Here is a 115343-nt window from a genome sequence, read left to right on the forward strand (position 1 = left end):
AAGCAGATGGGGTTTTGTTTTGGGCGGTCGAAAAGCGTGGGCACGCAATGTATCAAGCGTTTCCCTGTTGCAGCCTGCCACCGCCTTCAATGCTAAAGTCCATGCCTCGATTTTGCTTTTCCCAAGGAAGCCGTTATGCCGGATGCGACGTCCCTCAGCGCTGGATTCATGGTGGTTCACGGCAACCGCCTGGACGAACTGCGCAGTCTGGTAGTCAGCTGGATGCGCCGTTATCCCCTGGCTCCTCTGGAAAACGAAATTGCTCTGGTCCAAAGCAACGGCATTGCCCAATGGCTCAAGTTGGCCTTGGCAGAAGATCCGGAAGAAGATGATATGGGCGGCTGTGGCATCGCCGCGGCTATCGATGTGCAACTCCCCGGTAGCTTCATGTGGCAGCTCTATCGCATGGTTTTGGGCAAAGACGAAATCCCGCCCAAATCCCTGCTCGATAAGGCCCCGCTGACCTGGCGCCTGATGCGCCTGCTCCCGGAGCTCATCGACCAACCGCACTTCGAGCCCCTGCAGCGCTTTCTCACCGACGACACCGACCTGCGCAAACGCTATCAACTGGCCGAACGCCTGGCCGACTTGTTCGACCAATACCAGGTCTACCGCGCCGACTGGCTGGAAGATTGGGCCGCCGGTCGCCATCAACTGCGCAATGGCCGAGGCGAAGCAAAGCCCCTGAACCCGGCAAATTGTTGGCAGGCCGAACTATGGCGTGCACTGCTATTGGACGTTGGCGAAGAGGGCATGGCCGAAAGCCGTGCCGGTGTTCACCAGCGTTTTATCGAGCGGATCAACACCCTCGAAAAAGCCCCTCAGGGGCTGCCGTCCCGAGTCATCGTTTTCGGCATTTCATCCTTGCCCGCCCAAGCGCTGGAAGCACTCGCCGGCCTGGCACGCTTCAGCCAAGTCCTGCTGTGCGTACACAACCCTTGCCGCCACCACTGGTCCGACATCGTCGCCGACAAAGACCTGCTGCGTAACGAGTACAAACGCCAGGCGCGCAAAGCCGGCATGCCAGTCACCATCGACCCGCAAACCCTGCACCAACATGCGCACCCGTTGCTGGCCGCTTGGGGCAAACAGGGCCGCGACTACATTAGCCTGCTGGACAGCTACGACGACCCCAACAGCTACCGCGCCGCCTTCCGTGATGGCCGCATCGACCTGTTCAGCGACAACGAACCCACCACGTTGCTCAACCAATTGCAGGACGACATCCTCGAACTGCGCCCACTCAATGAAACCCGCGAACTGTGGCCGGGTGTCGATCTAAATCACGACAGCTCCATCCGCTTCCACGTCGCCCACAGCGCCCAACGCGAAGTGGAAATCCTCCATGACCAATTGCTCCAACGCTTCAGCGCCTACCCCACACTGCGCCCGCGTGACATCATCGTCATGGTCCCCGACGTCGACAGCTACGCGCCGCACATCCGCGCCGTCTTCGGCCAGCTTGAGCGAAACGACCCACGCTTCATCCCGTTCACCCTCACCGACCAAGGCCAACGCGGCCGCGATCCGCTGCTGATCGCCGTCGAACACCTGCTAAAACTTCCAGATAGCCGCTTCCCCGTCAGCGAAATCCTCGACCTGCTCGACGTCCCCGCCTTGCGCGAACGTTTTGCCATCAAGGAGCGCGACCTGCCCACGCTGCACCGCTGGATCGAAGGCGCCGGCATTCGCTGGGGCCTCAACGCCGAACAGCGCGCCGGCCTCGGCCTCCCCCAGGAGCTTGAGCAAAACAGCTGGCGATTCGGCCTGCGCCGTATGTTGCTGGGTTATGCCGTGGGCACTGGAATCGCCTGTGACGGTATTGAGCCCTACGATGAAATCGGCGGGCTGGACGCCGCGTTGATCGGCCCACTGGTCGCCTTGCTCGATGCGCTAAACCACGCCCATCAAGCCTTGTCACAACCGGCAAGCCCCCCAGAATGGGGCGAGCGCCTGCAACGCCTGATGCAGCTGTTCTTCCTGCCCAGCAGCGAGCACGACGACTATCTACTCGGCCAACTCGAACAGCTGCGAGAAGACTGGCTGGAAACCTGCGAGTCCGTCGGCCTGCAGGACGAGTTACCCCTTACCGTCGTCCGCGAAGCCTGGCTCGCCGGCCTGGACCAAGGCCGTCTGTCCCAGCGCTTCCTTGCTGGGGCTGTCAATTTCTGCACCCTGATGCCCATGCGCGCCATCCCGTTCAAGCTGGTCTGCCTGCTCGGCATGAACGACGGCGACTACCCGCGAGCCCAACCGCCGCTGGACTTCGACCTGATGGGCAGCGACTACCGCCCCGGCGACCGTTCACGCCGCGAAGACGATCGTTACCTGCTGCTCGAAGCGCTGCTGTCCGCCCGCGATCAGCTCTATATCAGCTGGGTAGGCCGCAGCATCCGCGACAACAGCGACCGCCCTGCCTCGGTATTGATCGGCCAATTGCGTGACCACCTCGCCAGCGGCTGGCATAACGCAGACACACAAGAACCGTTGCTGGAAGCCATGACCCAGGAGCACCCACTCCAACCCTTCAGCGCCCGCTATTTCCACGAAGGTGATGCGCTGTTCAGCTACGCCCGCGAATGGCAATTGCTCCATCAAGCACCCGTGGCCACGGCTACAGAAGAACACTTGGCAGAGCACCACCAGGAAGAACCTCTGAGCCTCGGTCAGTTGCAAGACTTTGTGCGCAACCCCGTCAAACACTTCTTCAGCCAGCGTCTGAAAGTGTTCTTCGAAGCCGCTGAAGTCCCGCTGGCCGATGAAGAACCTTTCGTTCTCGATGCCTTGCAACGCTACAGCCTCAGCGACAGCCTGCTCAATGCAGCCTTGGCCCAGCCCGATCACATAGACCAGGCCCTGAATGCCCAAGCCCTGCGCCTGCAAGGCAGTGGCCTGCTGCCCATGGTCGGTTTCGGCGAATGCCTGCGTAATGAATTGGTCGAGCCATTGCCCGATCTACTGCAGCGTTATCAACACTTACTGGCGCTCTGGCCTACGCCACAAACCGCTGCCGAACCGATCAGTTTTGAGCATCAAGGCATTGAACTCGAAGGCTGGATCAGTGGCCTGCATCGGCGCAGTGATGGCGGATTGTTAAGCGTCACCACCATCCCCAACAGCATTGGCTCGATCAAGACCCGCAAGTGGCATCGACTGATCCGCCCGTGGGTCAATCATGTGGTGGCCTGCGCCTGCGGCTTGCCACTCAGTACCGGGCTGGTCGCCAGTGACGACACCCTGCTGCTGGCCCCGCTGGAAAAAACCGTCGCCCAGGAACTACTCGGCAACCTTTTACTGGCCTGGCACACCGGCATGCGCAAACCACTGCCCGTCGCCGTGAAAACCGCCTTCGCCTGGCTCGGCCAAACCGACCCCGACAAGGCCCAGGCGGCAGCCAGCAAAGCCTACGAAGGTGACGGCCTGACCACCGACGGCGAACGCCGCGAAACCCCGGCGCTCACCCGCCAATTCCCGGATTACACCACGCTCATCGCCAGCGAAGAATTCGAAGGTTGGGCCGAGACCCTGTATCGGCCCTTGATCAACGCCCCATGGCGGTCACTCAGCAGCGAGGAGGCCAGCGCATGATCAGTAAACCTTTGGCCCTGGCCTTCCCACTCAAAGGCAGCCAGCTGATTGAAGCCAGCGCCGGCACTGGCAAGACCTTCACCATTTCCGCCCTGTACCTGCGCCTGGTGCTTGGCCACGGTGGTGAAGAATCCGGCTTTGGTCGTGAACTGCTGCCACCGCAAATCCTGGTGGTGACCTTCACCGACGCCGCCACCAAAGAGCTGCGCGAACGCATCCGCATCCGCCTCGCCGAAGCCGCGCGGTTCTTCCGCGACGAAATTGAGCAACCGGACGCCCTGATCGCCGACCTGCGTGACCAATACCTTCCCGAGCAATGGCCTGCCTGTGCCAACCGCCTGGACATCGCCGCCCAATGGATGGACGAAGCTGCCGTCTCGACCATCCACAGTTGGTGCCAGCGCATGCTGCGCGAACACGCGTTCGACAGCGGCAGCCTGTTCACCCAAACCCTGGAAACCGACCACAGCGACCTGCTCGGCGAAGTGCTGCGCGATTACTGGCGGCTGTTCTGCTACCCAATGCACGACGATGCGCTCAACTGGGTGCGCAAAAACTGGAGCGGCCCCGCCGCGCTGATGCCACGCGTGCGCGCGCTGTTCGGCAGCGAACGGCCCACCGATGAAACCCGTGAGCCGGCCGAATTGATCAACGCTTGCTTGCAAGAACGCCGCCAAGCGCTGGTCGCGCTCAAGGCGCCCTGGCAACAATGGGCCATCGAGCTGCGCGATATCTGCCTGCAAGCCGTCGCCGCCAAAGCCGTCGACGGCCGCAAGATGCAGGCGCGTTACTTCGAACCCTGGTTCGAAAAGATCAGCGCCTGGGCCGCTGACGAAACCCTCGAACAACTCGACATCGGCACCGGCTTCACCCGCCTCACGCCCGATGGCATGGCCGAAGCCTGGAAGGGCGAGCCGCCGCGTCACCCTGGCATCGACGCCATGACCAGCCTCAAGGCCAGCCTCGACGCGCTGCCAACCCCCGATGCCGCCGTGTTGCAACACGCCGCCGGTTGGGTCGGTAAACGCTTCGAAGAAGAAAAACGCCGCCGCGCCGAAATGGGCTTCGACGACATGCTCATCCGCCTCAACGCCGCCCTGCAAGCCGACGGCGGCGAGCGCCTGGCCAATGTGATCCGTGAGCAATTCCCGGTCGCCCTGATCGACGAATTCCAGGACACCGACCCGGTGCAATACAGCATCTTCGACAGCATCTACCGCATCGAAGAAAACCACCTAGACAGTGGCCTGTTCCTGATCGGCGACCCCAAACAGGCCATTTACGCCTTCCGTGGCGCCGACATCTACACCTACCTGCGCGCCCGCCAGTCCACCACCGGCCGCCATCACACCCTGGGCACCAACTTCCGTTCCAGCCACGCGATGGTCGAGGCGGTCAACCATGTGTTCCAGCGTGCCGAGACCGGCCGTGGCGCGTTCCTGTTCCGTGAGCGAAATGGCGACAACCCGGTGCCGTTCCACTCGGTGTTGTCCCAAGGCCGCAAAGAGCAGTTGCAGGTCGATGGCCAAACCTTGCCGGCGATGAACCTCTGGCACCTGCCCACCGATCAGCCGATTTCCAACGCGGTCTATCGCCAACAACTGGCGGCGGCCTGTGCTACGCAAATTGTTGAGTTGCTCAATGGCGGGCAGCAGGGCCGCGCGGGTTTCCTACAACCGGATGGCAGCTTAAAAGGCGTACTCCCGTCAGACATCGCCATCCTGGTGCGCGACGGCAAGGAAGCCCAAGCCGTGCGCGCCGAACTGGCCGCCCGTGGTGTACGCAGCGTTTATCTGTCTGACAAGGATTCGGTGTTCGCCGCCCAGGAAGCCCACGACCTGCTGGCCTGGCTCAAGGCCTGCGCCGAGCCGGACGTCGAGCGCCCACTGCGCGCCGCCCTGGCCTGCGTCACCCTGAACCTGTCACTGGCGGAACTGGAGCGTCTGAACCAGGACGAACTGGCGTGGGAAACCCGCGTGATGCAGTTCCGTGGTTATCGCGCGATCTGGCGTACCCAAGGCGTGCTGCCGATGCTGCGACGCCTGCTGCATGATTTCAAACTGCCGCAAACCCTGATCGCCCGCAGTGACGGCGAACGCGTATTGACCAACCTGTTGCACCTGAGCGAACTGCTGCAACAGGCCGCGTCAGAGCTGGATGGCGAGCAAGCATTGATTCGCCACCTGGCCGAACACCTGGCACTGTCGGGCCAGGCCGGTGAAGAACAGATTCTGCGCCTGGAAAGCGACGAACAACTGGTCAAGGTGGTGACCATCCACAAATCCAAGGGCCTGGAATACGACCTGGTCTTCCTGCCGTTTATCTGCTCGGTCAAGCCGGTGGATGGCAGCCGTTTGCCGCTGCATTACCACGACGAACAGGGCAAATCCCAAGTCAGCCTGCGGCCGACCGCCGAGTTGATTACCCAAGCCGACGACGAGCGCCTGGCCGAAGACCTGCGGTTGTTCTACGTCGCCCTCACGCGTGCCAAACACGCGTGCTGGTTGGGCATTGCCGACCTCAAACGTGGCAATAACAGCAGCTCGGTCTTGCACCTGTCCGCGCTGGGTTATCTGCTCGGTGGCGGTGCCTCGTTGGGCGAATCCGCTGGTCTGGCGCGCTGGCTGCTGGACTTGCAGGAGGGCTGCGCTGCCATCCACTACACCCACGTGCCCGACGCGCAATACAGCCTGTTCCACCCGCCGCGTAACGAGGCTACCTTGCTGGCACCGTTACTGCCCGCGCGCAAAGCCGCTGAAAACTGGTGGATCGCTTCTTACAGTGCGCTAAGAATTGGCGACAGCATGAGCGCCGCTAATCTAGAAGCACCAGAAAGCCCACAAGCCCAGAAGCTGTTCGACGACGAACGCCTCGACCCCGACGCACCGCGTGAAGTGGCAGCGTCTGGCGGCGACATTCACCGTTTCCCACGTGGCCCTAACCCCGGCACCTTTCTCCATGGTCTGTTGGAATGGGCGGGCGAGGAAGGCTTCAACGTGACGCCCGAGGCCATCGAAAAAGCCGTGGGCGCCCGCTGTAATCGGCGCAACTGGGAAGGCTGGATCGTCACCCTCAGCGGCTGGCTCGGCCATTTGCTGCAAACGCCGCTGCCGGTAGATAACGATCTAGTCGCCCTCAGCAGCCTGCAGCACTACCAGATCGAAATGGAGTTCTGGTTCGCCAGCCACAAAGTCGACGTGCTGGCCCTCGACAAGCTAGTGTGCCAGCACACCCACAACGGCGTGTCCCGAGTGGCCGCCGAACCGGTGCTGCTCAACGGTATGTTCAAGGGTTTTATCGACCTGACGTTCGAACACGACGGCCGTTATTACGTGGCCGACTACAAATCCAACTGGCTCGGCCCTGACAATTCGGCCTACACGCAGGACGCCATGGAACAGTCGATCCTCGAGCATCGGTACGACCTGCAATACGTACTTTACCTGCTGGCCCTGCACCGCCAGCTGAAGGCGCGCCTGCCGGATTACGACTACGACCGCCATGTTGGCGGTGCGCTGTACCTGTTCCTGCGGGGCACCCAGGCCACCAGCCAGGGCGCGTATTTCACCCGGCCGCCACGGGAGCTGATCGAAGGCTTGGACCTGTTGTTCCAGGGCAAACCCATACCGCCCAAGGTTGAGCCCGCCTGGGAACAAGGAGTGCTGCTATGAGCCTGTCGCCCTTACCGCTTGAGGACCTGATGCCACTCAGTCGCGCCGCCGACCTGTTGCAGTTGTTGGAACGCTGGGTTGAGCGTGGCTGGCTGCGCGCATTGGACAAAGCCTTCGTCGGTTTCCTCCACGAACTCGACCCGCAGGCCGACCCACTGGTATTGCTGGCCGCCGCATTGACCAGCCACCAATTGGGCCATGGCCACGTCTGCCTGGACTTGTTCGAAACCCTTAAAGCGCCAGACTTTGCCCTGTCATTGCCCCCCGAAGGCGACCTGCAAACCGGCGCCATGTTGCTGCCCTCGCAATTGCTCGACGGCCTTGATGGCGCCCACTGGTGCCAGGCGCTGGCCGCCAGCCACTTGGTCGCGCTGGCTGTTGATGGCACTGAATCGGCCCAAAGCCGCCCGCTGGTGCTGTCCGGCAAACGCCTGTATTTGCGCCGCTACTGGACCTACGAACGGCGCATCGACATGGCATTACGCCTGCGCCTGGCCACCCTGGAAACCGTCGCCACTGATTTGCCGCAACGCCTGAACACCTTGTTCGATCAAGCGCCGCCGGACGGCGTGATCGACTGGCAAAAACTTGCCTGCGCCCTGGCCACACGCGGTGCCTTCAGCATCGTTACCGGCGGCCCCGGCACGGGTAAAACCACCACTGTAGTGCGCTTGCTCGCGCTGCTGCAGGCCCCGGCGGTAGAGGCCAACAGCCCATTGCGCATCCGCCTCGCCGCGCCCACGGGCAAAGCCGCCGCACGCCTCACCGAATCCATCAGCCAGCAAGTACTCTCGCTGAATGTGCCGGACAGCGTGCGGGAAAAAATCCCCACCCAGGTCACCACGGTTCACCGCCTGCTTGGCAGCCGCCCCGGCACGCGACATTTTCGGCATCACCTCGGCAACCCGTTGCCATTGGATGTGCTGGTGGTGGACGAAGCCTCGATGATCGACCTGGAAATGATGGCCAACCTGCTGGACGCGTTGCCGCCCCACGCACGCCTGGTATTGCTCGGGGACAAAGACCAACTCGCTTCGGTAGAAGCCGGTGCGGTGCTCGGCGACTTGTGCCGTGATGCCGAAGCCGGCTGGTACAGCCCCGACACACGCCAATGGCTGCAAGCCGTCAGCGGCGAAGACCTCAGCGCCAGCGGCCTGCAGGAAGATCTCGATGGCAGTCATCCGCTCGCCCAGCAAGTGGTCATGCTGCGCTATTCGCGACGCTTCGGCGAAGGCAGTGGCATCGGCCAACTGGCGCGTTGGGTTAACCAGCAAAATGCCGAAGAGGCGCGCAGACTGCTTGCCGCGCGCAGCCATAACGACCTGTTCTGCCTCAGCCTCAAGGGCGAACACGATCACGCGCTTGAGCGCCTGGTGCTGGACGGGCAGGGCGACGACGCCCAGGGTTATCGCTATTACCTCAACCTGCTGCACAGCGCGCGCCCGGCCCTCGACACAGCGCGCGAAGACGCCGCCTGGACCCACTGGGCGCAACAACTATTGCAAGCCTTCGACGCCTTCCAACTACTCTGCGCCGTGCGCAAAGGCCCATGGGGCGTGGAAGGTTTAAACCAGCGCATCACCGCCGCCTTGCGCAAAGTGCGGCTGATCGAAGGCGATGACCAATGGTACGAAGGCCGCCCGGTATTGATGACGCGCAACGACTACGGCCTGGGCTTGATGAACGGCGACATCGGCATCGCCCTCAAACTGCCCGAAAGCGACGGCGGCCCACAGGTGCTGCGTGTGGCTTTCCCACGCAACGATGGCCAGGGTGGGGTGCGTTTTGTACTGCCCAGCCGTCTGAATGATGTGGAAACCGTGTACGCCATGACCGTGCACAAATCCCAGGGCTCCGAATTCACTCACACGGCGCTGATCCTGCCCGATGCGCTGAACCCGGTGCTGACCAAAGAGCTGATCTACACCGGCATCACCCGCGCCAAACGCTGGTTCAGTTTGATCGAACCGCGAGGCGGGGTGTTTGAAGAAGCGGTGCGGCGCAAGGTCAAACGCCTGAGCGGGTTGATGCTGGAGTTGGATGCCGCCCTCGATAAAACTGACTGATTGGTCATTAAATATTTCTGGTTTAGTTGTCTGATTTTTCTGAAAATATAGCGGGCTTTGATAAACCCCCAGTTCGTGGGGTTTTCCGCCGCTGTGCTATCGTTGCGGCATCACCCTGTAAAATATTTGAGAGAATTGCTGCATGAACGTGGCTGTCTCGCCCACAGAGCGCAGTTTGAGCTGGAGACGCATGTTACTGGTGGCGGTGCTATGCCTGCTCGCCCCGCGTGTATTTGCGCAGACGCCCAGCCTGGCGGATCACCGCGCCCAGGCGGTCACCCAAGTGGTACTCGGCATCCTCAGTTATGCCCGTTGGCCGGTGGAGCCTGCACAACTGCGCTTGTGCATCGTCGGCCCCACCCAATACACCGACGACCTTGTCAAAGGCACCACCCAGGCCACTGGCCGCCCGGTGGTGGTGCAGCGCCTGCTGGCCGATAATCCCGATATCGTCAGTGCCTGCGACGCCATTTACATCGGCAAACTCACCGCCGATGAACGCAGCCGCCTGTTCACCTCATTGATCGGCCACCCGGTGCTCAGCATCAGCGAAGGCGGCGACCAATGCACCGTGGGCAGCCTGTTCTGCCTGCGCGTGGGCGATGAGCAAGTGTCGTTCGAGGTCAACCTGGATTCCGTCGCCCGTAGCGGCGTGCGCATCCACCCCAGTGTGTTGCAACTGTCCCGACGTCGAGCGCCAGCGCCATGAGAACCGCTAAAGCGCGGCCGACCTTGCGTTCGGTCATTGGCCGTGGGCATTTGATCCTGGCACTGGTGGCCGTGACCCTGGCCAGTGTGTCGCTGACCCTGCTCGGCGTGCTGGCGCTGCGGGTGTATGCCGAGCACAACCTGCACCTGATCGCGCGCTCCATCAACTACACCGTGGAAGCTGCGGTGGTGTTCGATGACAGTGCCGCCGCCACCGAAGCGCTGAGCCTGATTGCATCGACTGAAGAAGTGGCCCAGGCCGAAGTCTTCGACGCCAACGGCAAGCTGCTGGCGCAATGGGTACGGCCCGAAACCGGCATGCTCTCCAAGGTCGAGCTGGCGGTGGCGCACACCCTGCTCGAACAGCCTATCAGCCAGCCGGTCCTGCACCAGGGCCAGCCCGTCGGCAGCATTCACTTGGTCGGCCATGGCGGCAGCCTGCTGCGCTTTTTGCTCAGTGGCCTGGCCGGGATTCTGATTTGTACCGCGCTCAGCGCCTGGGTTGCGTTGTACCTGGCGCGGCGTCTGTTGCAAGGCATCACCCAACCGCTGCAAAGCCTTGCCGCCGTGGCCCACGCCGCCCGCAGCGAGCGCGATTTCGACCGCCGTGTGCCACCGGCGCAGATCGCCGAACTCGATAGCCTCGGCAGCGACTTCAACGCCTTGCTCGGTGAGATGGAAGCCTGGCAAAGCCACCTGCAAAGTGAAAATGAAACCCTCGCGCACCAAGCCAGCCACGACAGCCTCACCGGCTTGCCCAACCGCGCGTTCTTCGAAGGCCGCCTGATTCGCGCACTGCGCAGCGCCGCCAAGATCAATGAGAAAGTGGCGGTGTTGTTCCTCGACAGCGACCGCTTCAAAGACATCAACGACAACTTTGGCCACGCCGCCGGCGATGCCGTGCTGGTCGCCGTCGCCGAACGCGTGCGTGCGCAGCTGCGTGAGGATGACCTGGTGGCGCGCCTGGGCGGTGATGAATTCGCGATCCTGCTGGCGCCGCTGCACAAGGCCGAGGATGCCCAGCGCATTGCCGACAAGATCATTGCCAGCATGGACAAACCAATCCCGTTGCCCGGCAATACCCAGGTGCTGACCTCCCTCAGTATCGGCATCGCCATCTACCCCGATCATGGCGCCACTCCCGGCACCCTGCTTAATGCCGCCGACGCGGCCATGTACCAAGCCAAGCGGCTGTCTCAAGGCGGCCAGCAAACGGCGGAGGCGGAGCCTACCGCTGCCAACGTTCAACACAGGAGTTGATCCCTTGTTCTCGAAAACGCGTGTTCTGTTTATCACTTTACTGGTGGCCTTCCTGGCCCTCGGCGGCTGCCAGACGCCGCCGCCCAAAGGCCTGACCCCGGCGCAAGTCGCGGTCCTCAAACAACAAGGCTTTGAACTCACCGACGAAGGCTGGGCCTTCGGGTTATCCGGCAAAGTGCTGTTCGGCAGCGACGTCGAAAGCCTCAACAAAGCCAGCACCGACATCGTCGAACGCATCGGCAAAGCCCTGACGGGCGCCGGTATCGACCGCGTGCGCGTAGACGGCCACACCGACGCCTCGGGCAAAGAAACCTACAACCAGCAGTTATCCCTGCGCCGCGCCAAAAGCGTGGGCAAGGTGCTGACCAGCGTGGGCATGAAAGAAGAAAACATCCAACTGCGCGGCCTGGGCAGCAGCGAACCGGTGGCGTCAAACACCACCGTGGCAGGCCGCACCGAGAACCGGCGCGTGTCGATCGTCGTGATTGCCGACTAAGCACCTCACTCAATCCCAACGTGGCAATGCGGTCAACTGTGGGAGCTGGCTTGCCTGCGATGGCGGTATATCAGCAGTAGATAAGCTGCCTGACCCACCGCCATCGCGGGCAAGCCAGCTCCCACACTTATTTGTGCCAGACCTGAATCCTGTGCCCGCCGTAGTTCAAGTGTGGGAGCGGGCTTGCCCGCGATGGCGGTGGTTCAGACAATGATTTACTCACTGACCCTCCGCTTTCGCGAGCAAGCCCGCTCCCACATTTTGTTTTGCAGTGTGCTTGCTGGCGTGTTCGCTTAGCTGCTCGGCGTCATCGCTTGCGTCAGGTCATCCACCACGGCTTTGCCCATCTCACACAGGTAGTGTGCGGCCCAGGCGTATTGTTCGCCGCGTACATCCATGGCGGCTTCCATGGCGAGTTTTTTGGAGTAGAACAGCAGGGTGGACGCATGTTCCAGGGCTTGCTCGATGGGCATGCCGGAGTTGACGCGGAACAGCGGTTTTTGGTTTTCGCCGTAGTCGCCGAAGGTGACAACGCCGAGGGTGGTGATAGAGGACAGCGGTGGATCGGGGACGATTTTTGACATGATGTTTCCCAAATTTGCAGTAGGGGTCACCACGGCATGTCGCTAAACATGAAGAGGTGGCAGCTGTACACGGGTTAGCGAACCGGTAAATTTGGGAACCCGGCAGACCCGAAGGTCTCCCGCGTACAGCCGCCATAAAACGGTAAAGACAGGCAAGAAGCCTGGCAATACTTTGGCATCACATCCCAACTAATCCGAGTCGCTAAACCCGATCGCTGATGAGCAGCGAAGTCAGGAGGCTAGTGACCCAAACGGTAAGGCGCAATAGGGTAGAGAGTCTCTAGGAAATGTCCTGCAAATTAAAGCGAATCTTCGCTGATGGCCTTTTAATCCGCAGGACCACAACCTCCGCGTTTCTTTGCTAAGCGACGCGTATTCCTACTTCGCTTGCTCTTCTCACCAAGCAGTATCACTATAGGCATAACCGCACCTTTTTGTGCGGTGACAGTGAGATCCACATCGTCCATTTTTTCTAAGAGAGTCTGATAGGTCGATGGTTAAATAAGCATGGTTGCCATCAGTTTGTTCCACCTTGCCCCTGAGTTCTTTCGAGCAGTTGCGCTTATGTCTATAAAAAAGCAAGCCAGCCCTCGAGGTTTTCAGTGGCAAGCCTATTGTCACTTGACCTTAAGTGGGAGAGGCACTCTTAAAACTCAATCGAGTAGAAGATACAAGTAAATCAAGTGCGGTGGATGTATCTTGGAATACTTGCATACTTACCTGGTCTCCTTTATTTAAAGAAAGTTCAACGGTTAAGCCGAGGTAAGTGTTGTTTCCACCTCCGGTAGCATTTTTAGATTCATTCATTACCTCCACGCCATTCACGTTGACTCTAATTAATCTTGTGCCAATTGAGTTGGCAGTAAAGTTGGCGTTGGCAGTTACCGTGTACCTATTGGTGATAGGGGCGGTGATGTAAGTTGCGTGTGTTGGATCGTGTAGGGCGCTTGGATCAAAAATGGCCGCAGTGAAATCGACATCGGTCAGCACGCCCTGAGTAATTGATTGCTTAGTATTTAGACCTATCACACAACTGAAGTGCTCTTGTTGTGGAATGGCTTCGATATCATCTTGGAAGAGGTTGCCTTCAGCGTGAAAGTTATAGGCGTTCATGTTGTCAAGGCCGAATTTAATATAAGGGCGGCCACTGGATGCAGCGTAATTCCCATACCCTTTAAAGCCAGATGAACGCACATTCAGCTTCTGCTTACCAGCAACAGAAGACGTGAACGTAGCAAAGATGTTAGTGATGGTGAAGTTTTTATCGCTGACTCTGTTGAATGAGCAAGAGTCTATATTGTGAACGCAATGGTTAGGGTTTAAAGTAGCATCCGGTGCATTGCTCGCGCTTACCCACACATCAGCAATACCATTGTTCTGCTCAAAGTAGACGCCGTTAAGGTTAGCACCTACGCCACCTTGCACACCGCAGTCCTGGAACAATAGGCCGAAACCTTTACCGTCTCCATCGATTCCGTTACCTTCTATATCCCCGCCGTAGAAGTTAATGCAAGAACCTTTAACAAAGGCGGCACCATACGTTTTATTGCCAGCAATTTGGCAGCCAATAAAGTCAAGTCCATTGGGGGCTGTACTATTGATAAGCCTAGGGCTACGCTGTTCAGCAATAAGCCCTCTGTTATTCCAATGGATAATAATTTTTTGAAATGAAGAGAAGTCCGCATCCAGAAGCTTTAAACCAAAATCCAGCAGGGTGAGTTCAATGTCTTGCATGAAAATATGCTGGCAAGTGTCTTGGTAAAAGCCAATAGATCCAGATACCTGATTGCCCTTAATGGCGAATCCGGAAAATACTTGAAACATTTGCGATGGGATTGCTCCAGAACCGGTGCCGCCAGTAACCTTTATACAAGCGTCGGTGCCCGTAAATTCAAAGCGGCACGTTTGGATGCCGCTTCCGCGCATATCGATTTTGCGGGTGTCAGTGAATTCGGTGGAACCACTAAGATCAAAGTTTAGAGTTTTGCTAATAAGGTATTTGCCGGAAGGGATACGGATTTCAATACCGGCTGTTATTGCAGCGTTAATGCAGTTTTGAAATGCAACTGTATCGTCTGTTTTTCCATCACCTTTGCAACCGAACTGACGTGGATTGTAGAAAGGAAGACTCGACGCTTTCCACCGTCCACCATCGGTTGGATTAACCAGGATTGTTCCTCCATTATCAGCGGAAACAGTATCGGTTGGATCCAGTTGATAATCTACGCCACCGCCACCCGTAAAGGAAGTCGTACCATAGTCAAATGTACGAGCGTACGGTGCGCCGGTATTAGACAATTGGCGAATAGCAGTTGCGCTTTTACTGGGCAGAATGACATTTAGTGACTCTGAAGTTCCTGGGGTGCCTTGTGGTTCTAGGGAGCCTGGTTCTCCATTTGGAGAAAAAACAGATGAATCTGTCATGCTATACATCCTGTAGTAATTTGATATTGAATATAAAGCAACCTTTCTTGAGTAAACAAGAAGAAAGCTCGTTATGTGTCACCTATATATTGCTTCGAGCAAGATCAACTGCGCACCTCAGTCCGAAAACTTCATCTCCCTTGTCGTTCCCATCAACAACCCCGCGTTCTGCTCCGTCACTTCCCTGATGTAATCCCACAACAGCGTAATCCGCTTCAGCTTCCGCAAATCCTCCCGGCAATACATCCAAAACTGCCGCGTTATCGCAATCTGCTCGCCCAGCACCGGCAACAACCGTGGATCCTGCGCCGCCAGAAAGCACGGCAATATCGCCATCGACCGGCCCTGCTGCGCCGCCACGTACTGCGCGATCACGCTGGTACTGCGCAAACTCGCGCTGGCGCCGGGCACCACATTGGCCAGGTACAACAGCTCCGAACTGAACGCCAGATCATCCACATAGCTGATAAACGGATGCTCGGCCAAATCCGCCGGTTTGCGGATCGGCGGGTGTTGGTCGAGGTAGTCCTGGGTCGCGTACAGCTGCAGTTTGTAGTCGCACAGTTTGCAGCACACATACGGCCCGTGTTCCGGGCGTTCCAGGGCGATCACTATGTCGGCTTCGCGCTTGGACAGGCTGATGAAGTGGGGCAGGGGCAAAATATCCACCGAGATTGCCGGGTAAGTGTCGACAAAGTGGCTGAGCTGCGGCGTGACAAAAAAGCTGCCGAAACCTTCGGTGCAGCCCATGCGCACATGCCCGGACAGCGCCACGCCAGAGCCGGACACCTGCTCGCAGGCCATGTGCAGCGTGCTTTCGATGGACTCCGCATACCCCAGCAAACGCTGGCCTTCGGTGGTGAGCACGAAGCCGTTGGTCCGGGATTTTTCGAACAGCAATGTGCCGAGCGACACTTCCAACGAACTGATGCGCCGCGACACGGTGGTGTAGTCCACCGCCAGGCGCTTGGCGGCGACGCTGGCCTTGCGGGTGCGGGCCACTTCGAGGAAAAACTTCAGGTCATCCCAGTTCAGGGAGCCTAGCGACGTGATGTTTTTTTGCATATTGGACCGGCTTTTATGTGCGTTCTTATTAGAGATTTGCACATCTATACTCCAAAAACAGTCCGAACGCCTCATTCTTCAAGGCGATAGGGGTGTGCTCTCAATAGATGGCGGATCGCGTTGGAGCTGTGATTGTGTCAGGCAAGGCGCGGGACGAAGAGGATGCTTCTGCCTCTTCAAGTCCCGCAACGCAGACTGGCGCGATCACAGCTCCAACCCGCAGGGCCAAGTCCCAAATGAAAGTGTTAGGGATGAACCGGATTTACGCTGGGACGCAGGCGCGACCGTCAGCTATTGAGAGCACACCCCTGGCCTTGGTTCTCTGCACAAATATAAGATTTGGAGACCACATGAACGCTTCTGCCGATATTTCCGTGCAACAGGTCAAGTTGCTGATCAAGGGTGAATGGGTCGAATCCAAGACCACCCACTGGCAAGACATCGTCAACCCGGCCACTCAAGAGGTGCTGGCCAAAGTCCCTTTCGCCACCGCCGATGAAGTCAACGCCGCCATCGACGCTGCCCATCAAGCTTTTCAAACCTGGAAGCTCACGCCGATCGGCGCACGCATGCGCATCATGCTCAAGCTGCAAGCCTTGATCCGCGAACATTCCAAGCGCATCGCCGTAGTCCTGAGCGCCGAGCAGGGTAAGACCATTGCCGACGCCGAAGGCGATATTTTCCGTGGCCTGGAAGTGGTTGAACACGCGTGCTCCATCGGCACCTTGCAGATGGGCGAATTCGCTGAAAACGTCGCCGGTGGCGTCGACACCTACACCCTGCGTCAGCCCATCGGCGTATGCGCAGGCATCACTCCGTTCAACTTCCCGGCGATGATTCCACTGTGGATGTTCCCGATGGCGATTGCCTGCGGTAACACTTTCGTGCTCAAACCGTCCGAACAAGACCCTCTGTCGACGATGCTGCTGGTAGAACTGGCGCTGGAAGCCGGTGTGCCGGCCGGCGTGCTCAACGTGGTGCACGGCGGCAAGGATGTGGTGGATGCGCTGTGCACCCATAAAGATATCAAGGCAGTTTCTTTCGTCGGTTCGACCGCCGTTGGTACCCACGTGTACGACCTGGCCGGCAAACACGGTAAGCGCGTGCAGTCGATGATGGGCGCCAAGAACCACGCCGTGGTGCTGCCGGACGCCAACCGCGAACACACCTTGAATGCGCTGGTCGGTGCCGGTTTCGGCGCGGCAGGCCAGCGTTGCATGGCCACCTCGGTGGTGGTGCTGGTGGGCGCGGCCAAGCAGTGGCTGCCGGATTTGAAAGCGCTGGCGCAAAAACTCAAGGTTAACGCTGGCAGTGAAGCGGGCACGGATGTCGGCCCGGTGATCTCCAAACGCGCCAAGGCGCGCATTCTGGAACTGATCGAAAGCGGCGTGAAAGAAGGCGCCAAGCTGGAGCTGGACGGCCGCGACATCAAGGTGCCGGGCTTCGAACACGGCAACTTCGTCGGCCCGACCCTGTTCTCGGGCGTGACCACTGATATGCAGATCTACACCCAGGAAATCTTCGGCCCGGTGCTGGTGGTGCTGGAAGTCGCCACGCTGGATGAGGCCATCGCGCTGGTCAACGCCAACCCGTTCGGCAACGGCACCGGCTTGTTCACCCAAAGCGGTGCGGCAGCGCGTAAGTTCCAGAGCGAAATCGATGTAGGCCAGGTCGGTATCAACATCCCGATTCCGGTGCCAGTGCCGTTCTTCAGCTTCACCGGTTCGCGCGGTTCCAAGCTCGGCGACCTCGGCCCGTATGGCAAGCAAGTGGTGCAGTTCTACACCCAGACCAAAACCGTCACCAGCCGCTGGTTCGATGACGACACGGTCAACGATGGCGTCAACACCACCATCAACCTGCGCTGATTTGGGGAGACGATCATGAAGATTGCATTTATCGGCCTGGGCAACATGGGCGCGCCCATGGCCCGCAACCTGATCAAGGCTGGCCATGCGCTGAACCTGTTTGATTTGAACCAGACAGTGCTCAAGGAGTTGGCCGAACTGGGCGGCACCATCAGCGACTCGCCGCGTGATGCGGCCAGCGGCGCGGAGCTGGTGATTACCATGCTGCCGGCCGCTGCCCATGTGCGCAGCGTGTGGCTGAATGAAGATGGCGTGCTTGCTGGCATCGGCAAAGGCGTGCCGGCGGTGGATTGCAGCACCATTGACCCGCAAACCATTCGCGATGTGTCCACGGCGGCGGCAAAACAAGGCGTGGTGGTGGCCGACGCACCCGTCTCCGGCGGCACGGGTGGCGCGCAAGCCGGGACGCTGACCTTCATGGTCGGCGCTACCCCGGAACTGTTCGCCACCCTGCAACCGGTGCTGGCGCAGATGGGCCGCAATATCGTGCATTGTGGCGATGTCGGCACCGGCCAGATCGCCAAGATCTGCAACAACCTGTTGCTCGGCATCAGCATGGTCGGCGTCAGCGAGGCCATGGCCCTGGGCGATGCGCTGGGCATCGACACGCAAGTGCTGGCCGGGATTATCAACAGCTCCACCGGGCGCTGCTGGAGTTCCGACACTTACAACCCATGGCCGGGCGTGATTGAAACTGCGCCGTCGTCCCGTGGCTATACCGGTGGTTTCGGCGCCGACCTGATGCTCAAGGACCTGGGGCTGGCCACCGAAGCCGCACGCCAGGCCAAGCAACCGGTAATCCTCGGCGCCGTGGCCCAGCAGTTGTATCAATCGATGAGTCAGCGTGGGGAAGGGGGTAAAGACTTCTCGGCGATCATCAACAGCTATCGCAAACCCAAGTAGGGGCGTTTCCGAGAGCCCGCGTCGGGCGGGCTCTCGGGTTTTTGCCGGTTACCACAGTGGCTTTTCGTAGCTGACGATCAAGCGTGTTTCGTCTATATCGCTTTCAAAGTTGGAGCGCATCATTGCGTTGCGTAAGCGGACTTTGACGTTTTTCAGGGTCGGATTCTGGAAGGCATAGCTCACATCGATATCCCGTTCCCACTCACGCCCGTCCGAACGGCCCGGCCCTCGGTCGACGTTGCTGCCCGATGCATAGCGCGTGAACATGGAAAGGCCGGGAACGCCCAGCGCGGTGAAGTCGTAGTCGTAGCGTACTTGCCAGGATTTTTCATCCTTATTGGCGAAGTCGCTGTACTGCAGAAAATTCACCAGTGTGGGATAGCTTCCTCTTACAGCTGCGTGGCCTGTGTTGCCTGACATGGTTTGGTAGGCCCCACCCAATTTATGCGCCCCCCATGCGTAGGTCAGCATCGCACCCACTGCGGTGTTGTCGATGTTGGTTTGGCCGTTATCGAGAGAGCGCGTGTAACGCAATTCACTTTTCAGGCTTTGGTCCTCGGCAACTGGATAGGTATGTTGAAGGCTGCCCGCGTGCTGGGTGTAGAGGTTGTCCAGCGTGCTGTAGTAGTAGCTGGCGGTGAGTTGTTTGTTGACGGCGTAACTACCGCCTGCAAAGTCGAATGCATTCGATTGATTCTTCCCACGAACCACGATATTCCTGCGTGCGCCGGTGGCGACCGCCAACGCTTCATAGTTGGTTGAGTCGACCTGGTTGACGTGGGTAATTCTGCCCACGTCCAGCGTCAGGTCTTTGAGTTCCTGGGAGCGCAGGTGCGCGCCCTTGAAAAGCTGCGGCTGCAAGCGGCCGACGTTTTTTTCCAGTATCGGTAGCGCTGGTGGGGCCAGCGCACCGATTTTCAGCGTCGTTTGGGAAGCCCTGAATTTTGCCGTAAAAGCGGCTTCGCCATAGCTGTCTTCGGCTTTGCCGGATTGACGCACCGGCAATAAGCCGGAGCGGGTTCGGTCTGCACTTGAATCAAGCTTGAAGCCCGCCATGGCGAGGACATCGACGCCAACACCCACGGTGCCTTCGGTGTACCCGGACTCAATTTGCAACGCGAAACCTTGTGCCCATTCTTCGCGCTTGGACTGCGTGGCATTGGGCTCACGGTAGTCACGGTTGAAGTAAAAGTTCTTCAGCTCAAGCTTGCCGGTGCTGTCACTGATGAAGTCAGCGAGGGCAGAGGGTGCGAGAAAAACACAGATGTTTAACACACATACTTTGGTCAGGACGTTCAATTGGGCAGCCTGCGTGAGTGGGAAGACTCATCGCAGGGTGCTTTAAAGGGGCCGGACTCACGCTAGGGAAAAACTGAAGCAGGCCAAGGATTTATCTGATGCTGCTTATGCAAACACAAAATACTTACGCACGGTCTCGACCACTTCCCACGTGCCCTTCATACCGGGTTCCACCACAAAGATATCCCCAGCCCGCAAGTGAATCGGCTCCATGCCTTCTGGTGTGATCACGCAGTAGCCTTCCTGGAAGTGGCAATATTCCCACTTTACGTATTCCACGTACCACTTGCCCGGCGTGCAGATCCAGGTGCCCATGATCTTGCTGCCGTCTTCGCTGGTGTAGGCGTTGAGGTTGACGGTGTGCGGGTCGCCCTCGAGCTTTTCCCATTTGCAGGCATCCAGGATAGGTAGCGGGTGGGTGTCACGCAGTACGGTGATGGGCTTGGACATGATGGCTCCGAGGCAGGGAAGGGAAAGATGAACCCTAAGGCCTTGGGCGTTGTGTCAGTGGTCTGAACTCGACATCGGGATGCCCAGAAGCGCAGCCGAATGCGATCTCTCAGACACTGTGCAGTCCATGTGGGAGCGGGCTTGCCCGCGATAGCGGAGTGTCAGGTACTGGAGATGCAGCTGTGCCGCCGTCATCGCGGGCAAGCCCGGCTCCCACAGGGAAAGGAGGCGCTCTTGAGTGATAGGTTTGTGCGGTAAAGCGCTATTTCCCCGCAGTAACTGCGAAAAATTTCCCGTGTTGCGCAGGAATTAGCAAGAAAATGCACGGCTGGCCCTCGTATCATTCACCCAAGAACGAGTGAGAGCCTTGCAATGAACCCAATAAAAACGTGGTGGGATATCAGCCCGCCCTTGAGCACGGCGACGCCGACCTGGCCGGGCGATACGCCGTTCCAGGAAGAGCGCGTGTGGCAGTTTGGCCCGGAGTGCCCGGTGAATGTGGGCCGCGTGACGTTTTCGCCGCACACTGGCGCCCATGTGGACGCGCCGCTGCATTACAGCGCCGACGGTGCGCCGATCGGCGAGGTGTCGCTGGATGTGTACATGGGTCCGTGCCGGGTGTTGCATTGCCTGGGCAGCGGCGCGCTGGTGCAGCCGCATCAGTTGCAAGGGCGTGTGGATAACTTGCCTGAGCGTGTGCTACTGCGCACTTATCCACAAGCACCGCTGACCGAGTGGGACTCGAACTTCACCGCCATCGCACCACAAACCATTGAGCTGCTCGCCAGCCTGGGCGTGCGTCTGATCGGTATCGACACACCGTCCCTGGACCCGCAACAGTCCAAGACCATGGATTCGCACAACGCCGTGGCCCGCCATGGCATGGCGATTCTCGAAGGCATCGTGCTTGATGATGTACCGGAGGGCGACTATGAGTTGATCGCGCTGCCGTTGCGTTTTGCCAACCTGGACGCCAGCCCCGTCCGTGCCATTCTCCGCCCGCTCAAGGAGCCCACGCGATGAGCCAGTGTCCCTTTTCACCTGATTACCAGCCGCCGGAAGAATGGCATAACGCCGAACTGAATTTTTCCGAGTCCATGAGCTACGGCGACTACCTGGACCTGGGCAAAGTCCTCAGCGCCCAGCACCCGCTATCGCCCGATCACAACGAAATGCTCTTTATCATCCAGCACCAGACTTCAGAGCTGTGGATGAAACTGATGCTCCACGAACTCAAGGCCGCCCGCGAGCACGTGCGCCTGGGCGAGTTGCCGCCGGCATTCAAGATGCTGGCGCGAGTGTCACGGATCTTCGATCAACTGGTGCATGCCTGGGCCGTGCTGGCGACCATGACGCCGTCGGAGTACAAGGCGATTCGCCCGTTTCTGGGGCAGTCGTCGGGGTTCCAGTCGTTCCAGTACCGTGAGATCGAATTTATCCTTGGCAATAAAAGCGCAGCGCTGTTGCGGCCGCACGCGCATCGGCCAGAATTGTTGAACGAGTTGAAAGTGGCGATTGCCACGCCGTCGCTGTACGACGAGGCGATTAATCTGATGGTTAAAGCCGGGTTGGCGATTGACCCCAAGCGCGCCGAACGCGACCCGACGGCGGCCACGGTTCACGATGAGTCCGTGGAGGCGGCGTGGCGCGAGGTGTATCGCGACCCGAGTCGGTATTGGGATTTGTATCAGTTGGCCGAGAAGTTTATCGACCTGGAAGACTCATTCCGCCAGTGGCGCTTTCGGCATGTGACCACGGTGGAGCGCATCATTGGCTTCCAGCCCGGCACCGGTGGCACGGAAGGCGTGGGTTATTTGCGCAAGATGCTCGACACCGTGCTGTTCCCCGAACTGTGGCGAGTGCGTTCCACGCTCTAAACAAAAAGCCCCGGAATCCCGGGGCTGATCGTTCCCACGCTCTGCGTGGGAATGCCGCTTTGGACGCTCTGCGTCCGCTTCATGTGGGAGCTGGCTTGCCTGCGATAGCGGTCTGTCAGCCAGCTCATCCACTGACTGACCCACCGCCATCGCGGGCAAGCCCGGCTCCCACAGGGATCACCGTGCGTTCACTACCGCGTTGCTTTTTCTAATCCGCAACCGGTAGGCAATGTAGATAATCCCCACCCAAACCGGCATCGCATACACCGAGTTGTTAATCCCCGGAATCGCCAGCATCACGCTGATGATCATCACCATGAACGCCAGGCACAGGTAGTTGCTGAACGGGAACCAGAAGGTCTTGAACGACGGCGTCACGCCTTGCTCGCCCATGGCCTTGCGGAACTTGATGTGGGTGAGGCTGATCAGTGCCCAGTTGATCATCAGCGAGGCAACCACCAGCGCAAACAGCAGTTCCAGCGCACTGTGCGGCGCGACGTAGTTGACCACCACGCACAGCATCGTCACCAGCGCCGAAATGGCCAGGGCGCGAATCGGCACGCCTTGTTTGTTGAGTTTCATCAGCGCTTTGGGCGCATCGCCTTGCTCGGCCAGGCCGAACAGCATGCGGCTGTTGCAGTACACGCCGCTGTTGTACACCGACAGCGCCGCGGTCAGCACCACGAAGTTGAGAATGTGCGCGGCGGTGTCGTTACCGATCAGCGAGAAGATCTGTACAAACGGGCTGCCGCCGTAGGCATCGCCCGACGCGCCGAGGGTTTGCAGCAGTTGGTCCCACGGGTACAGCGACAGCAGCACGGTCAGCGCGCCGACGTAGAAAATCAGGATGCGGTAGACCACCTGGTTGATGGCTTTGGGGATCACTTTGCGCGGCTCGCTGGCCTCGGCTGCGGTGATACCCACCAGCTCCAGGCCGCCGAACGAGAACATGATGAAGGCCATGGACATCAACAGCCCCATGCCGCCATTGGGGAAGAACCCGCCGTGGCTCCACAGGTTGCTCACCGAGGCTTGCGGGCCACCGGTGCCGCTGAACAGCAGGTAACAGCCGAGCACGATCATGCCGACAATCGCCACGACCTTGATGATCGCGAACCAGAACTCGGCTTCACCGAAGAACTTCACGTTGAGGGTGTTGATCAGGTTGACCGCGACAAAGAACACCAGCGCGCTGACCCAGGTCGGAATCTCCGGCCACCAGAACTGGATGTATTTGCCCACGGCTGTCAGTTCGGCCATGCCCACCAGCACGTAGAGCACCCAGTAGTTCCAGCCGGCCAGAAAGCCTGCGTAGCCGCCCCAGTATTTGTGGGCGAAGTGGCTGAAGGAGCCGGCCACCGGCTCTTCGACGATCATCTCGCCAAGCTGGCGCATGATCAGGAACGCGATGAAACCGGCAATCGCGTAGCCCAGGATCATCGACGGCCCCGCCGACTTGAGCACCCCGGCCGAGCCAAGGAACAACCCTGTGCCAATCGCCCCTCCCAAGGCGATCAGCTGAATGTGCCGGTTCTTCAGGCCACGCTTGAGGCCCACCGGGTTAACCATGTCATCCGCCATTAACATTCCCTTCTACTTGTTTTTCTTGAGGGTGAGTGCACGCCGCATCAGCCCCTCAGAACTGCTGAGGGTCAGATATTACTCTGCGTAAACTTTTCGTAATACAGCTGAACGCCATCAAGTGCCTGATCCGCCAGCCATTGTTGGATGGATTCGACCATTGGAGGGGGGCCGCATACGTACATATCGGCCGAACTGTCCCGCAATTCGGCCAGGTCGAAATGTTCGGTGAGGTAACCGCGTTTGCCAGGCCACTCGGGTGACGGGGCGCTGAGCACTTCGGTGTAGCGAAAGTCGGGGATTGTCGAGGTGTAGGCTTCGATGCGTTGTGCTTCGCACAAGTCCTCGGCCCCGCGCACGCCGTAATACAAGTGGACCGGCTGGTTGCAGCCGTTGGCAGCCAGCTCATCGAGCATACCCAGCAAGGCCGACAAGCCAGTGCCGCCGGCCACCAGTATCAGCGGCCGGGTGACATGCCTGAGGTAGAAGGCACCCAATGGCGCCTCCATCAGCACTTGATCACCGACCTGGCAGCGCTCGCGCAGGTAGTTGCTCATGACACCATCGGGCAGCAGGCGCACCAGAAACTGCAGTTGATTACCCGGCCGGTTGGCGAAGGAGTACGAACGCCAACTGTCGGTGCCGGGCACCGCCAGGCGGGCGTATTGGCCGGGCAGGAAGTCCAGCGGGTTGTCCAGGGTCACCTGCAAAATCGCGGTGCTGGCCGACACCTGCTGCACTTCGCTGACCTTGCCGCGCACGTGTACCGGCCCCGGCGCGTTGCACAGGCTCGAATCAAAATCGAAGTAGAACGTAGCGTCGGACTGCACCCGCGTCTGGCAACTGAGCATCTTCCGTTGCTTGAGGTCGAGGCTGGAGAGGGCTTCGTCGTCGACATAATCCTGGGTGTAATCGCCGGACTCGCAACGACCCTGGCAGGTGCCGCACACGCCTTCGCGGCAATCGAGCGGGATCTTGATGCCGTTGCGCAATGCCGCATCCAGCAGGATTTCATTCGCGCCTACCGGGAAAAACAGGGTCTTTCCGTCGGCAAAACTGAAGGCCACTTTGTGATTCATATGTTGTTCTCCGCGCGCATAACCTGTGGCGAGGGAGCTTGCTCCCGCTGCGCACTGGAGCGCCAGCCCGGTCAACCGGGAGCAAGCTCCCTCGCCACAGTGGGTGGTGTGTTGTATTAGAGGTGATAGAAATCCAGCACCGAGTTGATGGTGTCGTTGAGCAACAGTGCGTGCTTGCGGGTGATCAGCCAGCTGTCCCCATCCGGCTTGAGGTGGTAAGTGGCAGGCCCGTAAAACTGCTCTGAGGTGGCCAGGCGATAGAACAGCGTGTGCCAGTTCAGCTTCACCTCCAGCGTGCCGTCTGCCTGCTCGGCGATCCGCACGTTATTGATCAAGTGCAAGGTGCGCGGCATCGGCGTGGCCGACGCCGCCTTGCCGGTGCGCAAACGGAACACGCGGTCTTCCAGGCCCGAACGGTTGGCGTAGTAGATCAGCGACATTTCGCGTTTGGGGTCGCGGGTGTACACGTGCTCCGAGTCCCATTGCGGCAAGTGAAACTCGCTCTGCGGGTCGAACAGCTGCACATAGGCGTCCCAGTCCTGGGCGTCGCACAGCTCGGATTTGCGGTAGAAGAATTGCTCGATCCGGTACTGCAATTGGGCATCCATCACTTCACCTCCCGCAGTGTCAGCGCTTGCTGGTCCAGGCCTTTGAGCAGAAATTGCTGCCAGTTGCGATGCTGGTTCACATACAGGCCTTCGTGGGTGAATTCGGTGCCGGTCATGGCCGGTTGAATGCCGATGGCTTCGCTGTTCGGCGTAGGGCCGGTTTCCCAGCGATGGCTGCCCCGTGAGATATCGCTCCAGCGCTCCAGGCGGCCCTGGAAACCGCGCTGGGCTTCGCGAAACTCCACCAGATCATCCGGCGTGCCCATGCCCGATACGTTGAAGAAATCCTCAAACTGGCGAATGCGGTTTTCGCGGTCGGCATCCGACTCGTTTTTCACGCCCAGGCACTGGCTGATGATCTCCGTCTTGTTCCACGCCACCGGGCGGATGATGCGCAGCTGCGAGCTGATCTGGTCGAGAAAGAACAGGCTCGGGTAGATGTTCAGGTTGCGCAGGCGGTGCATCATCCACTCGGCTTTCTGCTGGCCGTGTTCTTCCACCAGGCGCGGCATGATGGTGGCGTAGCCCGAGCGCACGCTGGGGTTGGGCATGTCGCTGAACAGCACGCTGTGGCCGTTGTTGAAGGCGAACCAGCCGTCATCGGTATTCGCGTCGCCGGCGCCGAGTTTGCTGTAGTCCAGTGTGCTGGCGGACGCGCTGCCGTTTTCGGTATTCACCTGCTGACGATGCTGCACCGTGGCGACGTAGTTGTAGTGCACGGTGCTGACGTGATAACCGTCCAGGCCGTTTTCGTTTTGCAGTTTCCAGTTGCCGTCGTAGGTGTAGGCGGATTTGCCCGGCAACACTTCCAGCTCACCGGTGGCCGACTGCGCGACCATCATGTCGAAGAACACTTTGGCGTCACCGAGGAAGTCTTCCAGGCTGTCGGTGCCTTGCACGTTGAGGCTGATGAACACAAAGCCCTTGTAGCTTTCGATACGGGCTTTTTTCAGGCCGCGTGTGGCTTTGTCGAAACCTTCCGGGTACTCGCCCGGCGCCTTGACCTTCACCAGCCGGCCGTCGCTCTTGTAGCACCAGGCGTGGAACGGGCAGGTAAAGGTCGATTGGTTGCCCTTGCCGACGCGGGTCAGTGTGGTGCCACGATGCTGGCAAGCGTTGATCAGCGCATTGAGTTGGCCTTCGCCGTCGCGGGTGATGATCATCGGCTGGCGCCCGGCGCGCATGGTCACGAAGTCGTGGTTATTGGCCAGTTCACTTTCGTGGCAGGCGTAGATCCAGTTTTTTTCGAAGATCAGTTCCATCTCCAGGTCGAACAGTTCGGGCTCGGTGAACATGTCGCGGGCGATGCGAAACACTTCATCCACCGGCCGAAAGTCCAGGCAACCTTCGATAAACGTTTTCCACTGCTCGACGCTTCTTGCACCACTCATGGGAGGCACCTTTTTAGATAGGGGCTAATCGGTGGGGTATTAGAGGCAGTGGGGCAGGGCGCGGGCTATCCGCTTAATGGGTGAAGGCAGGCCGCAAAATTGGGCAGCAAATACCCAGTTCAGTGCGCCCAGGTGACGCCATGCGCTACTGTCATACCAAGGGAAGGTCGCAAATGCCTGCGGCTTATCCACATAGTCGACGCTTGCTATCCACCCGGTTGCATTCAGGCGGGCGTGGCGTAGAACTTGCTGTCGATTGCCAACGACGCGCCGCCAGAGCGCGCAACCGCCTAACCGCCGTGGGTGCCCCTGATGAGTAGCCATACACGCGAAATCCATATTCAACGCTTCGACCTGGAGGGCGCCTGCAGCTGGATGTCCGGCATCTGCGGGCCGCACCGCCTGGCGACAAGCACGCCCGAGCGCCTGCGTTTTCACCACAGCGCCAATGTGTTCAAGTCCCGCGCCACCACCTTGGGCGTGATCGAGTACGGCACCGATGTGACCATTGATATCGAAGACGCCGAGCACTTCAGCAGCTACAGCCTGAGCCTGCCGTTGGTGGGCGAGCAGGAATTGAGCAAGAACGGCGAGCGCCTGAGTTCCAACCGTGACCAAGGCGTGATTTTGTCGCCTAACGAGCATCAGGTGCTGGCGATTTCCGGTGATTGTCGCAAGTTGCAGGTGGTGATTACGCGGGCGGCGATGAGTGAGTCGCTGGAAGGGTTGCTGCAACGGCCGATTGAAGCGCCACTGCGGTTTGAGTCGGTGATGGATGCGGTGGACGGTGCTTCGGCATCGTGGTGGCGCATGGCGCGCTACTTTATTGCGGAGCTTGAGTGCAGCAGCGAGTTGTATGAGCAGGCGGCGTTTACGCGGGATCTGGAAAGCTCGTTGATCAAGGGTTTGATCCTGGCCCAGCCGAACAACTATTCAGAAGAATTGCGCGACGTGCTCGGCGTGAAGCTGCCGCATTACCTGATTCGGGCGCGGCAATACATCCACGACAACGCCCGCGAGGCGATCCATTTGGAAGACCTGGAAGCGGCTGCGGGTGTGTCGCGGTTCAAGCTGTTCGATGCGTTTCGTAAATACTTTGCGCTGTCGCCGATGGCGTATTTGAAGAAGTACCGACTGGGTGTCGTGCGCCAGGAAATCCTCGAGCATGGTTCAATTCGCACCATCTCCGAGATCGCGCTGGGCTGGGGCTTTACCCACTTGGGTCGGTTTTCGGCGGAGTACCGCAAACTCTTCGATGAATCCCCCAGCCAAACCCTGCAGCGCAAACGCCTGCGCAGTCTCTGAACTGTATGAAGATCAAACTGTGGGAGCAGGCAAGCCAGCTCCCACAGGGGAATTGCGGTGTTTGGAGGGTTTCAGATCAACTCTTCAACCAACTGCAAACAATGACTCAGCCCTGGCGACTGATCATTCACTCGCCTGCTCAGGATAATCGGCGAGGTCGCAGTGGCTTCCACAATCGGCGTGTAGCCGATATCCGCCCGGTGCAACACCTGCACCGAGGCCGGCACCAGCGTCACGCCCATTCCCGCGCCCACCAGCCCGATGGCCGTCTGCAACTCGTTGGTCCACTGCACCACCTTGAGGCTCAAACCATGGGCGTCGAACAGCGCGATCACATGGTCGGCATAGCTGGGGCGCGGGTTGCCGGGGTAGAGCACAAACGGCTCTGCGGCCAATTGCGCGAGGGTGGCGGGCGCGCCCAGCAGCGAGTGGCCGGCGGGCAATACGGCCACCAGTCGATCTTCCACCAGCACGCGCTGGACGATGGCCGGGTCGTCGATGCGAATGCGCCCGAAACCCACATCAATGCGCCCGGCCTTGAGCGCCTCGACTTGCTGCAGGGTGGTCATCTCCGACAAGCCCAATTCCAGCTCCAGCGCCTCATGGTTGCGCAGCCGCCGTATCAACTCCGGCAGCACGCCGTACAGGGTCGATGGCGCAAAGCCGATGCCCAGCCAGGTCTTTTCGCCCTGGCCGATGCGCCGCGTGGTATCGCAAACCTTGGCCAGTTGTTCCAGCAGCACATTGGCGTGCTCATAGAAAAATCGCCCGGCTTCGGTCAGCCGCAACGGGCGGCCGCGTTCCAGCAACATCACGCCCAGTTCATCCTCCAGTTGCTGGATCTGCCGGCTCAATGGCGGCTGGGCAATGTGCAGGCGAACGGCTGCGCGGGTGAAGTTGAGGGTTTCACCCAGCACCTGGAAATAGCGAAGATGACGCAGTTCCATGACGGTTCCTTTTATACCTTGAGGGTATCGTGCGAGACCCATTCTATATTGGAAGCCTTTAAAGATACGGCACAGAATCGGCTCAAATCTATAAAGAACCCAACGGGTATAGCCATGCCGATTTGCGCCATCGAGTCGATCGAGACCATCATCGTCGACCTTCCCACCATTCGCCCGCACAAGTTGGCGATGCACACCATGCAAAACCAGACGTTGGTGATCATCCGCCTGCGCTGCGCCGACGGCATTGAAGGCATCGGTGAGTCCACCACCATCGGCGGTTTGAGCTACGGCAACGAAAGCCCGGACAGCATCAAGGTCAACATCGACCGTCACTTCGCGCCGCTGCTGATTGGCCAGGACGCGAGCAATATCAACGCGGCCATGTTGCGCCTGGAGCGCAGCATTCGCGGTAATACCTTTGCCAAATCCGGCATCGAAAGCGCCTTGCTCGATGCACTGGGCAAACGCCTGAACCTGCCGGTGAGCGAACTGCTCGGCGGGCGTGTACGTGACGCCTTGCCGGTGGCCTGGACCTTGGCCAGCGGCAACACCGAACAGGACATCGCCGAGGCCGAAAAGATGCTCGACCTGCGCCGTCATCGCCTCTTCAAGTTGAAGATCGGCGCTGGAGAGGTCAATCGCGACCTGGCCCATGTGATCGCGATCAAAAAAGCCCTGGGCGAGCGTGCCAGTGTGCGTGTCGACGTCAACCAGGCCTGGGACGAAGCCGTGGCCCTGCGCGCCTGCAAGGTGCTGGGCGATAACGGCATTGACCTGATCGAGCAGCCGATTTCGCGCAATAACCGTGGCGGCATGGCCCGGCTCAACCTGTCGAGCCCGGCGCCGATCATGGCCGATGAATCCATTGAATGTGTCGAAGACGCCTTCAACCTGGCCCGCGAAGGCGCGGCTTCGGTGTTCGCGCTCAAGATAGCCAAAAACGGCGGCCCACGGGCGGTGTTGCGCACCGCCGCGATTGCCGAGGCGGCGGGCATCGGCTTGTACGGCGGCACCATGCTCGAAGGCGGCATCGGCACATTGGCGTCGGCGCATGCCTTTCTCACGCTGAACACGCTGGCGTGGGGCACCGAACTGTTCGGCCCACTGCTGCTCACCGAAGACATCCTCACCGAGCCGCCGGTGTACCGCGATTTCGAGCTGCATGTCTCCACCGCACCGGGCCTGGGCCTGGCCATTGATGAAGAACGCTTGGCGTTCTTGCGTCGTGACAAACACTAAGAGGCGCCTGCCATGTTGTTCCACGTAAAAATGACCGTGAACCTGCCGCTGGACATGAACCCCGAGCGCGCCGCCACCCTCAAGGCCGAGGAGAAAGCCCTGGCGCAGCGCCTGCAACAGGAGGGCAAATGGCGCCACTTGTGGCGAATCGCCGGGCACTACGCCAACTACAGCGTGTTCGACGTCGACAGCGTGCAAGACCTGCACGACCTGCTGATGCAACTGCCGCTTTTTCCCTACATGGCCATCGAAGTGAACGCCCTGTGCCGACACCCTTCGTCGATCCATGAGGACGACCGTTGAGCCTGTTTTGCACCCAATAATTACAAGATGAGGATTGCACCATGTCCATCCGACTGTCCCAGACTGCCCATGCCCAGGCGTTTCTCGAAGAAGCCAGCGGCAACCATAACGACGGCGGCAACCCGCGCACCAAGGCGCTGATCTACCGGATCCTGCGCGATACGGTAAACATCATCGAAGACCTGGAAGTGACCCCGGAAGAGTTCTGGAAGGCGGTCAATTACCTCAATGAATTGGGTAAAAATCAGGAGGCGGGTTTGCTGGCTGCCGGCTTGGGCCTGGAGCATTACCTGGACTTGCTGATGGACGCTGCGGACGAAGAGGCCGGCAAATACGGCGGTACGCCACGCACCATCGAAGGCCCGCTGTACGTGGCCGGCGCGCCGCTGAGCCAATACGAAGCGCGGCTGGACGATGGCAAGGACGACGCAGTGCCGCTGTTTATGCGCGGGCAAGTGCGCGACACCGACGGCAAGCCGTTGGCGGGTGCGATTGTGGATGTGTGGCAGGCCAACACGGGTGGCACCTATTCGTGGTTTGACCCAACGCAATCGGAGTTCAACCTGCGTCGGCGCATTGAGACCGATGCCCAGGGCAACTATCGTTTTCGTAGCATCGTGCCGTCCGGTTATGGCTGCCCGCCGACCGGGCCGACTCAACAACTGCTCGACCAGTTGGGTCGCCACGGGCAGCGGCCGGCGCATATTCACTTCTTCATCTCGGCGCCGGGGCACCGGCACCTGACCACGCAGATCAACCTGTCGGACGACCCGTACCTGCATGATGATTTTGCCTACGCGACGCGCGATGAGTTGATCGCCGAGATTCGCTTTAGTGACGATCAGCAATTGGCGCGCGAGTTTGGGGTGCAAGGGCGGTTTGCGCAGATTGATTTTGACTTTGAGTTGCAGTCGTCTGGTGCGCCGCAAGAGCAGCAACGTATGCAGCGCGTTCGTGCCCTCGAAGACTGATTAAACGCGGTCAAAAAAATGTGGGAGCTGGCTTGCCTGCGATAGCAATGGTGAATGCACCACCGCTATCGCAGGCAAGCCAGCTCCCACAGGTTTTGTAGTGTTGCGGTTATTTGCGCACCACCAGATCCAACACCTCATCCCGGTCCTTGATCTTCTGCAACACAATCTCCGAACGAATATCCATCACCCCGGCCGTGCGGTTCAGGTGGTTCACGATAAAGTCGGAAAAGTGCTTGAGGTTGCGTGCCTGCACACGCAACACATAGTTGCTTGCACCCGTAATCACATAGGCACTGGCCACCTCCGGCCACCCCTGCACCTTCTTGATAAACGTCTCGTGCCAGTCCTCCACATCCTGGCGCAACGACAGGTGCACGATGGCCTCAAGCTCAATCCCCAACTGCTCGGCATTCAACACGGCGCGGTAGCCGCTGATGATTCCTTCGCTCTCCAGCAGGCGCAAACGGCGCAGGCAGGCGGAGGGCGACAGGGCGACTTTTTCCGCCAGTTCCTGGTTGCTGATGCGGCCATCCTGTTGCAAAAAATGCAGGAGGCGCAGGTCGGTGGCGTCGAGAATCATGGTTAGAATAAATCCGCGTATTTGGGGGTTAAATTCGAATTTCCTACAGCTTAATTAGCCTGTTACCCACCACTTTGCACGAAAATTCTCTAAAACTTCGTTCATTATTTGGTCCATCTTCACTTATAAAAAATCAGGACAACCCATGACCAACCGAAGCCACTGCCAAGCCCTCGATGCCCAGGACCCGCTGGCGCCACTGCGTCAGCAGTTTGCCTTGCCTGCGGGCGTGATCTACCTCGATGGCAACTCTCTGGGCGCCCGCCCGGTGGCGGCGATGGCGCGCGCCCAGCAGGTGATTGCCGAGGAGTGGGGCAATGGCTTGATTCGCAGCTGGAACAGCGCCGGTTGGGCGGATTTGTCCCAACGCCTGGGCAACCGCCTGGCGCCGCTGATCGGCGCGCGTGACGGTGAAGTGGTGATTACCGATACCACCTCGATCAACCTGTTCAAGGTGCTCAGCGCTGCCTTGAGCGTGCAGCGCCAACGCGAGCCTGCGCGCAAGGTGATTGTCAGCGAGGCGAGTAACTTTCCCACCGATTTGTACATCGCCGAAGGCCTGACCGAGTTGTTGCAACAGGGCTATTCCCTGCGGTTGGTCAACAGCCCGGACGAGCTGCCCCAAGCCATCGACCAGGACGTGGCGGTGGTGATGCTTACCCACGTCAATTACAAGACCGGCTACATGTACGACATGCAGGCGCTCACCGCCTTGAGCCACGAATGTGGCGCGCTGAGCATCTGGGACCTGGCGCATTCGGCGGGCGCGGTGCCCATCGACCTGAACAAGGCCGGTGCCGATTATGCGATTGGCTGCACCTACAAATACCTGAATGGCGGGCCGGGCTCGCAGGCGTTTGTGTGGGTCAACCCGGCGTTGGTGGATGTGGTGCGCCAGCCGCTATCGGGTTGGTTTGGCCACACGCGCCAGTTCGCCATGGAAGCTCAGTACGCGCCAAGCGCCGGCATCGCGCGCTACCTGTGCGGCACGCAGCCGATCACGTCGTTGGCAATGGTCGAATGCGGCCTGGAGATTTTTGCCCAGACCGACATGGCCAGCCTGCGCAGCAAATCCCTGGCCTTGACCGACCTGTTTATCGCGCTGGTCGAAGCCCGTTGCGCCGCCCACGGGCTGGAGCTGATTACGCCGCGTGAGCATGCCCGGCGCGGAAGCCACGTGAGTTTCGAACACCCTGAAGGTTATGCGGTGATCCAGGCCTTGATCGCCCGTGGCGTGATCGGCGATTACCGTGAGCCGCGCATCATGCGCTTTGGGTTTACGCCGTTGTACACAAGCTTTACCGAGGTATTTGATGCTGTAGAGATCCTTGGCGAAATCCTCGACAACCGCACCTGGGACCAACCCCAATTCAAAGTGCGCAACAGCGTCACTTAAGTACAACACGAATCAAAATGTGGGAGCTGGCTTGTTGTGGCGAGCAAGCTTGCTTGCGCTGGGGTGCGAAGCGCCCCCAAAAAGCCGGCTCCAGCTGCGCTGTCGAACGGGAGCAAGCTCCCTCGCCACAGCAAGCCAGCTCCCACAAGGTTCAGCGCCAGCCATAACAATCACAATAATAAAGGGGCACACCACGTGACCACGCCAGACAACGGCTTTGCAGAGATCACCCATCGCGAACTGGGCCTGAGGCGCCAGCTCACTTCCGGCCAGATGAGCATGATCGCCATCGGTGGCGCCATCGGCACCGGGCTGTTCATGGGCAGCGCCTACGCCATCGGTTATGCCGGGCCGAGTGTGCTGGTGAGTTACGCCATCGGTGCGTTGATCACCTTGCTGTTGATGGGCTGCCTGGCGGAGATGACCGTGGCGCACTCCACCTCGGGCTCGTTCGGCGCCTATGCGGAGTTTTACATCAGCCCGCTGGCCGGCTTTCTGGTGCGTTATGCGTACTGGGCGGCGATTGTGCTGGCAGTGGGCGCCGAGGTCACGGCGGTGGCGATGTACATGAAGTACTGGTTCGCCAACGTGCCGGAGTGGGTGTGGATCGTGTCGTTTTCCAGTGTGCTGATTTTGCTCAATGCCATCAGCGTAAAGACCTTCGGCAACTTCGAATACTGGTTCTCGACCATCAAGATCACCGCAATCGTCGGCTTCATCATCCTCGCGGTGTACGTGGTGTTCGGCTCCGGTAATCCTGATTATGGCGTGCAGAACTACACGGCCCACGACGGGTTTTTCCCCCATGGGCTGAGCGGCATGTGGATCGCAGTGATCGTGTCGATCTTCAGCTATCTGAGCGTAGAAATGATTGCCGTGGCCGCCGGTGAAGCCGCCGACCCGGAGCAGGCGGTGAAGAAGGCCTTTCGCGCCACCATCGTGCGGTTGGTGGTGTTCTACCTGCTGACTCTGGCATTGATGCTCGCCATCGTGCCGTGGAACCAGGCCGGCCAGACCCAGAGCCCGTTTGTTACGGTAATGCAGACCATTGGTATTCCCGGTGCCACCGGGGTGATGAATTTCGTGATCCTGATCGCCGCGTTGTCGGCGATGAACAGCCAGCTCTATATCACCACACGCATGATGTTCAGCCTGTCGCGTGCAGGTTTTGCGCCCAAGTCCATGGGCGCCTTGAGCAAGAGCGGCATTCCGCTGAACGCGTTGCTGCTGTCCAGCTCCGGCATTGCCCTGGCGACCTTGTTGAACGTGGTGTACCCGGAAAGCTCGTTCACCTTGATGATGGCGATTTCGATGTTTGGCGCGATCTTCACCTGGTTCATGATCTTCCTCACGCACCTGTTTTTTCGCCGTTATCGCAAGCGTCATGGCGGGCCGAAGCTGTCGTTCCAGCTGCGCCTGTTTCCTTACAGCACATTGCTGGGCCTGGTGCTGATGGGGGCGGTGATGATCACCACGTACTTCACCGAGGCCTTCAAGATGACGCTGGTGTTTGGCGTGCCATTCCTGATGATTCTGTCGGCGGTGTATTACGGGTTTTTCCGCAAGGGCAGGGCCAGGGCGTCGAACAAGGCTTTGGCGTAACCGGGCAATTGCTCGAAGGAGCGGGCGCATAACAGTAGTTTGCGACAGGCCCAGTCTTCGCTTAATGGCTGGGCCTTGATGCGCTTCTCTGTCGGCCAACGTTCCAATGCAGCCAGGGGTACGATGCCCAGGCCGGCGCCGCCGGCGACCATGCGGATCAACCCATCAAACCCCTCGGCGCGAATGCGTGTTTGCAGGCGAAAGCCTGCGTGCAATGCCTGTTCTTCCAGGTATACCGAAAGCGCGCTGCTGGCGGTCAGGCCTACATAATCGTATTGCAGGCTGTCGATGAAATTCGCCGTCGCCAACGGATGATCGAGGGGCATGATCAGCACCAGTGGGTCATCGCGAAACGGCAGGGTCTGCAAGCCGTGGGTGTCCACCGCATCAGAGATAATCCCCAGGTCTGCTGTGCCCTGGCGCAAGGCTTGGGTAATGCGCAGGCTTGGCAGCTCCTGCAAGTCGATATCGAGATTGGGGTGGTGGCGCAAAAAATCCGCCAGCAGTTCCGGCAGGTATTCGCTCAGGGCGGTGGTGTTGCACAGCAGGCGCACCTGGCCTTTGATGCCCTTGGCGTATTCGGCCAGGTCCTGTTGCAGGTGCTCGGCCTGTTGCAACAACAGGCGGGCGTGACGGGCCAGGGCTTTGCCGGCGGGTGTTGGGGTGACGCCACGGCGGCCGCGTTCAAGAAACTCGATGCCCAATGACGCTTCCATCGCACGGATACGCGCGCTGGCCGCCGCCAGGGACAAATGGCTTCGGGCGGCGCCGCCAGTGATGTTGCCGGTGTCGAGGGTGTGCAGGTAGAGGCGCAGGTCGATCAGGTCAAAGTGCATGGCTGAGGTTTCTCGAGTGACTTCACTGGCCTTATCGCAGACAAGCCAGCTCCCACATTTTGCTTTGTGAACACAGTCCAATGTGGGAGCTGGCTTGCCTGCGATAGCTATTTAAGCCTCACGCAAAACAAGAGGCTACCTCAGTATATGGCGAATTTTCGACCTCAACGAAATCCTGCAAAATCGCCCCATGACTACCTTCCTCGCGTTCTACCAAAACCTCGGCCCGGCCTTGACCCTGCTGGTGATCGGCACCTTCCTGCTGGCCGGCACCGTCAAGGGCGTGATCGGCCTGGGCCTGCCCACTGTGGCCATGGGTATGCTCGGCCTGGCTATGTTACCGGCGCAGGCTGCGGCCTTGCTGATCATTCCATCCACAGTCACCAACCTCTGGCAACTGGCGTTCGGTGGCCACTTGAGCGCCTTGCTCAAGCGCCTGTGGCCAATGCTGCTGCTGATTATTCTCGGCACCGGGCTTGGCACGTTGTGGCTGGGCACGGACGGCGGGCATTGGGTAGTTCGCGCGCTGGGTGGCGCCTTGCTGGTGTATGCGTTAAGTGGCTTGTTTTTGCCGACCTTCAAGGTGAAACCTAAAACCGAGCGCTGGCTTGGCCCGTTGTGCGGTCTGGTCACCGGCCTTATCACTTCGGCGACGGGCGTGTTCGTGATTCCGGCCGTGCCCTATCTGCAAGCCCTGGGTTTGAACCGCGATCAATTGGTGCAGGCGCTGGGGCTGGCGTTCACCGCTTCCACGTTGGCGTTGGCCGCAGCGCTGACCTGGCGTGGCACCCTGGGCGGTGGCGAAGTCAGCGCCTCGCTGTTGGCGCTGATACCCGCGTTGTTGGGGATGTGGCTGGGCCAGGTGTTGCGCCAGCGCATCAGCGCGGTGCTGTTCAAACGGGTGTTTTTCGTCGGCATGGCGCTGTTGGGGGGCCATCTACTGATCAGCGGCTGAGTGGCTGTTCACGGTGTAAGCTGTCGCGAACCGATTGAGAGGACACCCCGTGAAAGCCCGATCCGATGAGCTACAGATCTTCGTCAGCGTGATTGAGTGCGGCTCGATTTCGGCAGCCGCGGAGCAGGTCGGGCAGACGCCGTCGGCCGTCAGCCGCACCTTGTCGCGCCTGGAAGCCAAGCTCGACACCACGCTGATCAACCGCACCACGCGGCGCATGGACCTGACCGAGGAGGGCAAGTACTTTTTCGAGCAGGCCAAGCTGATCCTGGCGCAGATGGACGAGCTGGAAGAGCGCCTGTCGTCGCGCCAGAAGAACCCCGCCGGGCGTCTGCGCATCAATGCGGCCGTGCCGTTCATGCTGCATGGGATCGTGCCGTACATTGCCGAGTTTCGCAGCCTCTACCCGGATATCCAGCTGGAGCTGAACAGTGACGACCTGATCATCGACCTGCTGGAGCAGAGCACCGACATTGCCATCCGCATCGGTGCCCTGGCCGACTCGACCCTGCATGCGCGCTCGTTGGGTTGTACGCCGCTGCATATCCTCGCCAGCCCCGACTACCTCAAGCAGTTCGGCACGCCGAAGACGGTGGCCGAGTTGGTCGACCATACGCTGCTGGGCTTCACCCAGACCGAAACCCTCAACCACTGGCCGCTGCGCCACGTGGAAGGCGACCGCTGGCTGATCCAGCCAAGCATTGCCGCCTCCAGCGGCGAAACCGTGCGCCAACTGGCGCTGGAAGGCCAGGGCATTTGCTGCCTGTCGAACTTCATGACCAACGCCGACATCGATGCCGGGCGCCTGGTACCGGTGCTGGAAGCCTTCAACAGCGGCTATCGCCAGCCGATCCACGCGGTGTTCTACCGTAACTCGCAGTTGGCGCTGCGCATCCAGTGCTTCCTGGACTTCATTCAAACCAAGCTTGCGCGGTATGCCTGCTGATTCGTGACCTGTGCGCAAGATTGAATTGGGCAGCATGGGCTTATTCGGCAGGAATGAGTCCTTGATACTGGGCCTATCACTTACCCAGTCAGGAGCAACCTCCATGAACGTATTCGTCACCGGCGCAGCAGGGTTTATCGGCGGCTCCATCGCCACCGGCCTGGTCAAGGCCGGCCACACTGTCACCGGCCTGGTGCGCAGCGCCGAGCAAGCGGCTGAAATGACCGCCCTGGGCATCACGCCCGTGATCGGCACGCTGGATGACGCCGCCGTGTTGACCGCACAGGCTTCTAAAGCTGATGCGGTGATCAATGCCGCGAGCAGCGACCATCGTGCTGCGGTGGAAACCTTGCTGGCAGCCTTGAAAGGTTCGAACAAGCCGTTCCTGCACACCAGCGGTTCGAGCATTGTTGGCGATGCTTCGGGCGGTAAATCCAGCGATGTCATCTACGTTGAAGACAACCTGCCGGAGCCGACCGTCGACAAGGCCGCGCGCGTGGCCATCGATAACCTGATCCTGGCGGCGGCCAAAGAGGGCGTGAACTCGGCGGTGATCTGCAACACCCTGATCTACGGCCACAGCCTGGGCGTGAAGCGTGACAGCGTGCAATTGCCACGACTGCTCAAGCAAGCGCGCAAAAGTGGTGTGGTGCGCCATGTGGGCACTGGCCAGAACATTTGGTCCAACGTACACATTGAAGACGTGGTGGCCCTGTATCTGCTGGCGCTGACCAAAAACGTTCCGGGCACGTTCTACTTTGTGGAAAGCAGCGAAGCGGCGTTTGTCGACATGACCACCGCAATTGCCCAAGCCCTGAACCTGGGCGAGCCGCAGGATTGGCCATTGGCTGAGGCTGAGGCTGAGTGGGGCTATGAAATGGCCAACTATGGCCTGGGTTCCAACAGCCGGGTGCGTGGCAAACATGCGCGTGAGTTGCTGGGCTGGGCGCCGACGCGCACGTCGGTGGTGGAGTGGATTCGCAACGAGATGGTGTGATGTTCGCTTAGTACCGTGGCGTTGCCATCGCAGGCAAGCCAGCTCCCACACTTGAACGTATTCGCAATTCAAAATGTGGGAGCTGGCTTGCCTGCGATGAAGGCGACTCGGTTCATGTGTTGTTACACATTACTGGCCCCACCGACCGCAATTCCGTACCATCCCCCGCCATATCCCTCGCTACTCCCTGGTACCTCATGAACCTCACCCGTCTGCGCGCCGATGCCCTGGCCGGCCTCACCACGTCTTTCGCACTGCTGCCCGAATGCATCGCCTTTGCCCTGGTGGCTCACCTCAACCCGCTGATGGGCCTCTACGGCGCCTTTATTATCTGCACGCTCACGGCCTTGTTTGGCGGCCGGCCGGGCATGGTCTCGGGCGCGGCGGGTTCGATGGCGGTGGTGATCGTGGCGCTGGTGGTGCAACACGGCGTGGAGTATTTGCTCGCGACGGTGCTGCTGGGTGGTCTGATCATGGTCGCGTTCGGCCTGTTACGGCTGGGCAAACTGGTGCGCATGGTGCCGCATTCGGTGATGCTCGGGTTCGTCAACGGCCTGGCGATCATCATTGCGCTGGCACAGCTGGAGCATTTCAAAAGCGGTGAAACCTGGCTGAGCGGCACGCCGTTGTACGTGATGACCGGGTTGGTGGTGGCAACCATGGCGATTGTTTACCTGCTGCCACGCCTGACCCGCGCCGTGCCGCCCGCGCTGGTGGCGATTTTGGGCGTCGGCCTGGCTGTTTACCTGCTTGGCCTGCCAACCCGCACGTTGGGCGACATGGCCCACATCGCCGGCGGCCTGCCAACCTTCGCGTTGCCGCAAATCCCGTGGACCCTGGAAACCCTCGGCATCATTGCGCCTTACGCGTTCCTGATGGCGATGGTCGGCCTGCTGGAAACCCTGCTGACCCTGAACCTCACCGACGAAATCACCGAAACCCGTGGCTACCCCGACCGCGAAAGCGTGGCCCTGGGCGCGGCGAATATGGTCTCGGGCCTGTTTGGCGGCATGGGCGGTTGCGCGATGATCGGGCAAACCGTGATCAACTTAAGCTCTGGCGGGCGCGGGCGTTTCTCCGGGGTGTTCGCCGGGGTGATGATCCTGTTGTTTATTCTGTTTTTGTCGCCGCTGATTGAGCGTATTCCGCTCGCGGCTTTGGTCGGCGTGATGTTCGTGGTGTCCCAGCAGACCTTTGCCTGGGCGTCGCTGCGGGTGATCAACAAGGTGCCGGTCAACGACGTGTTGGTGATTATTGCGGTAACGGTGATTACCGTGTTCACCGACCTGGCCACCGCCGTGCTCTGCGGCATCGTGATTGCGGCGCTGAACTTCGCCTGGCAACAGGCCCGTGAGTTGTATGCCGATGAGCATCTGGAAGCTGACGGCAGCAAGCTGTATCGCCTGCACGGCACGCTGTTCTTTGCCTCGACCACGCCGTTTTTGAACCAGTTCGACCCGGCCAACGACCCGGCCCAGGTGACGCTCGATTGTCGTCACCTGAGCTTTGTCGACTACTCAGCGATTGCTGCGCTGATGACCCTGCGCGAGCGCTACACCAAGGCCGGCAAGCATTTGCGCGTGCTGCATTTGTCGGAGCGCTGCAAGAAGCTGCTCAAGCGCGCCCGCGTGCATCACGACTGATTACAGCGGCAGCATATTTTCCAGTTCCTGGGCGCGGGTGCGGGTCATGTCCAGCATGCAGCCGATGCCATTGACCTGATCGATGGTGCCACCAGTCGCTGAGCCGATGAAGCCGCAGTTGGCGTCCCGGTACTTGATCCACAGGCGCTGTACGTCCTGCAGTTGCTGCTTCTGTTTGCCTTCCTGAAGCGCAAGGACGTCTTTGTACGCCTTGTTCAGGCGCGCGTCCTGGATCTTGGCTTCGGTGGCGTTGCAGCTGACCATGTCCGCCGTGGTGTTGGCGCCATCCAGGCATTTTTTCAACGCCGGGCTGTCATCGGCCCAAGCGCTGCCGCAAAAGGCCAGCAGCAGTGCGCTGGCGGCGAAAGGAACAAGCAGGGTCTTGCGCTTCATTGTTGGTTTTCCTGGTTGTGGGTAGGCCTGTCATCTGAGACTCGGCCCTGGCAACTGAGTTTCCGCACGCAAAAAACTTCATGTAAGAACACCCCCCGGATTTTCATCGGCTGGCGTTGGGCATGTCCCAAAGCGACAGCGCTTATCTGTGGGCGAAAATTACTTTCATAAAAATTGAAAATTACACCCGGTAATGATTTATGAGTTTCACAACCAATTCGACGTGACCCTTTCCAAGGAGTACCGCATGGCCGCACCACTGGGCTTTGGGCTGTTGGCATACGCTGCCATCGCCATCATTGCATTGATCGTGCTGATTGCACGCTACCGACTCAACCCGTTTATCGTCATCACGTTGGTGTCTATCGGCCTGGCCTTGATGGCCGGCATGCCGGCCGACACGATCATGGGCTCGTACGAGGCGGGCGTCGGCAAGACCCTTGGGCATATCGCCCTGGTGGTGGCGTTGGGCACCATGCTTGGCAAGATGATGGCCGAATCCGGCGGTGCCGAGCAGGTGGCGCGCACGCTGATCAACCGTTTCGGCGAGCGCAACGCGCATTGGGCGATGGTGTGTATTGCGTTTCTGGTGGGGCTGCCGCTGTTTTTCGAGGTCGGTTTTGTGTTGCTGGTGCCGATCGCCTTTACCGTGGCGCGGCGTGTGGGCGTGTCGATCCTGATGGTCGGCTTGCCGATGGTCGCCGGTCTGTCGGTGGTACACGCGCTGGTGCCGCCACACCCGGCGGCGATGATGGCGGTGCTGGCCTATAACGCGTCGGTGGGGCAGACCGTGCTGTACGCGATTCTGATCGGCATTCCCACGGCGATCATCGCCGGCCCCGTGTATGCCAAGTTCATCGTGCCGCGCATCCACTTGCCGGCGGAAAACCCGTTGGAACGCCAGTTTATCGAGCGCGAGCCGCGTACACGTTTGCCAAGTTTCGCCCTGACCATGGGCACCATCTTGCTTCCGGTGGTGCTGATGATGATCGGCGGTTGGGCCAACGTGATTTCCACTCCGGGCACTGGTTTCAATCAATTCCTGCTGTTTATCGGCAACTCGGTGATTGCGCTGCTGGTCGCCACGCTGGTGAGCTTCTGGACCTTGGGCCTGGCCCAGGGCTTCAACCGCGAATCGATCCTCAAGTTCACCAATGAATGCCTGGCGCCGACCGCCAGCATCACCTTGCTGGTGGGCGCAGGCGGCGGTTTGAACCGCATCCTGGTGGACGCGGGCGTGACCAATGAGATTCTTGGTCTGGCGCATGCCTTCCACCTGTCGCCGCTGGTGATGGGCTGGTTGTTTGCCGCATTGATGCGCATCGCTACCGGCTCGGCCACCGTGGCCATGACCACGGCCTCCGGTGTGGTCGCGCCCGTCGCCATGGGCCTGGGTTATCCACACCCTGAATTGTTGGTGCTGGCGACCGGTGCGGGTTCGGTGATCTTTTCCCACGTCAACGACGGCGGCTTCTGGCTGATCAAGGAATACTTCAATATGACGGTGATCCAGACCTTCAAGACCTGGACCGTGCTGGAGACTTTGATTTCGGTGGTTGCATTCGGTCTCACCTATGGCCTGTCTCTTGTTTTATAAGCCTCATTTTGTAAGCCGGAGCCGCCATGGACATCCTCTACCAGATCCGCGCCCGTCAGGATTCGTTCAGCGCCGGTGAAGGCCGTATCGCCAAGCTGATGCTCGATGACGTGGGCTTTGCCGCGTCGGCCAGCTTGGAAGCGTTGTCGCAACGGGCCGAGGTCAGCACGGCAACTTTGTCGCGTTTTGCTCGCAGTGTCGGTTGCCGCGATTTACGTGATTTGCGCCTGCAATTGGCCCAGGCCAGTGGCGTGGGCAGTCGTTTTCTGGACCCGGCCGGGTTGCCGGAGCAGTCGGCCTTTCACCGGCAGATTCTGGGGGATATCGAAGCGACGTTGCGTCAGCACCTGTCGGGGTTTAACCAGGCCAGTTTTGTTGATGCGGTCGGCCTGTTGGGCAAGGCGCGGATGATTCACGCGTTTGGCATGGGCGGCCCATCGAGCCTGTGCAGCGACGAATTGCGGGTACGCCTGGTGCGCCTGGGCTACCCGATTGCCGCCAGCCACGACCCGGTGATGATGCGGGTCACGGCGGCCACTTTAGGCCCGGAGCAGGCGCTGATCGTGTGCTCGCTCACCGGGCTGACGCCAGAACTGTTGGACGTCGTGAAGCTTGCGCGTAGCTACGATGCCCCCATCATCGCCATCACCCTGGCCGACTCTCCCCTGGCCGAATTGGCGGATGTATTACTGCCGCTGCAACCGGCCGAAACCAGTTTTATCTACAAGCCCACCGCGGCGCGCTACGGCATGCTGTTGGCCATCGACCTGCTCGCCACCGAACTGGCGCTGGCCCTGCCGGACGACAACCAGGAACGCCTGCGCCGGATCAAGCTGGCCCTCGACGATTATCGCGGCGGCCCCGACAGCCTGCCGCTTGGAGACTGATATGAAGTACGACACGTTGATCCGCCAGGCGCTGATCATTGATGGCAGCAACACGCCGGGCTATGTCGCCGATGTGGGGCTGCGCGCCGGGCGCATCGAGACGATCGGCGACTTGTCGAGCGCAACCGGCGAGCATGAAGTCGACGCCAGTGGCCGCGTGTTGGCGCCGGGTTTTATCGACGTGCACACCCACGATGACACGGTGGTGATCCGCCACCCGCAGATGCTGCCCAAGCTCAGCCAGGGCGTGACCACAGTGATTGTCGGCAACTGCGGCATCAGCGCATCGCCGGTGAGTTTACGTAGCGACCCACCGGACCCGATGAACCTGCTGGGGGCGCGTGAGGCATTCGCTTATCCACGTTTTGCCGACTATCGTGCTGCCGTGGAAAGTGCTCATCCGGCAGTCAACGTTGCCGCTTTGATCGGCCACACCGCCTTGCGCAGCAACCATATGGACGACCTGCACCGCACCGCCACGCCCAGTGAAATTGCCGCCATGCGTGTGCAGTTGCAGGAGAGTCTGCAGGCGGGTGCCCTCGGTTTATCCACAGGCCTGGCCTACGCCAGCGCGTTCAATGCCGAGACCGATGAAGTGCTGCAGCTCAGTGAAGAACTCACGGCGTTTGGTGCGGTGTACACCACGCATTTGCGCAGCGAATTCGAACCGGTACTGGAGGCGATGGACGAGGCGTTTGTGATTGGCCGACATGCGCAGGCACCGGTGATCATTTCCCACCTCAAGTGCGCCGGTGCGGGCAATTGGGGGCGCAGTCCGCAACTGTTGGCATCGTTGGAATTGGCAGCGCAAACCCATCCGGTCGGGTGTGATTGCTATCCCTATGCCGCCAGCTCGTCGACGCTGGATTTGAAGCAGGTCACCGACGCGTTTCGTATCACTATTACCTGGTCAACACCGCACCCGGAGGTCGGCGGGCGCGACTTGCAGGACATCGCGGCGCAGTGGGAGGTTTCGCTGATGGATGCGGCACGTCGCCTGCAACCGGCAGGGGCCGTGTACTACGGGATGGATGAGGCGGATGTACGGCGTATTCTTGCGCATCCGTTGTCGATGGTGGGTTCGGATGGTTTGCCGGAAGACCCGTTTCCCCATCCACGTTTGTGGGGCGCATTTCCACGGGTGCTGGGGCACTTCAGCCGGGATGTGGGGTTGTTTCCACTGCACACGGCGGTGCACAAGATGACCGGGTTGTCGGCGGCGCGTTTTGGGCTGGCCGAGCGTGGAGAAATTCGTGAAGGGCACTGGGCCGACCTGGTGTTGTTCGACCCGTTGCGCGTGCGTGATGTGGCGGATTTCAAAGAACCGCAACGCGCTGCCGAGGGGATTGATGGCGTGTGGGTCAATGGCGTGCTGAGCTATAGCGATGGGCAGGCCAATGGGCAACGGCCGGGGCTGTTCCTCGCGCGCAATGGGGATTTGCGTGGCGGGTTTTCGTCCCTATAGTGGGCGCATTCATACACGGAGCAGTTGCCATGCACTTAGGAAAAGTCACCCCGATTTTGCGGATCTTCGACGAGGCCAAGGCGTTGGAGTTCTACGTCGACTTCCTGGGGTTCAAGGTTGACTGGCAGCACCGTTTCGAGGCGAATTTCCCGTTGTATCTGCAAGTGTCGCTGGGCGAGTGCGTGCTGCATTTGTCCGAGCACCATGGCGATGCTTCGCCGGGCTCGGCGGTGCGGATTCAGGCGCAAGGCGTGGACGGCTACCAGCAGCAGTTGCTGGCCAAGGACTACCGGTATGCCAAGCCTGGGGTTGAAGAAACGCCTTGGGGCTCGCGGGAGATGAGCATCAAGGACCCGTTTGGGAATCGACTGGTGTTTGTTGAGGAAGGCGAGGGCTGAGAGCCAAGGGACTCAAGGCAAGCCGAGTATGTCCAAGTTTGCCTGTGGCGAGGGAGCTTGCTCCCGTTGGGCTGCGCAGCAGCCCCAAGGCATTCACTGCGCTCCGGATGTCAAATCTCGATCAACTTCAGTAGGGGCCGCTGCGCGACCCAGCGGGAGCAAGCTCCCTCGCCACAGAGTTTGTGCGTAGTCAGCGTTGGGTTTTTACACCCGGAAATGACTGACCATCTGCTGCAACTGGCTGCCCAAACGCGCCAGTTCCACGCTCGATTTAGCCGTCTCATCGCTCGCAGTAGCCGTTTGCTCCGACACATCGCGCACGTTCACAATGCTGCGGCTGATCTCTTCAGCCACGGCGCTCTGCTGCTCGGCGGCCGCTGCAATCTGCTGGTTCATCGACTGGATATTCGACACGGTACTCGTGATGTTCTCCAGCGACACACCGGCCTTGCGCGTCAGCTCGACGCTGCTGTCGGTAAGGCTGCGGCTGTTGTTCATCACCGTGGCCACTTGCTGGGTGCCGTTTTGCAAACCGGCGACCAGGCCTTCGATTTCTTCGGTGGATTTTTGTGTGCGCTGGGCCAGGCCCCGCACTTCGTCGGCCACCACGGCAAAGCCACGACCGGCTTCACCGGCACGCGCCGCTTCAATCGCCGCGTTGAGCGCCAACAGGTTGGTCTGCTCGGCCACGGCCTTGATCACGTCCATCACGCTGCCGATCTTGTTGCTCTCTTGTTGCAGGTGCGTCATTGCGTCAGTGGAGCGCGCCACTTCGGCGGCCAGGCGCTCGATCTGGGCGATGGCCTCGGCCACCACTTTGTCGCCGGCGCGGGCTTGGCCATCGGCATCGGCGGCGGCCAGGGACGCTTGCTCGGCGTTGCGCGCGACTTCCTGCACGGTGGCGGTCATCTCATGCATCGCGGTGGCGACTTGATCGGTTTCGATTTTCTGGCTGTTCACGCCGGCACTGGTCTGCTCGGTCACGGCCGAGAGTTCTTCGGCGGCGCTGGCGATCTGGGTTACGCCGTCACGAATGCCGCTGATCAGCTCGCGCAGGGTGGTGCCCATGCGCTGGATACCTTGCTGCAATACGCCGAGTTCATCGCGGCGGGTCACCTGGATGTTGTGGCTCAGGTCACCGGAAGCGATGCGTTCCACCACGGCCAGGGTGTCCTGGATCGGGCGAGTGATCTGGCGGGTAATGACCAGCGCCGCGATGATGCCGACCAGCAACGCCAGCAAGGTGCTGATCAATTGCAGGCTGCGGGCCTGAGTGCTTTCGGCGTCGCGGCGATCGAGCTGGATGTCGTACAGCTTGTCGCTGATGGTGACGATGTCGGCGCCCTGGGTGGTCATTTCGGCACGGGCGCTGACGATGTTGGCGTTGGCGGCCTTGTAGCTCTGTACGGCGCTGCGATAGGCACCGAGTGCGGTTTCCAGCGACGTCAGTGCGCTTTGTTGGCTGGTGCCAAACGCGGCGCTGAGGCTTTTCAAACCGGCGATGGCTTTTTCGATTTGTGCAGCGGCGCGGGCTTCGGTTTCTGCGCTGGGGGAGTTGGTGTAGCCGCGCACTTCATAGCGCGCCAGGTGGAACTCTTCCTTGGCGTGCGTCACGGCCTGGTACTGGGTGAAGCGTTCCGGGCTGTCGGGCGCTTGCTGCACGCCGGTCTCCAGTGCGTCGATCTGCCCGTTGGCGATATCGGCCTTGTCGCCCATCACTTGGCGCGCGGCATTGCCGTTACGGTAGGCCTCACGCATTTTGTTCAGCGACTGCTGGTAAGCCGTGATGACGGCTTTCTGGTCGGTGAGCAGCTTGAGGTTTTCCGGGCTCTTGAAGCTGTCCAGCAGTTTCTGTTGCTGGGCGGCGAAGGCGTCGAGGCTGGTCTGGACGTTCTGTGCCACGGCTTCGTCGCCATTGGCGAGCATGTATTGCAGGCGCACGATGCGCAGCTTGGTCAGCGACGCGTTGAGCTGGGTGATGTCGCTCATCCAGTTGCTACGGTCAATCAAGCCGCCCAGGCTGGTCCAGCCGGTCAGGGCGAGGATCGAGGTGAGGACCAGCACCAGGCCAAAGCCCAGGCCGAGTTTGAGGTTGACGCTGATGTTGCCGAACCAGCTATTCATCGAATGCTCCGCAAGAATGATGTGTGTCTGCTGGACGGTGTTGTTGTTTGAGCCAGCCAAAGTTTGTACGGGGGTATCGGCGGCAGGCGATGATTCTGAAATACATTTCTTACGGGTGCGACGAAGGGTCGCTGTTGCAAGGTTGGATCCTCTGAAGGTGGCAGCCAGGGGGCTGATCAGAGGCGGGTCTTGTGTGCTAGTCTGCGGGCCCTTTTAGTTTTGGGTGGCGCGGGAAACCGTGCTGTCCTACAGCGGAGCCTCTTCATGTCCGAAGTTAATCTGTCCACCGACGAAACCCGCGTCAGCTACGGTATCGGCCGTCAGTTGGGCGACCAACTGCGCGACAACCCGCCACCGGGCGTGAGCATCGACGCCATCCTGGCCGGCCTGACCGACGCGTTCGACGGCAAAGCAAGCCGCGTTGACCAAGAGCAAATGGCGGCGAGCTTCAAAGTGATCCGTGAAATCATGCAAGCCGAAGCGGCTGCCAAGGCAGAAGCAGCTGCTGGCGCTGGCCTGGCGTTCCTGGCTGAAAACGCCAAGCGTGATGGCATCACCACCCTGGCTTCCGGCCTGCAATTTGAAGTGCTGACTGCAGGTGACGGCGCCAAGCCGACCCGTGAAGACCAAGTGCGTACTCACTACCACGGCACCCTGATCGACGGCACTGTGTTCGACAGCTCCTACGAGCGCGGCCAGCCTGCAGAATTCCCGGTTGGCGGCGTGATCGCCGGCTGGACCGAAGCCCTGCAACTGATGAATGCCGGCAGCAAATGGCGTCTGTACGTGCCGAGCGAACTGGCTTACGGCGCTCAAGGCGTTGGCAGCATTCCGCCGCACAGCGTTCTGGTGTTCGACGTTGAGTTGCTCGACGTTCTGTAAGACCTGTTGATGGTTGCGCCGGGTCCTATGTGGGAGCCGGGATTGATGTGGCGAGCAAGCTTGCTTGCGCTGGGGTGCGAAGCGCCCCTAAAGGCCTGCGACTGCTGCGCAGCCGAGCGGGAGCAAGCTCCCTCGCCACAACAAATCCAGCTCCCACATAGAGCCGGTGCATTCAGGTTTTGCGCGGTGGTTCATGGATGGAACTTGCCATTGAGCTCTGTCGCCGGGCGCAACGCTCGGGCATAGCAGAACAGAAACAGATTACGCACCACCTCCTTCAGCACCCCAGGCTCACTGGAACTCAGGCCGTTGACGTCCAGGTCGCCTTGATCCTGCAGTTCATTCAGCGCTTCTTCTTCCAACACCGCACAGACTTCGCCGGTTTCCCGATGCAGGATCCGCAGGTATGGGTGTGGGCGGTCCAGCCAGGCATCTATCAAATAAGTCATGGTCGTTCTCCTTGATGAGTTTCAATGAGAATAATTCTTATTCGTGGAATAGCAAGTGCCTATTGGCGGTTTCCTGGTTTTTCTGTGTGGATGTTGAGGCAGGTCAGCGCAGAGGGCAAAACGCCATCCCGCGGCTGGCGCGGGATGGATGCAGCAGGTTCAGACTTTGCGCACGAACTCGGACTTGAGTTTCATCGGGCCGATACCGTCGATCTTGCAATCGATATCGTGATCGCCGTCGCACAGGCGGATGTTCTTGACCTTGGTGCCGACCTTGACCACCAGGGACGTGCCCTTGACCTTGAGGTCCTTGATCACGGTGATGGTGTCGCCGTCTTGCAGGACATTGCCCACAGAGTCTTTCTTCACGGTTTCGTCGCCCGCCACTTCGGCCTCGCCATTGGCGGACCACTCATGGGCGCATTCCGGGCAGATCAGCTGGGCGCCGTCTTCGTAGGTGTACTCGGAATTGCATTTCGGGCAGGGTGGCAACGTGCTCACTAAAGCTCCTTGAAAGTCAGGATGGCTAAAAGTCGCACATTATATAGGGTTTATTGCAGGTTGGGGTGGGCGCCTCGGAACCTTGTGGGAGCCGGGCTTTCCCGCGATGCAGGCACCGTGGTGTGTCAGCTATACCGAGGTGATGCTATCGCAGGCAAGCCAGCTCCCACACAAGCCAGCTCCCACACAAGCCTGCGCTCGCAGATATTGCTCAGTGCGTGCGGGCTACCGCAAACTCACTCAGCTCAACCAGGGCATCCCGGTACTCGCTGGGTGGCAGGGCTTCCAGGCACTGGATGGCACGGGCCGCATAGTCACGCGCCAACTGCGCGGTGTACTCCAGGGAACCCGAGGCTTCTACCGCTGCACGGATAGCTTCGAGGTCTTCAATCCCGCCTTTCTGGATCGCCTTGCGCACCAGAGCGGCCTGTTCCGGCGTGCCTTCGCGCATGGTGTAGATCAACGGCAAGGTCGGCTTGCCCTCGGCCAGGTCGTCACCGACGTTCTTGCCCAGGGTTTCGGCGTCGCCACGGTAGTCGAGCAGGTCGTCCACCAGTTGGAACGCCACGCCCAGGTGATCACCAAAGGTGCGCAGGGCTTCGGCCTGTTCGGTCGTTGCGCCACACAGGACGGCGGCGCTGTGGGTCGAGGCTTCGAAGAGCATCGCGGTTTTGCCGCGAATCACTTCCATGTAGGTTTCTTCAGTGGTGCTGGCGTCGCGGACCTTGGACAGCTGCAGTACTTCGCCTTCGGCGATGATGCGCGTGGCTTGTGAAAGAATCTTCATCACCGGCATCGAGCCCAGTTCGACCATCATTTCGAACGAGCGCGAATACAGGAAGTCGCCCACCAATACGCTGGGGGCATTGCCCCACATTGCATTGGCCGTCTCGCGGCCACGGCGCATGCCGGACATGTCGACCACGTCGTCATGCAGCAGGGTGGCGGTGTGCAGGAATTCGATGGTCGCGGCCAGCAGGCGCAGGTCATCGCCTTCGCGGCCCAGAGCCTTGCCACACAGCAACACTAATAAAGGTCGCAGGCGTTTACCGCCCGCCGACGTAATGTAGTCGCCAATTTTGGAGACCAGCGGCACTTTAGACGTGAGCTGCTGCTTGATGATGCCGTCGACGGCGCTAAAATCGTCCGCGACCGCGCGGTAGAAAGCTTGGGGTTGCATCAGCGACAGTCGCTCCAGAAGGGTTGCGCGGCATGCTAGGACCCTGACCCGGCAGTGTCAAGGCGCGATAGACGGCCCCTTGCATCACCCATTTACCTTGCGTACAATCGCGCACCCTGAACTTCCTGGGCAGCACCTGCCTTACGCAATTGCATTCGGGACGTCCATCCCATGCAGCCATGCCAGCCAATACCTTTTCTTATAAAGCGCTGGGTGAGCAGGATTATCGGAGAAATACCATGTCGTACGCAGTAATTGTTACTGGTGGCAAGCAATACAAGGTCGCCCCAGGTGAATACCTGAAGATCGAAAAACTGGAAGTCGCTACTGGCGAATCCGTTACCTTTGATCGCGTTCTGTTGGTCGCTAATGGCGATGACGTGAACATCGGCGCTCCAGTTGTTGCTGGCGCTACCGTTGTGGCTGAAGTGATCTCCCAAGGTCGTCACGATAAAGTCCGCATCATCAAGTTCCGTCGTCGTAAGCACCACATGAAGCGTATGGGCCACCGCCAGTGGTACACCGAGATCAAAATCACCGGTATTCAGGCTTAATTTCAGCCTAATTCCTCACTAGGAGAATTGACTCATGGCACACAAAAAAGCTGGTGGTAGTACCCGTAACGGTCGCGACTCAGAAGCCAAACGCCTTGGCGTTAAGATGTATGGCGGCCAGAAAATCATTCCGGGCAACATCATCGTGCGTCAGCGCGGCACCCAATTCCACGCCGGTTACGGTGTTGGCATGGGTAAAGATCACACCCTCTTCGCTAAAATCGAAGGCGTGATCAAGTTTGAAGTAAAAGGCGCGTTCAACCGCCGTTACGTGAGCGTTGTCGCCGCTTAATTGCGCGATCGCTGGAAAAGCCCTGTCTCGCGACGGGGCTTTTTCGTTTGTGGAGTGAGTCTCTTGCAAAGCTGTTTGTGATGGGCTCAGGCGCTGGATGTGCGGTCGTTTTCTGAGGTCGCTGCGCTCATTTTTGCAAGAGTCTTATGTCTTGGTTTCTTAAGCTCGTCCGTGCGACGAGAGGCGTTTTGTTATGAAGTTCGTTGATGAAGTTTCCATCCGAGTAAAAGCAGGCGACGGCGGTAACGGTTGCATGAGTTTCCGTCGCGAAAAATTCATCGAAAACGGTGGTCCAAACGGCGGTGACGGCGGTGACGGCGGTTCCATCTACATGATGGCCGACGAAAACCTCAACACCCTGGTCGACTACCGTTACACCCGGCACTTCGATGCCGAGCGTGGCTCCAACGGTGGCAGCACCGACTGCACCGGTAAAAAAGGCGAAGACCTGGTACTGCGCGTACCGGTCGGCACCACGATCATCGACTCCGCGACCCAGGAAGTGATTGGCGACCTGACCAAGGCCGGCCAGAAGCTGATGGTTGTGCAGGGCGGCTGGCACGGTCTGGGTAACACCCGATTCAAGTCCAGTACCAACCGCGCGCCACGCCAGACCACGCCGGGCAAGCCGGGCGAGCAGCGTGACCTGAAGCTGGAGATGAAAGTACTGGCAGACGTGGGCCTGTTGGGCTTGCCGAACGCCGGTAAAAGTACCTTCATCCGCTCGGTCTCGGCCGCCAAGCCGAAAGTCGCCGATTACCCGTTCACCACCCTGGTGCCAAACCTGGGCGTGGTCAGCGTAGACCGCTGGAAAAGCTTCGTGATCGCCGACATTCCTGGCTTGATCGAAGGTGCTTCCGACGGTGCAGGCCTTGGGATTCGCTTCCTCAAGCACTTGTCGCGCACCCGTTTGCTGTTGCATCTCGTCGACATGGCGCCGCTGGATGACACCAGCGCACCAGACGCCGCCGAAGTGATCGTCAGCGAGCTGACCAAGTTCAGCCCGGCGCTGGCCGAGCGTGACCGCTGGCTGGTACTGAACAAGTGCGACCAGATCCTCGAAGAAGAGCACGAAGAACGCGTCAAGGAGATCGTTGATCGCCTGGAGTGGGAAGGCCCGGTCTACGTGATCTCGGCCATCGCCAAAGAAGGCACCGAGCGCCTGACCCGCGACATCATGCGCTACCTCGAAGACCGCGCCGACCGCCTGGCGGCCGACCCGGTATTCAAGGCAGAACTGGCAGAACTCGACCAGCAGATCGAAGACGAAGCCCGCGCCCAGTTGCAAGCTCTGGACGACCAGCGTGCCCTGCGCCGCAGCGGCGTGAAGTCGGTCCATGACATCGGCGACGACGATTGGGACGAAGAAGACGTGGATGATGAAGACGGTCCGGAAATCATTTACGTGCGCGACTGATAGGTTGCGATAAACTCAAACGCCGCTCCCAGGAGCGGCGTTTTGGTATCCGGGTATAACGTTATGGGCCGCGCTGGGTCGCGGGGCCCTCAATCTAAGGTTGAAGATGATGCGGAGCAAAGTGACAGGTGCGCAGCGCTGGGTCGTAAAGATCGGAAGTGCGCTGCTGACGGCGGATGGCAAAGGTCTGGATCGCGCAGCGATGAGCGTCTGGGTCGAGCAGATGGTGGCCTTGCATGAGGCCGGTGTCGAGTTGGTGTTGGTCTCGTCCGGGGCCGTTGCCGCCGGGATGAGCCGCCTCGGCTGGACCGCGCGACCCAGCGCGATGCACGAACTGCAAGCCGCCGCCGCCATCGGCCAGATGGGCTTGGTGCAAGCCTGGGAATCCAGCTTTGCCGAGCATGGCCGCCATACAGCGCAGATCCTGCTGACCCACGACGACCTGTCCGACCGCAAACGTTACCTCAACGCTCGCAGCACCCTGCGCGCACTGGTTGAGCTCAAGGTCATCCCGGTGATCAACGAGAACGACACGGTGGTCACCGACGAAATCCGCTTCGGTGATAACGACACCCTGGCCGCGCTGGTCGCCAACCTGGTGGAAGCCGACCTGCTGGTGATCCTCACCGACCGCGACGGCATGTTCGACGCTGACCCGCGTAACAACCCCGACGCCCAGCTTATTTATGAGGCGCGCGCCGATGACCCGGCGCTGGACGCCGTGGCCGGCAGTGTCGGCGGTGCATTGGGCCGTGGCGGCATGCAGACCAAACTGCGTGCGGCGCGGCTGGCCGCACGTTCCGGCGCGCACACCATCATCGTCGGTGGGCGCCTGGAGCGTGTGCTGGATCGCCTCAAGGCCGGTGAGCGCATCGGTACGCTGCTGTCGCCGGAACGCGGCATGCTGGCGGCGCGCAAACAATGGCTGGCCGGTCATCTGCAAACCCGTGGCACGCTGGTTCTGGACGACGGTGCTGTGTCAGCCTTGTCCCAGGGCAACAAGAGCCTGCTGCCGGTCGGCGTCAAGTTGGTGCAGGGCAGCTTCCGCCGTGGCGAGATGGTGGTGTGTGTGGCGCCCGATGGTCGCGAGATCGCCCGTGGCCTGGCCAACTACAGCGCCCTTGAAGCACAGAAGATTATTGGACAATCGTCCGACGCGATTGTCGGACTCTTGGGTTACATGGCCGAACCGGAACTGGTTCACCGCGATAACCTGATCCTGGTCTGAATAAAGGAAATACACGATGCGTGTCATGAAAGGATTACTCGGCCTGCTGCTGGCCATGCCGTTGCTGGCCTCGGCCGAAGAAATCGGCCAGGTGTCGACGGTGTTCAAGTTTGTCGGCCCCAACGACCGTATTGTGGTCGAGGCGTTTGATGACCCGAAGGTCGACGGCGTGACCTGCTACCTGTCGCGTGCCAAGACCGGCGGCGTCAAAGGCGGCCTGGGCCTGGCCGAAGACCGCGCTGAAGCGTCGATTGCCTGCCGTCAGGTTGGCCCGATTCACTTCAAGGGCGAGCTCAAGGATGGCGACGAAGTGTTCAAGGAGCGCACCTCGCTGGTGTTCAAGACCATGCAGGTGGTGCGCTTCCTCGACAAGAAGCGCAATACCTTGGTGTACCTAGTCTACAGCGACCGTCTGATCGAAGGCAGCCCGCAGAATGCGGTCACCGCGATTCCGATTTTGCCCTGGCCGACCGCGCAGTAACCGGCGGGCGAGTTTTTCAATCGGCGTCTATGATTGCAGGCTTGTGGTCTGTAATCTCGAACAGCCGCAACGCGAAGAACATGGGATATCTGGAGTTCGTCATGAGTGCTTTCCACGACCTGAAACTCAAAGCTTTGGACGGACAAGAGCTGCCGCTGGCGCCTTTCAAGGGGCAAGTGGTGCTGGTGGTCAACGTGGCCTCCAAATGTGGTTTGACCCCGCAATACGCCGCCCTGGAAAACCTTTACCAGCAGTATAAGGGCCAGGGATTTACCGTGCTCGGCCTGCCGTGCAACCAGTTTGCAGGCCAGGAACCGGGCTCCGAGGAAGAAATCCAGGCGTTCTGCAGCCTGAACTACGGCGTGACCTTTCCGTTGGGCAGCAAGCTTGACGTCAATGGTCACGATCGCCATCAGCTGTATCGCTTGTTGGCGGGCGAGGGCGCTGAGTTTCCTGGGGATATCACCTGGAATTTCGAGAAGTTCCTGCTCGGCAAGGACGGCCGCGTACTGGCGCGATTCTCGCCGCGCACGGCGCCGGATGATCCGACGATCGTACAGGCCATCGAAAAAGCCTTGAGCTGAATCGTTCCTGCACTGTGGCGAGGGAGCTTGCTCCCGCTGGGCTGCGCAGCAGCCCTAAACCCTCATCACTTTTACCCCTTAATCACCCAGATCAATAGTGCTACCCAGCACGCGGCACGGCCCATATTATCCACATCATAAATCCCTCTTATGTGGAGTGCTCCCATGCCCGTCCAGGCTTTGTTCAAACCTTTCCAGCTCGGTGCACTGCAACTGTCCACCCGTGTGGTCATGGCGCCGATGACGCGTTCGTTCTCGCCGGGTGGCGTACCCAATTCCAAAGTCATCGAGTACTACCGCCGCCGCGCCGCTGCGGGCGTGGGCCTGATCATCACCGAAGGCACGGTGGTCGGCCATCAGGCCTCCAATGGCTACCCGAACGTCCCGCACTTTTACGGTGAGGCCGCGTTGGCCGGCTGGAAGAAGGTGGTGGACGCGGTACACGCCGAAGGCGGCAAGATCGTCCCGCAGCTGTGGCACGTGGGCAGCGTGCGCCGTATCGGCACCGAGCCTGACGCCAGCGTGCCGGCCTACGGCCCGATGGAGAAACTCAAGGACGGCAACGTCGTCGTCCATGGCATGACCCAACAAGACATCAAGGACGTGATCAACGCCTTCGCCCAGGCCGCCAAGGATGCCCAGCGCATCGGCATGGATGGCGTGGAGATCCACGGCGCCCACGGCTATCTGGTCGATCAGTTCTTCTGGGAGGGCAGCAACCAGCGCACTGACGAATACGGCGGCAGCCTGGCCAACCGTTCGCGTTTTGCCATTGAATTGATCCAGGCCACCCGCGCCGCCGTCGGCCCGGACTTCCCGATCATCTTGCGCTTCTCTCAATGGAAGCAGCAGGACTACACCGCACGCCTGGTGCAAACCCCCGAGGCGCTGGGTGAGTTTCTTAAGCCGTTATCCGACGCCGGTGTGGACATTTTCCACTGCTCCACGCGTCGGTTCTGGGAACCGGAATTCGAAGGCTCCGACCTCAACCTGGCCGGCTGGACCCGCCAGCTCACCGGCAAGCCGACCATCACTGTCGGTAGTGTGGGTCTGGACGGCGAGTTCCTGCAGTTCATGGTCAACACCGACAAGGTCGCCCAACCGGCCAGCCTGGAAAAGCTGCTGGAACGTCTGAACAACGATGAGTTTGATCTGGTCGCGGTGGGCCGTGCCCTGCTGGTGGACCCGGATTGGGCCGTGAAGGTGCGCGAAGGTCGTGAGGGCGACATTCTGCCGTTCAGTCGTGAGGCGTTAACCAGCCTGGTGTAGCGTCTGCTCCGACGCCATCGCGGGCAAGCCCGGCTCCCACAGGAAAATGCGTTCCAATGTGGGAGCCGGGCTTGCCCGCGATAGCGATCTAACGGCCAACACAGGCATCAGATCAACCGCGACTCCCCTGCAATCACTGTCCGCTCGCCGCACACCCCGCGCAATTGGCGCTCAAACTGTTCGATAATCGCCGGCCAGCCCTGGCGGCTCGCATGCTGACGAGCATTCAAGCGCATGCGGCGCAAACTCTCCGCATCTTCCAGCAGCCAATTGGCAGCGTCACAAAACGCGTCCTCATCCCCTGGCATCGCCAGCACGCCATTGTAGCCATGGCGAATATGCTGGGTGGCGGCCGCCTGGTCGTAAGCCACCACACCCAGGCCGGAGGCCATGGCTTCCAGCACCACATTGCCGAAAGTTTCGGTCAGGCTGGGGAACAGGAACACATCGCCGGACGCGTAATGCCGTGCCAGTTCTTCGCCGCGCAAGGTGCCGCAAAACACTGCCTCGGGCAGTTCCTTTTCCAGCGTCGCCCGTTGCGGGCCGTCGCCGACGATGATCAGTTTCATCTGGCGCAGTGGGTAGGTGTCCTGCAAGGTTTCAAAGCAGCGCTTGAGCAGCCCCAGGTTTTTTTCCTGTGCCAGTCGGCCTACATGCAGTACGGCGATTTGATCGTTATTCAGCGCCCAGCTTTCACGCAACGCGTTATCGCGTTTGGCGGGGTGGAACAACTGGCTGTCGACGCCGCGTGACAACATGCCCAGGCGCTCGAAGTGGCGACGTTCCAACTCCAGGCGCTGGCTCGCGCTGGGCACCAGGGTCAGGGTCGAGCGGTTGTGAAACCAGCGCAAGTAATGGGTCACCATGCGGCTGAGCAGGCTCAAGCCATATTGATTGGAGTACTGCTGGAAGTTGGTGTGAAACCCGCTGACCACGCTGATCCCCAGGCGCCGCGCCGCACGTAGCGCCGACAGCCCCAGCGGCCCCTCAGTGGCGATGTACAGCACGTCCGGGCGCTGGCGTGTCCAGCGCCGCAGCAACTTGTGCATCGACGACTGGCCCCATTGCAGCCCCGGGTACCCCGGCAGTGGCCAGCCGCGACACAGCAGCAACCCATCGTCGCTGGGCCGGCTTTGATCGGTGCCCTGGCGGGGGCGCACCAACTCGACCTGATGGCCGCGCGCGCGCAAACCCTCGCACAGGCGGCCAAGAGTATTGGCCACCCCATTGATCTCCGGCGGGAAGGTTTCGGTAATCAGGGTGATGTGGAGCGAGGCTGTCGTCATGACCCACAGTGTCACCGTGGGCCATGTCGTCATTGTGACTCTAGGATGATGGATTTATGACTTGGCTATCGCCTGCCGCGCCATCGCCTCTGCCCCTTGCTCACGCACCCAGAACAGCGTAGCCCCGGCCACGGCCGCCGGCATCATCAGCAGGTTGACCACCGGCACCAGCAGCACCAGATAAACAATGCCGCCAAAGCTCATGCTCTGCCAACGCTTCTGACGCAGCCAGGCGAGCATTTCGTTCCAGCCCAGCTTGTGGTTATCCGCCGGGTAGTCGATGTACTGGATCGCCATCATCCACACACCGAACAGCAGCCACAGCGGCGCGGCGATCAGGTTGACCACCGGAATGAACGACAGGATAAACAGGCCGATGGCCCGTGGCAGGAAGTAACCCAGTTTGCGCATTTCCCGCGCCAGGGTGCGCGGGACCATGGCCATCAACTCGCCCCAGCTGAAGGCCGGGAAGTCATCAGTGCCGCGCACCACCACCTCCACTTTCTCCGAGAGAAAACCGTTAAACGGCGCAGCAATGATATTGGCGAGCATGGTGAAGGTGAAAAACACCATCAACACCACCAGCACCACAAACAAGGGCCACAGGATGTAGCTGAGGAAACTCAGCCAGCCAGGCAGCGTCGGCATCAAGGTGTCGACCCACAGGCTGAACTGATGGCCGGCGAAATAGATCAAGCCGACGAACAGCACCAGGTTGATCGCCAACGGCAGCAGCACAAACAGGCGCAGGCCAGGGCTCAACACCAGTTTGAGGCCTTCACGCAGGTATTGCGGGCCAGAAAGAGCAGGGGCAGGCATGGAGAACTCCGAGCAAGAAGACGAACGCGCCGACCTTACCGGCTTTGCTTCTTCGGCGAAAGCGGCGACATCAGCGGTAACATCTAGGCAACAAGGGTGTCGATTAATCGCGGCGACTGCATAGAGACCACCTATGAGCTGGATTGTTATTCCGTATTTCCTTAATCTTGCCCCCCTCTATACGCTGCACCCATTATTTTCAGGGCCTGCGAGTTCAAGCCTTCCCCAAGTGCTTCGCGGTCCTTTTTTATTCCAGCTGCCTTGTGGTCCGGGCGGTCGATAGGAGTGAGTCATGTCTGATACCCGTCATTCGCGAGTGATTATTCTCGGTTCCGGCCCTGCCGGTTACAGCGCTGCCGTCTACGCTGCCCGGGCCAACCTCAAGCCGCTGCTGATTACCGGCATGCAGGCAGGCGGTCAGTTGACCACCACCACTGAAGTCGACAACTGGCCGGGCGACGTCCACGGCCTGACCGGCCCGGTGCTGATGGAGCGTATGAAAGAGCACGCTGAGCGCTTTGAAACCGAGATCGTGTTCGACCACATCAACCAAGTCGACTTCTCGAAAAAGCCTTACAGCCTGACCGGCGACAGCGGTGTCTATACCTGTGACGCGCTGATCATCGCTACCGGCGCCAGCGCCCGTTACCTGGGCCTGCCATCGGAAGAAGCGTTCATGGGCAAAGGCGTCTCCGCCTGCGCGACCTGCGACGGTTTCTTCTACCGCAACAAGCCGGTCGCTGTGGTCGGTGGCGGCAACACCGCCGTGGAAGAAGCGCTGTACCTGGCCAACATTGCCAGCACCGTGACCCTGGTTCACCGCCGCGAGACCTTCCGCGCCGAGAAGATCCTGATCGACAAACTGCACGCCCGTGTGGCTGAAGGCAAGATCATCCTCAAGCTCAACGCCACCCTGGATGAAGTCCTGGGCGACAACATGGGCGTGACCGGTGCTCGCCTGAAAAACAACGACGGCAGCTTCGACGAGCTGAAAGTCGACGGCGTGTTCATCGCCATCGGCCACACCCCGAACACCTCGCTGTTCGAAGGCGTGCTCGAAGCCAAAGATGGCTACCTGGTTGTGCAAGGCGGCCGTGAAGGCAACGCCACTGCGACCAACATCGAAGGCATCTTTGCCGCCGGTGACGTGGCTGACCACGTGTACCGCCAGGCCATCACCTCGGCCGGCGCCGGTTGCATGGCTGCCTTGGACGCAGAGCGTTACCTCGACGGTTTGAAGGACGCTGCGTTCTAAACCCGTTGAAATGAAAAAACCGGCTGAGAGGCCGGTTTTTTTATGCGCACGATTCAAGCCGCACCACAGTGCTGATGTGCCAACCCGATTCAATGTGGGAGCTGGCTTGCCTGCGATAGCGGTGGTGGCTGACACACCGCTATCGCAGGCAAGCCAGCTCCCACCTTAAACCGGGTTATCAGATTGAATCAGCGGCGGGTCAGGGGTGGTGCGGTGAACTTCACACCGGCCAAACCATGCGCAATCAACGCGCGGATATTGCCGTGATCACTGCCCTCCGGCGTTGCCACCACCGAACGGTAATGCTCACCAAACGCCAGCAGCGCTTCCTGGTCGCTCAAGCCTTCCAGCAGCGCCAAGCCCAAGGTCTTGCATGAACCTTCGTTCTGACCAGCAGCATTTTCTACGCCGCCATTGGTAAAAGCCTGCGGCTGGTAGTCGTAACCGGCAGCTACAAAAGCCAGGGTGTCGGCAAAAACGTGTTCGCCGCTGTTGAGGCTGGCGCGCAGGGTGTTCAGATCAGTCATGGGGTTTTCCTTTGGCGAACGCCGCCTGTTGGTCGGCGCTGGCTTCTTGCTGGTATTGGGCTTTCCACTCGGCATACGGCATGCCGTACACCACTTCGCGGGCATCATCGAGGCTCAGCTCGATGTGGCGCTCGTCGGCCTCGGCCTTGTACCACTTGGATAAGCAGTTGCGGCAAAAGCCCGAGAGGTTCATCAGGTCGATGTTCTGCACATCCTTGCGGCTGTCCAGGTGGGCCACCAACCGGCGGAAGGCGGCGGCTTCGAGTTCGAGGCGTTGTTGATCGTTCATAAGGCTCACTTAACTATCAGCGGCTGGCTGCGAGGGTTATCGACACCGACTCGGCAAAGCGCAGCGCATGGGGCTTGTCCACTTCGACTTCGGCGTACAGCACGGACTCATTGCTCATCACCAGGTCCAGCAACTCTTGCGTCAGGCGTTCGAGCAGCGCAAAGCGATTACCTTCGACGTGGGCAATAATCGCCTTGGTAATGGTGCGGTAATTCAGCGCGTGGTCGATGTCATTGTCGCGCACGGCTTCCTGGGCGGCATACAGGATAGTCAGGTTGATCAGCACGTCCTGCTTGTTGTTGATCTCATCTTCATTGATGCCAATAAAGGTGCGCAGGCACAGGTCCTTGACCCGGATGCGCGCCATGCCTGGTTGAAGTTGTGGCATTGCTACTTGCTCCGTCCGATCAGTTGCAGGAACTCCATACGCGTGGTGTTCGACTCGCGGAACGCGCCGAGCATCACTGAGGTGTTCATGGTTGAATTCTGTTTTTCCACGCCGCGCATCATCATGCACATGTGCTTGGCTTCAATTACCACCGCCACGCCTGCGGCTTGGGTGACCTGCTGGATAGCGTCGGCGATCTGCCGCGTGAGGTTTTCCTGGATCTGCAGGCGCCGCGCGTACATGTCGACAATGCGCGCCAGCTTCGACAGGCCCAGCACCTTGCCGGTCGGTATATAGGCCACATGGGCCTTGCCGATAAAGGGCAGCAAATGGTGTTCGCACAGCGAATACAACTCGATGTCCTTGAGGATCACCATCTCGTCGTTATCGGAGGCGAACAATGCGCCGTTGACGATGGTTTCCAGGTCCTGCTCATAGCCATGACACAGGTACTGCATGGCCTTGGCGGCGCGCTTGGGGGTGTCGAGCAAGCCTTCGCGCTCCGGGTCTTCGCCCAGGCCTTTGAGGATCTCGCGGTAGTGTTGGGGCAGGGACAAGGTCATACAACATCCTCACAAACGGCTTACTTGATATGCCGCCCGCCGTTGACGGTCAGGGTGGTTCCGGTGACATACGGGTTGTCCAGCAGGTAACGCACACTCTGGTAGATCACCGCAGGCCCAGGCTCGATGCCCAGCGCTGACTTGGCCAGCACCTTGGCGCGGTACGCTGCATCATCGCCCGCGTTGAACATCACCATCGCCGGCGCGATGCCGTTGACCTTGATCAGCGGCGCAAACTGCGCAGCGAACGAAAGTGTAAGGCTGTCGAGACCGGCTTTTGTGGCGCAGTAGGCGATGTGCTGGCGGCTGCCCTTGCGCACCACGTCATCGCTGATGTGCACGATATCGGCGGGTGTCGAGCGTTGCAGCAAAGGTGAACAATGCAGGTTGATCAGATACGGCGCAAGCATGTGCACGCTGAACATGTCGGTAAAGGCGCGGCTTTCGTCGCCAGGTGTTTCGGCAACCCACGCCGACGCGTTGTGGATGATCGCACGCAGGCTGTCGGTATGGGTTTTCAGTTCGGCGATAAAGGCCAGAATCCCGGCCTCAGTGGAGAAGTCGGCAAACACGCCGAGCGCGCCACGCGCGCGCAAGGCCTCAACGCCTGGGCGTTCGCTGCGGTAGCTGAAAATCACCGCGTGGCCTTCGTCGAGCAGGCGCTCGGCACAATAAAGGCCGACACGCTGGCCGGCACCGGTGATCAGGATCGGGGCGTTGGTTACCGTCATGGGAGGCTCGAGTCGCTGGCAGGTTGAAACTATACCAGCGACCGGCCACGCCTGTACTCAAGCAGCGGCTTGGGTAGCCTTGGGCGTTGGTGTTGGATGCAACCAGCTCGCGAGCAGATGGGTCGATAGAGGAATAAAGAAGTAAACCATCAGCGGCGTGAGTGCCAGGGTACTGACCAGCACACGCGGGAACATGTCCAACTCGCTGAGCAGCGGCCCCAGGCCGAAGTTGAACAGCAGCGACACCGGGAAAAATGCCAGCCAGATCGCCACCGCCTGTTTCCAGCGCGGTGGTCGTGCACCCACGGCACCGAACCAGCCATCGATGCCACTGACGCGATGCTCGGACGGGTCGGCAAACAGTTCGCTGCCACGGCTTAGCCAGGCGCTGCGCGAGGCGGAGAACTCCCAGGCATGCAGGGTTTTTTCATCGGCGAAGCGGAAGATGATCTGAAACTCATCATCATTGGGCGGCGGCGCAAGCACGCCGGAACCCAGGTAGCCGGGGAAGTCAGTGGCCAATTGCTCGCCTTCGCGCAGCCAGGCCATCAATTCTTCATAGCGCCCTTTGGCCACGCGGCGCGCAACCATCAAGGTGACGGGAGAGGTAGACATTGTGTATCTCCAAGTAATCAGGTGCGCCAAGCCGGGTAGGTGGCGCACTAAGGTGGCGGTCGGGTAAGACCATCACCAAAAAGCAGGCAAGGATTATTCCTGTTTTGAAGAAATACGCCAGCGGCAGTGGTCCGAAAAGTAACGGCCTTGAAAAGGACAGGTAGAAAGGCGTTAAATGGGACCCCAAATAACGTTGGCTTTTTGGCTCAAAATGCCCGTGATTAATGTGCCCATTGATAGCATTTCGCAACTGGAATCAACCGTCTCAGATGAGCTGTTTCCGATCCGTGAAGTGTCAAGACTGACAGGTGTGAACCCGGTCACACTGCGAGCCTGGGAGCGGCGGTATGGCCTGATCCAGCCAACGCGCACCGAAAGCGGGCATCGGCTCTACTCCAGCGCCGATATTGTGACCGTCAATCGTATTCTCGACTGGATTGAACGCGGCGTGGCCGTGAGCAAGGTCGGTAAGATCCTCGCCCGTGACGATCAGCAGGCTGAGACCATTCGTGCCGAGGGCGATAAGGTCGACGAGAGTGAGTGGTCACAGTGGCGGCTGCGGTTGTTGCAGGCGGTCAAAGCCTTTGACGATCGCCAATTGGAAAGCCTGTACGGTCAGGTTTTCGCGACTTACCCGCTGAACGTTGCGTTCCAGGACATCCTGATGCCTCTCTGGAGCGATCTGATGCGCCACCAGGGGCATTTTGGCCAGGCCAGTGAATGGCTTTTTTACGACACCTTCCTGCGCATGCGTACCTTTGAGCGCTTGCAGCTTGCCAGTGCCCCACTCGCGCCGCGGGTGTTGCTGGCGGCCATGCCTGGCGAATGCCGTAAATTGGAACTGCTGGTAGCGGCGCTGATGCTCAGTCACGAAGACACGCCGGTGAAAGTGCTGGGCATGGGCCAGCCCTTTGATGAACTGACATTGGTGTGTGAAAAGATCCGGCCCAAGGCGCTGGTGATTTTCTCCAACCATTGGCATAACCATGATCTGGCAGCGCGCCTGAACCGTCTGGCGTTGACCCTGGATTGCCCACTGTTCCTGGCCGGTGCCGCTGCGGACCTGGCCGAGGGTGATCTGGCCGGTTCGTCTATCGGCTGCCTGGGCAGCGAAGGGCGCCAGATGCAGAGCCGTTTGCAGCAGTTTCTTGCAGGCCAGTTGGATAGTTGATTTCAGGCGTGTACGTGCGGATGGACCAACCGGTGCTGATGCAGGATGAACTGGCGTAACCGTTCGATCTCATTCGCGTCACTCTGGCTCAGGCGATAAGCGAACAGACCCCGCGCGGTTTCCCGTTCCAGCGTGCCGCGCAAGGCAATACGCTCGTAACCGGACGGGCTGAACCACAGGGAAAAGGTTTTCGGCGGTTTGACCCGTCCGCGAATTTCCACCAGTACGCCCTTGAATGACACCTCATGCACCCATAGCGCGGCAGGGTTGCCCCTGACGTTTTCCATCGCCACGGGGGCTTCAAGCGCCAGGCGCCATGGACGGATCATCGGCCCATCTTCAAAAATGCTCGGCACGCCCAAGCGCAGATGCACCGCATGAAACTCGTCTTCCACCAAATGCAGCGGGAAGGTCAGTTGCTGGTTGTCGAACTGTGCCTGGATGGTGACGTGGTCGTGAGCGGCCAGGCGCGTGAGCAAATCGCGAATCTGCGCACCGCCATTAACGGTCAGGCTCGACCAGGCATCCCGCAGGTTGAGTTGCGGGTTGTGCTGCATGTCCTGGATAAAATCCAGCTCGTCCTGCGTCAATAGCGCGTCGCGTTGCATTGATGTAGCTCAAGGGTGAGGCATTAAAAAGCCATTATCGCTCTAAAGACCGCATTTTTTACACTTTGTTAATTCCGCTCGTCGCCTTGAGTGCCGCCAGCTCATCTTTAAGCTCGGCCACTTGGGCTTCCAACTGAGCGATGCGTTGCTGCGCTTTCACCTGAACCGTAACGTCTTTTTGCACACCGACAAAATACGTTTGCTTGTCGGCCTTGTTGTAAACCGTGGAAAGCGACAGCTCATTCCAGAAGTGCGTGCCGTCCTTGCGGTAATTGCGCAGTATCTCCCGGCAGGCGCCACCGCTGTCGAGGGCTTCACGAATGGCCATCAGCGCCGGTTGGTCACGGTCACCCGCCTGCAGGAAGCGGCAATCCTGATACAGGATGTCGTCCAGGGTGTAACCGGTCAAACGCTCGAACGCCGGGTTCACGTAGATCAGCGGCTTGTCCTGGCCTTCACGTTCGGCGACGACGATACCGTCGTTAGAAGCGTTGATCACCAGTTGCATCAGGTTGGCGTTGATCATTGAGCAATCCATCGCATGTTTTTAAAGCCTGAATTCTATGGCAACTTTTGAATGTTGCACGGTGTGCACTGAAATATTTGTGTCAGCTGCTAATATCCCACGCTTTCGCTCAACTACAGGATCAGATTGATGAAAGTCGCCATCCTTTCCGGCTCGGTCTACGGCACAGCTGAAGAAGTAGCCCGCCACGCCGCCGGTATCCTCAACGCCGCCGGTTTTGAAGCCTGGCACAACCCACGCGCCACCTTGGCCGACGTGCAAGCCTTTGCCCCCGAGGCATTCCTGGCGGTCACATCGACCACCGGCATGGGTGAACTTCCCGACAACCTGCAACCGCTGTATTCGAACATTCGTGACCAACTGCCAGCCGCCTGGCGCGGCCTGCCCGGTGCGGTGATCGGCCTGGGCGACGCCAGCTATGGCGACACGTTCTGCGGTGGCGGCGAGCAAATGCGCGAACTGTTCGCCGAACTGGGCGTACGCGAAGTGCTGCCGATGCTGCGCCTGGACGCCAGCGAAAGCGTGACCCCGGAAGCCGACGCCGAGCCTTGGCTGGCCGAATTGGTCACGGCACTGCGCGCTTGACCGGGAATTCACGCAGCAAGGCCCGCCACGCCAGATAAAGGCAATGCCCCAGCGCAAGCTGATGCCGGTGTTCTGGCTCGTGCTGACGGGCTTGCTCAACCTGTTCGCCGTGCCTTTATTGACGGCACTTCTCTGACACCGTTTGTACTATTCTCATGACTGACTCGCTCAGTCATCAAGCTGGCTGCCAAGGCAACTCCTTGCGTCACCGCGCCTGACTAGACTGGCTCCTCATCCAGAAAAATAATAAGAACGCGAACCAAGGAGGTTGTTGCCGTGAGCCTAGCCCCTGTTCTATCGCCACAGAATGTCAAAGACCAGGTCAGCGCTGCCGAATGGCAGACCCGCGTCGACCTCGCGGCCTGCTATCGCCTGGTGGCGCTGCATGGCTGGGACGACCTGATCTTCACGCATATTTCCGCCAAGGTGCCGGGCACCGACGATTTCCTGATCAACCCTTATGGCTTGATGTTTCATGAGATAACGGCGTCGAGCCTGGTCAAGGTTGATCAGGCCGGCAACAAGCTGATGGACAGCCCTTACGAGATCAACCCCGCCGGCTACACCATCCACAGTGCCATCCATGAAGTGCGCCACGACGTGGTCTGTGTGCTGCACACCCACACCGCCGCGGGCGTTGCGGTGTCGGCGCAGAAGCAGGGCGTGCTGCCGATCAGCCAGCAATCCACCTTTGTCTTGTCCAGCCTGGCCTATCACGCCTATGAAGGCGTGGCGCTCAACCGTGAAGAAAAAGCCCGCTTACAGGCGGACCTGAGCGACAACAATTTCCTCATGCTGCACAACCACGGTCTGTTGACCTGCGCTGGTTCGATCGCCGACACGTTTTTAATGATGTTCACCTTTCAACGCGCCTGCGACATCCAGGTGCTGGCGCAAAACGGCGGCGCCGAATTAATTGCCATTGAGCCGCAGATTCTGGCGGGTGCCAAGGCGATGGTGGCGGTTGTCACAAAGAGCGCGCAAGGTATGGGTGGTGCACTGGCGTGGCCGGCGCTGTTGCGTAAATTGGACCTGCAAGATCCCGGGTATAAAAGCTGATGCCACTCGCCGAGATACCGCTCAGAGCCTGGCGCAAACGTGGCCAGGAATTTCTCTTCCGTGGCCACATGATCCGTTACTGGGTGGCGGGGCAGGGCGAGCCGTTGCTATTGATTCATGGCTTTCCCACCGCCAGTTGGGACTGGCATTACCTGTGGCAGCCCCTGGCCCAGCGTAACTTGGTGATCGCCTGCGACATGCTTGGGTTTGGCGATTCGGCCAAGCCGCTGAACCACGATTACTGCCTGTTGGAGCAGGCCGACCTGCAACAGGCGCTGCTCGAACACTTGCGCGTGGAGCGGCCGGTGCATGTGTTGGCCCATGACTATGGCGACAGCGTGGCCCAGGAATTACTGGCGCGCCATTACGACGGCCGCTTCCTGATGGCCAGCTGCGTGTTCCTCAATGGTGGGCTGTTTCCCGAGACCCATCGCCCGGCATTGGTGCAGAAACTCTTGCTCAGCCCACTCGGCTGGATGATCGGCCGTGCCTTTGGGCGCAACGCTTTGTCGAACAGTTTCAGCCAGATTTTCGGCCCGAACACGCGGCCCAGTGAAAGTGCACTGGATGACTTCTGGAGCTTGATCAACTGCAATGACGGCCCGCGTATCCTGCATAAGTTGATTGCCTACATTCCCCAGCGCCGCCGTCTGCGTGAACGCTGGGTGGCGGCGATGCAACGCAATGAAGTGCCGCTGCGGGTGATCGACGGTGAAGTCGATCCCATTTCCGGTGCGCATATGGTGGAGCGTTATCGCCAGTTGGTGCCCAATGCCGACTCGGTATTACTGACCAATATCGGCCACTACCCGCAGATCGAAGCGCCGGTGCTGGTGCTCAAGCATTATTTGGCGTTTCGCGAACGTATCGGTCAGCCGGCGCCGCGAGTGGCCTACTCCTGAGGCCAATCCCGGGCTGCTGCGCAGCCCAGCGGGAGCAAGCTCCCTCGCCACAACAGCCGGTTGATCATCGCGCTGTCTTATTGAGCACCATTCAGCCTCGGCCGTGTTTATTGTGACCAAAGGCTGCGTGCGTGACACTCAACCCATTGCCAATGTCGCCAACGGAGTTCGGTATGAGTGAGTCAGTGCAGTTCCAGGATAAGGTCGTGATCGTCACCGGTGCCGGCGGCGGGCTGGGCCGTGCCCATGCGCTGCTGTTTGCCAGGCACGGGGCCAAAGTGCTGGTCAACGACCTCGGCGGCTCGACCCAGGGCGAAGGCGCGAATGCCTCGGCCGCCGACCGTGTAGTGGCGGAGATTCGCGAGGCGGGCGGTACTGCCGAGGCCAACCATGACTCCGTAACCGAGGGGGACAAGATCGTCCAGCACGCACTCGACGTGTTCGGCCGTGTCGACGTGGTGGTCAACAACGCCGGCATCCTGCGCGACAAGACCTTCCACAAAATGGACGACAGTGACTGGGACCTGGTGTACCGCGTGCATGTCGAAGGTGCCTACAAAGTTACCCGCGCCGCCTGGCCGCACATGCGCGAGCAGGGTTATGGCCGCGTGATCTTTACCGCGTCCACCTCGGGCATCTATGGCAACTTCGGCCAGTCAAACTACGGCATGGCCAAGCTGGGCCTCTACGGTTTGACCCGCACCCTGGCGCTGGAAGGGCGCAAGAACAACATCCTGGTCAATGCCATCGCCCCCACCGGCGGCACGCGCATGACCGAAGGCCTGATCCCGCCACAGGTGTTCGAACGCCTCAAGCCGGAACTGGTCAGCCCGTTGGTGGTGTACCTGGGCAGCGAGGCGTGCCAGGACACCTCGGGCTTGTTTGAAGTCGGCGGCGGCTGGATCGGCAAAACCCGCTGGGAGCGCAGCCTGGGCGTGGGGTTTGACCCTGAGGCCGGGTTCTCACCCGACGATGTGGCGGCGCACTGGGCGCAGATCTGCGACTTCGAAGGCGCTGCGCACCCCAAGGACAACATCGAAGCGTTGAAAGAGATGATGGCCAATTTGCAGAAGTTCAGCCTCTGATCGTTGCTTGAACACAGTTGAATAAAACGGGGCGCTAAAGGCGCCCCGTTTTATTTTGGGTATAAAAAAGGCCGCTGCAAACGCAGCGGCCGAAGTAAGACGTTGGATCAAGGAGCGACAAATCAACGTCAGTGAACAGCGGTAATAGATTGAAACATTAGGCCAATCTATTGGAATCAGACTTTTCCTGGATTTACCCAAGCGGGCCATCTGCCCTGAAAGTGCGTTAAGAATAGTCGGTTGTAACAAAATGAGTAATAGCAGTTCAGGACAAGGACTGTTGCAATTTCGGTAATTATCGCCGGCGCGCTATCCATCCTCCTGATAATCCGCCATCTGCCTGATCCATGGTGGCGCCCAAACCGCGGCCAGAGCGCCTGTTCATCCTTTCGAGCGACACCACGAATACCCCTTTGGTGCGCTTATCGCTCCCGAGGGGCGGCAGTAGGGTGGGGCCTTCTGTCACTCACCGGGGAAGACGCATGACAAAAACAACAATGCGCGCCATCTTCACGCCACAGGCGCTGGCCACGGCGGTTGCGCTGGGTTTCTGCGCCCAGGCGCAGGCTGTTTCATTCAACATCGGCGAGATCGAAGGGCAATTCGATTCCTCGCTGTCGGTCGGCGCCAGTTGGGGCATGCGCGATGCTGACAAGAAGCTGGTGGGCATTCCCAACGGCGGCACGGGGCAGGCGTCCACCGGTGATGACGGGCGGCTGAACTTCAAGAAGGGTGAGACCTTCTCCAAGATTTTCAAGGGCATTCACGACCTGGAGCTTAAGTACGGCGACAGCGGCATCTTTGTGCGCGGCAAGTACTGGTACGACTTCGAACTGCAGGACGAAAACCGCGAGTTCAAGCAAATCAGCAACAACCACCGCGACGAAGGCGCGCGCTCGTCCGGCTACGAGCTGCTGGATGCTTTTGTGTATCACAACTATTCCATCGGCGATTTGCCGGGCGCCGTGCGGGTCGGCAAACAGGTGGTGAGCTGGGGTGAAAGTACGTTTATCGGTAACTCGATCAACAGCATCAACCCCATCGACGTCTCGGCGTTCCGCCGCCCAGGCGCCGAGATCAAGGAAGGCCTGATTCCGGTCAACATGCTGTTCGCGTCCCAAAGCCTGACTAACCAGCTCTCGGTGGAAGGTTTTTACCAACTCAACTGGGAAAACACCGTGGTGGATAACTGCGGCACCTTCTTCGGTAACGACGTGGTGGCCCACGGCTGCAACGGCAACTACACGGTCGGCAGCCCGGCGATTGCGCCGTTGCAACCGGTGGCCGCGGCGTTTGGCCAGGGCTTCCAGGTGACGCGTGAAGGCGTGGTGGTGCAGCGCGCCAACGACCGCGAAGCGCGCGATGGCGGCCAATTTGGTGCGGCCTTGCGCTGGCTGGGCGATGACACCGAGTACGGCCTCTACTTCATGAACTACCACAGCCGCACGCCAACGGTGGGCACGATTACCGCCAACACCAACCTGGCCACCATCGGCCGCATCGTCAGCACTGCCAACGCCATCGCGCCCGGCAGTGGTTCGGGCCTGGCCCAGAGCACCATGCTCGGGCGTGGCCAGTATTACCTCGATTACCCGGAAGACATCCGCCTGTACGGTGCCAGCTTCTCCACCACCTTGCCCACCGGCACGGCCTGGACCGGCGAAATCAGCTATCGGCCGAATGCGCCGGTGCAACTCAACACCACCGACCTGACCCTGGCGCTGGTCAACCCGATTGCCGGCCAAACCGCCTCGCCGATCCGCAGTTCGTTCGGCTCGGACAACTCAGGTTACCGCCGCAAGGAAATCACCCAGATCCAGAGCACCATGACCCAGTTCTTCGACCAGGTGTTGGGCGCCGAACGCCTGACGCTGGTGGGCGAGGCGGCCTATGTGCACGTCGGCGGGCTGGAAGCCAAGACCAAACTGCGTTATGGCCGCGATTCGGTGTATGGCGCCTATGGTTTCGGCGGCGACACCGACGGCTTCGTCACCGCGAACTCCTGGGGTTACCGCGCCCGCGCGATCCTCGACTACAACAACGTGTTCGCCGGGGTGAACCTCAAGCCCAACCTGTCCTGGTCCCATGACGTCAGCGGCTACGGCCCCAACGGCATTTTCAACGAAGGCGCCAAGGCGATCAGCGTCGGCGTGGATGCGGACTACCGCAACACCTACACCGCGAGCCTGAGCTACACCGACTTTTTCGGCGGTGACTACAACACCCTCACCGACCGCGACTTTATCGCCCTCAGCTTCGGCGTGAACTTCTGACTTGGTTTAAGGAAGGACAACAACCTATGCGTAAGCTATTTGCAGTGATGGCCCTGAGTGTACTGGCCGCCCATGTCATGGCCGCCGTCTCGCCCGAAGAGGCCGCCAAGCTCGGCACCACCCTGACGCCGGTCGGCGCCGAAAAAGCCGGCAACGCCGACGGTTCGATCCCGGCCTGGACCGGCGGCATCCCGAAAAACGCTGGCGCGGTGGACAGCAAAGGTTTTCTGGCCGACCCGTTCGCCAATGAAAAACCGCTGTTCGTGATCACTGCCGCCACGGTCGACAAGTACAAAGACAAGCTCTCCGACGGCCAGGTGGCGATGTTCAAGCGTTACCCCGAGACCTACAAGATCCCGGTGTACCCGACCCATCGCACGGTCAACCTGCCGCCGGATATCTACGAGTCGATCAAGCGCAGCGCGCTGAACGTGCACGCGATTAACGACGGTAATGGCCTGGAAAACTTCACCGGCAACCGTTACTACGCGTTCCCGATCCCGAAAAATGGCGTGGAAGTGTTGTGGAACCACATCACCCGTTATCACGGCGGTAACCTCAAGCGCATCATCACCCAGGCCACCCCGCAAACGAATGGCAGCTACACGCCGATTCGCTTCGAAGAAGAAGTGGCGGTGCCGCAAGCCATCCCGGACATCGACCAGGCCAAGGCGGCCAACGTGCTGAGCTTCTTCAAGCAATCGGTCACGGCGCCCGCACGCCTGGCGGGCAACGTGCTGCTGGTGCATGAAACCCTCGACCAGGTGAAGGAGCCGCGTCTGGCCTGGATCTACAATGCCGGCCAACGCCGCGTGCGCCGTGCACCGCAAGTCTCGTATGACGGCCCGGGCACCGCCTCCGATGGCCTGCGCACCACCGACAACTTCGACATGTTCTCCGGCGCGCCCGACCGCTACGACTGGAAACTGGTCGGCAAAAAAGAGATGTACATCCCCTACAACAGCTACAAGCTCGATTCGCCGACCCTCAAGTACGACGACATCATCAAGGCCGGGCACATCAACCAGGACCTCACCCGCTACGAGCTGCACCGCGTGTGGGAAGTGGTCGGCACGGTCAAGCCGAGCGAGCGGCACATCTACGCCAAGCGCCACATGTACATCGACGAAGACAGCTGGCAGGTCGCGCTGGTGGACCACTACGACGGGCGAGGCCAACTGTGGCGCGTTGCTGAAGGCCATGCGCAGTTCTATTACGACCACCAAGTGCCGGCCTACACCGTGGAAACCCTGTACGACATCATTGCCGGGCGCTACATCGCGCTCGGCATGAAGAATGAGGAAAAGCGCAGTTTCGTGTTCGGCTTCGCGGCCAAGGCAGCGGATTACACGCCAGCAGCGCTGCGGTCCGAGGGCGTTCGCTGACTCAGATATAAAATATGGGAGCGAGCTTGTGTGGGAGCTGGCTTGCCTGCGATAGCATCACCTCGGTATGGCTGTTAGACCGAGGTGTCTGCATCGCAGGCAAGCCAGCTCCCACACAAGCCAGCTCCCACAGTTGTCTGCATTCTGCCTTTAATTAATGCCCTTCAATCACCCCGCTGAATACTTCTTCAACAACCGCCAACCACAGGACTAGGGTGGCGTCAGGTTGCATAACAATAAAAACGCAGGATGCAGCAATGACCGCCATGACCCGCTGCCTGGACCGTCCTGGATTCATGCCACGGCTGTCCGCCCATCACCTGTTACGCCCGCAATTGACCGAGCCGTTGCTCGCAGCAACCGTGAGGGTGAAGTTGCTGTGCGCGCCGGGTGGCAGTGGCAAAAGCGCGTTACTGGCCGAGTGTGCCTTGCAGGCGCCCAAGGGTTGCCAGGTCTATTGGCTGCCACTCAATGGTGCTGCTTTGAGCCCCGATGAGTTGTGCCAACGCTTGGCGCACAACCTGGGGCTGGCGTTTGTCGATGAAGCTACCTTGTTGCTTGACCTCAGCCGCTGGCAGCCCACGGCGTGGTTGTTCCTGGATGATTACTGCCGCCTGCCCGCGCCCGAGCTGGATGCTTTGCTCGACCGCCTGCTCAGTGTCGCCAGCCCGGCGCTGACCTGGTGGCTGGGCGCGCGGCGGCGACCGGCATGCAACTGGCCGCGGTTGTTGCTCGACGATGAACTGTTGGTGTGCAGCGAGCTGAACTTCAGCCCGGCGCAAGTCCAGCAACTGCTCGGCGGCGGGCAAAGCTTCGACAGCGTGATGCAGTTCAGCGGCGGTTGGTGCGCCGGTGTACGCATTGCCTTGCTCGGTGATGGTCACCCGGACAAAACCTTGCTCGACTACCTGCAACACGAACTGCTGCGCACCTTGCCGGTCGAGTTGGCTGAGGCCTGGCGGGTATTGGCGCACCTGCCGCGCTTCAACCCGGGCCTGTGTGAGCACCTGTTCGGCGCTGGCGACGGCGCCCACTACCTGCGGGAGTTGCAGGCATTGGGCGCCTTTATCCAGCCCTGGGAAGACACCACCGATTGGCTGCAGGTCTTTGCGCCGCTCGCACGCTTGCTGCGCGATGAGCCCTGGCCGGCCAAGCGCGCCTGGCATCGGCGTGCCTGCCAATGGTTTACCGCCGAGTGCGATTGGCAAGCCGCGTTTGAACAGGCCTTGCTGGCCGAAGCGTTTGATATGGCGGTGAGCCTGTTGCAACACTTCAGTTTTGAAGACTTGTTCCGTCAGCAGAATGCGCAGCTTTTGCTGCGTCTGCATGAGCAACATGGCGATGAATTGATGCTTGGCTCCGCACAACTGGTGGGGCTGGTGACGGCCGCATTGTTGTTCGCCGGGCGCTTTGAGCAAGCCGGTGTGTGCATCGACCAGCTTGCCCGGTTTGCACCACAGCCGACGGCGGCGAAACAGCGGCATTTACTGGCGCGCTGGCAGGCGCAATGGGGCTGGTTGTTGCACCTCAATGGGGATGCCGAGCGCTCCCGCGAGCATTTTCTGGAGGCTTTGCAAGCGTTGCCCGACAGCGCCTGGACTTCCCGGCTGATGTGCCTTTCGGGCCTGACCCAGCAAGCCTTGCTGCGCGGCGAGCTGGACGTGGGCCAAGCCTTGAACCGCGAAGCGCTGTGCCTGGCGCGTGCCCATGGTTCATTGGTGCTGGAAGCGCTGCTGGAACTGGATCATGCGCAATTGCTGGAGCAACGCGGTGCACCGTATCGGGCGCAAAGCCTGCTGGAAAATGTGCAGGCGATGCTGGCGCGCCAGCGCCTCAAGGCGGGGCCACTGGTAGGGCGTATCGCCCTGCGGCGCGGGCATCTGGCGTTGCGCCAAGGCCAGGACGCGCTCGCCGGTGAATGTTTCGAGAGCGGTTTGAGCCTGTGCCTGCACAGTCAGGACAAGCGCGTGCTCTATGGGTTTCTCGGCCTGGCGTTGCTGGCGGCCAACCATGGCGATTACGCCCAGGCGTTTGCCCAGCTGCGCGAAGCGGAGCGCTTGATGCAGCAACGCCATGTGCCGGACTCGGTATACCGCGCGGTGCTGCTGTTGGTCAGTGGGCACTTCTGGTTGCAACAGGGCCGTGCCGAACTGACCGTGGAAGCAGTGCGCCGGGTGCTGCGCCACTTCCGTGGGCCACAGGCCCGGCAAGCACCGCCGGCTACGCTGGAACTGATTCCACGGCTGGAGTACTTGCTGGTGCTGGCCGAGGTGAAGCTGGGTGTGGCCGTTCAGCCCATGGAGCGCCTGTATGCCTTGCTCGACACCACCCAACAACGCGGCATGCTCTGCCTGGAAACCGAGCTGCACCTGGTGCTGGGCGAAGTGGCCTGGCAGTTGGGCGACTCAGCCGTGGCCCGGCGCGCCCTGCAAACCGGGCTGGAGCTGGCGCAACGCTGCCAGGTGCAGCAGGCGATTCGCGAGCTGCGTTTGCGTGCGCCGGGGCTATTGATTGAGCTGGGTCTGGAAACCCCGGCGGCGCCCAGTGGCGTGGTGGAAAACCCGCTGAGCCAACGCGAACTGGAAGTGCTGCAGCTGATCGCCCAAGGCAACTCCAACCTGGAAATCGCCGACCGGCTGTTTATCTCGCTGCACACCGTCAAGACTCACGCGCGGCGTATCCACAGCAAGCTCGGCGTGGAGCGACGCACCCAAGCGGTGGCCAAGGCCAAGACATTGGGCTTGATGGTTTAGGCGCAGAACGCCTGGCGGTATTCCCCGGGCGTGGCGCCCATGGCCTGGCGAAAACGGTGGGTAAAGTGGCTGGCGCTGGAGAAGCCACACCGCCACGCAATCTCGCCAAGGGGCAGGGCGCCGCCACGCAACAGGGCTTGCGCACGCGCCAGGCGACGTGCCAACAGGTACTGGTGGGGCGGCAGGCCGAAGCTTTGGCGGAACATTCGCGCAAAATGGTATTCCGACAGCGCGCACAGGCCGGCCAGTTGCCCGAGGCTGATCGGGTCTTCCAGGTGGTGGTCGATAAACTCCACCAACAGCCGCCGCTGATGCGCCGCCAACCCGCCCTTCAAACGCAGGCCATCGCGTGCGCCGACTTGGCTGAGCAAGGTGTGGCTGAGCATTTCATGGGCCAGACTGCTGGTCAGCAGGCGCTCGGCGGGCTCCTGCCAGTTGAGGGCGATCAGTTGGTGAAAGCGTTGGGCCTGGCTGGCGTCTTCGAGGAAGGTGCTTTCGCGCAGTTGCAGTTCCCGCGGTTCGCGATCGAGCAACGTGACGCAGCCGAGGGCAAATTGCTCGGGACTGAAATACACGTGGGCCAGGCGGATCTCACCGTTGATCACCCAAGCCGACTGGTGCTCGGCGGGCAGTATGCAGAGTTTATCCGGGCCGCCCTTGGTGCCAGGCTGATCGCGCCGAAAGGTGCCGGTGCCACCGCCGATGTAGCAGGACAAGGTGTGATGGGTCGGCGCCTGGTAGTCCTGCGAGTCGTGATGGTTGCTCCACAAGGCCGCAGACAAGCCGTCACCGAGCTCGGCGCAGGCTTCCAGGCGTGCGTTGGGCGAGCGGTTAAGGGCTTGAAAGACTTGCAGGGATTCCAGATCAGGCATGGTTGTGCTCTCCGACGTCTTGCATCCTACTCCCGCCGGCGATGGCTGTGATCCCTGCGCCCGACAAAAGCGCAAGAATGTGCAAGAGCGCCGGCCGGCTGCCAAGGGACACTGTGGCTCAATCGACGGAGCCCGCTATGAACCTTTTCCTGTATTTACTCACCGTGCTGATCTGGGGCACCACCTGGATCGCCCTCAAATGGCAATTGGGCGTCGTGGCGATTCCTGTGTCGATCGTCTACCGCTTCGGCCTGGCGGCGCTGGTGCTGTTTGCGCTGTTGCTGCTCAGCCGCAAGTTGCAGGTGATGAACCGGCGCGGGCATTTGATCTGCCTGGCGCAGGGGCTGTGCCTGTTCTGCGTCAACTTCATGTGCTTCCTGACCGCCAGCCAATGGATCCCGAGCGGTCTGGTGGCAGTGGTGTTTTCTACCGCCACGTTGTGGAACGCCCTCAATGCCCGGGTGTTTTTTGGCCAGCGCGTAGCACGTAACGTGTTGATGGGCGGCGCGCTGGGGTTGCTGGGGCTGGGCTTTCTATTCTGGCCGGAACTGGCAGGGCATACCGCCAGCCCGCAGACCTTGCTCGGCCTAGGGTTGGCATTGTTGGGGACGATGTGTTTCTCGGCGGGCAATATGCTCTCGAGTCTGCAACAGAAGGCCGGGCTCAAGCCGCTGACCACCAATGCATGGGGCATGGCCTATGGCGCTTTGATGCTGGCGACTTACTGTGCGGTGCGCGGCATTCCTTTCGACATGGACTGGAGTGCGCGGTATATCGGCGCTCTCTGGTATTTGGTGATTCCGGGTTCGGTGATCGGCTTTACTGCGTACCTCACCCTGGTTGGGCGCATGGGGCCGGAGCGGGCGGCGTATTGCACGGTGCTGTTTCCGGTGGTGGCGCTGAACGTGTCGGCGTTTGCCGAGGGATACCAGTGGACCGCCCCGGCGCTGATGGGGCTGGTGTTGGTGATGTTGGGGAATGTGCTGGTGTTTCGTAAGCCTAAGCTGGTTCAACCGGTCTTGCAGGCGAAGGCTATCTAATGTGGGAGCTGGCTTGCCTGCGATGGCGGTGGGTCAGTCAAAGTTGAGCTAGCTGACCCACCGCAATCGCAGGCAAGCCAGCTCCCACAGTTGCCCTATTTGAGGCCCAGGCGCTTGGCCATGCGGCCGAGGTTGGCGCGGTCCAGGCCGAGTTCGCGGGCGGTGCTGGCCCAGTTGTGCTGATGGCGTTCCAGGCAAGCGCTGATGATTTGGCGCTGGTAGTGCTCGGTGGCCTGGCGCAGGTCGCCGGTCGCGGCCAGCGGCGCTTGCAGCGGTGCTTCGATAGCCGGCGCGCTGACGTCCGGCAGGTCCAGGTCCTGGGCGCTCAGGCTCAGAATCTTCGGCCGCTCGCGGCAGTTACCCAGGGCTTTGAGCGCGCTGCGCCCGATCAAATGTTCCAGCTCCCGCACATTGCCTGGCCAGTTATAGGCCAGCAGCGCGGCCTGGGCGTCGCTGGTCAGGCGCAGGCTGCCCAGGCCCATGCGCGAACGGTTCTGCTCCAGGAAGTACCCCGCCAGCAGCAACACGTCCCGCCCGCGCTCACGTAGCGCCGGCACTTGCAGCGGGTACACGCTCAGGCGGTGGTAGAAGTCGGCGCGGTAGCGGCCATTGCGCACTTCTTCGGCGAGGTCGCGGTTGGTGGCGGCAATCAGGCGTACATCCACCTGGTGTTCCTTGTCCGAACCCAAGCGCTGCAACTGGCCGCTTTGCAGCACACGCAGTAATTTGGCCTGCACGGTCAGCGACAACTCGCCCACTTCATCCAGGAATAGGGTGCCGCCATTGGCCAGCTCGAACTTGCCACGGCGTTCATTCAACGCGCCGGTAAAGGCGCCGCGCACGTGGCCGAACAGCTCGCTTTCCACCAGGGTTTCCGGGAGCGCGGCGCAGTTGAGGCTGATCATCGGCTTGTCCGCACGCGGGGACGCGGCGTGGATGGCTTGGGCGACCAGCTCCTTGCCGACCCCGGTTTCGCCGGTAATCAGCACGGTCAGGTCGCTGCCGCCCACCAGCTTGATCTCCTCGACCAGACGCTTGTGCGCCTTGCTCTGGCCGATCATTTCCTTGTGCTGTTGGCCGCTGGCCTGGCGGTAGATCTCGGCGCGCTGATGTTCGTCCTCGGCGCGTAATGCCAGGCGCTCGATGCGTTCGGCGACATTGACCGTGGCCGCCGCCAGGCTGGCAAAGGCTTGCAAAGCATCCAGCTCAACGCGCTCGAAACGCTCGGTGTCCAGCGCGTCGAGGGTCAGCAGGCCCCAGGGCTGGTCGTCGATAAACAGCGGGCAACCCATGCAGTCGTGCACTTCCAGGTGCCCGTGCAGGCCGTCGACCAAGCCATCGTAGGGGTCGGGCAGTTCGCTGTCGCTGTCAAAACGGGTAGGGCCAGGGCTGCTCAGCAACACTTCAAAGCGCGGGTGTTCGCTGATCTTGAAGCGACGGCCAAGGGTATCGGCGCTCAAACCATCCACTGCCAGCGGCACCAGCCACTCACCGTCCAGGCGTAACAACGCGGCGGCATCGCACGGCAACAGTGCGCGCATGGCTTGCAACAGGCGTCGATAGCGCTCGCCCTCGGGCAGTTCGCGGGACAGGTCGGCGACCAGGGGCAGCAGGGTGGTGAGCAGCGATTGTGCAGTCATAATGACTCCTTGTAGTCCTTGTGACTATAAGGTGTAGGGAGTCATACTGACTACATTATAATTAACTTATTGAATTATAACGATTAATTAGTTGGCACGAATGCTGAGTAGGTAAAGGTAATCAGTAAAGAGACCCAGGAGTCTGCCATGCTTAGTGCCCAAGACCGTGCCATCGTCAAATCCACTGTGCCCCTGCTGGAGAGCGGCGGCGAGGCGCTGATCACGCATTTTTACCGCATGATGCTCAGCGAATACCCAGAAGTTCGCCCGCTGTTCAACCAGGCCCACCAGGCCAGCGGTGACCAGCCCCGTGCGCTGGCCAATGGCGTGCTGATGTATGCGCGGCACATCGATCAGTTGGACCAACTGGGTGACCTGGTGGCCAAGATCATCAACAAACATGTGGCCTTGCAGATCCTGCCGGAACACTACCCGATTGTGGGCGCCTGCCTGCTGCGCGCCATCTCTGAAGTGCTCGGCAGCGAGATCGCCACGCCTGAGGTGATGAATGCCTGGGGCGCGGCCTACGGCCAGTTGGCCGACATCCTGATTGGCGCCGAAGCGGCCATCTACGATGAAAAAGCCCAGGCGCCGGGCGGCTGGCGCGGTGCGCGGCCATTCCTGTTGGTCAAGCGTGTGGAGGAGAGCGACGAGATCATCTCCTTCTACTTTGCCCCTGTGGACAACGGCCCGATCCTGCAAGCCGCACCGGGCCAGTACATTGGCATGAGGCTGGTGCTGGACGGCGAAGAAGTGCGCCGCAACTATTCCCTGTCGGCCCTGAGCGATGCGGGCCTGTACCGCATCAGCGTCAAACGCGAGGCCGGTGGGCGGGTGTCCAACTACCTGCATGACCAGATGCATGTCGGTGCAACCATCGACCTGTTCCCGCCATCGGGTGAGTTCACGCTGGCGGCCAGCGATAAACCGCTGGTGCTGATCAGCGGCGGGGTAGGCATCACCCCCACATTGCCCATGCTTGAAGCGGCCCTGGCAACCGAGCGCCCGGTGCACTTTATCCACTGCGCCCGCAACGGCGGCGTGCATGCGTTCCGTGATTGGGTCGATGCCCTGGCGGCCAGGCACCCGCAGCTCAAACGCTTTTACTGCTATGCCGAGGACGACGGCGTGAGCCCTGCGGCGGACAAGGTGGGGCTGTTGAGCCAGGAGCAATTGGCGGCGTGGTTACCCGAGGAACGTGACCTGGATGCGTACTTCCTGGGGCCTAAAGGCTTTATGGCGGCGATCAAACGCCATCTGAAGGCGTTGGGTGTGCCGGAGCAGCAGGCGCGCTACGAGTTCTTCGGCCCGGCGGCGGCGCTGGAATAAGTACATCTACCCTCGCCACAAGAAGCCCGGCTCTCACATTGGAATGCGATTCCCTGTGGGAGCCGGGCTTGCCCGCGATGGCGTCCGCTCAGCCACAACATTTATCCCGATTAATCCGCAGTTAACCCCTCTCTGTTTTAACCATGCTCTGTGTGTAAACTTGCCGGCATTGGCACAACGACAAAGGGAAAACGGGGATGAGTGACGAATTGCGTTTAGGCAGGGAGCGGCGCTTTCTGGTGTTGCTGGGCATCATCTGCCTGGCGCTGATTGGCGGTGCGCTGTATATGCAAGTGGTGTTGGGCGAGGCGCCGTGCCCGCTGTGTATCCTGCAGCGCTACGCATTGCTGTTGATTGCGATCTTTGCCTTTATCGGCGCCGCCATGCGCAGCAAAGGTGCGGTCACTGTGTTTGAAGGGCTGGTAGTCCTCAGTGCCGTGGGCGGCGTCGCAGTTGCAGGCCACCACGTCTACACCCAGTTCTTCCCGGAGGTCAGTTGCGGCGTCGATGTGCTGCAGCCGATTGTCGATGAACTGCCACTGGCCAAGGTGTTTCCATTGGGCTTCCAGGTCGACGGCTTCTGCAGCACGCCGTACCCGCCCATCCTTGGCTTGTCCCTGGCGCAATGGGCGCTGGTGGCGTTCGTGCTGACGGTGATTCTGGTGCCGCTGGGCATCTATCGCAATCGCCAACGCCAGGCCTGAGTCTGCTCGCCAAAACGCCCCGGTCTTCCTTGAAGGAAGTCCGGGGCGTTTTTGGTTGTAGGGATTTGTGAAAGGGCCGTGACGAGGGGCAACAATAGGTGCGCGCAGCGTGCGACATGTTGTCACACGGACGTTGCCGCAGGACGTTTCTGACCCATCAAACCGCCGCCTGAATTTGCACCCGATGGCTAAATTGTGCTGTCAGTTCATCGTTTGGGCGATGCCGCGAATGTCACGCCGTGCGAGCCATTGGGTGATGTCCGAATGCCTTGTTTTATGGGGGCTTGGATCCGTTTTGCAAGCCCTTACAAGGTGTAAGGGAAGTGGCGTTGTGCCCAATAACACGGCAATTTTTGTGGTTTTTGTTGGGAATCGAACACGATAAGATCGCGAACCTTTGCAGGATTAGTGAAGGATTGTTGCTGTAATCGATAAAAATTATTTCTTTATAAGACATGGTTTATACATCGCTAGCTAACTACAATCGCCCGCACTGAATGTCCGGTGCTGTTCAATATTTGAGCACTGGAGCGGTCGAGGGGCAGATGGACGGCTCTGTGCGACCCCAAGGTTCCGGCAGCCTTTCAACTATCCGCACCAAATGGAATTGGTCTGTAACAAGGCCTTTAACCACGAAATCGAATAAGAACTCACCGCAGGTCCGTGAAACGTACAGTTATGGCGTGACGGGCAGGCTCTTATTCAATCGAAGAGAAATGCCAACCCTTGGCAGGGTGAAGTGTTGGCGATCAAAACCCAACTGCATTGCGCAAGCTGCTTTAGAGGTCGTGAGATGAGTAAAAACAGGTACCCCCGATTACTAGGCTTTTTGCCGCTGATTGGCATGCTGTTAATGCTGGGAGGCTGCAAGTGGACCTTGATGGACCCAAAAGGACAGATCGGTCTGGATCAACGAAACCTGATCATCACCGCTACCCTGCTGATGCTGCTGGTCGTGGTCCCTGTGATCATCATGACCTTCGCCTTCGCCTGGAAATACCGCGCGTCGAACACCAGCGCTACCTACGCGCCTAAGTGGTCGCACTCCACCAAGATCGAAATCGCCGTGTGGCTGGTGCCGGTCCTCATCATCATCGCCCTGGGTTACATCACCTATAAGTCGACCCACGAGCTGGACCCTTACCGTCCGCTGGAATCCAACGTCAAGCCGATCAATATCGAAGTGGTCGCGCTGGACTGGAAGTGGCTGTTCATCTACCCGGACCTGGGTATCGCCACGGTCAACGAGATCCAGTTCCCGGAGAACACTCCGCTTAATTTCCGGATCACCTCCGATGCCGTGATGAACTCGTTTTTCATCCCTGCACTGGGCGGCCAGATCTACGCGATGGCGGGCATGCAGACTCGCCTGCACCTGATCGCCAACGAAAAAGCTGAAATGGAAGGCATCTCCGCGAACTACAGCGGCGCTGGCTTCACCGGCATGAAATTCAAAGCGATCTCGACGAGCCAGGAAGACTTCAACGCCTGGGTAGCCGCAGTCAAGGCCGCACCTAAACAGCTTGATCAAGCTGAATACGACGCCCTGACCAAACCAAGCCAGAACAACCCAGTCGCTCTGTACTCCGCGTTTGAGCCGGACCTGTTTCAGAAAATCGTCGACAAGTACGAAGGTATGAAGCCAGGCAAGCCGGTCAAGCACGAGAAGAAAGAAGTGGCCGTGGTTGAAGGTTCTGACACGGGCTCGCATTCAACTGCTGGGGCAGAGGAGTAAACGATGTTTGGTAAATTAAGTTGGGATGCGGTCCCGTTCCATGAGCCGATCGTGATGGTGACCATCGCCATGATCGCGCTGGGTGGTCTGGCACTGTTTGCTGCAATCACGTATTTCAAGAAGTGGACCTACCTGTGGACCGAGTGGCTGACGTCTGTCGACCACAAGAAAATCGGTGTCATGTACGTCATCGTTGCCATGGTCATGCTGCTGCGTGGTTTTGCCGACGCCATCATGATGCGTACCCAGTTGGCCATGGCCACCGAGGGTTCGCCTGGCTACCTGCCGCCTGAACACTATGACCAGATCTTCACCGCTCACGGTGTGATCATGATCATCTTCATGGCGATGCCATTCTTCACCGGCTTGATGAACCTGGCCTTGCCGCTGCAGATCGGTGCGCGTGACGTTGCCTACCCGTTCCTGAACTCCCTGAGCTTCTGGCTGCTGGTTTCCGGCGTGGTGCTGATCAACCTGTCCCTGGGCGTCGGCGAATTCGCCAAGACCGGTTGGGTTGCGTATCCGCCGTTGTCGGGTATTCAGTACAGTCCGGGCGTGGGTGTGGACTACTACATCTGGGCGCTACAGTTATCAGGACTCGGGACGACACTGACGGGGGTCAACTTCCTGGCCACCGTCCTGAAAATGCGCGCCCCTGGCATGAAACTGATGGACATGCCGATCTTCACCTGGACCTGCACCTGGGCCAACGTCCTGATCGTGGCTTCGTTCCCGATCCTGGCCGCTACCATGGCGCTGCTGTCGCTTGACCGTTACCTGGATTTCCACATTTTCACCAATGAACTTGGTGGCAATCCAATGATGTACGTGAACCTGTTCTGGGCATGGGGTCACCCTGAGGTGTACATCCTGATCCTGCCAGCGTTCGGTATCTTCTCTGAAGTGATCTCGACCTTTACCGGCAAGCGCCTGTTCGGTCACCACTCGATGGTTTATGCATCGGGCGCAATCTCTGTACTGGGCTTCATGGTGTGGCTGCACCACTTCTTCACCATGGGTTCGGGGGCCAGCGTCAACGCCTTCTTCGGCCTGGCGACGATGTTGATTTCGATCCCGACGGGGGTGAAGCTATTCAACTGGCTATTCACCATCTACCACGGCCGTCTGCGTATCACCAGCCAGGTTCTGTGGACCCTGGGCTTCATGGTGACCTTCGCCATCGGCGGCATGACCGGCGTACTGCTGGCCATTCCGGGTGCTGACTTCGTACTGCACAACAGCCTGTTCGTGATCGCGCACTTCCACAACGTGATCATCGGTGGTGCTGTATTCGGCTACATCGCAGGTTTCAGCTTCTACTTCCCGAAAGCGTTCGGCTTCAAGCTGCACGAAGGTTGGGGCAAGGCTGCATTCTGGTTCTGGATCTCGGGCTTCTTCGTCGCGTTCATGCCGCTCTACGCGCTGGGCTTCATGGGCATGACCCGTCGTCTGAACGCCACTACCAACCCTGAGTGGGTGCCGTACCTGTACGTCGCCATGTTCGGTGCGTTGATGATTGCTGCCGGTATTGCCTGCCAGCTGATCCAGCTGTACGTGAGCATCCGTGACCGTAAGCAGAACGCTTGCGACTCCGGTGACCCATGGAATGGCCACACCCTGGAATGGTCGACTTCGTCGCCACCGCCGTTCTACAACTTCGCTGTGATTCCTACTGCGAACACCATTGATGCGTTCACCGAAGCCAAGGAAGACGGTACTGCGTACCAGCGTCCTAAGCACTACGAGCCGATCCACATGCCGAACAACACCGCCACTGGCGTGGTGATGGGCGCGCTGTTGACCGTGTTCGGTTTCGCGATGATCTGGCACATCTGGTGGCTGGCAATCGTGGGCCTGGTAGGCACTATCGGTTACTTCATCATTCACGCTGCCCGTGATGATCAAGGCTACATGGTGCCGGTCGAGACGATCGAACGCATCGAAGCCGAGCAGCACGCTCGCCTGGTAGCCGAGAAGAAAATCCCGGCCAACCGTGTAGAAACCTCGTTGGAACAGGCTTAAACCATGTCGAACTTAGTGACCAATGCTGGACACGCCCATGTCGATGACCATGGGCACGATGACCATCACCACGACTCGGGGCCAATGACCGTATTCGGTTTCTGGCTCTACCTGATGACCGACTGCATCTTGTTTGCGTCGATCTTCGCGGTGTACGCGGTACTGGTAAACAACGTAGCGGGTGGCCCGTCGGGCCACGACATCTTCGAACTGCCTTACGTGCTCGGCGAAACCGCCTTGCTGTTGTTCAGTTCGATCACCTACGGCTTCGCCATGTTGGCCTTCTACAAGGGCAACAAGAAAGGCGTACTGAGCTGGTTGGCACTGACCTTCCTGTTCGGCCTGGGCTTCATCGGCATGGAGATCAACGAGTTCCACCTGCTGATCTCCGAAGGCTACGGCCCGCACCGTTCCGGCTTCCTGTCCGCGTTCTTCACGCTGGTAGGCACCCACGGTCTGCACGTAACTGCCGGCCTGCTGTGGATGGCGGTGATGATGTATCAGGTCAATAAGCACGGCCTGACCAACACCAACAAGACTCGCCTGAGCTGCCTGAGCCTGTTCTGGCACTTCCTGGACGTGGTCTGGATCTGCGTATTCACCGTCGTTTACTTGATGGGGACTCTGTAATGGCTAATGCACACTCCCATGACCATGACAGCCATGATGCGAGCCACGGCAGCGTAAAGTCTTACGCTATCGGTTTCATCCTGTCGGTCATCCTGACCCTGATCCCGTTCGGCCTGGTGATGTACCCAACCTTGCCGAAGTCGATCACCTTGATGATCGTCCTGGCGTTCGCGGTGATTCAGGTTCTGGTTCACCTGGTGTACTTCCTGCACCTGGATCGCTCGAAAGAGCAGCGCGATAACGTGATTGCGTTCGTGTTCGCAGGTCTTGTGATCCTGCTGCTGGTTGGCCTGTCGATATGGATCATGTTCAGCATCCATACGTTCATGATGGCGAAGTGAGGTAAGACCCGATGTCGCTTAAGCACTTTATCCAAATCACCAAACCGGGGATCATTTTCGGTAACGTGCTTTCTGTGGCAGGCGGTTTCTTCCTGGCCTCCAAGGGGCATGTCGATCTGGCCATTTTCTTGGCTGCGATGATCGGCACGTCCCTGGTGGTAGCTTCCGGTTGTGTGTTCAACAACTGCATCGACCGTGACATCGACTTGAAGATGGAACGCACCAAGAATCGTGTGCTGGTGCAGGGCCTTATCTCCCTGAAACTGGCACTGATCTACGCGACCGTTCTGGGTGTTGCCGGTGTAGCCCTGTTGTACAAGGTGGCCAACCCGTTGGCGGCGCTGTTTGCCGTGATCGGTTTTGTTATCTACGTCGGCCTTTACAGCCTGTACCTCAAGCGCAAGTCGGTTCACGGCACGCTGGTGGGCAGTCTGTCGGGGGCGATGCCGCCGGTGATTGGTTATGTGGCTGTAACCAATAGCTTCGACATGGCTGCGCTGGTGCTGCTGGTGATGTTCAGCCTGTGGCAGATGCCGCACTCCTATGCCATCGCGATCTTCCGCTTCAATGACTACCTGGCTGCGTCGATTCCGGTTCTGCCGGTTAAGCGTGGCATTCAGGTGGCCAAGAAACACATCCTGCTCTACATCCTGGCCTTCCTCGTGGCGACCTTGATGTTGACCTTCAGTGGCTATGCCGGCATGAGCTACCTCGCCGTCGCCGCCGCCATGGGCATGTACTGGTTGTACATGGCCTGGACCGGCTACAAGGCGGTGGATGACACCGTCTGGGCGCGCAAGCTGTTCGTGTTCTCGATCTTCACCATCACCGCGCTCAGCGTGATGATGTCCCTGGATTTCCAAGTGCCGAAAGAGCTGTTGCTGACCTACGCACACTGAGTCACCGAGCAACAAAAAGCCCCGCCTTCGCAAGAAGCGCGGGGCTTTTTATTGAGTGGCCTTTAAACTATTCCCACATTCTACAAATGCAGGAAGCAACGTGATGACTAAAAAAGCCGTGATGGTATTCAGTGGCGGGCAGGACTCGACCACCTGCCTGATCCAGGCGCTGGGGCAGTATGACGAAGTGCACTGCATTACCTTCGATTATGGCCAGCGCCATGTGGCCGAAGTTGAAGTCGCGCAGAAGTTGGCCAAGCAGTTGGGCGCCACCGTTCACAAAGTGATGGACGTGTCGCTGCTCAACGAGCTGGCAATCAGCAGCCTGACCCGCGACAACATTCCGGTGCCGACCGTGAACAGCTCGGGCGAAAGCCTGCCGAGTACTTTTGTGCCGGGGCGCAATATTCTGTTTCTGACCCTGGCGGCGATCTACGCCTATCAGGTCAAAGCTGAAAGCGTGATTACCGGTGTCTGCGAGACCGACTTCTCGGGTTACCCCGATTGCCGCGATGATTTTGTCAAAGCGCTGAACACGGCGCTTGAACTGGGCATGGACTACAAGCTGCGCCTGGACACGCCGTTGATGTGGCTGAACAAGGCTGAGACCTGGGCTTTGGCAGATTACCACCAGCAACTGGACCTGGTTCAGCACCAGACCCTGACTTGCTACAACGGCATCATTGGCACCGGCTGCGGTAATTGCGATGCATGCAACCTGCGGGCTCGGGGCTTGAATGAGTATTTGCAGGACAAGGCGGGTGTGATGAGCAGCCTGAAGCAGAAGTTGCAACTGAGCTAGGGGTTAGGGACCGTACTCGGTCTACAGTGGGAGCTGGCTTGCCTGCGATAGCATCAACTGAATGTCACTGACATACCGAGTTGTCTGCATCGCAGGCAAGCCAGCTCCCACATTTAGAGCGCATTACATCAGGCAGCGCTACCGGTAATCCAGCGTTTGAACAACGCACGCGCGCCATAGGCCGGCAGGATATTAAAAAACGCAAAGCCGACTTTGATCGCGATCTGCACGTAGATCATGCTCAAGATGTCGCTGGTCTGCATCGCGCCATAGAACGCAATAAAGCAGAACAGGAAACTGTCGATAATCACCGCAAAGAACGTACTGAGGAAAATCCGCAGGTACAGGTATTTGGAGTTGGTCAGTTCCTTGATCTTGCACAGCAAGTAGGAGTTTATGTTCTCCGACACCAGGAACGAGACCGAGGACGCGACCAGTACCGAGGACACCTGAATGATCACATCGTTGTAAGGGCCATCGAGTTTCCAGCCTGGCAGCCCTGGCAGAAACGTCGAGCCGTAGAGCAGGATGATGATCATCGCGTTACTGGCGAACGCAAACAAAATGGCACGTCTGGCCAGCCGCAGGCCGAATTGCTCGTTGAGCAAATCCACGATCAAAAACGTCAGCGGGTACAGAAACGTGCCTGGCGTGACGATGATGCCCATCGACTCCAGGTAAATAGGCTTGGTCGCGGCAATGCTGGTGAAGATATAAAACGTGAACAGCAACAGGTTCAGGATGATGTAGATCATCCAGGAGTTTTCGTTGCGGTCGTTTATATCGTAGGCCGTCAGCGTCCCTCCCTGTGAATAAAACTTCTTGTACATGTTCTTAACTTCCATTTTATTGAGGTTGTCCATTATTTCGCTGTTGATGACTTCGCTCAGCTTCATCTTGATGACCTTGCCGGTGGCGATCACCATGATCACCGCCAGGCGCTTGTCATTCTCAAAGCCCAGCAGCTTGTATTTGCTGTTTTCGATGCCCGCTTCATACGTTGTCATTGAAGCGCTCCTCAATGATGTCGCCGATTACACACAGGCGCTCTGAGCCAGCGCAGGCTTCAAGGGTGATAAACATCTTTTGGATGGCCCGGTCGTACACCAGCTTTTCTTTGCCCAGCGTTGACGTGCCTTTTTGCACGATGAGCAAATCGCCCGGCTCGTTGATACCGGGAATGCCACGTTCCAGGCGCACACCGATCAGGTTGTAGGAAGAGCCGAAGTAGTAGGTCAGCGGATACAGGGTGGCCAACTCGCCAATGCGCTTGTCCAGGTTCTGGATCACCAGGCTTTCCTTGAGCACCGGCACGGCGGCCGGGTTCATGTTGCCCTGTGGGGAAACACTGCTCTCGATGATTTCCTTGGCTTCAAAATCAAGGGTCTCGATTTCATCGTAGGAAACACCGAAGAAGTCCGAGATCTTGCGGACAGTGGACTGCTGCACGTTGACGACCTTGCCTTCCAGGATGTTGTAGATGGTGGTCCTGGTCAGGCCGGCGGCATTCGATAGCGACAGCTGCGTCTCGCCGCGGCTTTTGATCAAGTACTTGATGTTGCTCTTCAAGTGCTCGGTTTTTTCGCGTCTGTGTATCACGTGCTCACCACTTCCTTTTAGTCGTTAACGTCCGTTGTTTGCGCAACCACAGCAGGGAGTGCCCGTTCCGGGGGCGCTTGTGGTTTTGCGGCGGCGGGAGTGTTGCATGCGTCGGCCCTAACAATAAAGTCCGGATGCGCTGCGGGCGTGCTTTTGATGGGGCTGGAGTCTGGAAAATGAACATTTGATTTGGAAAATGTTTAATTTCCTGTTTAATTGATCCTCTCGGTTCAGGACGGACCGGCACGCAACGCCCAGGAAGGGACCCGCACTGATGGCATTCAATACCGTACCTCTGAAAGACCAGGCCGACCTGCTGCGTCGTGGCCTGGCGGATCTGCGCGCAGAAGACTTCGAACTCGCCAGCCTGCTGGATGCTGAAGTCACTCGCCAGCATCGCACCCTCTCATTGGTGGCTTCTTCCTGCGCGGTCAAGCCCCGCACTCTGGTGGCCTGCGCCTCAGCACTGGTCAACGTGAGCGCCGAAGGCACGCCCGGCAAACGCTATCGCACCGGCTGCGAAAATGTCGATTTAGTGGAGTCCCTGGCCATCCGCAGGGCGCGAGAGTTGTTCGATGCACATTACGCCGGCGTGCAGCCTCATTCGGCGTCCAATGCCATATCCCAAGTGCTTTCGGCGCTGCTTGAGCCGGGCGATACGCTACTGGGCATGGCCCACGACCATGGCGGCGAACTCACCCATGGCAGCCCGGCGGTGTTCACCGGGGCCTATTACAAGGCTATCCGCTACGGCACCACCGACGATGGCCTTATCGATTATGAGCAAGTGCGCAGCCTGGCCCTGGCCCATCGCCCACGCATCATTATTTGCGGTGCGGGTGCGTACTCAAGGGTGGTGGATTTTGAGCGGTTTCGCGCGATTGCCGACGAGGCGGGCGCCATCCTCTTGGCGGATATTTCCGCTATCGCCGGGTTGGTGGTGACGGGGCGCCACCCGAGCCCGATCAACGCCGCCCACGTCACCATCACCTGCACGCACAAGCAATTGGGTGGCCCACGGGGTGGGTTGATCCTGTGCGGCCGCGACGCCGAGGCCAAGGTGCCTGGCCTGCGGTCGACGTTCAGCCGTGTGCTGGATCAAGCCGTGTTCCCGCGTATGCAAGGGGCGCCGGCGGTGAATATGATCGCGGCAAAAGCGGCTGCCTTCGGGTACGCGAAGTCAGCAGAGTTTGATGCCTGTATGGGGCGTGGCCGTGCGCTTGCCGATGAGGTGGCCAGTGCGTTTGCGGCCCAGGGTTACGACGTGGTGGGCGGGCGCAGTGACAACCATACGGTACTGATCCGGTTGCCGGGCGCCATGACCGGCGCCATCGCCGAGGCGGCCCTGGAGTCTTGCGCCATTGTGGTAAGCAAGCACCGCGTACCGGGCGAGACACGCTCGAAGTTGGTCACCAGCGGTTTGTGTATTGGCACCGGCTGCATGGCGCAACGCGAACTCGACGCCGAGGGTTGCCGCCAGGTGATTGCGCTGGTGTGCCGGGTGTTGGAAAACGTCACCCCGCTGGGCGAACAGGACTATCGGCTTGAGCCTGAGGTGCGCGAGCAGGTGCGCACAGCGGTAGAGGCCCTGTGCATGAACTACCCGATCGCCGACTACCTGGAGGGTTGATCACGGCGCAGGTGGCTAAATCAGCTGAGCGCCTTCTCGTCATACTTCTTTGTACGAACCGTGAGAAACCATCACCCGTCTACAAGGAGTCGCGCCATGTTCAGCGTAAGTCGTCGGTCTCTTCTCGCCTTTGGCGCGGCCCTGCCGGTGCTGGGCCGCCTGGACTGGGCGGTCGCCAGCCCGCCACCGGCCCCGGCGGACACGGTGCGCCTCAATTACAACGAAAGCCCCTACGGCCCATCAGCCTCCGCCCGCGAGGCGATGCAGCGTGGCATCGGCCTCTCCGGGCTGTACCCCTATGGTTACATGTACGGCTTGGCCGAACAGTTCGCCAAATCGCAGGGGCTTGTCGAAGAACAGGTCGCTGTATTTGCCGGCTCCATGGCCGCCCTGCGCTACGCGGTGCTGGCGTTTACCAGTCAGGCCCGTGGTCTGGTGATGGCCACGCCGTCCTATGAAGTACCGCGTCAGGCCGCCGAGTCATGGAAGGCGCCGGTGTACGAAGTGAGCCTCAATGCCGACCACGCCCATGACGTGCCGGCCATGCTTGCCGCCGACCCTCAGGCGGGCATGCTGTACCTGTGCAACCCCAACAACCCGACCGGCACCCTGACACCCACCGAAGCGATCCGCCAGGCGCTGGCGAACAAACCCAAAGGCTGCGTGCTGGTGGTGGACGAGGCCTACATCGACTTCTGCGACGCACAAAGCTGCGTGAGTTGGGTCAAGGATCACGACGACTTACTGGTGCTGCGCACCTTCTCGAAAATCTACGGCATGGCCGGTGCGCGCCTGGGCCTGGCGATCGGCCACCCGGTGTTGCTGGAACGGCTGGCGGTGTTTGGTGGCGATAATGTGCCGGCGGCGTCCACGTTACTCGGTGCTCGGGCGAGCCTGGAAGACCTCAAGCTGGTGCCGCAACGCAAGGCGCTCAATGCCCAACTGCGTGACGAAACCGTGGCCTGGCTCAAGGCGCGGGGTTTTACCTGCACCGCGTCGCAAAGCAATTGCTTCATGATTAACGTGAAACAACCTGCAGAACAGGTGATCGAGAAGCTGGCTGCACAGGGCGTATTGGTCGGGCGGGTGTGGAAGGATTGGCCGCAGTGGGTGCGGGTGACGGTGGGCAACAAACAGGAGATGGCGCGGTTTCGCGAGGTGTTCGCGAGTCTTTAAAGCAACACAAAACCCATGTGGGAGCTGGCTTGCCTGCGATAGCAGCACCTCGGTCTATCAGGCAAACCGAGGTGATGCTATCGCAGGCAAGCCAGCTCCCACCTTTTGAGCAATGCGTTACTGCTGCTGCGCGATGCTGTACCCATCAAACGCCGTCTGCTGCTGCAGCGCAGTAATCACACTCTTGCGGCTCAACGGCTGCTCGGCGCCGGCGTTATCCACAAAGCTCTCGGTTTCAAGCTCAGCCTCATCACCTTCACCCACAAAGCTGAAGCCTAAAAACTCGAATGCCTCACGGTCAACGTTGAGCTTGGAGCGCGGCGTGCGCAGCGGCAGGGTGACGCTGATGCCATCCTTGCTGATCACAAACACTTCGGCTTCTTTCTTGGCCCGTGCAGCCTTGCCCTTACCGGCGCTTGGGTTGCTGATGGCCTGGTGAGACTGGTTCAGCACCTTGAGGGCCAGGCCGTAGACCAGCTCCTGGAACTCGGGGTCGTCCTTGAAACTGGAGAGGATGCGGCTGATCGAGAACTTACTGCTCAAGTCTTCCAGGGCGATGTTGTCGGCCGCTTCGGCATCCTTGAGTTGCTTGAGCTGGCCCATCAGGTCGTAGGCCTTGTCGTCGTCGAAAGCGTCATGGGCCTGGCGAATGGCCACGCGCAGTTCACGGATCTGGTCGCTTTCCTTGGAGGTGTGGAACGCGTCCAGCACCATCTCGCTGATGATCTTGGCCGCAGGCACATGCTGTGAAAGATTGATGGCGTTTTCGTATTCGGCCTTCGAGTGCAGGGCGACTACGGATTCTTCGGCGGCGTGTTCGGTGTAAGAATCAGGCATTGAAATTTCACTACTTCAGTAAACGGGGGACAAAAAAGCGTCGCGCATTTTCGGCGGCCACGCAGGTCAGGTCAAGGCAGCACACTGCCCTTATCGCGGCGCAAGGCGCTCAGCGCCCGCTGCAATCGATCGGCCCGCCCGCAGAACAGACCAACGGTAAACCCCGACACACCGCCTACGGCCAGCAACATCTCAGGCGTGCTCAACAGCAACGGATGCACGGCCTGCTGATAGCCGAAGTAGTATTTCACCGCAAAGAACAGCTGCGAGATCAACAGGGTTTTCCAGGTACCCGCCAGCACCAGCGTTTCGCCATTGGCATCGAGCCGGGCGCCGTCGGCGTTGAACAGCAACATCCCCAGCAGGCTGCCCGCGAGCGCACCCGCGACCCAGGCGCCGCTCGACAGGATCGAGGGCGCCAGCGACATCAGCGACCACACCACCAGCACCACCGGCAAAATCAGCAGCGAGCGGCGATTCTCACGCCCGCCCATGCAGGCCTTGATGCCGTAATAACAAATCCACAGGTAGATGGCGTATACCCACAGGGGCGTGCCTTGGAGGATATCGAGCATGGGTGCGTCCTTGCGGGGGCGGGAAGCGCTGATAGTCGTTGAGCCATCATCGTTTTGTCCATCGATTTGGCGCTGACTCACATCAACACCCTCCACGGCAAAACCCGTTACAACACAAAGGCCTGATGAACCCATAAAAACAACCGCTGGCCTGCGCCGAGGGGGCTACTCCACGCCAGGTTATTAAAGGATTAATGCAATGGCCTTTTCATTGTCCCGCCTGGCCTTGCTGGGGGCGACGCTGTGTCTTGCGCTACCTCTGCACGCCGCCCCAACCCAAATCGAGCAGGGTCAATACGTGGCCCAACTGGGCGACTGCATCGCTTGCCATACCGCCAGGCAAGGCCAGGTGATGGCCGGCGGGCTGGAGTTGAGCACGCCGATGGGCATGATCTATTCGAGCAACATCACGCCGGACCGCGACACTGGTATCGGTAATTACAGCTTCGAGCAGTTCGACAAGGTGATGCGTGAAGGCGTGACGCCGGCGGGCATCAACCTTTACCCGGCGATGCCGTATCCGTCCTACGCGAAGATGAGCGCAGAGGACATGCGCGCCCTGTACGCCTACCTGATGCAAGGCGTGGAGCCGGTGCAACAGGCCAACCTTGAGGCGGACATGGGCTTCCCGTTCAATCAGCGCTGGGGCCTGGCGCTGTGGAATGTTGCCTTTCTCGACAAGCAACCGTTCCAACCTGACCCGCAGCGTAGCGGGGTGCTCAACCGTGGTGCCTACCTGGTCCAGGGCCTGGGGCATTGCGGCTCGTGCCACACGCCACGGGGCATCGCCTTCCAGGAAAAAGCCATGAGCGATGCGGGCCGCAGCGGCCGGCATTACCTGGCCGGTGAAACCGTCGAGCACTGGCGCGCCCTGAGCCTGCGCAACCTGTGGACGGTGCCAGACACCGTGCAACTGCTCAAGACCGGGCAGAACCGCTTTGCCACGGTCGCTGGCAACATGGCCGATGTGATCCACCACAGCACCCAGCACTTCAGTGTTGACGACCTCACGGCCATCGCCAGTTACCTCAAATCCCTGCCGCCCGGTAAAGATGATCTGCCAATGCCAGCGGTCGCCCAAGCACCGGCCGCACCGCCAGCCGACCTGTTCACCAGCCGTGGCGGCCTGGGCTATATGCAGTTTTGCAGTGATTGCCACCGCAGTGACGGCGCTGGCGTAAAAGGCCTGTTTCCACCTTTGGCCGGTAACCCGAGCATTGCCTCGAACAACCCGACGTCGCTGTTGCATATCACCCTGACCGGCTGGGAAACCGCGCAAACCGCCGCCCACCCAAGGGTCTACACCATGCCCGGTTTCAGCCGGCTGGCCGATCAGGAAATCGCCGAGATCCTGACCTTCGTGCGCACCAGTTGGGGCAACGCTGGCACGCCAATCAGCGCCGCCCAGGTGAAAACCCAGCGCGATCAGCTCAACCCCGCCACCACCGATTCGTCAGCCTTCGAAACCCCAAGGCTGGCGAATTTGCTCGCCGCACCCAACGCCGACCAGGTTATTCGCGGCATGCGCCTGCACCTGCAAACCAAGGCGCTGCTGCCGGATAACGTCGGCAATTCGCTCAACTGCGCTAGTTGCCATCTCAACGCCGGCACCGTGGCGGATGGTTCGCCGTTTGTGGGTGTGTCGGCGTTCTTCCCCAGTTACGCGCCGCGTGCGGGCAAGGTGGTGACGCTGGAGGAGCGCATCAATGGCTGTTTCCGCCGTTCCATGAACGGCAAGCCGCTGGCGCCGCAGTCGGCGGATATGCAGGCGATGGTCGCCTACTTTGACTGGATGAAAAACAACACCCGCCCTGAAGATAAAGTCGCCGGGCGTGGCGTGGGCAAGATCGACCCGGCGATCAAGCCGGACCTGGACAACGGCAAGCAGGTGTATGCCAAGCAATGCGCGGTGTGCCATGGCGATAACGGCCAAGGCCTGGCGCGTGCCGACGGCGAGCTGGTGTACCCGCCATTGTGGGGCGAGCAGTCGTTCAACATCGGCGCCGGTATGGCACGGCCTTACACCGCGGCGGCGTTTGTGAAACGCAACATGCCGATCGGCTTCCACGAAAAATTCCCGCTGGGGCAGGGCGGTTTGTCGGACCAGGAAGCGGTGGATGTGGCGGCGTATTTCTCTGGCCAACCGCGCCCGGATTTTCCGGACAAGGTCAGAGACTGGCCCAACGGCGGCAAGCCCGTGGATGCGCGCTACTAGTTCAACTGCTTAAGGCAGGCCTCGAGAATATCCAGGCCTTGCTCCAGCACCGCAGGCTCGGTGGTCAGCGGTGCCAGCAGGCGGATGATATGCCGCGACTTGCCGCTGGGCATCAGCAGCAAGCCGGCATCGCGTGCCAGGCTGAGCAGTTGGGTCAGTTGCTGGGGAGCGGGCGTGCCGTCGGCATGTGCCAGCTCGATGCCGCGCATGGCACCCACGCCGGTCAGACGGCCCAGATAGGGCGACAGTTGCTGCTCGCGCCAGGCGGCATAACGGCGAACGATGGCGGCTTCCTGCTGTGACCCCCAGGTTTTCAATTGCGCGTCGGTCATCGCATCCAATGTTGCCAAAGCAGCCGCGCAGGCAATTGGGTTTCCGGAATAGGTGCCACCGAGGCCGCCTTTGGGCAAGTTGTCGAGCAGCGCCTTGCGCCCGACCACCGCGCCCAATGGCACGCCACCGGCGATGCTTTTGCCGAGCAGGATCAGATCCGGCTCGATGCCCAGGCGCGAGAAGGCAAAACGCTGGCCGGTACGCCCGAAGCCGGACTGGATTTCATCGGCAATCAGCAGGATGTTTTTATCATCACAGAAGCGGCGCAGGGCCTGGGCGAACTCGATGTCCAGGGCCAGAAAGCCGCCTTCGCCCTGCACCGGCTCGATGATGAAACAGGCCACATCGTTGACGTCGATTTCCACGCTGAACAGACGGTCCATGGCCTTCAGGGCTTCGGCGCAGGTCACACCGTTATCGGCGCTGGGGTAGGGCAGGTGATACACCGGGCCGGGTAGCACGCCGACCTTTTGCTTGTAGGGCGCCACCTTGCCATTGAGGTTGAGGGTGGCCAGGGTGCGGCCGTGGAAGGCGCCGTCAAAGGCGATCACCGCCGTGCGGCCGGTGGCGCCGCGCACGATTTTCAAGGCGTTTTCCGCCGCTTCCGCGCCGCTGTTGGTGAGCATGCCGCTTACCGCGTAATCCACCGGGATAAACGCACAAAGGCGATCCATCAGCTCGATGTAGGGCGCATGCGGCGCGGCGTTGAAGGCATAGTGGGTGAGCCGGGTGGCTTGTTCGCGAATCGCTTCCACCACGCCTGGGTGACAGTGCCCGAGGTTGAGCACGCCAATGCCACCGACAAAATCGATATAGCGCTTGCCCGTGGTGTCCCAGACTTCGGCATTTTTACCGTGACTGAGGCTGATGGGGTGAACGATGGAAATCGACTGGCTGATGCTTTCGCGGCTCATGAATCGGGGACTCGGCAATGGCGGGCGTGTATTTATCTAAGCTGCGCAGCCGGCCTTGCCGCAAACGAAATAAAGTCGCCGGGTCATTCCAAATCGGAAGGAGCTGTTGCCTAAAGGTCGTTTGTGGCCACGCTGCAAACCTGACAATACTGCCGGGCAACCTCAGAAACCGGCGCGGGCAGTGCGGCGCCGAATAATAAAAGACTCACAGGGAGTGCCTCGCATGAACCACCTCAAAACCCTTATCGCTGCCACGGCCGTGGCGCTTGCCGGCAGTGCCCACGCGGGCGTGACCCTGGACGCTATCCAGAAAAAAGGCTTTATCCAGTGCGGCGTCAGTGACGGCCTGCCGGGCTTCGGCGTGCCCGACAGCCAGGGCAAGATGACCGGCATCGATGTTGATGTGTGCCACGCCGTCGCCGCCGCCGTGTTCGGTGATGCGTCAAAAGTGAAGTTCACCCAGTTGACCGCCAAGGAGCGATTCACCGCGCTGCAATCGGGCGAAATCGATTTGATTTCGCGCAACACCACCTGGACCAGTTCCCGCGATTCCGGCATGGGCCTGGTGTTTACCGGCGTGACCTATTACGACGGCATCGGCTTTCTGGTCAACAACAAGTTGGGCGTGACCGCCGCCAAGCAACTCGATGGCGCGACCGTCTGCATCCAGGCCGGCACCACCACCGAACTCAACGTTTCCGATTATTTTCGTACCCACGGCATGAAGTACACGCCGATCACCTTCGACACCGCCGACGAGAGCGCCAAGGGCCTGGAAGCCGGGCGTTGCGACGTGCTCACCACCGACCAGTCGGGCCTGTATGCCCAGCGCATCAAGATGGCCCACCCGGATGAGTTCGTGGTGCTGCCCGAGGTGATCTCCAAAGAGCCGTTGGGGCCGCTGGTGCGCAAGGGCGACGATGAGTGGTTCAGCATCGTCAAGTGGACCCTGTTTGCCATGCTCAATGCCGAAGAAATGGGCATCACCTCGCAGAATGTCGAGGCGCAGGCCAAGTCCACTCAGAACCCCGACGTTGCGCGGCTGCTCGGGGCCGACGGCGATTACGGCAAAGACCTGAAGCTGCGCAAGGATTGGGTGGTGCAGATCGTCAAGCAAGTAGGCAACTACGATGAGGTGTTCGAACGCAATATCGGCCAGGGCAGCGTGCTGAAGATCAAGCGCGGGCTCAATGCGTTGTGGAGCAATGGCGGCATCCAGTACGCACCGCCGGTGCGTTGACTGAACACTGCCTCAGGTGGGAGCTGGCTTGCCTGCGATGGCCACAGGTATCTCCACAACTTTCTAAGGCCGCCACATTCCTCTGTGGCGAGCGGGCTTGCCCGCGTTGGGCTGCGCAGCAGCCCCAGTGCGGGTACCGTGATACTCCTGAAAGAACTCTGCGTCTGTTTTTTGGGGCTGCTGCGCAGCCCAACGCAGGACAAGCCTGCTCGCCACAACAGCCCACTTGTCACAGACGTGGTATGTGTAGATATCTATGCTGCGATGACGGCCTACCTGTGAGTGCATCGGTTACTGACACACGGCTAGCGCAGGCAAGCCAGCTCCCACATCACTCCGAGGCCACATCCTTGCCGGCGGCTTTGGACCGGTACAGTGCTTGATCGGCACGTGCCATCAAGGCGGCGGGCGTTTCGCCCATTCGCCGCTCCACCACGCCCAGGCTCAGGGTGACTTTGAAGTCGCCCACGGCGGGCATCTCGGCGATGGCCTGACGGATACGTTCGGCCAATTGCCTGGCGGTGTCCAAGCTGCTTTTGGGCAGGATCACCATAAACTCATCGCCACCCCAGCGTGCGAGCAAGTCGCCTTGGCGCATACAGGTTTCCAGGCTGTCTACCACGCTCACCAGGGTCTGGTCGCCGACGCCATGACCATGTTTGTCGTTGATCGGCTTGAAGTCGTCGATATCCATGGCCACCAAGGCCAGCGGTACGCGGAAGCGCTCGGCACGGTCGCACTCCTCCAGCAACACCTTTTCCAGGCGATAACGGTTGGCGATGCGTGTCAGGGCATCCTGTTCGGCCAGGGAGCGGTTCTCGTCCAACTGCATTTGCAGTTGCTGATTGACTCGTGACAACTCAAGGGTGCGTTCGGCCACCAGCGCTTCCAGCGACTGGTTGCGCTTTTGCAGCTGTTCGATGGAGATTTTGCGTGTATGGATATCGCGGTGTGCGCCGACCATGCGTGCCACTGAATTGTCGGGGTTACGTGCAATGACGTAGCCACGGTCCTCGATCCACAAGTAAGTGCCGTCAGCCTTGCGGCAACGATACTCGGCCTGGTAATGGGGCGCGCGTTGGCTGATGTAGTCATCAAATACGGCCATGACGCGTGGATAATCTTCGGAGTGGATCACGTTCTCCCAGGTGAACACGCTGTTCTCCAGGGAGTGGCGGGGGTAGCCAAGCATCATGTACCAGCCGGGGCTGCGGTACACGAAACCCGTGTTGGCATTCCAGTCCCAGATGCCGTCGCTGACCAGTTCCATCACCGCATGCAACATGTCGGCGTTGAGTTCGGAAAAGTTATTGCGCAGCGGTTTATTGCCGGATGTCTCGTTCATCTGTGCACTTCCCTGCCTGTGCTGGCTTCCAAGGCCAGTCTTCATTGACGCCGGTACACCGTGGCTGAGGTTACTCTACATCGCGGCTTGCGCGCTTTGAATAGGATGAGTGTGCTGCTTTAGTGGTGTGGCGATAGGCCATTAATCAGCAGGTGGGGCGACATACGTTGTGCTCGCCTGGCACGAGCTTTCACGCCCTGGCGGGCCTTGCTTGCGTGTTCGGTACCAGGCGTACTTCGACATGTTGATCCAAAGCCCTTGCCGCACTGGCCAGGGTGGACAGCGTCATGCCCGCGTCGTTTTGGTCCAGCGCTCGATCGACGGCGGTGCGGCTGGTATGCATACGTTCGGCCAGCGCTTTCTTGCTGACCTTCTGCACCTTCATCGCCTCTGCCAATTGCCAGGCAATAACACGCTTCAACGCTCCGGCAGAGACTTCTTCTATGAGCCCATCATCGCTGAGAAAATCATCAAAGTTGGAGCCGATATGCTTATTCATGGAATGTTCCTCAGAGCTTGTTTTTGCGATGCCTGGCGGTGTTCAGGTCGACTGAAGGCGTTTTCTGACTCTTTTTAATAAAGCCGTGCAGCAAAATCATCTGGCTGGCGACCAAGGTAAAAATGACGCGTGCAGCATTTTCACCAAGATCGGTTCGGACCTCCCAAAGGCGATGCTCCAGCTTCCTAACCAACGGCATCCCTTGCGGCCATCCGAGTTGGACCGATTTTATGTCAGTGCCTATAAGCTTTTTTGATTCCCTGGGCAGTTCCATCAGCCATTCACGCACGGGCTCGTTGCCAGCCTCGGTTCGGTAAAATGCGACGTTCAACACGAGAGGTAGGTCGTTCACAGAGAGTGCACCAAAATAGGTTCATAAGGCAATCAGCGATTGAAGGGTCTTTTCGCGAAGATTGGTCAGAGCCTGGCACTTATTTTGTGAGTGGCTGAGGTTGAAGCGTTTCAAAAAAATCAGTAAAAATAAAGAGTTGTGAGTTTTCTGAATGGTATGTGCGAGATTGGTTTGCCAGGCGTAAGAAAACTCACTTCGGCGCCACCATGCGCGTTCGCGGCTTGCCATCCGCGTTGTGCTGGTAAATCCCCTCCGGCTGGCCCTGCGCATTGAAAAACACTTGGCCGATGCCCGCCGAATTCCACAGCCGTTCACCCGCCTCGGCGTGTTCCGGGATATGCGGCACTACCTGCATGGTGCGCCGGCGCGTGAAACCGTTGAGGGGCGAGCGCGGTGAGTAGAGCCAGCGGTTGAGGCGGTCGAACCATTCCAGCAAACGCGCCGGGAACTGGTTCTTGATGCCGCTGCTGGTGATCTGCCAGATTTTTGGGCCGGCGCTGCGGTGGCGGATCAGCACTTCATAGACGAACGAGTAGTGCACATCGCCCGACAGGATCACGTAGTTCCCCGGCGTGCGCGAGTGGCGAAAGATATTCAGGATCACCTGGGCGGCGCCGCGATGGGCCATCCAGTTTTCCGCGTCTACCAGCAGTGGGTAGCCACACCAGCTGAAGACCTTCTGCACCGTCTCGATCAGCTTGACGCCGAAGATCGGCGCGGGCGACACGATGATGGCCGACGGGTGGTCCAGCAGGGCCTGCTGCAGTTCGCTCAACGCTTCCCAGTCCAGCAGGCCGGAAGGTTGCTTGAGCGCAAACTCACTGCGCCAGCGCCGGGTGCGAGTGTCGAGCACCACCAGTGCGGGCGTGGTGGGCAGCACGTAATGCCAGTGCTGGAATTTCAGCAGGGTTTGCACTAATTCATCGTGGGCACTGGCGTGCAAGTGGTTGTCTTGAACGTTGGCGGTCAGCGCCTGGGTGTGTTCCAACAGTTTGCCAAACACATCTGGCTGGTTGCCCCAGCCCTGGCACAGCATATAAGCGAGCAGGGCATTGCCGATGATGCGCTTGGAGAATGGATGGCCGTAGGCGGTGGCCTCCCATTGCGCGCTGAGGTTCCAGTCGTCGGTGATGTCGTGATCGTCAAAAATCATCAGCGTCGACAGGTGCGCGAAGACCCGCGCAACGCCGGGCAGGCCGTCACGGAACCGATCGACCTGCACTTGCTCGTGGTCGTAGCGCAGGTGTTCCGGCGTGCTTAATGATGGCGGCTGTGGCGTGATCAACGTCCAGGGCGTGGGCGACCACACCATCAGGTACATCGCCAGTACTTCGGCAAAGGTCACCAGGTGGTTGTCGGCGGTGCTGCTGGTAAAGATCGGTTTTTTCACACCGCCGAAAAACCGTTCGCGCAGGGTCTCGTTGCTGTCCAGTGCGGGCAGCAGATCCGCGCGGTGGTAATAGCTGGCGCGATGCCCGTAGAGGCTGGCGCTGTCATCCACCACGGCGCCTTCCAGGTATTCGTCGAACAACGCCAGGCGTGCGATCAGCGCATGAATCGCGCGCAGCATGGGGCCGGCCACATCATCGGCGTAGACCTGGTCACCGCTCATCATCAGCAGCGCCGGGCGCTCGGCCGGTGTGCGCGCGTCAGCCAGCAGGCGGTCGACGCACAGCAAACCGTCATTGGCGTGGTGATGGGGTTTGCGGCACGAGCCATGCACCAACTGGTGGATGCGGCTATGCACTACGAAATTCGCCGATGGAGCATCGGCATACAGCAGGTGCGGCGCCCAATGCGCAATCCCACAGCCGTCGACCAGCAGGTCGTAGTCGATGCTCACGTCCAGCGGCAGGGCTTCGCTCAGGGAAACGTCGATCAGGTGGATAAAGGCGTGGCGCCCAACGGGCACGACTTGGCACTGCTGGGTGTCCAGATCGATCGTCAGCGTTTGGCCTTGAGGCACTTGCAGCTTTAAGCACAATGGCAGGACACGGCTGCCCACCAGCCAGATCACCAGACGCTGGGGTTCCAGGCGCCTGAGCAGTGGGCCGGCAATGACGGCGGGCAGTGTGTCGGATGGCGGCATGAAGCAAGCAGCTCATACAAGGTAGGACTTAAAAGGGTAACGCAGAGGATGTCAGCGTTTTGTTAAAGGCGTGCCGCAGATACCTTGCAGCCGATTACCCTTGTTGTGTTAGAGCAGATGGCCTTGTCCCAGGGACTCCAGGGACGTTCGATAAGGCTTGGGCTTGGGCGGTGCGTTTTGCATCATGGGGTTACTGTCAGGACGTGAGGGCTTTTCAGCGGACCGGGTGGCGATTTCAGCCATTTGGTTGGCCAGTTGGAAAGCTATGTTGAACTGAAAGCCGGGCAGCATGTGGACGATACTCATGGGAAAAACCTCTTGCTCAATTGGAGGGATGTTCTCGCATCAATACTCCCTTTGACTGCGCACCCACTCAGTGGCGCTGGCCGGGTTAACGTTCCCGGCCATGGGTTTCTGCATGTTTAATATCCGTAGGACTGAATGCGTTTCAGACAGACTTGGGTACCGTAAACCTGAACTCACTGCCACGCCCCAACTCACTCTCAGCCTCAATCCGCCCGCCGTGGGCCTGCACGATACCTTGGGTGATATACAGCCCCAAGCCGCTGCCGGTGGGGTTGTTTTCGGTCTGGGTCCAGTAGCGATCAAACACATGGGGCAACTGCTCAGGCGCAATGCCTTCGCCGGAGTCGCGCACCGAAAACACGATATCTTCACCATTGCTCATGGCGCTGATGCCGATATTGCCCTGGCGCGGGGTGAACTTGATGGCATTGCCGATCAGGTTCGACAGCACCTGGAACAGGCGCTCCGGGTCGGCATGGATCAGCAGGCCGGGCTCGGCGTTGAACGACAAGTCGATGCCTTTCTCCATCGCCAACGGTGCGAGCAGCGAATAGGCCTCTTCGAACATCTGGCTGACGTCCAACGACACCGGCTTGACCACATAACGCCCGGCCTCGATTTTCGAGGTGTCGAGCAGGTCTTCCAGCAGCACATTCATACGCCCGGCGGCCTGTTGCATGGTGTCGATGGCCGAGGAAATTCGCCGTGAGGTATGTGGGCCGTCGGAGCTGAAGGCTTTCTGCATCATGCCGCAGAGCATCGAGATGACCGTCATCGGGTTGCGCAGGTCGTGGGACACCACCGCCACCAGTTCATCACGGGCGCGCACGGCTTGCTGCTCGCGCAACACTTGGCGGGCCAGGTCATTTTCCAGGGCGGAACGGCGCAGGTCGTTGGCGGCAAACCGGTCGCCGTGGCTCCACTTGGTGGAGATACCGGCCATCTCGACTTTCCAGATTTCAAACGAGGTGCGTGGGCGCAGGCGCAAACCGGTGTCGGAGGTTTCCAGGTTCAGCGGCTTGTTCGGGTCGCCGCTCCAGTTGATGTTCTCTTTGACTTCCGGGCGAAACCACAACACGCCGTTATCCACAGGCTTGGGCAGGCTCATGGCCAGAACGCCACTGGCCACTTGCTGGAACTCGGCGGCAGGCGGGTATACCGAGGCCAGGTTGTGACTGGAAAACACCGGCTCGTCGCTTTCTTGCAGCCATTTGTGCAGCGCACGGATCTGCGCAGGCTCGGGGCAATTGCCGTAACGGTGCAGTTGTTTGTCTTCGATGATCGCCACGCCGCCCGACAGGGTCAGGTCCATCAGCACCTGCGGCTGCTGGGCCAGGCCATCGAAGACGTTTTGCTCCGAGGCTTTCATCGCGCGGTCCAGCAATGCCAGGGCTTCGACTTTTTCTTCGCGCTGGCGGCTCAAGTCCAGGGCTTCCATGGCGCTGATCTGCAGCGACAGCACCTGGCCGATGGTCTGGCAAGCAACACGCAGGTCGTTGGGCACCAGCAAGGGCTCGCGGTTGCCGCAACTGATCAAGCCCCATAGCTTGTCGCCGGCCATCAACGAGATGCTCATGGACGACAGCACGCCCATGTTCTGCATGTATTGGCAGTGAATCGGCGACACGCTGCGCAAGGTGGCAAAGCTCAAGTCCAGCGGCTGGTCAGTGCCCGGACGCAGCTTGGGCAGCAGCGGCACCGGCTCGTAGGCAGCATTCGGGATGATGCGCAGCCAGTTGGTGCGGTACAGCTCGCGGGCCTGCTCGGGAATGTCGGACGCGGGGAAGAACAGCCCGTTGAACAGCTCCATGGACGGCGCCGACGCTTCGGCAATTACCTGGCCGTGGCCTTCTTCTTCGAAGCGATAGATCAGCACCCGGTCGTAACCGGTCATGGCCTGGATTTCAGTCACGCTGATCTCGTACAGCGCTTGCAGGGTTTTCGCCGACTGCAAGCGTTGCAGCATCTTGCCCAGGTCACTGGTGCGACCATTCAGGGCGCGAGGTTTGAAATCTTCAAGGCGCGGCTCAAATTCCAGCACCAGCACGTTTTGATGGCGATGCAGCAAGCCTTCAAATGGCGCACCATTGAGCGTGACATGCAGCGCCGGCGCGTCGAGAAACGCGTTGTTTTCGGCGATCGATTGCACGGCTTGGGCAGGTTCAACGCCAATTAACTGGTGCAGCGGTTGGCCCAACAGCGCTTCGGGTGCGTGGCCGAACAGGCTGGCCACGTTGGCGCTGACCTGAGTGATGCGCAGCTCAGGCTCCGACAACGTCAACAGCACACCGTGGGGCTGGATCGCGCCCGGGAAGCGAATCGGTTCGTCGGCACAGTTGGCAAGCAGCTCTTCAAAATCGTCGGGTTTCATAGCAGTACCTCCTGGCGGGCGAGCCAATGCTCGAAGCCACTGAATGTGGAGCGGGCCGCATCGACCGCGCGCTGTTTTGCGTCAGCATCCAGCGGCAGGCGGCCCAGGTAATCGAGAAAGTCTTTCCAGCGTCGACCGGTTTCGGCGCCGTATATATCAAGGAACGCTCCGCCGTTATCGGCGTGTATGTCCAGGCGCCGGGCCATTTCCCGGCGCAGCACTTGGCCGCCCAGGGTGGCGCCTTCCAGTACATACAGGGCACCGAGGCAGGCCGCGGGGGTGTCGAAGGTCGGGTGTTCGGTGCAGCGGGGCAAGGCGTTGATGGCGTTATCATTCAAGCCAAGGGCGCGCAAATCGCCCAGCAGTGTGGGGGTTTTCACACGCAGTACAGCGTCATACCCGTCGGGGATCAAGCCACTGGCGTACAGCGCTGCTTCCATCGGCCCATAAAACCCGTAGTACGCCTGGAGCAAGCGCCGATACCCGCCAGCATCCAACTGATCGGAGAAAAACGGCAAGCGCTTTTCCAACGCCACATGCAGCAAACCCGTGCCTGTGCGCAACGCTTCCAGCAATGAGGGCGCACTAACGTCATGGGCCTGTGAATGCATTCAATAAGCTCGAACTGTGGGCCTTAAGGCCATGAATGACGCGTGAAATGGGCGACGATTCTACACAAGTCATTGCCGTCAACTGTACGCACAAGGCGAAAAGCCTGACCGGCGGATCAGAAAAGTCGCTCCTTGCGTAATAAATGACCACAGGGCACTGCAGCAAGTTCGGTTTAAGTGATGTCGCGACGCTATTAGTGCATGGAGGCGCCTTGCTGGGTCAGTGCGGTTTGCACGCACTCAACCAAGTGCTCTGCACTCCAGGGCTTGGGTAAAAAACGTACAGAGCCGCCGAGTTGCGCCGCCAGCTTGGTATTGCCCGAGGTCAGCACCACCGGCACCGACGGCCAGCGATGCGCGACCACTTTGCTCAAGTCATAGCCATTGAGTAACCCCGGCATCTGGATATCACTGACGATCAGGTCTACCGGATCATCGCCGCGCTCCAGGTAAATCATGCCTTCATCCGCCGAAGGAAACGACGTCACATGAGCCCCGAAGTCCTCCAATACATCCACCATTAACGCACGAATGATTTCGTCGTCTTCCAATACCAAAATCGATGGCTGAGCCATGATCCTTACTCCACCATCAGGGTTCAGTAGGATGGAGTAGGCGCTGGCTGAATAGGTTCGATTGGATGTTTTTTAAACGATGGGTGGTCGTTTTAGAGCGGTCGCGTGGGGTTGTCCGCAGCGGCACGGCAAGGTGGATACAGGCATAATTGGCGCACCGTTGCCTGCTGTGGAGACTTGCATGAAGTACACCTTACTGACCCTCGCCCTGATCCTCAACACCGCCCCGGCCTTGGCGGCCGGCGATGCCGAGGCGGGCGGCAAACTGTTCAGTAAAACCTGCGGCGGCTGCCACAGCATCGGTGAAGGCGCACGCGGTGGCTTCGGGCCTGAGCTTAACGGCATCATCGGTCGACCTGCCGGCACCACCACGGACTATCAGTACTCCGACGCAATGAAAAACTCCGGCGTGGTCTGGACCCGCGACAAACTCGCGGCCTATATCGAAGCGCCGAAGAAGGTGGTGAGCGGTACGCGCATGATCTTCTGGGGTATCAGCGACCCGGAAAAGATCGAAAACATCTTGGCCTACCTGGAAACCTTCCAACCCAAGTAATCATTCGCGTACGTTCCTGAACAGCATCAACCGCGCACTTTCATGCAGCCCACGGGTCAGCCCCTGCAGGCGCTGAAACTCTTCGGGATGCTGCTCGGCTACATCTTCGCGCGGTGTTTGCGAAGCCAGGTCGTGCAGGGTTGGTGAGCCGCCGTCGTGCTGCATCTGCAACAGGAAGTGCTGGGTTACACCGCCGATAATCGGGAAGGTGCCTTCGTGCAGCACCAGTGGCACCACACGTTCGCCTTCCGGCGCCGGCTGCTGGATATCGCGGCCCATCGCGCCGTTGCGAAACGGCACGCCCGCCATGCCGGCCACGGTTGGCAGCAAGTCCGCCAGCCCCACGGCCTCGTCAATAACGCGTGGCTCAAGGCCCGGCGCGTGGATCAGCAGTGGCACGTTGTTGCTTTCCAGGCCCAGTTGCTCAAAAGCTGGCGCCATGTGCGGGATCTGGCTGATGCGTGTGTTGTGGTCGCCGAAGAACACAAAAATGCTGTTGTCGTACCAGCCACCGGCCTTGGCGATGTCCATCAGGCGGCCGATGTTGTAATCCAGCAGGCGCACTGCGTTGTATTGCTCGACACTGCGCGAGCCGGCAGCCTGGACTTGTTCCAGAGTTACGTTGTTGAGTTGGAAACCATCATTTTGCTTGGGAATGGTGAACGGCCGATGGTTGCCGGAAGTTTGCAGGTAGGCAAAGAACGGCTGGCCGTTGGGCACGGCGCGCAGCAGTTGGTCGCCTTCCTTGAACAGGTCCAGGTCAGAGATGCCCCACACGTCCACGCGGGGCGAACGCCAGTGGCTTTCGTCAAACAGCTGCACGCCATCGATGCTCTGGCGGATCAGCGCGTTGATATTCGCCCAGCCAGCGTTGCCGCCGATCATGTAGAACTTCTGGTAACCCTCGAAGGCGTTGATCAACGTGTGTTGCCGCGTGATCAGCGGGTTGCGTGTGGCGGTCTCCTGGCGGGTCACGTCGGGCACGCCGGTGATGCTCGCCCACACGGTTTTGGCGGTGCCGGTGACCGGCACATAAAAGTGTTTGAAGAACCAGCTTTGCGTCGCCAGCTTGTCCAGGTTTGGCGTGGGGTTCAGCGGGTTGCCATAGGCGCCGACCGCACTGGTGCCGAGGGATTCGAGCATGACGAAGACCACGTTGGGCGGGCGCTCGCCGGCCAGCTTGTAGGGCTGCACGCCTTGTTCGCGGATGAAATTCAGCTGTTGCGCGTCAGGCTGGTCAACGCCCAAGTACTCGGCCACTTGCGGGTAATGCGTGCGCACCTGGGTTTCATCGAATTGCGACTGGCCAACCTTGAGCGTGTCGTACAAAAACAGCACCGGGTTCAGGCCCACGGCGGCGACCTGGCTGTTGCCGGAGAAGAACGCATCGCTCCAGCGCAACGGCACCGGGTTTTCCAGGTTGAGATTGGCCACCCGGCCAAGCAGGGCCAGCAGCACAATGACCACACCGATCACGGACACCGACGCCACTGTGAGTTTGCCGATGGTTTTGGGCGCACGATCCAGCGTCAATCGCTCCAGGCACACCAGTGCCCACACCCACACAACCACCGCCGCCAACCAACAGGCAGTTATCCACAGCACCGGGTAGGTTTCCCACACCATCTGTTGAGAAATCTGCGCGTCTTGCAGATAGCGCAGCACCGTCGCGTTGATGCGCACGCCGAGGTAGGCGTAGTGGCCGAAGTCGATGATGTAGATGAGACCCACCACCGCCAGTGCAATCACCAGATAGCCGCGTGCCAGCCAGCGCAGGGCGGGCAGGGTGATAAGGTTCCAGCGCGGTAGCCAGGCGAGCACGGCCACGGGTAGCAGGAGCAACACCGCCAGGCGCAGGTCGAAACGCAGGCCGATGCCGAGGGTTTCCAGCAAGCCCTCGGTATTTAAATCCAGGCCGGAAAAGCTGATTAGAAACACCAGCCGCAACGCCGCCAGCAACACAAACACCAACCCGATCGCGCCCACGCCGTAGCGCAGGCGGCGTGATTGCAACGCAGTCATCATTAACCTTCCCAATTTCAAAAAACGACGCAGACCCACTGTGGGAGCTGGCTTGCCTGCGATAGCGGTGTGTCAGTGCCCGATGTGCTGCCTGAGGCGGCGCATTCGCAGGCAAGCCAGCTCCCACAGTTTGAGTTGCATTAATCCAGCTACCAGGCAGTAGCCCATCAACAGCGGGTCGACCAGGTAATCCCAATAGTTCTCCGATGCCTTGAGCCGCAGCGCAAATGCCAACGTGCCCACCGCCAGCATCCACACCGCCAACCTGTTACGCAGGGCCAGCATCAACAGCGTCAATGCGCCTATCAACACAATCATCGGCCGAGGGTTAAACCCCCAGCGGTACGGGTCGAAATACGTCAGCCCCATCGCCGCCGGGTACAACAGCAGGCACAGCCCGCCAAACAGCACCAGCAGTTGCAGCTGATGTGCCCGGCCAAGCGGCTGCACCAGCCCCAACCGGCACACCGCCACCCACGCCAACAACACCAAGGTGCTGATCGCCAGGTCATCGGTAAAGCTGCGCACATACGCCGCCAACGGCAGCTCATTCACCGGGATAAAGCTCAACGCCACCAACACCGGCAGCAGCCATGGCCGCCACGGGGCGGTGAACCGGAACGTGCTGAGCAGCACAAACCCCAGCAATACAAAACTCAAATGGGCTTGCCACAACGCCATCATCACAAGCGCTCCGCCAGCCAGGCTTCGTTGAAGCTGACATGTTTGATAAAGGTGTTATTCCACGAGTACACCAAGTGGTACATGCCGTCCGGGCTGCGACTGAAGTACGGGTATTCGTATTCGAAATCACAGCCACGGGGTTTGCACACGCGGTAATCCAGGTTGCTCAGAAAGCGCTGCTCCAACGGCAGACGCTTGGCACCGCTGGAGGTACGGAAGCCTTCGCCGATGATTTCTTTATAAGCCTGGGGGGAGAACGGTTGACCGAGCGGGTCCGGCGACTGGTCCAATTGCACTACCGTGCGCCATTGCGTCATCTGCGCGTCGGTGCCGTAGAGGCTGAGCTTGAAGCGGCCGTCTTGCAGGTCGTTAAGGGCGACGAGTAGACCGTCGTCTTCAGTACCCACAGCCGCCAGCGATGAATTGGGGTTGGCCGGCGCCAGCGGGAACGGCTCGCTCCAGGTTTGCCCGGCATCCTCGGTGCGGCTGGCGAGCACGCGGTGATGGGTTTCACCGGCGTAGCGCAGCATCGCCACGGCTCGCTGGCCGTCCTGCGCCACGATGGTCGGCTGCAGCGAATGTTTGCCGCGGCTGATGCGGAATTTGTCGATCACCGCGCCGTCGGCACTCAAGTACAGGTACTCGGCAAACTTGCCCATGAACTCGTGATACACCGGCAACCCGATGGAGCCATCGGCATGGAACACCGGTGCGGCGCGCACCAAGGTGCTGATATTAAAAAACGGCGACGTCACCAATTGCCGAGGCGCCGACCAGTTCGCGCCGAGGTCATCGGAGACCATCACGTTGATCGCACTGGTGGCCCAGCCGCCGACTGACACTGACACGTAAAACATCCACAGGCGTTTATCCGGCCCCAGGGCAATCACTGGGTTGCCCAGCTTGCGAATGTAACGCTGGGTGCCGTCGCGTGTGCTTTCCCGCGTGGCCAACACCTGCTCGCCGCCCCATTCGCCACTGCGTGCATCAAACCGCGCCGTGCGCACCTGCACATCGGCGGCGCCTTCGCGGGAGCCGGCAAACCACACAGCCATCAAGTCGCCGCCGGGCAGGGCGGTCACGGAGGAGGAGTGCACAAAGTCGGTGAGCTGTGAGGACACAAAACGGCTGTTGTATTGCGGGGCTGCCGCCACCTTCGCCGGGCTCGGGTTCGCCTGGGCAAACGGTGCCAGCACGTGGGGCGGATGGCTCAGCCAGGCGGCGATAAAGACGCCTAGCAGGCTGAAGATCAGTAGGGCACAGCGCATAGGGAACCTGTGAGAAGAAAGGATGACGGCGCACGTTCACCCGGCAGGCGCTTCCTGCGGCCGGTGAGCGTGCATAACGACAGGTGGTCCCGTACCTGCCGGCACAGTGCAAAACCAACCTTAGCGCAACCTTAGTTGGCAACGAGCCGTAACATCTTTGCCCGAATAGCCCTGCGTAGAACCGGCATGATTTCGCCGTTTCCTACAGAGATTTCGCTATGCGCCTACTCCTCGTCGAAGATGATCGCGCCCTCGGCCAAGGCATTCGCGTGGCATTGGGCGCCGAAGGCTACACCCTGGATTGGCTGCAAGACGGCCTCAGCGCCTTGCACGCCCTGCGCACCGAAAGTTTTGATCTGCTGCTGCTCGACCTCGGCCTGCCGCGCCTCGATGGTCTCGACCTGTTGCAGCAACTGCGCGCCGGGCAGCATGACCTGCCGGTGCTGATCCTCACCGCCCGCGATGGCACCGCCGAACGCATCGCCGGCCTGGATGCCGGCGCCGACGACTACCTGATCAAACCCTTCGACGTCGAGGAACTCAAAGCCCGCGTGCGCGCGCTGTTGCGCCGCAGCCAGGGCCGCGCCCAACCCATGCTCGAACACGCCGGCGTCAGCCTCGACCCGGCCACCCAGCAAGTGCGCTACCAGGGCGATGAGATCATCGTCACCCCGATGGAATACCAACTGCTGCACCAACTGATGGTGCGCCCCGGTAAAGTTGTGACCCGCGAGCGGCTGTCTCGCGCCCTGTATGGCTGGCAGGACCGGGTGGAAAGCAATACGTTGGAGGTGTTGATCCATAACCTGCGCAAGAAGTTATCCACAGAGCTGATCCGCACTGTGCGCGGCGTGGGCTATGTGCTGGCGCTCAAACCATGAGTTCGGTACGCGCACGCATCATTATTCCGGTGCTGGTCCTGATCCTGCTCGGCGACGCCCTGATCAGCTGGCTGGTGCTGCGCGACAGCCACCACGAAATCGAAGAAGTCTACGACGCCCAACTCGCCCAAAGTGCCCGCCTGCTGCAAGGCGTACTGCGCCAGCGCGAACCTGGCGACGCAGACTGGGGCCGCTTGTACGAGGCGTTCGACCAGGCCATGAGCCGCGTGGGCGAGGAGGGCGTGGCCCATCCTTATGAGACCCGGCTGACCTTCCAGGTCTGGCGCAGCGACGGGCAACTGCTCATGCGTTCTGCCGAAGCCCCTGTCCTCACTGCACCGCCCACTACGCTCGGCGCCCATGACCTGATGGACAGCGGCAACGACTGGTGCGCCTTCCTCCTCGCCGACCCGCAACAAGGCCTGCTGATATGGGTGGGCGAACGTGACGACGTTCGCCAGAGTGTGATCGAGCGTATCGTGCGCCACACCCTCTGGCCTACCGTGATAGGCGTGCCGCTGCTGACCGTACTGATCTGGTTGGCCATTGGCTGGGGGCTGACGCCCTTGCGCACCATGGCCCGCAAGCTGCGCGGGCGTAACACCAACGCCTTGCAACCGCTGCACGTGAACCCACTGCCGAGCGAGCTGGAGCCGATGCAAACCGCACTCAACCGGCTGCTGGTGCAGATGGACGACCTGCTGGAACGCGAACGCCGCTTCATCGCCGACGCCGCCCACGAGTTGCGCACACCGTTGGCGATCCTGCGCATCCACGCGCAAAACGCCCAAAGCGCTGCCACCGAAGAACAACGGCGCGAAGCCCTGGACTTTCTGGTAAACGGCGTCGACCGCGCCACACGCATTGGCAGCCAACTGCTGACCATGGCCCGCATCGAGCCACAACTGAGCAACCCCGTGCGCAAGCCCGTGCAACTGACGGAACTGGTGCGTGAAGAACTCGCCGAGCTGACGCCCCTGGCCATGGAGAAAGGCGTGGAGCTGGTGCTGGAAGGCGATGAAGAATGTTGGGTGCAAACCGAGCCGGTGGCGTTGGCGATTGCGTTGCAAAACTTGGTGACCAATGCGCTTAACTTTTCGCCGGTGGGTGGCGAGGTACGGGTGGTGATCGGCGTTAATGGTTTGCGCGTGGAGGACCAAGGGCCGGGGATTGATGAGGCGCAGATGGGGCGCTTGTTTGAGCGGTTTTACAGCCGGGATAACGCCAATGGCGCCGGGTTGGGGTTGGCGATTGTGGAGATGATTGTGGGGAAGATTGGCAGTACGTTGAGCCTGCGAAATTTGGAGCAGGGCGGCTTGTGCGCGCAACTGAGCTTCACGGCTTGCGTGGAAGCACCTGCGGAAATACCACACCGTTGAACGTGTGGGTGCAGCAGTCACAACTGGGCTTCATCTGTTCGGGCGTCAATTTGGGGTTAACCTTTTGCAGCAGGCCTGCCTCGTCGACCCACAAGCCGCTGTAATAGCTGGACTCACCTATTCGCACGTATTCGTCTTTGTCATTTTCATGCAGCGCAACCATCCAGAATACGGGCTCCGGGCGATCCAGGCGGGCGTTGGCTTGGCTGAACACTTTGTCCCATGGCTGACCGACTTTGGACAGGAGAAATCGGAATAGTGGCGTGTAGTCAAAACCGTGTCGTTGATGGCTATGCATTGAAGCGCGTGTGGACAGTGAGTGCTTTACCCTTTTGGTATGCCGTTCATTGCGATAAGCGAAACAGCTACCGTGGTGCACACCGTGGGTCCGGGTGTTGACTGAGCGGTAGAGGTGGGGCTTTTTCATTGCTTCAGAATTCCTTCTGGGGATGCTTTGGAGGTGGCGGCCAAGCGCCTTGGTATTGGAATGAAATTTGATAGTCGAATCGGTTGGGCTCTATCACATGCTGGAAGAGGGGTTGGAGAATTGTTATCCAGCTAGGGAGAACGTTGTAAACGTCTGCATATATTGCACTTTCCTCGCTCAAACCTAATGCTTCAAAAGAACGGTCTGCGTCGACGATATCCGCTGAGTACTCGTCCGCTTTCAAGTCATCGCTGTGTTTTTCGTACCAGCGCAATCTGATTTTCATAACCATTTTTCGCACGCCTCCTTATCTGTAGATTCGACGTTTTGGGTCCGCCGGTCCGCGACGTTCAGCGGTATAAGGATCAAATGCGCCGAGGTGTTCCAAATCACTCTTTCGATAGACTTCCAGTTCACCTTTCTTGGAGTCCCATTCAAGTAACTTCTTCCTTTTTGCATCGATCCACCGCTCACGTAAGCCAGCCCCGCCTAGTCTTGGTGTCACCGGCCTTTGGGGGATCAGCCCTGGGAAGCCAGCTATATCTTCGGTTTTTGGTGCTGGAAAGTAATCATGGTCCGGATTTCTCAAGCCTTTGCGTGGCTCATTAACCACCACATAGAGCGGCCGAACCCCCGACTCCACCGGGAACACCAGAATAAAATCCCGATACTGCGGTGGGTAAATCGGGTTCACCAGAATCTGCGCCGCCTTCTCCGTCGGCGGATAAATCCAGATCACCGGCGCTTGCGGCGCAGCCTCCAAGGCGGGAATCCCCAGCGTGTCGCGCGGATCAACCGCTGGCGTCCAGATCAGCTCCACGCCCTCACCCAAATCCGCCACAAACTGATCGCCACGGCTTTGGAACTGCACCACATCGATCATCTGCCAATCGGGGTTGTTGCCCGTGTAAAACCCATATCCCTTGAGTGTGCCGTCCTCACGCTGCTCGACATGCAAACGCATCTGCGACCGTGCCCGTTGCAGCGAGCGTAATTGCTCCTCGCTGTAGAGCGCGCTATCGCCCAGCACCGATGGCCATAACAACGCGACCAACCCACTCAACAGCCCACCGGCGACAGTACCAACAGCAGTCGCTGCCGACTCCACTGCCGCCGATCGCAACGCCAATTGCCCCAAGCCGACAGGCAGGGCACTGCCGCTGATCTTGCGCAAGGCAACCGCGCCACGGCTGTCTACCTCGTGGCCACCCAACAGGCTGAAATGGCCGTAGTCCTTGATCAACTCCAGCGGTACGTAACCGGTGGGGTCGTTGTAGCGAATGATGCCGTTGGGCAGTTGGCAGGGTTTTGTGAAGACGCAGCCTGGCGGTTTGGCGGGTGTTGGCGCTGGGGTGGGAGGCGGCTCAAATAAATCAATCGGCGGTGAATAAGGCGCGCGCTTCGGCTGCGGCGTCAGGATCCGCCGTTTGAGTTGTTCTTCTTCGGTAATGGGGTACGAGCGTTCTGACATGACTGGCTCACTTCCTTGTGTGGGAGTGAGCCTATGAGGTGGGAGCGGAGGCTTATGTCGGCTTCGTTCGATGGTTGGTGTGGGAAAAGGAGACTGGCGTATGGTTAGCCAGGACTGTTTCGATTATTGCGATTTTCGTTTGTTTCGTTTAGCTTTGATTCAACCGAATTGCGTAACACCGGAGCTGCATCATGATCACCAATCAACTCCCCAAAACGATCCTGCCGCTGGAAAAGGAAGTCGAAGCCGCCGTGCAAGGCCAGCGAGAACTGGCATCTTTGCTTTCGACCAAATTTGAAACCCAGCGCATCGACATCTTCGACAAAGAAGACAAACCCCACACACTTGTACTCCCGACCTCAGCCCTGCGCCTGTTGGTCGACATCCTGGGCGAATTGGCTATCGGTAACGCCGTCAAGGTCGTGCCGGTGCATGCCGAATTGACCTCTCAGGAGGCCGCCGACCTGCTCAACGTTTCGCGCCCGCACCTGGTCAAGATGCTGGAGGAGGGCGCCATTCCTTTTACAAAAACGGGCCGGCATCGGCGAATCCGGTTTTCGGATCTGATGGCGTTCAAGCAGCGCCGTGATGAAGAAAGCCAAGAGGCAATGGAAGCGCTGGCGCAACAAGCTCAGGCGTTGGGAATGGGGTATGACGGATGAGGTGTTCGCCGTTTACTGCGGTATACGATGCGTGTGTTCTCTACCCGGCGGCACTCCGGGATTTGCTGATGTGGCTTGGTTTGTCGGGACTGTATCGAGCTCGATGGACGAGCCAGATCCATGAGGAGTGGAAGCGCAACGTTCTCA

107 protein-coding genes and 1 pseudogene (1 of these 108 running past the window's edge) are annotated in these 115343 nt (G+C 59.9%); 59 read left to right on the plus strand and 49 right to left on the minus strand.

The features are described 5' to 3' along the window. Positions 1–135: 135 nt before the first annotated feature. From recC to HX790_RS27690, 6 genes are all read left to right on the plus strand, one after another. On the plus strand, positions 136–3588 hold the full coding sequence (gene recC / locus HX790_RS27665; RefSeq protein WP_176992531.1) for an exodeoxyribonuclease V subunit gamma: 3453 nt from the start codon (positions 136–138) through the stop codon (positions 3586–3588). Further along, positions 3585–7259: an exodeoxyribonuclease V subunit beta gene (gene recB, locus HX790_RS27670; RefSeq protein WP_176992532.1), complete on the plus strand. Its 3675-nt coding sequence runs from the start codon at positions 3585–3587 to the stop codon at positions 7257–7259. The genes recC and recB overlap by 4 nt, the downstream gene beginning before the upstream one ends. Then, positions 7256–9325, plus strand: a complete 2070-nt coding sequence (recD, locus tag HX790_RS27675) for an exodeoxyribonuclease V subunit alpha (protein ID WP_099549472.1) — start codon at positions 7256–7258, stop codon at positions 9323–9325. Before recB ends, recD begins: the two co-directional genes overlap by 4 nt. Positions 9326–9467: 142 nt before the next feature. Next, entirely contained in the window at positions 9468–10034 is a 567-nt protein-coding gene (locus tag HX790_RS27680; RefSeq protein ID WP_099549471.1) for a YfiR family protein, read from the plus strand. Further along, positions 10031–11293: a diguanylate cyclase domain-containing protein gene (locus HX790_RS27685; protein ID WP_017137979.1), complete on the plus strand. Its 1263-nt coding sequence runs from the start codon at positions 10031–10033 to the stop codon at positions 11291–11293. The genes HX790_RS27680 and HX790_RS27685 overlap by 4 nt, the downstream gene beginning before the upstream one ends. Before the next feature lie 4 nt (positions 11294–11297). Further along, positions 11298–11789 carry an OmpA family protein gene (locus tag HX790_RS27690; protein WP_017137978.1) on the plus strand — a complete coding sequence of 164 codons (492 nt, stop codon included), beginning with the start codon at positions 11298–11300 and terminating at the stop codon, positions 11787–11789. A 293-nt stretch (positions 11790–12082) separates the two neighbouring features. Here HX790_RS27690 and HX790_RS27695 read toward each other — a convergent pair whose 3' ends face one another. From HX790_RS27695 to HX790_RS27705, 3 genes are all read right to left on the minus strand, one after another. Then, positions 12083–12373, minus strand: coding sequence for a DUF3077 domain-containing protein (locus tag HX790_RS27695; RefSeq protein WP_138449622.1), 291 nt, complete (start codon positions 12371–12373; stop codon positions 12083–12085). A gap of 627 nt (positions 12374–13000) precedes the next feature. Continuing rightward, positions 13001–14797 (minus strand): glycosyl hydrolase family 28-related protein, encoded by a 1797-nt coding sequence (locus HX790_RS27700; protein WP_176992533.1) that lies wholly within the window; start codon positions 14795–14797, stop codon positions 13001–13003. 117 nt (positions 14798–14914) lie between these two features. Continuing rightward, positions 14915–15862 carry a LysR family transcriptional regulator gene (locus HX790_RS27705; RefSeq protein WP_138449619.1) on the minus strand — a complete coding sequence of 316 codons (948 nt, stop codon included), beginning with the start codon at positions 15860–15862 and terminating at the stop codon, positions 14915–14917. A 350-nt stretch (positions 15863–16212) separates the two neighbouring features. Here HX790_RS27705 and HX790_RS27710 point away from each other — a divergent pair, with 350 nt between their 5' ends. Both HX790_RS27710 and mmsB read left to right on the plus strand, forming a co-directional pair. After that, entirely contained in the window at positions 16213–17730 is a 1518-nt protein-coding gene (locus HX790_RS27710; RefSeq protein ID WP_099549421.1) for a CoA-acylating methylmalonate-semialdehyde dehydrogenase, read from the plus strand. Positions 17731–17745: 15 nt separating this feature from the next. Further along, entirely contained in the window at positions 17746–18633 is an 888-nt protein-coding gene (gene mmsB, locus HX790_RS27715) for a 3-hydroxyisobutyrate dehydrogenase (protein WP_017137971.1), read from the plus strand. A gap of 48 nt (positions 18634–18681) precedes the next feature. On the opposite strand, the gene HX790_RS27720 is transcribed toward mmsB, so the two are convergent. Together HX790_RS27720 and HX790_RS27725 are read right to left on the minus strand one after the other, a co-directional pair. Next, entirely contained in the window at positions 18682–19932 is a 1251-nt protein-coding gene (locus HX790_RS27720) for an OprD family porin (RefSeq protein ID WP_017137970.1), read from the minus strand. 105 nt (positions 19933–20037) lie between these two features. After that, the gene (locus tag HX790_RS27725; protein WP_176992534.1) at positions 20038–20382 is read right to left on the minus strand and encodes a cupin domain-containing protein; all 345 of its coding nucleotides are present in this window, start codon (positions 20380–20382) and stop codon (positions 20038–20040) included. Between the two features lie 372 nt (positions 20383–20754). On the opposite strand from HX790_RS27725, the gene kynB reads away from it, so the two are divergent. Further along, positions 20755–21405 carry an arylformamidase gene (gene kynB / locus HX790_RS27730; protein ID WP_017137969.1) on the plus strand — a complete coding sequence of 217 codons (651 nt, stop codon included), beginning with the start codon at positions 20755–20757 and terminating at the stop codon, positions 21403–21405. After that, entirely contained in the window at positions 21402–22259 is an 858-nt protein-coding gene (kynA, locus tag HX790_RS27735) for a tryptophan 2,3-dioxygenase (protein ID WP_017137968.1), read from the plus strand. The genes kynB and kynA overlap by 4 nt, the downstream gene beginning before the upstream one ends. Before the next feature lie 177 nt (positions 22260–22436). Here the strand turns inward: kynA and HX790_RS27740 are convergent, their stop codons facing one another. The 4 genes from HX790_RS27740 to antA form a co-directional block, all read right to left on the minus strand. Further along, entirely contained in the window at positions 22437–23840 is a 1404-nt protein-coding gene (locus HX790_RS27740; RefSeq protein WP_176992535.1) for an amino acid permease, read from the minus strand. A 71-nt stretch (positions 23841–23911) separates the two neighbouring features. After that, the gene (antC, locus tag HX790_RS27745) at positions 23912–24919 is read right to left on the minus strand and encodes an anthranilate 1,2-dioxygenase electron transfer component AntC (RefSeq protein WP_176992536.1); all 1008 of its coding nucleotides are present in this window, start codon (positions 24917–24919) and stop codon (positions 23912–23914) included. A gap of 116 nt (positions 24920–25035) precedes the next feature. Then, positions 25036–25527 carry an anthranilate 1,2-dioxygenase small subunit gene (antB, locus tag HX790_RS27750; protein WP_056858366.1) on the minus strand — a complete coding sequence of 164 codons (492 nt, stop codon included), beginning with the start codon at positions 25525–25527 and terminating at the stop codon, positions 25036–25038. Continuing rightward, positions 25527–26918, minus strand: a complete 1392-nt coding sequence (gene antA, locus HX790_RS27755; RefSeq protein WP_017137964.1) for an anthranilate 1,2-dioxygenase large subunit — start codon at positions 26916–26918, stop codon at positions 25527–25529. Before antA ends, antB begins: the two co-directional genes overlap by 1 nt. Before the next feature lie 312 nt (positions 26919–27230). Between antA and HX790_RS27760 the strand changes: the two genes are divergently transcribed. Continuing rightward, positions 27231–28223 (plus strand): helix-turn-helix domain-containing protein, encoded by a 993-nt coding sequence (locus tag HX790_RS27760; RefSeq protein WP_017137963.1) that lies wholly within the window; start codon positions 27231–27233, stop codon positions 28221–28223. Between the two features lie 71 nt (positions 28224–28294). Here the strand turns inward: HX790_RS27760 and HX790_RS27765 are convergent, their stop codons facing one another. Beyond that, positions 28295–29170 carry a LysR family transcriptional regulator gene (locus HX790_RS27765; RefSeq protein WP_138452827.1) on the minus strand — a complete coding sequence of 292 codons (876 nt, stop codon included), beginning with the start codon at positions 29168–29170 and terminating at the stop codon, positions 28295–28297. Positions 29171–29284: 114 nt separating this feature from the next. Here HX790_RS27765 and HX790_RS27770 point away from each other — a divergent pair, with 114 nt between their 5' ends. From HX790_RS27770 to catA, 3 genes are read left to right on the plus strand one after another with little or no spacing between them, the layout of a single operon-like run. Beyond that, the gene (locus tag HX790_RS27770; protein ID WP_170040485.1) at positions 29285–30412 is read left to right on the plus strand and encodes a muconate cycloisomerase family protein; all 1128 of its coding nucleotides are present in this window, start codon (positions 29285–29287) and stop codon (positions 30410–30412) included. A gap of 12 nt (positions 30413–30424) precedes the next feature. Further along, positions 30425–30715, plus strand: a complete 291-nt coding sequence (catC, locus tag HX790_RS27775; RefSeq protein ID WP_017137960.1) for a muconolactone Delta-isomerase — start codon at positions 30425–30427, stop codon at positions 30713–30715. A 41-nt stretch (positions 30716–30756) separates the two neighbouring features. Next, entirely contained in the window at positions 30757–31686 is a 930-nt protein-coding gene (gene catA / locus HX790_RS27780) for a catechol 1,2-dioxygenase (protein ID WP_176992537.1), read from the plus strand. A 109-nt stretch (positions 31687–31795) separates the two neighbouring features. Here the strand turns inward: catA and HX790_RS27785 are convergent, their stop codons facing one another. Then, positions 31796–32269, minus strand: a complete 474-nt coding sequence (locus HX790_RS27785) for an Lrp/AsnC family transcriptional regulator (protein ID WP_003176072.1) — start codon at positions 32267–32269, stop codon at positions 31796–31798. A gap of 145 nt (positions 32270–32414) precedes the next feature. Between HX790_RS27785 and kynU the strand changes: the two genes are divergently transcribed. Then, positions 32415–33665 carry a kynureninase gene (gene kynU / locus HX790_RS27790; RefSeq protein WP_176992538.1) on the plus strand — a complete coding sequence of 417 codons (1251 nt, stop codon included), beginning with the start codon at positions 32415–32417 and terminating at the stop codon, positions 33663–33665. A gap of 195 nt (positions 33666–33860) precedes the next feature. Beyond that, positions 33861–35267, plus strand: a complete 1407-nt coding sequence (locus tag HX790_RS27795; protein WP_017137956.1) for an amino acid permease — start codon at positions 33861–33863, stop codon at positions 35265–35267. Here HX790_RS27795 and HX790_RS27800 read toward each other — a convergent pair. Beyond that, positions 35213–36103: a LysR substrate-binding domain-containing protein gene (locus tag HX790_RS27800; RefSeq protein ID WP_176992539.1), complete on the minus strand. Its 891-nt coding sequence runs from the start codon at positions 36101–36103 to the stop codon at positions 35213–35215. The two genes, HX790_RS27795 and HX790_RS27800, sit on opposite strands and share 55 nt — an antisense overlap. A 190-nt stretch (positions 36104–36293) precedes the next feature. Here HX790_RS27800 and HX790_RS27805 point away from each other — a divergent pair, with 190 nt between their 5' ends. From HX790_RS27805 to HX790_RS27820, 4 genes are all read left to right on the plus strand, one after another. Beyond that, positions 36294–37058 (plus strand): sulfite exporter TauE/SafE family protein, encoded by a 765-nt coding sequence (locus HX790_RS27805; RefSeq protein ID WP_170040493.1) that lies wholly within the window; start codon positions 36294–36296, stop codon positions 37056–37058. 49 nt (positions 37059–37107) lie between these two features. After that, a complete protein-coding gene (locus HX790_RS27810) occupies positions 37108–38004 on the plus strand; it encodes a LysR family transcriptional regulator (protein WP_017137953.1) in 897 nt (298 codons plus the stop codon). A 103-nt stretch (positions 38005–38107) separates the two neighbouring features. Further along, entirely contained in the window at positions 38108–39001 is an 894-nt protein-coding gene (locus HX790_RS27815; protein ID WP_017137952.1) for an NAD-dependent epimerase/dehydratase family protein, read from the plus strand. 197 nt (positions 39002–39198) lie between these two features. Beyond that, positions 39199–40644, plus strand: coding sequence for a SulP family inorganic anion transporter (locus HX790_RS27820; protein ID WP_176992540.1), 1446 nt, complete (start codon positions 39199–39201; stop codon positions 40642–40644). On the opposite strand, the gene HX790_RS27825 is transcribed toward HX790_RS27820, so the two are convergent. Then, the gene (locus HX790_RS27825; protein WP_099549435.1) at positions 40645–41037 is read right to left on the minus strand and encodes a lysozyme inhibitor LprI family protein; all 393 of its coding nucleotides are present in this window, start codon (positions 41035–41037) and stop codon (positions 40645–40647) included. A gap of 247 nt (positions 41038–41284) precedes the next feature. On the opposite strand from HX790_RS27825, the gene HX790_RS27830 reads away from it, so the two are divergent. From HX790_RS27830 to HX790_RS27845, 4 genes are read left to right on the plus strand one after another with little or no spacing between them, the layout of a single operon-like run. Then, positions 41285–42634, plus strand: coding sequence for a gluconate:H+ symporter (locus HX790_RS27830; RefSeq protein WP_225933009.1), 1350 nt, complete (start codon positions 41285–41287; stop codon positions 42632–42634). A gap of 26 nt (positions 42635–42660) precedes the next feature. Then, entirely contained in the window at positions 42661–43521 is an 861-nt protein-coding gene (locus HX790_RS27835) for a MurR/RpiR family transcriptional regulator (RefSeq protein WP_176992541.1), read from the plus strand. A 1-nt stretch (position 43522) separates the two neighbouring features. Further along, positions 43523–44986 (plus strand): amidohydrolase family protein, encoded by a 1464-nt coding sequence (locus HX790_RS27840; protein WP_099549437.1) that lies wholly within the window; start codon positions 43523–43525, stop codon positions 44984–44986. Positions 44987–45015: 29 nt separating this feature from the next. After that, a complete protein-coding gene (locus HX790_RS27845) occupies positions 45016–45384 on the plus strand; it encodes a glyoxalase superfamily protein (protein ID WP_017137946.1) in 369 nt (122 codons plus the stop codon). Positions 45385–45588: 204 nt separating this feature from the next. Here HX790_RS27845 and HX790_RS29970 read toward each other — a convergent pair whose 3' ends face one another. Further along, the gene (locus tag HX790_RS29970) at positions 45589–46452 is read right to left on the minus strand and encodes a methyl-accepting chemotaxis protein (RefSeq protein ID WP_370589446.1); all 864 of its coding nucleotides are present in this window, start codon (positions 46450–46452) and stop codon (positions 45589–45591) included. A gap of 39 nt (positions 46453–46491) precedes the next feature. Next, positions 46492–47508 (minus strand): annotated as a pseudogene (locus HX790_RS29975) (methyl-accepting chemotaxis protein); the annotation flags it as partial. A gap of 264 nt (positions 47509–47772) precedes the next feature. Between HX790_RS29975 and HX790_RS27855 the strand changes: the two are divergent. Further along, positions 47773–48390 (plus strand): FKBP-type peptidyl-prolyl cis-trans isomerase, encoded by a 618-nt coding sequence (locus tag HX790_RS27855; RefSeq protein ID WP_017137944.1) that lies wholly within the window; start codon positions 47773–47775, stop codon positions 48388–48390. A gap of 191 nt (positions 48391–48581) precedes the next feature. Here the strand turns inward: HX790_RS27855 and HX790_RS27860 are convergent, their stop codons facing one another. From HX790_RS27860 to HX790_RS27870, 3 genes are all read right to left on the minus strand, one after another. Then, the gene (locus HX790_RS27860; RefSeq protein WP_003194088.1) at positions 48582–48839 is read right to left on the minus strand and encodes a hypothetical protein; all 258 of its coding nucleotides are present in this window, start codon (positions 48837–48839) and stop codon (positions 48582–48584) included. A 159-nt stretch (positions 48840–48998) separates the two neighbouring features. Further along, positions 48999–49340, minus strand: a complete 342-nt coding sequence (locus HX790_RS27865; RefSeq protein ID WP_003230858.1) for a zinc ribbon domain-containing protein YjdM — start codon at positions 49338–49340, stop codon at positions 48999–49001. 211 nt (positions 49341–49551) lie between these two features. Then, a complete protein-coding gene (locus HX790_RS27870; RefSeq protein ID WP_099549439.1) occupies positions 49552–50520 on the minus strand; it encodes a polyprenyl synthetase family protein in 969 nt (322 codons plus the stop codon). A gap of 239 nt (positions 50521–50759) precedes the next feature. Here HX790_RS27870 and rplU point away from each other — a divergent pair, with 239 nt between their 5' ends. From rplU to HX790_RS27905, 7 genes are all read left to right on the plus strand, one after another. Then, positions 50760–51074, plus strand: a complete 315-nt coding sequence (gene rplU / locus HX790_RS27875; RefSeq protein ID WP_007950961.1) for a 50S ribosomal protein L21 — start codon at positions 50760–50762, stop codon at positions 51072–51074. A gap of 34 nt (positions 51075–51108) precedes the next feature. Beyond that, complete coding sequence (gene rpmA, locus HX790_RS27880) at positions 51109–51366, plus strand: 50S ribosomal protein L27 (RefSeq protein ID WP_003176049.1); 258 nt, start codon at positions 51109–51111, stop codon at positions 51364–51366. Between the two features lie 193 nt (positions 51367–51559). After that, positions 51560–52783, plus strand: a complete 1224-nt coding sequence (gene cgtA / locus HX790_RS27885; RefSeq protein WP_016976186.1) for an Obg family GTPase CgtA — start codon at positions 51560–51562, stop codon at positions 52781–52783. Between the two features lie 109 nt (positions 52784–52892). Further along, complete coding sequence (proB, locus tag HX790_RS27890; RefSeq protein ID WP_026013771.1) at positions 52893–54011, plus strand: glutamate 5-kinase; 1119 nt, start codon at positions 52893–52895, stop codon at positions 54009–54011. Between the two features lie 16 nt (positions 54012–54027). Beyond that, positions 54028–54492, plus strand: coding sequence for a CreA family protein (locus HX790_RS27895; protein WP_017137940.1), 465 nt, complete (start codon positions 54028–54030; stop codon positions 54490–54492). A 101-nt stretch (positions 54493–54593) separates the two neighbouring features. Beyond that, complete coding sequence (locus tag HX790_RS27900) at positions 54594–55076, plus strand: glutathione peroxidase (protein ID WP_017137939.1); 483 nt, start codon at positions 54594–54596, stop codon at positions 55074–55076. 165 nt (positions 55077–55241) lie between these two features. Continuing rightward, a complete protein-coding gene (locus HX790_RS27905) occupies positions 55242–56345 on the plus strand; it encodes an NADH:flavin oxidoreductase (RefSeq protein ID WP_017137938.1) in 1104 nt (367 codons plus the stop codon). A gap of 107 nt (positions 56346–56452) precedes the next feature. Here HX790_RS27905 and HX790_RS27910 read toward each other — a convergent pair whose 3' ends face one another. Both HX790_RS27910 and cysZ read right to left on the minus strand, forming a co-directional pair. Beyond that, positions 56453–57631 carry a glycosyltransferase family 1 protein gene (locus HX790_RS27910; protein WP_017137937.1) on the minus strand — a complete coding sequence of 393 codons (1179 nt, stop codon included), beginning with the start codon at positions 57629–57631 and terminating at the stop codon, positions 56453–56455. Between the two features lie 54 nt (positions 57632–57685). After that, entirely contained in the window at positions 57686–58450 is a 765-nt protein-coding gene (gene cysZ / locus HX790_RS27915) for a sulfate transporter CysZ (protein ID WP_017137936.1), read from the minus strand. Between the two features lie 292 nt (positions 58451–58742). Here cysZ and trxB point away from each other — a divergent pair, with 292 nt between their 5' ends. Then, positions 58743–59705 (plus strand): thioredoxin-disulfide reductase, encoded by a 963-nt coding sequence (gene trxB / locus HX790_RS27920; protein ID WP_017137935.1) that lies wholly within the window; start codon positions 58743–58745, stop codon positions 59703–59705. Between the two features lie 188 nt (positions 59706–59893). Here trxB and HX790_RS27925 read toward each other — a convergent pair whose 3' ends face one another. From HX790_RS27925 to HX790_RS27950, 6 genes are read right to left on the minus strand one after another with little or no spacing between them, the layout of a single operon-like run. Further along, positions 59894–60232 carry a HopJ type III effector protein gene (locus HX790_RS27925; RefSeq protein WP_176992543.1) on the minus strand — a complete coding sequence of 113 codons (339 nt, stop codon included), beginning with the start codon at positions 60230–60232 and terminating at the stop codon, positions 59894–59896. Next, on the minus strand, positions 60225–60521 hold the full coding sequence (locus HX790_RS27930) for a DUF1244 domain-containing protein (RefSeq protein WP_017135092.1): 297 nt from the start codon (positions 60519–60521) through the stop codon (positions 60225–60227). Before HX790_RS27930 ends, HX790_RS27925 begins: the two co-directional genes overlap by 8 nt. Before the next feature lie 16 nt (positions 60522–60537). Next, positions 60538–60909: a dihydroneopterin triphosphate 2'-epimerase gene (gene folX / locus HX790_RS27935; protein WP_017135091.1), complete on the minus strand. Its 372-nt coding sequence runs from the start codon at positions 60907–60909 to the stop codon at positions 60538–60540. 2 nt (positions 60910–60911) lie between these two features. Beyond that, entirely contained in the window at positions 60912–61472 is a 561-nt protein-coding gene (gene folE / locus HX790_RS27940) for a GTP cyclohydrolase I FolE (RefSeq protein WP_017135090.1), read from the minus strand. 20 nt (positions 61473–61492) lie between these two features. Further along, positions 61493–62203, minus strand: coding sequence for a dihydromonapterin reductase (gene folM / locus HX790_RS27945; protein ID WP_099549443.1), 711 nt, complete (start codon positions 62201–62203; stop codon positions 61493–61495). Between the two features lie 57 nt (positions 62204–62260). After that, positions 62261–62818, minus strand: a complete 558-nt coding sequence (locus tag HX790_RS27950) for an antibiotic biosynthesis monooxygenase (RefSeq protein ID WP_099549444.1) — start codon at positions 62816–62818, stop codon at positions 62261–62263. Between the two features lie 211 nt (positions 62819–63029). Between HX790_RS27950 and HX790_RS27955 the strand changes: the two genes are divergently transcribed. Next, positions 63030–63989, plus strand: coding sequence for a MerR family transcriptional regulator (locus tag HX790_RS27955; RefSeq protein WP_176992544.1), 960 nt, complete (start codon positions 63030–63032; stop codon positions 63987–63989). Positions 63990–63991: 2 nt separating this feature from the next. Here the strand turns inward: HX790_RS27955 and HX790_RS27960 are convergent, their stop codons facing one another. Then, positions 63992–64597 carry a hypothetical protein gene (locus tag HX790_RS27960; RefSeq protein WP_017135086.1) on the minus strand — a complete coding sequence of 202 codons (606 nt, stop codon included), beginning with the start codon at positions 64595–64597 and terminating at the stop codon, positions 63992–63994. Positions 64598–64655: 58 nt separating this feature from the next. Continuing rightward, the gene (locus HX790_RS27965) at positions 64656–65123 is read right to left on the minus strand and encodes a PAS domain-containing protein (protein WP_017135085.1); all 468 of its coding nucleotides are present in this window, start codon (positions 65121–65123) and stop codon (positions 64656–64658) included. Between the two features lie 129 nt (positions 65124–65252). Between HX790_RS27965 and HX790_RS27970 the strand changes: the two genes are divergently transcribed. From HX790_RS27970 to HX790_RS28000, 7 genes are all read left to right on the plus strand, one after another. Beyond that, a complete protein-coding gene (locus HX790_RS27970; protein ID WP_176992545.1) occupies positions 65253–65708 on the plus strand; it encodes a flavodoxin in 456 nt (151 codons plus the stop codon). 276 nt (positions 65709–65984) lie between these two features. After that, complete coding sequence (locus tag HX790_RS27975) at positions 65985–66767, plus strand: class II aldolase/adducin family protein (RefSeq protein WP_169988439.1); 783 nt, start codon at positions 65985–65987, stop codon at positions 66765–66767. Then, complete coding sequence (locus HX790_RS27980; RefSeq protein WP_176992546.1) at positions 66767–67669, plus strand: alpha/beta fold hydrolase; 903 nt, start codon at positions 66767–66769, stop codon at positions 67667–67669. The genes HX790_RS27975 and HX790_RS27980 overlap by 1 nt, the downstream gene beginning before the upstream one ends. A gap of 173 nt (positions 67670–67842) precedes the next feature. Continuing rightward, positions 67843–68754 carry an SDR family oxidoreductase gene (locus tag HX790_RS27985; protein ID WP_017135080.1) on the plus strand — a complete coding sequence of 304 codons (912 nt, stop codon included), beginning with the start codon at positions 67843–67845 and terminating at the stop codon, positions 68752–68754. Between the two features lie 482 nt (positions 68755–69236). Continuing rightward, a complete protein-coding gene (locus tag HX790_RS27990; protein ID WP_099549448.1) occupies positions 69237–71027 on the plus strand; it encodes a DUF1302 domain-containing protein in 1791 nt (596 codons plus the stop codon). A gap of 26 nt (positions 71028–71053) precedes the next feature. Further along, a complete protein-coding gene (locus HX790_RS27995; RefSeq protein ID WP_017135078.1) occupies positions 71054–72412 on the plus strand; it encodes a DUF1329 domain-containing protein in 1359 nt (452 codons plus the stop codon). 257 nt (positions 72413–72669) lie between these two features. After that, entirely contained in the window at positions 72670–75165 is a 2496-nt protein-coding gene (locus HX790_RS28000) for a LuxR C-terminal-related transcriptional regulator (protein ID WP_176992547.1), read from the plus strand. Here the strand turns inward: HX790_RS28000 and HX790_RS28005 are convergent. Then, on the minus strand, positions 75162–76037 hold the full coding sequence (locus tag HX790_RS28005) for a helix-turn-helix domain-containing protein (RefSeq protein ID WP_017135076.1): 876 nt from the start codon (positions 76035–76037) through the stop codon (positions 75162–75164). The genes HX790_RS28000 and HX790_RS28005 overlap by 4 nt on opposite strands. A gap of 137 nt (positions 76038–76174) precedes the next feature. Between HX790_RS28005 and HX790_RS28010 the strand changes: the two genes are divergently transcribed. Beyond that, on the plus strand, positions 76175–77077 hold the full coding sequence (locus HX790_RS28010) for a DMT family transporter (RefSeq protein WP_170040518.1): 903 nt from the start codon (positions 76175–76177) through the stop codon (positions 77075–77077). 95 nt (positions 77078–77172) lie between these two features. On the opposite strand, the gene norR is transcribed toward HX790_RS28010, so the two are convergent. Then, on the minus strand, positions 77173–78717 hold the full coding sequence (gene norR, locus HX790_RS28015) for a nitric oxide reductase transcriptional regulator NorR (RefSeq protein WP_017135074.1): 1545 nt from the start codon (positions 78715–78717) through the stop codon (positions 77173–77175). Positions 78718–78864: 147 nt separating this feature from the next. On the opposite strand from norR, the gene hmpA reads away from it, so the two are divergent. From hmpA to queC, 8 genes are all read left to right on the plus strand, one after another. Further along, positions 78865–80046, plus strand: coding sequence for an NO-inducible flavohemoprotein (gene hmpA, locus HX790_RS28020; RefSeq protein ID WP_169988427.1), 1182 nt, complete (start codon positions 78865–78867; stop codon positions 80044–80046). A gap of 197 nt (positions 80047–80243) precedes the next feature. Further along, positions 80244–80750 (plus strand): disulfide bond formation protein B, encoded by a 507-nt coding sequence (locus tag HX790_RS28025; protein ID WP_138450519.1) that lies wholly within the window; start codon positions 80244–80246, stop codon positions 80748–80750. Between the two features lie 793 nt (positions 80751–81543). Continuing rightward, positions 81544–82485: a ubiquinol oxidase subunit II gene (gene cyoA, locus HX790_RS28030; protein WP_026013527.1), complete on the plus strand. Its 942-nt coding sequence runs from the start codon at positions 81544–81546 to the stop codon at positions 82483–82485. Positions 82486–82488: 3 nt separating this feature from the next. Further along, positions 82489–84507, plus strand: coding sequence for a cytochrome o ubiquinol oxidase subunit I (gene cyoB / locus HX790_RS28035; RefSeq protein ID WP_017135070.1), 2019 nt, complete (start codon positions 82489–82491; stop codon positions 84505–84507). A gap of 3 nt (positions 84508–84510) precedes the next feature. Continuing rightward, positions 84511–85137: a cytochrome o ubiquinol oxidase subunit III gene (locus HX790_RS28040; protein WP_010206435.1), complete on the plus strand. Its 627-nt coding sequence runs from the start codon at positions 84511–84513 to the stop codon at positions 85135–85137. Next, positions 85137–85478 (plus strand): cytochrome o ubiquinol oxidase subunit IV, encoded by a 342-nt coding sequence (gene cyoD, locus HX790_RS28045; protein WP_010206434.1) that lies wholly within the window; start codon positions 85137–85139, stop codon positions 85476–85478. Before HX790_RS28040 ends, cyoD begins: the two co-directional genes overlap by 1 nt. An 11-nt stretch (positions 85479–85489) precedes the next feature. Continuing rightward, positions 85490–86377, plus strand: a complete 888-nt coding sequence (gene cyoE, locus HX790_RS28050; RefSeq protein ID WP_017135069.1) for a heme o synthase — start codon at positions 85490–85492, stop codon at positions 86375–86377. A gap of 103 nt (positions 86378–86480) precedes the next feature. Then, positions 86481–87179: a 7-cyano-7-deazaguanine synthase QueC gene (gene queC, locus HX790_RS28055; RefSeq protein ID WP_017135068.1), complete on the plus strand. Its 699-nt coding sequence runs from the start codon at positions 86481–86483 to the stop codon at positions 87177–87179. Positions 87180–87307: 128 nt separating this feature from the next. Here the strand turns inward: queC and HX790_RS28060 are convergent, their stop codons facing one another. Beyond that, positions 87308–88186 carry a queuosine precursor transporter gene (locus HX790_RS28060; protein WP_017135067.1) on the minus strand — a complete coding sequence of 293 codons (879 nt, stop codon included), beginning with the start codon at positions 88184–88186 and terminating at the stop codon, positions 87308–87310. After that, positions 88173–88778 (minus strand): helix-turn-helix transcriptional regulator, encoded by a 606-nt coding sequence (locus HX790_RS28065; protein WP_017135066.1) that lies wholly within the window; start codon positions 88776–88778, stop codon positions 88173–88175. The genes HX790_RS28060 and HX790_RS28065 overlap by 14 nt, the downstream gene beginning before the upstream one ends. 274 nt (positions 88779–89052) lie before the next feature. Here HX790_RS28065 and glyA point away from each other — a divergent pair, with 274 nt between their 5' ends. Both glyA and HX790_RS28075 read left to right on the plus strand, forming a co-directional pair. Beyond that, on the plus strand, positions 89053–90408 hold the full coding sequence (gene glyA / locus HX790_RS28070; RefSeq protein ID WP_176992548.1) for a serine hydroxymethyltransferase: 1356 nt from the start codon (positions 89053–89055) through the stop codon (positions 90406–90408). A 96-nt stretch (positions 90409–90504) separates the two neighbouring features. Further along, positions 90505–91584: a pyridoxal phosphate-dependent aminotransferase gene (locus HX790_RS28075; protein ID WP_176992549.1), complete on the plus strand. Its 1080-nt coding sequence runs from the start codon at positions 90505–90507 to the stop codon at positions 91582–91584. A gap of 117 nt (positions 91585–91701) precedes the next feature. Here the strand turns inward: HX790_RS28075 and HX790_RS28080 are convergent, their stop codons facing one another. Together HX790_RS28080 and HX790_RS28085 are read right to left on the minus strand one after the other, a co-directional pair. Beyond that, positions 91702–92421: a hypothetical protein gene (locus tag HX790_RS28080; protein WP_017135403.1), complete on the minus strand. Its 720-nt coding sequence runs from the start codon at positions 92419–92421 to the stop codon at positions 91702–91704. Positions 92422–92492: 71 nt separating this feature from the next. After that, positions 92493–92996: a DUF6622 family protein gene (locus HX790_RS28085; protein WP_017135404.1), complete on the minus strand. Its 504-nt coding sequence runs from the start codon at positions 92994–92996 to the stop codon at positions 92493–92495. A 199-nt stretch (positions 92997–93195) separates the two neighbouring features. Between HX790_RS28085 and HX790_RS28090 the strand changes: the two genes are divergently transcribed. Continuing rightward, positions 93196–95211, plus strand: a complete 2016-nt coding sequence (locus HX790_RS28090; protein WP_176992550.1) for a c-type cytochrome — start codon at positions 93196–93198, stop codon at positions 95209–95211. Here HX790_RS28090 and HX790_RS28095 read toward each other — a convergent pair. Continuing rightward, positions 95208–96458 carry an aspartate aminotransferase family protein gene (locus tag HX790_RS28095; protein WP_138451319.1) on the minus strand — a complete coding sequence of 417 codons (1251 nt, stop codon included), beginning with the start codon at positions 96456–96458 and terminating at the stop codon, positions 95208–95210. The two genes, HX790_RS28090 and HX790_RS28095, sit on opposite strands and share 4 nt — an antisense overlap. Positions 96459–96681: 223 nt before the next feature. On the opposite strand from HX790_RS28095, the gene HX790_RS28100 reads away from it, so the two are divergent. After that, complete coding sequence (locus HX790_RS28100) at positions 96682–97698, plus strand: amino acid ABC transporter substrate-binding protein (protein WP_026013555.1); 1017 nt, start codon at positions 96682–96684, stop codon at positions 97696–97698. Positions 97699–98029: 331 nt separating this feature from the next. On the opposite strand, the gene HX790_RS28105 is transcribed toward HX790_RS28100, so the two are convergent. The 8 genes from HX790_RS28105 to HX790_RS28140 all read right to left on the minus strand — a co-directional run bounded on the left by HX790_RS28105 (position 98030) and on the right by HX790_RS28140 (position 105846). Continuing rightward, complete coding sequence (locus HX790_RS28105) at positions 98030–99043, minus strand: sensor domain-containing diguanylate cyclase (RefSeq protein ID WP_099549457.1); 1014 nt, start codon at positions 99041–99043, stop codon at positions 98030–98032. A 190-nt stretch (positions 99044–99233) separates the two neighbouring features. Further along, complete coding sequence (locus tag HX790_RS28110) at positions 99234–99542, minus strand: XRE family transcriptional regulator (protein ID WP_169988415.1); 309 nt, start codon at positions 99540–99542, stop codon at positions 99234–99236. A 10-nt stretch (positions 99543–99552) separates the two neighbouring features. Continuing rightward, positions 99553–99894, minus strand: coding sequence for a type II toxin-antitoxin system RelE/ParE family toxin (locus tag HX790_RS28115; protein ID WP_017135409.1), 342 nt, complete (start codon positions 99892–99894; stop codon positions 99553–99555). A 190-nt stretch (positions 99895–100084) separates the two neighbouring features. Continuing rightward, positions 100085–101983 (minus strand): alkaline phosphatase D family protein, encoded by a 1899-nt coding sequence (locus HX790_RS28120; RefSeq protein WP_176992551.1) that lies wholly within the window; start codon positions 101981–101983, stop codon positions 100085–100087. A gap of 108 nt (positions 101984–102091) precedes the next feature. Continuing rightward, on the minus strand, positions 102092–102289 hold the full coding sequence (locus tag HX790_RS28125) for a hypothetical protein (protein ID WP_017135411.1): 198 nt from the start codon (positions 102287–102289) through the stop codon (positions 102092–102094). Between the two features lie 142 nt (positions 102290–102431). Next, a complete protein-coding gene (locus HX790_RS28130; protein WP_176992552.1) occupies positions 102432–104660 on the minus strand; it encodes an ATP-binding protein in 2229 nt (742 codons plus the stop codon). Further along, positions 104657–105271 carry a biliverdin-producing heme oxygenase gene (locus HX790_RS28135; RefSeq protein ID WP_176992553.1) on the minus strand — a complete coding sequence of 205 codons (615 nt, stop codon included), beginning with the start codon at positions 105269–105271 and terminating at the stop codon, positions 104657–104659. Before HX790_RS28135 ends, HX790_RS28130 begins: the two co-directional genes overlap by 4 nt. A 194-nt stretch (positions 105272–105465) precedes the next feature. Beyond that, positions 105466–105846, minus strand: coding sequence for a response regulator (locus tag HX790_RS28140; protein ID WP_017135414.1), 381 nt, complete (start codon positions 105844–105846; stop codon positions 105466–105468). Between the two features lie 181 nt (positions 105847–106027). Here HX790_RS28140 and HX790_RS28145 point away from each other — a divergent pair, with 181 nt between their 5' ends. Continuing rightward, a complete protein-coding gene (locus tag HX790_RS28145) occupies positions 106028–106402 on the plus strand; it encodes a cytochrome c family protein (RefSeq protein WP_017135415.1) in 375 nt (124 codons plus the stop codon). Here HX790_RS28145 and HX790_RS28150 read toward each other — a convergent pair whose 3' ends face one another. The 3 genes from HX790_RS28150 to HX790_RS28160 form a co-directional block, all read right to left on the minus strand. Next, complete coding sequence (locus tag HX790_RS28150; protein ID WP_176992554.1) at positions 106403–108424, minus strand: LTA synthase family protein; 2022 nt, start codon at positions 108422–108424, stop codon at positions 106403–106405. It abuts the gene before it with no gap. 72 nt (positions 108425–108496) lie between these two features. Further along, complete coding sequence (locus tag HX790_RS28155) at positions 108497–109108, minus strand: hypothetical protein (protein WP_169988401.1); 612 nt, start codon at positions 109106–109108, stop codon at positions 108497–108499. Further along, positions 109108–110376, minus strand: coding sequence for an exo-alpha-sialidase (locus tag HX790_RS28160; protein ID WP_176992555.1), 1269 nt, complete (start codon positions 110374–110376; stop codon positions 109108–109110). The genes HX790_RS28155 and HX790_RS28160 overlap by 1 nt, the downstream gene beginning before the upstream one ends. Before the next feature lie 218 nt (positions 110377–110594). Here HX790_RS28160 and HX790_RS28165 point away from each other — a divergent pair, with 218 nt between their 5' ends. Beyond that, on the plus strand, positions 110595–111257 hold the full coding sequence (locus HX790_RS28165; RefSeq protein ID WP_017135419.1) for a response regulator: 663 nt from the start codon (positions 110595–110597) through the stop codon (positions 111255–111257). Continuing rightward, positions 111254–112636, plus strand: coding sequence for an ATP-binding protein (locus HX790_RS28170; protein WP_176992556.1), 1383 nt, complete (start codon positions 111254–111256; stop codon positions 112634–112636). Before HX790_RS28165 ends, HX790_RS28170 begins: the two co-directional genes overlap by 4 nt. Here HX790_RS28170 and HX790_RS28175 read toward each other — a convergent pair. Genes HX790_RS28175 through HX790_RS28185 form a run of 3 tightly spaced genes read right to left on the minus strand, consistent with a single transcriptional unit; the run spans position 112593 to position 114534 of the window. After that, a complete protein-coding gene (locus tag HX790_RS28175) occupies positions 112593–113063 on the minus strand; it encodes a hypothetical protein (protein WP_176992557.1) in 471 nt (156 codons plus the stop codon). The genes HX790_RS28170 and HX790_RS28175 overlap by 44 nt on opposite strands. Before the next feature lie 4 nt (positions 113064–113067). After that, on the minus strand, positions 113068–113355 hold the full coding sequence (locus HX790_RS28180; protein ID WP_017135422.1) for a colicin E3-like toxin immunity protein: 288 nt from the start codon (positions 113353–113355) through the stop codon (positions 113068–113070). Positions 113356–113370: 15 nt separating this feature from the next. Further along, positions 113371–114534 carry an S-type pyocin domain-containing protein gene (locus HX790_RS28185; RefSeq protein ID WP_176992558.1) on the minus strand — a complete coding sequence of 388 codons (1164 nt, stop codon included), beginning with the start codon at positions 114532–114534 and terminating at the stop codon, positions 113371–113373. Between the two features lie 191 nt (positions 114535–114725). Here HX790_RS28185 and HX790_RS28190 point away from each other — a divergent pair, with 191 nt between their 5' ends. Further along, the gene (locus HX790_RS28190) at positions 114726–115196 is read left to right on the plus strand and encodes a helix-turn-helix domain-containing protein (RefSeq protein ID WP_017135424.1); all 471 of its coding nucleotides are present in this window, start codon (positions 114726–114728) and stop codon (positions 115194–115196) included. Continuing rightward, on the plus strand, positions 115193–115343 hold the 5' end (the start) of the coding sequence (locus tag HX790_RS28195) for a PIN domain-containing protein (RefSeq protein ID WP_099549466.1). Its footprint extends 425 nt past the window's final position; the window shows 151 of its 576 coding nt (coding positions 1–151); it begins with the start codon at positions 115193–115195; its stop codon lies beyond the right edge, outside the window. The genes HX790_RS28190 and HX790_RS28195 overlap by 4 nt, the downstream gene beginning before the upstream one ends.

The organism is Pseudomonas sp. IPO3747 (assembly GCF_013385245.1).
GTDB classification, from domain to species: Bacteria; Pseudomonadota; Gammaproteobacteria; order Pseudomonadales; family Pseudomonadaceae; genus Aquipseudomonas; species Aquipseudomonas edaphica.

Coding starts and splice junctions, on each gene's coding strand:
- recC (WP_176992531.1), top strand. CDS start 136: ATGCCGGATGCGACGTCCCTCAGCGCTGGATTCATGGTGGTTCACGGC.
- recB (WP_176992532.1), top strand. CDS start 3,585: ATGATCAGTAAACCTTTGGCCCTGGCCTTCCCACTCAAAGGCAGCCAG.
- recD (WP_099549472.1), top strand. CDS start 7,256: ATGAGCCTGTCGCCCTTACCGCTTGAGGACCTGATGCCACTCAGTCGC.
- HX790_RS27680 (WP_099549471.1), top strand. CDS start 9,468: ATGAACGTGGCTGTCTCGCCCACAGAGCGCAGTTTGAGCTGGAGACGC.
- HX790_RS27685 (WP_017137979.1), top strand. CDS start 10,031: ATGAGAACCGCTAAAGCGCGGCCGACCTTGCGTTCGGTCATTGGCCGT.
- HX790_RS27695 (WP_138449622.1), bottom strand. CDS start 12,373: ATGTCAAAAATCGTCCCCGATCCACCGCTGTCCTCTATCACCACCCTC.
- HX790_RS27700 (WP_176992533.1), bottom strand. CDS start 14,797: ATGACAGATTCATCTGTTTTTTCTCCAAATGGAGAACCAGGCTCCCTA.
- HX790_RS27705 (WP_138449619.1), bottom strand. CDS start 15,862: ATGCAAAAAAACATCACGTCGCTAGGCTCCCTGAACTGGGATGACCTG.
- HX790_RS27710 (WP_099549421.1), top strand. CDS start 16,213: ATGAACGCTTCTGCCGATATTTCCGTGCAACAGGTCAAGTTGCTGATC.
- mmsB (WP_017137971.1), top strand. CDS start 17,746: ATGAAGATTGCATTTATCGGCCTGGGCAACATGGGCGCGCCCATGGCC.
- HX790_RS27725 (WP_176992534.1), bottom strand. CDS start 20,382: ATGTCCAAGCCCATCACCGTACTGCGTGACACCCACCCGCTACCTATC.
- kynB (WP_017137969.1), top strand. CDS start 20,755: ATGAACCCAATAAAAACGTGGTGGGATATCAGCCCGCCCTTGAGCACG.
- kynA (WP_017137968.1), top strand. CDS start 21,402: ATGAGCCAGTGTCCCTTTTCACCTGATTACCAGCCGCCGGAAGAATGG.
- HX790_RS27740 (WP_176992535.1), bottom strand. CDS start 23,840: ATGGCGGATGACATGGTTAACCCGGTGGGCCTCAAGCGTGGCCTGAAG.
- antC (WP_176992536.1), bottom strand. CDS start 24,919: ATGAATCACAAAGTGGCCTTCAGTTTTGCCGACGGAAAGACCCTGTTT.
- antB (WP_056858366.1), bottom strand. CDS start 25,527: ATGGATGCCCAATTGCAGTACCGGATCGAGCAATTCTTCTACCGCAAA.
- antA (WP_017137964.1), bottom strand. CDS start 26,918: ATGAGTGGTGCAAGAAGCGTCGAGCAGTGGAAAACGTTTATCGAAGGT.
- HX790_RS27760 (WP_017137963.1), top strand. CDS start 27,231: ATGAGTAGCCATACACGCGAAATCCATATTCAACGCTTCGACCTGGAG.
- HX790_RS27765 (WP_138452827.1), bottom strand. CDS start 29,170: ATGGAACTGCGTCATCTTCGCTATTTCCAGGTGCTGGGTGAAACCCTC.
- HX790_RS27770 (WP_170040485.1), top strand. CDS start 29,285: ATGCCGATTTGCGCCATCGAGTCGATCGAGACCATCATCGTCGACCTT.
- catC (WP_017137960.1), top strand. CDS start 30,425: ATGTTGTTCCACGTAAAAATGACCGTGAACCTGCCGCTGGACATGAAC.
- catA (WP_176992537.1), top strand. CDS start 30,757: ATGTCCATCCGACTGTCCCAGACTGCCCATGCCCAGGCGTTTCTCGAA.
- HX790_RS27785 (WP_003176072.1), bottom strand. CDS start 32,269: ATGATTCTCGACGCCACCGACCTGCGCCTCCTGCATTTTTTGCAACAG.
- kynU (WP_176992538.1), top strand. CDS start 32,415: ATGACCAACCGAAGCCACTGCCAAGCCCTCGATGCCCAGGACCCGCTG.
- HX790_RS27800 (WP_176992539.1), bottom strand. CDS start 36,103: ATGCACTTTGACCTGATCGACCTGCGCCTCTACCTGCACACCCTCGAC.
- HX790_RS27805 (WP_170040493.1), top strand. CDS start 36,294: ATGACTACCTTCCTCGCGTTCTACCAAAACCTCGGCCCGGCCTTGACC.
- HX790_RS27815 (WP_017137952.1), top strand. CDS start 38,108: ATGAACGTATTCGTCACCGGCGCAGCAGGGTTTATCGGCGGCTCCATC.
- HX790_RS27820 (WP_176992540.1), top strand. CDS start 39,199: ATGAACCTCACCCGTCTGCGCGCCGATGCCCTGGCCGGCCTCACCACG.
- HX790_RS27825 (WP_099549435.1), bottom strand. CDS start 41,037: ATGAAGCGCAAGACCCTGCTTGTTCCTTTCGCCGCCAGCGCACTGCTG.
- HX790_RS27830 (WP_225933009.1), top strand. CDS start 41,285: ATGGCCGCACCACTGGGCTTTGGGCTGTTGGCATACGCTGCCATCGCC.
- HX790_RS27835 (WP_176992541.1), top strand. CDS start 42,661: ATGGACATCCTCTACCAGATCCGCGCCCGTCAGGATTCGTTCAGCGCC.
- HX790_RS27840 (WP_099549437.1), top strand. CDS start 43,523: ATGAAGTACGACACGTTGATCCGCCAGGCGCTGATCATTGATGGCAGC.
- HX790_RS27845 (WP_017137946.1), top strand. CDS start 45,016: ATGCACTTAGGAAAAGTCACCCCGATTTTGCGGATCTTCGACGAGGCC.
- HX790_RS29970 (WP_370589446.1), bottom strand. CDS start 46,452: ATGGGCACCACCCTGCGCGAGCTGATCAGCGGCATTCGTGACGGCGTA.
- HX790_RS27855 (WP_017137944.1), top strand. CDS start 47,773: ATGTCCGAAGTTAATCTGTCCACCGACGAAACCCGCGTCAGCTACGGT.
- HX790_RS27860 (WP_003194088.1), bottom strand. CDS start 48,839: ATGACTTATTTGATAGATGCCTGGCTGGACCGCCCACACCCATACCTG.
- HX790_RS27870 (WP_099549439.1), bottom strand. CDS start 50,520: ATGCAACCCCAAGCTTTCTACCGCGCGGTCGCGGACGATTTTAGCGCC.
- rplU (WP_007950961.1), top strand. CDS start 50,760: ATGTCGTACGCAGTAATTGTTACTGGTGGCAAGCAATACAAGGTCGCC.
- rpmA (WP_003176049.1), top strand. CDS start 51,109: ATGGCACACAAAAAAGCTGGTGGTAGTACCCGTAACGGTCGCGACTCA.
- cgtA (WP_016976186.1), top strand. CDS start 51,560: ATGAAGTTCGTTGATGAAGTTTCCATCCGAGTAAAAGCAGGCGACGGC.
- proB (WP_026013771.1), top strand. CDS start 52,893: ATGCGGAGCAAAGTGACAGGTGCGCAGCGCTGGGTCGTAAAGATCGGA.
- HX790_RS27895 (WP_017137940.1), top strand. CDS start 54,028: ATGCGTGTCATGAAAGGATTACTCGGCCTGCTGCTGGCCATGCCGTTG.
- HX790_RS27900 (WP_017137939.1), top strand. CDS start 54,594: ATGAGTGCTTTCCACGACCTGAAACTCAAAGCTTTGGACGGACAAGAG.
- HX790_RS27905 (WP_017137938.1), top strand. CDS start 55,242: ATGCCCGTCCAGGCTTTGTTCAAACCTTTCCAGCTCGGTGCACTGCAA.
- HX790_RS27910 (WP_017137937.1), bottom strand. CDS start 57,631: ATGACGACAGCCTCGCTCCACATCACCCTGATTACCGAAACCTTCCCG.
- cysZ (WP_017137936.1), bottom strand. CDS start 58,450: ATGCCTGCCCCTGCTCTTTCTGGCCCGCAATACCTGCGTGAAGGCCTC.
- trxB (WP_017137935.1), top strand. CDS start 58,743: ATGTCTGATACCCGTCATTCGCGAGTGATTATTCTCGGTTCCGGCCCT.
- HX790_RS27925 (WP_176992543.1), bottom strand. CDS start 60,232: ATGACTGATCTGAACACCCTGCGCGCCAGCCTCAACAGCGGCGAACAC.
- HX790_RS27930 (WP_017135092.1), bottom strand. CDS start 60,521: ATGAACGATCAACAACGCCTCGAACTCGAAGCCGCCGCCTTCCGCCGG.
- folX (WP_017135091.1), bottom strand. CDS start 60,909: ATGCCACAACTTCAACCAGGCATGGCGCGCATCCGGGTCAAGGACCTG.
- folE (WP_017135090.1), bottom strand. CDS start 61,472: ATGACCTTGTCCCTGCCCCAACACTACCGCGAGATCCTCAAAGGCCTG.
- folM (WP_099549443.1), bottom strand. CDS start 62,203: ATGACGGTAACCAACGCCCCGATCCTGATCACCGGTGCCGGCCAGCGT.
- HX790_RS27950 (WP_099549444.1), bottom strand. CDS start 62,818: ATGTCTACCTCTCCCGTCACCTTGATGGTTGCGCGCCGCGTGGCCAAA.
- HX790_RS27955 (WP_176992544.1), top strand. CDS start 63,030: ATGCCCGTGATTAATGTGCCCATTGATAGCATTTCGCAACTGGAATCA.
- HX790_RS27960 (WP_017135086.1), bottom strand. CDS start 64,597: ATGCAACGCGACGCGCTATTGACGCAGGACGAGCTGGATTTTATCCAG.
- HX790_RS27965 (WP_017135085.1), bottom strand. CDS start 65,123: ATGATCAACGCCAACCTGATGCAACTGGTGATCAACGCTTCTAACGAC.
- HX790_RS27970 (WP_176992545.1), top strand. CDS start 65,253: ATGAAAGTCGCCATCCTTTCCGGCTCGGTCTACGGCACAGCTGAAGAA.
- HX790_RS27980 (WP_176992546.1), top strand. CDS start 66,767: ATGCCACTCGCCGAGATACCGCTCAGAGCCTGGCGCAAACGTGGCCAG.
- HX790_RS27985 (WP_017135080.1), top strand. CDS start 67,843: ATGAGTGAGTCAGTGCAGTTCCAGGATAAGGTCGTGATCGTCACCGGT.
- HX790_RS27990 (WP_099549448.1), top strand. CDS start 69,237: ATGACAAAAACAACAATGCGCGCCATCTTCACGCCACAGGCGCTGGCC.
- HX790_RS27995 (WP_017135078.1), top strand. CDS start 71,054: ATGCGTAAGCTATTTGCAGTGATGGCCCTGAGTGTACTGGCCGCCCAT.
- HX790_RS28000 (WP_176992547.1), top strand. CDS start 72,670: ATGACCGCCATGACCCGCTGCCTGGACCGTCCTGGATTCATGCCACGG.
- HX790_RS28005 (WP_017135076.1), bottom strand. CDS start 76,037: ATGCCTGATCTGGAATCCCTGCAAGTCTTTCAAGCCCTTAACCGCTCG.
- HX790_RS28010 (WP_170040518.1), top strand. CDS start 76,175: ATGAACCTTTTCCTGTATTTACTCACCGTGCTGATCTGGGGCACCACC.
- norR (WP_017135074.1), bottom strand. CDS start 78,717: ATGACTGCACAATCGCTGCTCACCACCCTGCTGCCCCTGGTCGCCGAC.
- hmpA (WP_169988427.1), top strand. CDS start 78,865: ATGCTTAGTGCCCAAGACCGTGCCATCGTCAAATCCACTGTGCCCCTG.
- HX790_RS28025 (WP_138450519.1), top strand. CDS start 80,244: ATGAGTGACGAATTGCGTTTAGGCAGGGAGCGGCGCTTTCTGGTGTTG.
- cyoA (WP_026013527.1), top strand. CDS start 81,544: ATGAGTAAAAACAGGTACCCCCGATTACTAGGCTTTTTGCCGCTGATT.
- cyoB (WP_017135070.1), top strand. CDS start 82,489: ATGTTTGGTAAATTAAGTTGGGATGCGGTCCCGTTCCATGAGCCGATC.
- HX790_RS28040 (WP_010206435.1), top strand. CDS start 84,511: ATGTCGAACTTAGTGACCAATGCTGGACACGCCCATGTCGATGACCAT.
- cyoD (WP_010206434.1), top strand. CDS start 85,137: ATGGCTAATGCACACTCCCATGACCATGACAGCCATGATGCGAGCCAC.
- cyoE (WP_017135069.1), top strand. CDS start 85,490: ATGTCGCTTAAGCACTTTATCCAAATCACCAAACCGGGGATCATTTTC.
- queC (WP_017135068.1), top strand. CDS start 86,481: ATGACTAAAAAAGCCGTGATGGTATTCAGTGGCGGGCAGGACTCGACC.
- HX790_RS28060 (WP_017135067.1), bottom strand. CDS start 88,186: ATGACAACGTATGAAGCGGGCATCGAAAACAGCAAATACAAGCTGCTG.
- glyA (WP_176992548.1), top strand. CDS start 89,053: ATGGCATTCAATACCGTACCTCTGAAAGACCAGGCCGACCTGCTGCGT.
- HX790_RS28075 (WP_176992549.1), top strand. CDS start 90,505: ATGTTCAGCGTAAGTCGTCGGTCTCTTCTCGCCTTTGGCGCGGCCCTG.
- HX790_RS28080 (WP_017135403.1), bottom strand. CDS start 92,421: ATGCCTGATTCTTACACCGAACACGCCGCCGAAGAATCCGTAGTCGCC.
- HX790_RS28085 (WP_017135404.1), bottom strand. CDS start 92,996: ATGCTCGATATCCTCCAAGGCACGCCCCTGTGGGTATACGCCATCTAC.
- HX790_RS28090 (WP_176992550.1), top strand. CDS start 93,196: ATGGCCTTTTCATTGTCCCGCCTGGCCTTGCTGGGGGCGACGCTGTGT.
- HX790_RS28095 (WP_138451319.1), bottom strand. CDS start 96,458: ATGAGCCGCGAAAGCATCAGCCAGTCGATTTCCATCGTTCACCCCATC.
- HX790_RS28100 (WP_026013555.1), top strand. CDS start 96,682: ATGAACCACCTCAAAACCCTTATCGCTGCCACGGCCGTGGCGCTTGCC.
- HX790_RS28105 (WP_099549457.1), bottom strand. CDS start 99,043: ATGAACGAGACATCCGGCAATAAACCGCTGCGCAATAACTTTTCCGAA.
- HX790_RS28110 (WP_169988415.1), bottom strand. CDS start 99,542: ATGAATAAGCATATCGGCTCCAACTTTGATGATTTTCTCAGCGATGAT.
- HX790_RS28120 (WP_176992551.1), bottom strand. CDS start 101,983: ATGCCGCCATCCGACACACTGCCCGCCGTCATTGCCGGCCCACTGCTC.
- HX790_RS28125 (WP_017135411.1), bottom strand. CDS start 102,289: ATGAGTATCGTCCACATGCTGCCCGGCTTTCAGTTCAACATAGCTTTC.
- HX790_RS28130 (WP_176992552.1), bottom strand. CDS start 104,660: ATGAAACCCGACGATTTTGAAGAGCTGCTTGCCAACTGTGCCGACGAA.
- HX790_RS28135 (WP_176992553.1), bottom strand. CDS start 105,271: ATGCATTCACAGGCCCATGACGTTAGTGCGCCCTCATTGCTGGAAGCG.
- HX790_RS28140 (WP_017135414.1), bottom strand. CDS start 105,846: ATGGCTCAGCCATCGATTTTGGTATTGGAAGACGACGAAATCATTCGT.
- HX790_RS28145 (WP_017135415.1), top strand. CDS start 106,028: ATGAAGTACACCTTACTGACCCTCGCCCTGATCCTCAACACCGCCCCG.
- HX790_RS28150 (WP_176992554.1), bottom strand. CDS start 108,424: ATGACTGCGTTGCAATCACGCCGCCTGCGCTACGGCGTGGGCGCGATC.
- HX790_RS28155 (WP_169988401.1), bottom strand. CDS start 109,108: ATGATGGCGTTGTGGCAAGCCCATTTGAGTTTTGTATTGCTGGGGTTT.
- HX790_RS28160 (WP_176992555.1), bottom strand. CDS start 110,376: ATGCGCTGTGCCCTACTGATCTTCAGCCTGCTAGGCGTCTTTATCGCC.
- HX790_RS28165 (WP_017135419.1), top strand. CDS start 110,595: ATGCGCCTACTCCTCGTCGAAGATGATCGCGCCCTCGGCCAAGGCATT.
- HX790_RS28170 (WP_176992556.1), top strand. CDS start 111,254: ATGAGTTCGGTACGCGCACGCATCATTATTCCGGTGCTGGTCCTGATC.
- HX790_RS28175 (WP_176992557.1), bottom strand. CDS start 113,063: ATGAAAAAGCCCCACCTCTACCGCTCAGTCAACACCCGGACCCACGGT.
- HX790_RS28180 (WP_017135422.1), bottom strand. CDS start 113,355: ATGGTTATGAAAATCAGATTGCGCTGGTACGAAAAACACAGCGATGAC.
- HX790_RS28185 (WP_176992558.1), bottom strand. CDS start 114,534: ATGTCAGAACGCTCGTACCCCATTACCGAAGAAGAACAACTCAAACGG.
- HX790_RS28190 (WP_017135424.1), top strand. CDS start 114,726: ATGATCACCAATCAACTCCCCAAAACGATCCTGCCGCTGGAAAAGGAA.